Genomic DNA, 113871 nt, shown 5'->3' on the forward strand with positions numbered 1-113871 from the left:
ATGCGCGCAAGGCGGACCTGGCCGTGCGATTCCTGGCACGCAAGGACGGCATCCTGCTCGAATCCATGAGCCCGGCATTCGAACGCCACCTGTCCGCGTCATGAGCAGCGCCGCCTCACGCGTGTGGCTGGGTAACGGGCTGGTTCTGCTGGCGCTTACGGTCATCGTCGGCTGGCTGGCCGGCCTGCATGAGGGCGCATGGTGGAGCCCACCCACGCCGCATCGCTGGCAACTGGCAGCGCTCGGCCTGGCAATGTATCTGGGCCTGTGCGCGGTCGTGCTGCTGCGTGCCCGCAAGCGCGTCGGCGCACAACGCGCAGACGCTAGCGGCGTGTTGTTCGTCTGGGCAAGCCAGACCGGATTTGCGCGTGAGCTGGCGCAACGCAGCGTTGCCGCGCTGCAATCGGCCGGCGTCGGTGCGCATGCGCTGCCGATCGAAGCCGTCGATAGCGATCAACTCGCACGCGTGCCGCGGCTGCTGTGCATCGTCAGCACCACCGGTGAGGGCGATGCGCCCGACCATGCGCAGGCCGCCGAGCGCGCCTGGCTTGCCGACCACGCGCAGGATCTGACGGCGGTGCAGTACGCAGTGCTGGCGCTTGGCGACCGTGGTTACGCGCACTACTGCGCGTTCGGCCGACGCCTCGACGATCGCCTGCAGGCGCGCGGCGCCGCTCGCCTGTTCGAACGCATCGAGGTCGATAACGCTGACCCCAACGCCCTGCAGCGCTGGCAACGCCGTCTGGCGGAACTGGCACCCGCACTGGCGACGCAACCCGACTGGAGCCTGCCCACCTACACCACCTGGCAGCTACGCGAACGTGTCCACGTCAATCCCGGCAGTGCGGGTGCGCCAATTTACCGGCTGCGCCTGACGCCATGCGATGGCGCGTTGCCGCAGTGGAGCGCAGGCGACATCGCGGAGATCGCACCGCGTCACACCCCGGATGCGGTCGAGTCCTGGCTGCGGCGTAACCACTACGATGGCGCGCAGCAGATCGACGGCCGCCCCCTGCGCGACTGGCTCGGCGGCGCGCAACTTCCCATCGATACCGATGCCGCTCTCGGTATCGATGTGGATGCCGGTGCCAGCCTCAGAGCTAGTGCTAGTGCTGGCGCCGAAGCCGAAGCCGAAGCCAGAATCGACCCAACTACGGACACGGGTAAAGGCACTGATACAGCTACGGGAACAGCCACAGGCACAACTTCACCACTAGACGCAGATGCGTTGGTGCGCAGTTTGGCCACCCTGCCCCATCGCGACTATTCGCTTGCCTCCATCCCCGAGGAAGGCCATGCAGAACTGCTGGTACGCGAGCATCGGCACGCCGACGGCAGCCTGGGGCTGGGTAGCGGCTGGCTCTGCGTCCATGCACCGATCGGCGCAGCCATCGCGCTGCGCTTGCGCAGCAACCCCGGCTTCCACCCGCCCGCACCCGACCAGCCGATGCTGCTGATCGGCAACGGCACCGGCATCGCCGGTCTGCGCGCGCATCTACGTGCACGCATCGCAGCCGGCGCGCGGCGCAACTGGCTGCTGTTCGGCGAACGCAATGCCGCGCACGACGCGCTGTATGCCGACGAGTTGCAGCAGTGGCATCAGGACGGCTGGATCGAACGCCTGGAGCTTGTCTACTCGCGCGATCAACCACAGCCACCGCATTACGTCCAACACGCGCTGGCCGCAACCGCCGATCGCCTGCATCATTGGATCGACCAAGATGCCTGCATCTACGTCTGCGGCAGTCTGCGCGGCATGGCACCCGAACTCGACCGCACGCTGGATTGCATCCTCGGAGCCGATGTCAGACAGGAACTGCTGGGCAGCGGGCGCTATCGCCGCGACGTGTACTGAACCATCGCACGCGGCCCCGCCAAAAGCGCTCAACAAAGCGATTACGCAGATACCACAGCGCGTCTGCTGCTGAAATCCGCAACATCCCTGCTTGCGGTGGCTGCGCGCTAGACGCACCGGCTGATCCAGGACCGCGCTCCGGCTTCCCCATTCTCTCTATCACCGCATTACGCTGCCAGATCGACCAGATTGCTCGTTGTCGCGCTGCCGCCAATGCTGCGGTACTGCCCCACGGCCATCTGCATCAACGCTGCATAGGCCTGCTGTGTGCCGTCGCTGCTGGATGCATCGGCCGATGACGGCGGTCGCGGCGGCGGATCGCGTGGCTGCATCGCTTCCTGCAGTTCCTGCAGACTCAGCGCCCCGCTCTTGTCGCTGTCGAGCAGGTCCAGCAGCTGCGTGCTCGACGCACTGTCGCCATTGACCAGCGTGCTCAATTCACCGCTGCTGACACTGTCGTCGCCATCGCTGTCCAGGCCGGCAAACAAGGACTGCACATCCTGTCCTTGCTCACCCGGCGGTGGCGGAGGCGGCGGCAAGGCCTGCGCCAGTTCGCTCTCGCTGACGGTGCCGCCACCATCCTGATCGAGCATGCTCAGCAGCCCGTCGATGTCGATCTTGCTGTCGTCATCGCTATTGGACGACAGCGCGGTCGATAGCTCGGACGCGGTCAGGCTGCCATCGCTGTCGCTATCGATGGATTTGAACAACTGCGTCAGCGGATTGGTTTTTTCCGCCTGTGCGGCGGATGCGGCGTTGCCGCTGGTCGCACTGCGGCTTGCATAGGACGGGTAGGCGGCATAGCCGGCTCCGACCGAGCTGATGGTACTCATTGGTTTCCCCCTGGAATTGCCGGAACCACTCCCGGCGCCTGCACTGTTCCCTAGCCAGTTGGCACAGCGATGCCGTCGCTTGTCTGCGTTGACACGAATGCATCCGGGCGCGTGCCAGGAGGCGCGCCCTGCTCGCAGATACGTGAAAGGCCCTAGACCGGGCTCACCCGGATCGCCAGCAGCTCGCCGCCGCCGTCGAGCACATGGCGCGTGCGTGTGGAGGCGCTCAGCCACGCGGTATCGCCGGCAGCCAGCGGTGGCAGGCCACTCTCGCGCCCGAAGCTGGCCTGGCCTGCCAGCAGGTGGATCGCCCAGGCGCTGCCCGGGTCGGCGAAAAACAGCATGGTGCCGACCAGCGGCCGGTGCAGCAGTTCGGTCTGCAGCCGACCGCGCCGCCACATCAGGTTGAAATCCTGGGTCGGCCCGTCGAGCAGCGTGGCATGTACCGTTTCCTCGCCTGCAAATCGGACGCGCTGGTGCGGCGGCAGCAACTCGCAGCTGCGATGACTGCTGCCAGGAACGTCGGCAGCGGCGCCGGCGGCATGGTCGCCCTGGTCAGCGCCACTGGCCTTATTGCCATTGCCATTGCCACTGCCGCTATCGCTTTTGCTGACGCCGCCGCTAGTAGCCGTGCCGATGCCTGCATCGGTGCCTGTGCTGGTGTCGTTGCCTGTGCTTGTGTCGGTGTCGCTGACCCTACCGCTGGCAGCATCGCCAAACTGCAGCCGCATGCCATTGCCGTGCAACAGCACCAGCTCGCGATCGATGCCCGGGAACGCGGAAAACGCCGCATCCTGCTCGATCTCGGCAATCGACAGGCGTAGCGACCACGCATCGGCGTCGCCGAGGCGCAGGATCTCGCGCGTCCAGCCCAGTTGATTGCGCCACCGCTCACGGCGGTACTCGGTGGCCGGAATCACCCGGCTGCTCAGGTCTGTCAGCTGCATGGGCGCATTGTGCCGCAAGCGCGGCGCCCGGGCCGTCATGCTGTGACTTAAGCCTGCTGCCGACCCTCAGGCTTGCTACCTAGCCTCAAACTTGAGGATGGGGCCGACACCTACAAAACGATTGACGCCTCACGATGTAACCGGCGCTTCATGCTGTGACTGCCTCTTTCCTGCAGTCGCAGACGCTTGCGTGCGCTCGCAACCCACGCGGACCCAAAACGAAAAACGCCCGGCTGCACATCCAAGTGCAACACCGGGCGATTCCACGTCCTTGTCGGCTTCCAGCCATCCCCCAGACATCCTGTCCAGTTAGGTTGCGGCCACGCATCCTCGCGTCGAACCGTATCTCGGATCCTTTCCCGTTAACGCCGTCCCACCGGTTTCACCGCCGCCCCCTTGGCAGCCTTCTTGGCGGGAGCCATCGTGGCTCCCACTTCGATCAGGTCTCGATTCCGTTCGACCGTCTTGAGTCCGATGCCCTTGACCAGTGCCAGTTCCTCGGCACTCTTGAAGGGACCGTTTGCCTGTCGGTGCTCGACGATTGCCTCGGCTTTTGATCGCCCGACGTTCGTCAGCACCTTGTCCAATTCCTCAGCAGACGCGGTGTTGATATCGACCTTGTCGAGTGCATACGCATTCGAGGACAACAGCAACGCCAGTAGCAGGGACTTTAGGGCTACGGTAAATGACTTCATTGCAACGCTCCTTGTGGCTTGGGTGATGGTCCTAGCCAGCATTCCTGCCGGCCGAGCCAGTGTCCCGCGCCACATGCAGCAATCCTATCGCCAACGAACTTTTCACACAGCCGGTGAACTGCGCGCCGCCTTGTAGGGAAATACCTACCCCCAGGCACGGGCGTAGAATGTGCCATTACGTCACGTATTCGGAGCCTCCATGGACAGCGCCAAGATCGACCAATTCATCAGCGATACCTGGGACCGCGAGATCGTCCCGCAATTGGTCGATTACATTCGCATCCCCAATAAATCGCCGATGTTCGACGCCGATTGGGTCGCGCACGGCTATATGGAGCAAGCGGTCACCCTGATGGAAACCTGGGCGCGCGCGCAGGCCATCGAGGGCATGCAGGTCGAGGTGGTGCGCCTGGAAGGCCGCACGCCGTTGATCTTCATCGAGATTCCGGCAACCGGCGCCGATTCGGGCGACGACACCGTGCTGCTGTACGGCCACCTCGACAAGCAGCCGGAAATGACCGGCTGGGACGCCGACCTCGGCCCATGGGAGCCGGTGCTGCGCGACGACAAGCTGTACGGGCGCGGTGGCGCCGACGATGGTTACGCGATCTTCGGTTCGCTGGCGGCGGTACTGGCGCTGCGCACCCAGGGCCTGCCGCATGCGCGCTGCGTGGTACTGATCGAGGCCTGCGAGGAATCCGGCAGCTACGACCTGCCGGCCTACGTCGACCATCTGGCCGCACGCATCGGCAAGCCATCGCTGGTGGTGTGCCTGGATTCGGGCTGCGGCAACTATGAGCAGCTGTGGTGCACCACCTCGCTGCGCGGGCTGACCGGCGGCAACCTGAGCGTGAAGGTGCTGGAGGAAGGCGTGCATTCGGGCGATGCCTCCGGCGTGGTGCCGTCCAGCTTCCGCCTGCTGCGCCAGTTGCTGTCGCGGATCGAGGACGAAGCCAGCGGTCGCATCCTGCTGGACGGATTGCATGTGCAGGTGCCGGCCGAACGGCTGGCGCAGGCCAAGGCCGCGGCGGCGACGCTGGATACCGCCATCTTCGACAAGTTCCCGATGGTCGATGGCCTGGTGCCGATGCACGACGACCTCACCGAGCTGGTGTTGAACCGCACCTGGCGCCCGGCGCTGTCGATCACCGGTGTGGATGGCATGCCGCCGCTGGCGTCGGCCGGCAACGTGCTGCGTCCGCAGACCGCGGTGAAGCTGTCGCTGCGCCTGCCGCCGACTGCCGACGGCAAGGCCTGTGGTGAACTGCTGAAAGAGGCCTTGCTGCGCGACCCACCCAACGGCGCACAGGTGACCCTGGAACTGGAAAAGGCCTCATCGGGCTGGAATGCGCCCGAGATGGCGCCATGGCTGGCAAAAGCCATCGACGACGCCAGCCTGGCGTTCTTCGACAAGCCGGCGATGTACATGGGCGAAGGCGGCTCGATCCCGTTCATGGGCATGCTGGGCGAGAAGTTCCCCGGCGCGCAGTTCATGATCACCGGCGTGCTCGGCCCGCATTCCAATGCGCATGGCCCCAACGAGTTCCTGCATATCCCGATGGGCAAGCGGGTCACGGCCTGCGTGTCCAAGGTGCTCGCCGAGCACCACGCCGCCTGCCTGCGCGGCGAGACCAGCGGCTCGCCGGTGGCGGCCGACAGCGGCACCCGTCATGGTGGGCATGGCTGCTGCTGATTGACCCCTGGACCGCCCCGCGCATGCCGGGGCGGTCCAATGGCCTTGCCATGCGTTGCGGCGCACGCATGGACGCAGCCCCAACACCGTCGCGGCAATCGGCGCTGCACATGTGGTTGCCGTGGCGGCGAATGCTAGTCTGCCGCTCCCACTTCCCTCAGTGCCTGCGATGAACAATCTCTTCGGTAACGACAGCTGGCTTTACATCATTCTGGTCGGCTTCGTGGTCGGGCTGCTGGCACGTTTCATCACGCCCGGCACGCAGCGACTGGGTTGCCTGCTGACCATCGTGCTGGGCATCGCCGGTGCAGTGGTGGCCAGCTGGTTCGGCCGCTACATGGGCTGGTACCACGCTGGCGAACCGGCCGGTTTCCTCGGTGCGTTGCTGGGTGCGATCGCGATCCTGGCGCTGCTGCGGCTGTTCAGTGGCAGCAAGCGTTGATCGACCCGGCGTCGCTGCCGACCTGGCTGCGCTTCACTTCACGACACGGCATTTACCCATGACGTCATCGTTGACTCCCGATACCGCGCGCGCTGCGCTTCGTCTGCAATGGGCGCGGCAGGCGTTGAACGACCCTGAGGTCACGCTGCAGCGTGCCTCGGTCGATGCGGGATTCCGCAGTTACTGGCGTACCCAAGGACGCGGCGTGGACCGCATCCTGATGGATGCGCCACCTGCATTGGAAAACGTGGCGCCCTGGTTGCGCATGCACGCCCTGCTCGGCACCCACGGCGTGCGGGTGCCGCAGGTGCTTGCGCAGGATCTTGAAATCGGCTTCCTGCTGCTGGAAGACCTGGGTGTGCCGACCCTGGCGCAGGTGCTGACCGACGCCAATGCCGACGCGTTGCTGGATGCTGCGATCAGCCAGTTGCTGCTGCTGCAGCGGATTGCGCCGCCCGCCGACAGCGGCGTGTTTGGCGAGGCGCTGCTGCTACGCGATGCCGGATTGTTCGAAGAATGGTTTCTTGGTCGCCACCTGGGCCTGCAGCTGGATTGCGGCCAGGCCGAACAACTGCAGTTGGTGCAGCGCCGCTTGATGGACAACGCACTGGCGCAGCCGCGCGTCTTTACCCACCGCGATTTCATGCCGCGCAATCTAATGCCGGTCGGCGACGGGCCGGCGGTGCTGGACTTCCAGGATTGCGTGATCGGGCCGATCGCCTACGACCCGATCAGTCTGTTCAAGGACACCTCGGTGAGTTGGCCGCTGCCGCGCGTGGATGGCTGGCTGGAGCGTTACCACGCGCGTGCCGCAGCGGCTGGATTACCGGTGCCGCCGCTGGCGCAATTCCTGCGCGATGCGGACTGGATGGGCGTGCAGCGGCACTTGAAGAATCTCGGCATCTTCTCGCGCCTGAGCCATCGCGACGGCAAGCACTGGTATCTGGATAACGTGCCGCGTTTCATTGTGTATCTGGACGAGGTGTTGCCGCGTCATCCCGAGCTCGCGCCACTGATCGGCCTGCTGGAAGACCTGGTCAAACCTGCCCTGGCGGCACGCTCCGCGCAGACCGGCGCATGAAGGCACTGATCTTCGCCGCCGGTTTCGGCGAGCGCATGCGTCCGTTGACCGAGCGCACGCCCAAGCCCCTGCTGTCGGTCGGCGGCACACCGCTGATCGTCTGGCATCTGCGCAAGCTAGCCGCGCTGGGCGTGGACGAGGTGGTAATCAATACCTCGTGGCTGGCCGAGCAGTTTCCACAGGGACTGGGCGATGGCAGCGCGTTCGGGCTGCGGCTGACGTACTCCTTCGAGGGCGACACCCCGCTGGAAACCGGCGGCGGCATGCTGCACGCGTTGCCGTTGCTGGGCGATGCCCCGTTCCTGCTGGTCAACGGCGATATCTGGACCGATTTCGATTTCGCGCGGCTGTCGGTTGCGCCGGCGGGCCTGGCGCAGTTGGTGCTGGTCGATCAACCCGCCTATGCAGCGCGCGCAGACTTTGCGCTGGATGCCGATGGCAAGGTGCGCGCAGATCTACCCGCAACGCTGACCTACGCCGGCATCGGCATGTATCGACCGGCGTTGCTGCGCGATTGGCAATCGGTCATCGGCCAGCTCCCGGAGCACACCGGCACCGCGCCGCGCTTTGCGCTGGCGCCGATCCTGCGCGCGCAGATGGCGGCAGGTCTGATCGATGGCATCCACCATGCCGGGCGCTGGACCGATGTCGGCACGCCGCAGCGATTGGCGGAGCTGGATGCCCGGTTGCTGCACGACGGCGGCTGATCGCAGCCACGCCCCTGCAAATTCCGGGCCGCGCGTCGCGCATTGCTCGAACCCCAAACACCGACCATCTCGACGGACTTGCAGCCAAACTGCCGGCGCCGCTCCTGCTCTTGTCCATGCGCACCGCCCATCCCGACAGGTCCTTGCCCGCCTACCGTCGCGGGACCTTACGCGGCATGGATGCCGCGTAAGCGCCTACAAGGACGTACTTGCGGCGTGTCCCGCGACGGTGGGGCGGGCAAGGGCCCTGCAGCCAACCCGCAGATCAGCTGCTCTACAAGCTTCAGGCGATGTGCCTCGAATGCCCGGACACGGCGATAGATGTGCAGATGGCAAGCGCTAAGCAACCTGCGCCTACCTAGCGCTGAGCGCAGTAATTCCGTCAGCCGCTCGAAGAGCCGCGATCCTCCAGCACCCGCCGCAGGAACGGCACGGTGATGCGGCGCTTGGCAGCCAGCGATTCGCGATCCAGCCGGTCCAGCAATGCCACCAGTCCTGCCAGTTCGCGTTCGCTATGGGTCAGCAGCCAGTCGATTGCCGCCTCGTCCAACGCCAGTCCGCGCCGTTGCGCACGATCGCGCAACACCGCCGCGCGCCCTGCGTCGTCGAGCACCGGCAGGCTGATGCGGATGCATTGCGACAGCCGCGAGCGCAGATCCGGCAACACCAAGGCCAGGCCGTCGGGCATGTGCCGCGCGGTGTACAGCAAGGTGGTGCCAGCAGCGCGCGCGCGGTTGTGGAAATCGAACAGCGCCACTTCGTCGTCGCGCTGCCCGGCAATGCTTTCCACGCCGTCCAGTGCGACCAGGCTGCGCCCTTCCAGCGCTTCCAGCGCATCGCGCAAGCGGCCAGTGGCAGCATGCAGAGGCAGGTACGCCGGGGCGCGCCCGGCCTGCTCGGCGGCCGCGCACACCGACAACGCCAGATGCGTCTTGCCGGTGCCGGCGGGGCCGGCCAGATACAGCCAGTCGCTCACCTGCCCGACCGCCAACGCCTGCAGCTGCGACAGCAGGCCGTCGGGCGCGGCGATGTAACTATCGAATCGCTGATCGGGCGGCGCGCGTAGCGCCAGTGGCAACTGCGGAACGCTCACAGCCGATCGGTGTCCTTGCCTGGGTCGATGATCACGCTGCGCTCGTTGGTGGACTGCAACACGATGCCGGCACGTTCGCCCGCATACAGATCGCTGCGCGTGTACTGCTCATGCGCATAGCGCAGCAGCACATTGGCCACCGCCGCCACCGGCAGCGCCAGCAGCATGCCGAGGAAGCCGAACAACTGGCCGCCCGCCATCACCGCGAAGATCACCGCCACCGGATGCAGGCCGATCTTGTCGCCGACGATGCGCGGCGTCAGCACATAGCTTTCCAGCAGCTGGCCGACGGTGAACACCACCCCGACGCCGATCAGCAGCTTCAGGTCGAAGCCCTGCGCCTGCACCACCGCCGCCAGCAGGGCGAGCACGATGCCGGTGGTGGCGCCCAGATACGGAATGAAGCTGATCAGGCCGGCGATGATGCCGATCAACAGGCCCAGATTGAGCCCGATGATGGACAGGCCGGCGGCGTAGATCGCCCCCAGCGCCAGCATCACCAGGAACTGGCCGCGGATGAAGCCACCCAGCACGTCGTTGGATTCCTGCGCCAGCCGGCTCACGGTGCCGATGTAGGCGCGCGGAATGACCGCGGCCACACGCTCGACCAGGCGGTCCCAGTCGCGCAGGAAGTAGAACGCCAGGATCGGCAGCAACGCCAGGTTGATCACCCAGGTCACCATCGCAAAGCCCGACCGCTGCACGTAGCCGAAGAAGGTCTTGGCGGCGCCGCCGGCCTGCTCCCAGTGGCTGCGGATCCAGTCGATCAGGCGCTCCGGGTCCAGCCAGCCCATCAGCTCCACGCCGGTCTTGGCTTCCAGCCACGGGATCGCGGTACTGATGGCCCAGGCACGCATCTGCGGCAGCGCGTCGATCAGAGTCATGATCTGGCGCTCGATCATCGGCACCAGGATCATCAGTGCCAGCACGAAGAGTAGCAGCGCCAGCACGAATACCAGCACTACCGCGATGTTGCGGGAGCGGCCGGCGCGCTCGATACGGTCCACCAGCGGGTCGCCCAGCCAGGCCAGCAGCAGCGCCAGCACGAACGGCGTCAGGATCGGCGACAGCAGCGATACCACCCACAGCACGCCGACAGTCACCGCCACCCATTTCAGGCGACGCAGAAACAGGGCGATCTCGGCTTCGGGAGTCAAAGTCATTTCAGGCGGTACTCGGCGTGCTCGTTTTCGAGAATGATCGGGCCCTCGGTCGGCACCGACACGGGCACCAACGGGCTGTTGTCGCCGAGCATACGGTTGAGGCCGGAAATGCCCGTGAGCAATTCCAGGTCCACTTCCATGCGGTCGCCATTGGCGCTGACCGGGCGGATGCTGCGCACCACCGAAACGCCTTGCAATGCGGCAGAGACGCGCAGGTAATCGTCGGCGCTGCCGATCCCGGTGATCACCGCGCGGTAAACCCCGGGCACACCCGAATCCACCCGCTTGGCGTAGCGCTTGACCAGCGCATCGGCGGCGCCGTCGGCACCGGCAGCCATCGCGCGACGCGCGTCGGCGTCGCTGCTGGTCCAGCTGGACAGCACGTTGCCGTTGTCGACAAAGACCCAGTCGGCGGTCCAGCCGGCGTCATTGCGGTAGAGCTTGCCGATCAACTGCATCGGCGGGCTGTACTTGGCCGATGCGCGTGCCACCGTGGCGGTGTCCTTGCGCCAGATCGCGCCGGCCAGCACCTGCTCGGCGGCGGCACCGCCGGGCAGGCCGAGCCGGTAGCCGCGCTCGATCGCCCGGTCCAGCACGCTGCGCGCGGCATTGGCCTGGCCCACGCCGACCAGGCGCGGGCCGCTGCCGTCGTCGATGGCCAGCCACAGCACCGGCTTGGGCCGCGGCAGCGGCCACACCGGCAGGCCCAGTGCGGCGATCAGGCCATCCACGTCAGATTGCCGGAAGCGCGCCACCAGCACGGTGCGGAAGGTCGGCGCGCCGGTGCGCGAGGTGCCCTGGTCCTGACGGTAATCGTAGTTTTCGACATAGCCCGGCGCGCCGCGCAATGCCTGCGAGACGCCGGGGCGGCTCATCACGCCGCGGTCGCCGGAGACCTTGCCCAGCACCGCACCGAGCGCGCGCGCCAGCGCACCGGGGCGATCGGACTCGCTCTGGCTGTTGACCGGCACTTCGGCCTCGTAGGCACTTTGCGCCTTGGCGACGTCGCCTTCGGTGCGTAGATCGGCCTGCGCAAAGGCTGGCGCGAGGGGCATGGCGACCACGAGGGCGAGAAAGAAAGCGAGACTGCGGCGCATCGACGGTTCCATGACGTAAGCGTATCCGGGTGAATTGTTGCCCGAATGGGACGCCAGCGCCAACGTGGCTGCTAAAATCGCCGCCTTTACAGCCGAGCCCTCCCCGCCCGTGACCAGCCCAACGCCTTCCAATCCCTCGCCCATGACCTACCGTGAGGCAGGTGTCGACATCGATGCCGGCAATGCATTGGTCGAACGTATCAAGCCGCTGGTCAAGCGCAGCTTCCGGCCAGAGGTGATGGGCGGCCTGGGTGGTTTTGGCGCCTTGTTCGACCTGTCCGGCAAGTACCGGGAGCCGGTGCTGGTGTCCGGCACCGACGGCGTCGGCACCAAGCTCAAGCTGGCGCAGCAGCTGGGCCGGCACGACACCATCGGCATCGACCTGGTCGGCATGTGCGTCAACGACGTGCTGGTGCAGGGCGCTGAGCCATTGTTCTTCCTGGATTATTTCGCCACCGGCAAGCTGGACGTGGACACCGCCGCGGCGGTGGTCGGCGGCATCGCGCGCGGCTGCGAGCTGTCCGGCTGCGCCCTGATCGGCGGCGAAACCGCCGAGATGCCCGACATGTATCCGCCGGGCGAGTACGACCTGGCCGGCTTCACCGTCGGCGCGGTGGAAAAATCGCAGCTGCTGGACGGCGCGCAGGTGCGCGCGGGCGACGTGCTGATTGGCATCGCCTCGTCCGGCCCGCATTCCAATGGCTACTCGCTGATCCGCAAGATCTACGAACGTGCCGGCTCACCCGCCGAGCTGGTGCTGGACGACGGCGTCAAGCTGATCGATGCGCTGATGGCGCCCACCGCGCTGTACGTCAAGCCGATCCTGGCGCTGCTCAAGTCGCACGGCGAGACGATCCACGCCATGGCGCACATCACCGGCGGCGGGCTGACCGAAAACATCATCCGGGTGATCCCCGACGGCCTGGGCCTGGACATCGACGCCAAGGCCTGGACGCTGCCGCCGGTGTTCGCCTGGCTGCAGCGCGAAGGCGCGGTGGCCGATGCCGAAATGTGGCGCACCTTCAATTGCGGCATCGGCTTCGTGCTGATCGCCGCACCCGAGCAGGCTGCCGCGCTGGAACAGGCACTGGATGAGCAGTCGCTGGCGCATTGGCGCATCGGCCAGGTGGTCCCGGCGCAGGGCGACGAGCGCGTGCGGATCGGTTGATCGAGGAGAGCTGCATGGACGCTTCCCCACGCGCACTGCCGGCATCGGCCAGCGCTGACGATCTCCAGCACCTGAAACTGCTGTCGGTCTTTCACTATGTGCTGGCCGCGATCACTGCGCTGTTTTCGCTTTTCCCGTTGATCCATCTGTTCATGGGAATTGCAATCATCACCGGGCACCTGCCCATGACACATGCCAGTGCGGACGCACCATCGATGGATCCGCGATTGTTCGGCTGGTTCTTCGTGGTGTTCGCGGCTGTGTTCATTGGCTGCGGCCTGACGCTGGCGGCGTTCATGGCCTACGCTGGCCGCTGCATCGCCCAGCGCAGACGGCATCTGCTGTGCCTGATCGTGGCCGGCATTTCCTGCTCCTTCATGCCGTTCGGTACCGTCGTCGGCGTGTTTACGCTGGTGGTGCTGCTGCGCCCGCAGGTCAAGGCCTTGTTCGCGCCGACCGCCACCGCTGCGTGACGCGCCCTGCCCCATGACTTCAGCGAATCCAGCCCCGTGAGCCTGCGTCTGGCCGTCCTGGCCTCCGGCCGTGGCAGCAACCTGCAGGCCATCCTCGATGCCATCGGCAGCGGCCGGCTGCCGGCCGAGGTCGTCGGCGTGTTTTCCGACCGCCCGCAGGCGCCGGCACTGCACAAGGTCGATGAGGCATTGCGCTGGAGCGCCAGCCCGCGCGACTTTGCCGACCGTGCGGCCTTCGACGCTGCGCTGGGCGATTCAATCGCCGCCGCGCAGCCGGACTGGGTGATCTGCGCCGGCTACATGCGCATCCTCGGCGAGCCGCTGGTGCGCCGCTTTGCCGGGCGCATGCTCAACATCCACCCCTCGCTGCTACCCAAATACCGCGGCCTGCATACCCATGCCCGCGCACTGGAAGCAGGCGATACCGAACATGGCGCCAGCGTGCACCTGGTGGTGCCGGAGCTGGATGCCGGCACGGTGATCGCGCAGGCGCACGTGCCGGTGCTGCCCGACGACAGCGCCGAGCAGCTGGCCGCGCGCGTGCTGGCGCGCGAACACCCGCTGCTGCTGGCCACGCTGGACCTGCTCGCCAGTGGGCGCGTGGAGGTGCGTGGCGATGGCGTCCATATCGACGGTCAGTGCCTGTTTACGCCACTGCGACTAGAGTCCGCTGACACCGCCTTCGCCTGAATGCGGATACGCCCTCCTCATCCTGTCTCGGACATCCTGGCGGCCCCGTGCCTCCCTCCCAGCGCATGAAACTCCTCCCGATCGCGACCGCGCTGTTGACCACCGCCCTGCTCGCCCCGGCCGGTGCCGGCCGTGCGCAACAGGCGCCTGCCGTGCCTGCGCCAGCGGCTCCTGCTCCAGCTGCGGCGGCGCCAGCGGTACCGGCCTCTGCAGCGGCCCTGCCTGCCAGCACCTGGACGCCGCCGCCACTGCAACCCTTCGTGGCCACCTACCAGGCGTTCTACCGCGGCAAGGAAGCCGGCGATGCCACCATGCAGGTCAGCAACGGCGAAGGCAGCCAGTGGCGTATCGACATGTCGGTGCGCGGCCGCAAGGGCTTTGCCAGCATCCTGGGACTCAATCTGGAACAGAGCACGGTCTTCCGTGTCGATGGCGACACCTATGTACCGTTGAGCCAGAGCACGGTGCGCAAGGCAATGTTCTTCGGCAAGAAGGTCACCGGCGTCTACAACTGGCAAACCGCCAGCGCCCAGTGGGACGGCGATCTGAAGAAGGAGCGCCAGCAGGCGATTCCCCTGCAGCGCGGCGACCAGAGCGCGCTGTCGCTGAACCTGTCGCTGATGCGCGACGCGCAACCCGGACGCAGCCTGAGCTATCGCTACGTCGATGTCGGCCGGGTGCGCAAGTACGACTACAAGGTCGCCGATGCCACCGAAGTGGTACAGGTCGGCGACCTGAGCTACGACGCGTTGCGCGTGTACCGCGTCAACAGCGGCGACAACGAAACCATCCTCTGGATCGCCAACGGCGTTCCCACGCCGGTGCGCATCCTGCAACGTGACAAAGGTGAGGATCAGGTCGATCTACGCCTGGTCGAATACCAAGGAGCCTGACCCATGCACACTGTTTCCCGCACCTGTTCGCTGATCGCCGCTGCTGCACTGGCCGTGGCCAGCTTGCCCGCGTTCGCCATGCAGCCGTTCCAGGCCGATTATTCGGCCAACTACATGGGCATGCAGGCCAACGGCACCATGACCCTGGCCACCGCCGGCGCCAATCAGTGGCGCTATACGCTCACCATCCAGAACCAGCTGGCCAACCTGACCCAGAGCACGGTGTTCGAAGAGAGCAACGGCCAACTGCGTCCGGTCAGCAGCAACGACACCTCGTCGATGATGGTCAAGCGCCGCAACGTCACCGCCAACTACGACTGGAAAACCAGCCAGGCGACCTGGGGCGGCGACATCAAGCCGGACCGTCGTGGCCCGGTGAAGTTGCAGCCCGGCGACATGGATGCGCTGCTGATCAACCTGGCCATTACCCGCGACCTGGCCGCCGGCAAGCCGCTGAACTACCGCATGGTCGACGAAGGCCGCATCAAGCCGATGAGCTACAAGGTGGTCGGCAAGGAAACCATCACCGTCAACGGCAAGCAGGAACAGGCGACCAAGGTGTCGCGCGTGGACGGCGACAAGGAACTGATCGCCTGGGTGGTCAAGGACCTGCCGGTGCCGGCACGCCTGCTGCAGAAGGAAAAAGGCCAGGACGCGCTGGATCTGACCATCAAGGGCCTGCGCTAAGCGCCAGGCACGCCTGGTAGGAGCGTGCCTGCGCGCGACGGGGCTTTATCGGTAACGCCCCGTCGCGCGCGGGCACGCTCCTACCAGGGCATGGGACTTGCTCTCCCGGCATCCTGCCTCCCACAGCGATGAAGAGCCCGGCTGCGAGCCGGGCTTCTTCCTTCCGATCGGCGTGCGGCGGACGCTGCGCAGCACGCAGAAACGCTCGACTCAGGGCTTGGCCGCCGCCTTGTCGTCGCCGCTGGAGAACACCGTGCGGCAGTCCACGCGGATCTGCTCGCCGGTGCTGCGCCAGTAGAACAGGTCGCAATGGCGCTTGCCTTCGACGGTCTTCTTGACCGCCACTGCATAGAACGACTGCGCGATCTCGTCGCGGCTGGCGGTTCCGTCGTTGTTCCAGTCCATGTCCTTGAACTCGACGCCCTGGGTGATCGCCATGCCCACCGACCAGGCATAGGCCAGCCACGCCAGGATCAGCACGATCACGCCGAGCAGGATCTTGCGCCGGGTGGTGAAGCGCCCGCGCAGGATCATGCGATGCGCCGGATGGTCGCGCCCAGCGCCCCCAGCTTCTCCTCGATGTTTTCGTAGCCACGGTCCAGGTGGTAGATGCGATCGATGGTGGTGTCGCCGTCGGCGACCAGGCCGGCCAGGATCAACGATGCCGACGCGCGCAGATCGGTCGCCATCACCGGCGCGCCGCTGAGGCGCTCGGCGCCGCGCACGATCGCGGTATGGCCTTCGACCTGGATGTCCGCACCCAGGCGCAGCAGTTCGTTGACGTGCATGAAGCGGTTTTCGAAGATGGTTTCGTTGATCACGCCCACTCCGTCGGCCACGCAGTTGAGCGCCATGAATTGCGCCTGCATGTCGGTGGGGAACGCCGGGTACGGCGCGGTGGTCAGGTTGACCGCACGCGGGCGCTTGCCGTGCATGTCCAGCGTGATGCTGTCGGCAGTGGTGGTGATGCTGGCACCGGCTTCGGTGAGCTTGTCCAGCACCGCGTCCAGGGTGTCCGGACGGGCGCGGCGCACGCTGACGCTGCCGCCGGTCATCGCCGCGGCGACCAGGAAGGTGCCGGTCTCGATGCGATCCGGCAGCACCGCATGGTGTCCGCCGCCCAGGCGCTCCACGCCCTGCACCACGATGCGCGGCGTACCGGCGCCTTCGATCTGCGCACCGAGTGCGATCAGGCAGTCGGCCAGGTCGGTGACTTCCGGCTCCATCGCCGCGTTTTCCAGCACGGTGGTGCCTTCGGCCAGCACGGCGGCCATCAGCACGTTCTCGGTGCCGGTGACGCTGACCATATCGAACACGTAGCGGCCGCCCTTCAGGCGCCCATTGCTGGTGGCCTTGATGTAGCCGTTCTCCACGCTGATCTCCGCACCCAGCGCCTGCAGGCCCTTGATGTGTTGATCGACCGGGCGCGAGCCGATCGCGCAGCCGCCGGGCAGCGACACCTCGGCGGTGCCGTAGCGCGCCAGCAGCGGGCCGAGCACCAGGATCGAGGCGCGCATGGTCTTGACCAGTTCATAGGGCGCGACCTGGTGGGTGACCGAGCGCGGGTCGACCAGGATCGAGCGACCCTTGGCCAGCGTGCCTTCGTCGATGGTGACCTCGGCGCCCAGTTCGCTGAGCAGTTTCACCGTGGTGATCACATCGTGCAGATGCGGCACGTTGCTGATCTCCACCGGCGCATCGGCCAGCAGGGTCGCGCACAGGATCGGCAGCACCGCGTTCTTGGCGCCGGAAATATTGACCTCACCGTGCAGCGCTTGGCCGCCGGTCACTACGATTTTTGCCATGGGAGCTTGGGGAATCCGAAAAGGGATGTCGGGGGAATGGGAAGCGTCGCCAGGAGCCGGCCGGGCCGCTGGCAGTCGGGGCGCAGGCGCAGCCCGACCAGCCAGGACCCGACTGACGCTCAGCCTTCGTCGGGCGTCAGCGTCTTGAGCTGCAGCGCGTGGATCGCGCCGCCCATCAGCTCGCCCAGGGTCGCGTAGACCATGCGATGGCGCGCCAACGGGGCCTTGCCGGCGAATGCGGGGCTGATCACGGTCGCCTCGAAGTGCACGCCGTCGTCGCCGTGCACGTCGACGCGGGCTTCGGGCAAGCCGGATTCGATGAGTTTACGGATGGTTTCGGCGTCCAAAGGGCGTTTCCTCATAAAATGAGCGCACATTCTACTCTTCACCCGAGTCCCGCATGGCCGTCTCGCACCTGCCCTCCGCCACCGTCAGCGACGCCAGCCTGGTCGCCAGCGGCCAGCGCGTGCTGGAGATCGAGCGCGAGGCGCTGGCCAGCGTGGGCGCGCGGATCGGCAGCGACTTCGCCGCGGCCTGCCGGCTGGTACTGGCCTCGCGCGGGCGCGTGGTGGCCACCGGCATGGGCAAGTCCGGGCATATCGCGCGCAAGATCGCCGCCACCCTGGCCTCCACCGGCACGCCGGCGTTCTTCGTGCATCCGGGCGAGGCCGGGCACGGCGACCTGGGCATGATCACCGAGGCCGACATCGTGCTGGCGCTGTCCTACTCCGGCGAATCGGACGAGGTGCGCATGCTGCTGCCGGTGCTCAAGCGCCAGGGCAACCCGATCATCGCCATGACCGGGCGCCCGAACTCCTCGCTGGCGCAGGCCGCCGACGTGCACCTGGACGTGAGCGTGTCGGCCGAAGCCTGCCCGCTGCATCTGGCACCCACCTCCAGCACCACCGCCTCGCTGGCGATGGGCGACGCGCTGGCCGTGGCGCTGCTGGACGCGCGCGGTTTCACCGCCGACGATTTTGCGCGCTCGCACCCGGCCGGCAGCCTGGGCCGGCGCCTGCTGCTGCACATCACCGACGTGATGCACAGCGGCGATGACCTGCCGCGCGTGCGCGAGGACGCCAGCCTGAGCGAGGCGCTGATGGAAATGAGCCGCAAGCGGCTGGGCATGACTGCCGTGGTGGACGCGGACGGGCGCCTGATCGGCCTGTTCACCGACGGCGACCTGCGCCGTGCGCTGGACAGCGACATCGACGTGCGCAGCGCCGGCATTGCCCAGGTGATGACGCGCAACCCGCGCACCATCGGCGCAGACCAGCTGGCCGCCGAAGCCGCACGGCTGATGGAGGATTACAAGATCAACGGTTTGATCGTGGTTGACGCGCAGCAGCGCGCGGTGGGCGCATTGAACATTCACGACCTGTTGCGCGCCAAAGTGGTTTAACAGGTTCAGTTTTCTACCGTTGGAACCCCGTTCTCACCGATTCGTGCCGATGCCCTATTCCCCTCTGCAACACCTGCCCGCCGACATCACCGACCGCGCCGCGCGTATCCGCCTGGCCTGTTTCGACGTCGACGGCACCCTGACCGACGGCCGTCTTTATTACGACCATGCCGGCAATGAGAGCAAGTCGTTCAATGTGCTCGACGGCCAGGGGCTCAAGCAGCTCGACCATGCCGGCATCCATGTCGCGCTGATCACCGCGCGCGCCAGCCTGTCGGCGGAAAAGCGCGGCCAGGATCTGGGCCTGCACGTGCAGATCGGGGTCAAGAACAAGCGCCTGGCAGTGCTGGCTCTTTGCCAGGAGCATGGCCTGTCGCTGGACCAGGTGTTGTTCATGGGCGACGACCTGCCGGACCTGCCGGCCCTGCTGGCGGTCGGCCTGCCGGTGGCACCGGCCAACGCGCATCCGTGGATCGCCGAGCGCGTGCAGTGGCATACCCGGGCACGTGGCGGCGAAGGCGCCGCGCGCGAGGTCTGCGATGTGGTGCTGGCCGCGCAGGGTCAGGTCGAGGGCATCATCGAAAGGTTCTCCGCATGAGCTGGAACTGGCGCACCACCCTGGGCGTGGCGCTGTTCGCCGCCGCGGTGATTTCCGGCTGGTCGGCGTGGCAGCAGCGCGCGCGGCCGGTCGCCGCGGCGACAGACGATGCGCGCGCCGACTACGTGCTGCGCGACTTCGAACTGATTGCGCTGGACAAGGAAACCGGCAAGGAATCGATGACGCTGCGCGCGCCGGAGATGCATCGCAACCGCGCCGATCGCACTTCCGAGGTCACCACCCCGGTGTTCCTGCTGCCTGACAACACCAATCAACCGTGGACGCTGCGCTCCAAGACCGGCTGGATCAGCCCCACGGGCGACGAGCTGCGCCTGCGCGGCGACGTCGAGGGCGACAGCCCCACCGGCGGCGCGACCCCGCCGACCACGTTCCGCACCCAGAGCCTGGACGTGTTCCCGAAGCAGAACCTCGCCAAGACCGCGGCCCCGGTGAGCATGAGCCGGCCGGGTATCATGCAGAGCGGGGTCGGCTTCGAGGCCGATCTCAAATCACGCCAGTACAAGCTCCTTTCCCAGGTCAAGACCCGCTATGAACCGAATGCTGCCCGCTAAACTGGCGTTTGCCGCGCTGCTGCTGCCCGCCCTTGCGATGGCCAAGACCAGCGACCGCAATCAGCCGATGGCGATCGACTCCAATGCCAACGATTGCAACATGCTCGACGACAGCGGCAAGTGCCGCTTCAGCGGCAATGTGGTGATCACCCAGGGCACACTGGAAATCCACGCCGACACAGCCGACATCTTCCAGAAGAACGGCCAGACCGACCGCGTCGTGCTGACCGGCAAGCAGGCCACGCTGAAGCAGCAGATGGACGATGGCGCGATGATGAACGGCCAGGCCGACAACATCGAGTACCAGGTCGCCAACGAAGTCATCGTGCTGACCGGCAATTACAAGGTCGACTCGCCCAAGGGCACCAACGCCGGCCAGCGCATGGTCTACAACACCAAGACCGGCAATATGCAGAGCGGCGGCGACGGCAGCCGCGTGCGTACGATCATCCAGCCCAAGACCGCAGCGCCGGCGGCAGCAGCGCCTGCGGCGACGCCGGCCGCCAAGCCCGCGGCCAAGCCGCAGGGGAAGAAGTAATGCTGGTCGCCACCGGTCTGCGCAAGAAGTACAAGCAACGCGAAGTGGTCAAGGAATTCGGTCTCACGCTCGAGGCCGGTGAGGTGGTCGGCCTGCTCGGCCCCAACGGTGCCGGCAAGACCACCTGCTTCTACATGATCGTCGGCCTGGTCGAGGCCGATGCCGGGCGTATCGAGCTGGACGGCCGCGACCTCACCGCCGAGCCGATGTACGCCCGCGCCAAGCTCGGTGTCGGCTATCTGCCGCAGGAGCCGTCGATCTTCCGCAAGCTCACCGTGGCCGACAACATCCGCCTGGTGCTGGAGCTGCGCGAAGAGCTGGATGGCGCCGGCCGCGAGAAGGAGCTGGTCTCGCTGCTGGAAGAGCTGCAGATCACCCATGTGGCCGACCAGCTCGGCGCCAGCCTGTCCGGCGGCGAGCGGCGGCGCTGCGAGATTGCGCGGGCGCTGGCGGCCAAGCCGCGCATGATGCTGCTCGACGAACCCTTTGCCGGTGTCGATCCGATTTCGGTCGGCGAGATCCAGCGCATCATCATCCACCTCAAGGAACGCGGCATCGGCGTGCTGATCACCGATCACAACGTGCGCGAAACCTTGGGAATCTGCGACCGCGCGTATATTCTCGCCGAGGGGGGCGTGCTGGCGCAGGGGGCACCAGATGCGCTGCTAGCCAATCCCGACGTCCGTCGCGTGTATCTGGGGGAAACTTTCCGCCTTTGAGCGCGTCGCCGCGCCATCGATTCTTCCAGTCAGTGCCCGCATGAAAGCCCGGCTCCAGACATCGCTAGGACAGCAGTTGGTCATGACGCCGCAGTTGCGTCAGGCGATCAAGCTATTGCAGATGTCCACCACCGAGCTGGAACTGGAAATCGCCGAAGCGGTGGAGACCAATCCGCTGCTGGAATGGGCCGACGAGGCCGCGCATGCGGCCAACGAGCTGCCGGTGGACGCGTCGTCGGCCGCCTCCACCGACGACACCCCGCGTGAGGAACCGGCACCGGCCGAGCGCGATGACGACTGGTCACAGGACGAACTGCAGTGGACCGGCTCGGGCAGCGGCGGCAGCTTCGACGACGACGAATCCGGCGATGCCGCCGAGCGCGTGGCCGAATCCGAAACCCTGGCCGACCACCTGCTGTGGCAGCTGCACCTGTCCCCGCTGTCGCCGCGCGACCGCCAGATCGGCGCGCTGCTGATCGATGCGCTGGATGAGGACGGCTACCTGCGCGAGCCGCTGTCGGCGATTCTGGAAACGCTGGCGCTCGGTGCGACGGTGGACGAGGCCGAAGTCCTGACCGTGCTGCACCAGATCCAGCGCTTCGACCCGGTCGGCGTGGGTGCGCGCACTCTGGGCGAATGCCTGGCACTGCAGCTGGCGGTGCTCGACCCGGCCACTCCGGGGCGCGAGCTGGCGCTGCAGATCGTCGCCGGCCCGCTGGAGCGCCTGCCGCGCAGCGGCGTGGCCGGCCTGGCGCACGAACTCAAGCGCTCCACCGCCGATGTCGAGCAGGCGGTCCAGCTGGTGCGCTCGCTGGACCCGCGCCCGGGCAAGCAGATCGGCGACCTGTCGCAGGACACCTACGTGGTACCGGACTGCGTGATCTGGCGCCAGCGTGGCGTTTGGCGGGCCTCGCTGGCCGGCCGCGCGCAGCCCAAGGTCACCATCCACCGCGGCTACGAGAACCTGATCCGCAGTTGCGGCGAGTCCGACGCCGGCTACCTGCGCGGCCAGCTGCAGGAGGCGCGCTGGCTGCTCAAGAGCCTGGAGGCGCGCGGCGAGACCCTGCTGCGGGTGGTGCGCTGCCTGCTGCAGCACCAGGCCGGGTTCCTGGAATTCGGCGCGCAGGCATTGCGGCCGCTGACCCTGCGCGAGATCGCCGGCGAGCTCGGCCTGCACGAATCCACCATTTCCCGCGCGATCGCGCGCAAATACGTGCGCACCCCGCGCGGCACCATCGCGCTGCGCTCGTTCTTCGCCTCCGGCATCGACACCGACAGCGGCGGCGAGGCTTCCAGCACCGCCATCCAGGCCATGATCCGGCGCCTGATCGAGGCGGAAAACCCGCGCAAACCGCTGTCCGACGCCAAGTTGGCCGATCTGCTGAAAACTTCCGGCGTACCAGTGGCGCGGCGCACCGTTGCGAAGTATCGTGAGGCCATGAACATTTCCGCCTCCCACGAACGCGTCCGTATCGCCTGACGTTGCACCCACCGCAACGCCGGCCTGCGCCGGGTAAGTCGGAGCACCGGAAAGGTTCATTGGCCCACCGACCAATGGAGGTATCCGATGCGTATCGAGACGTATGGCCACCAGCTTGAAGTGACCCCCGCGCTGCGGGAGTACGTGGCAAGCAAGCTGCAGCGATTGCAGCGCCATTTCGACCAGCACTGTGAAGTCCGAACCCAGCTGGCCGTTCGCAAGCCAGACCATCACGTGGTCGCCACCGTCAACCTCCCCGGTCGCACCCTGCATGCAGATGCCAGCGGCTCCAGCATGTATGCGGCCATTGACCTGCTGGTCGACAAGCTCGACCGCCTGGTGCTCAAGCACAAGGAAAAGAAATGTAACCACCATGCACGCGAGGTGCGCGACAATCCCGCATGACGCTTCCCGCTTGATGCCCTCATGCCTTTAACCGATCTGATGGCGGCCGTGCGCACCGTGGTGTCGCCGGCCGCCGATCGCGACACCGTCCTGCATGCCGCCGCCGACCTGCTGTCCTGCCGCCAGGCCGGTGCCGACGAGCTCTACGCCAACCTGTGCGAACGCGAGGCCCTGGGCAGCACCGCCATCGGCCACGGCATCGCCATCCCGCACGGGCGCTGCCCCAACCTCACCGAGCCGCGTGGCGCATTGCTGCGCTTGGACACCCCGGTGGCCTTCGGTGGTGACGAGCCGGTGGACCTGATCTTTGCAATGGCGGTGCCTGCGCACTACACCCACCAGCATCTGATGCTGCTGTCGGAACTGGCCGAGCGGTTTTCCGACGCGGACTTCCGTCAGCAGTTGCGCGCCGCCCCCAATGCCGACGCCTTGATGGCGCTGCTCACCGACGCACCGCCAGCACAGGCCAGCGCCGCATGAATACCAGCATCACCGCACGCGAACTGTTCGACCAGCAACGCGACAAGCTGGCGCTGCGCTGGGTGGCGGGCCAGAAAGGCGAGCACCGCGAGATCGAGGCCGGCAGCAACAACGCACGCCGCCCCTCGCTGGCCGGCTATCTCAACGTGATCTATCCCAACAAGGTGCAGATCCTGGGCACCGAAGAGCTGGCCTGGCTGGACTCGCTGGATGCGCGGCAACGCTGGGAAACCATCGAGAAGATCATCCAGGTGCAGCCGCTGGCGCTGGCGATCAGCAAGAACCAGTCCTGCCCGGAAGACCTGCGCGCGGCCGCCGACGAATCCAACACGCCGCTGTGGATCTCGCCCAAGCGCGGCCACGAGTTGCTCAATCACCTCTCCTACCACCTGGCGCGCACGCTGGCACCGCGGGTCACGCTGCATGGCGTGTTCATGGAGATCTATTCGATCGGCGTGCTGATCACCGGCGAGGCCGGCTCGGGCAAGAGCGAGCTGGCGCTGGAGCTGCTCAGCCGCGGTCACCGGCTGGTGGCCGACGACGCGCCCGAGTTCACCCAGATCGCCCCCGACGTACTCGACGGCACCTGCCCGGAACTGCTGCAGGACCTGCTGGAAGTGCGCGGCCTGGGCGTATTGAACGTGCGCGACATGTTCGGCGACACCGCGGTGAAGAAGAACAAGTACCTGCGCCTGATCGTGCACCTGACCCGCCCGATGACCGAGCCCACCCCGTCCGGCTACGAACGCCTGACCGGCGATTCCGGCAGCCGGCACGTGCTGGATCTGGACGTGCCGCTGATCACCCTGCCGGTGATGCCCGGGCGCAATCTGGCGGTGCTGACCGAAGCGGCCACGCGCCTGCATATCCTGCGCACCAAGGGCATCGACCCGGCGGCGATGTTCATCGCCCGCCACAGCAACCTGCTGGAGCGACGCACGCCATGAGTATTGCGCCCTCCACGTTGATGATCGTGAGCGGGCTGTCCGGCTCGGGCAAATCGGTTGCGTTGAAGACCTTCGAGGATCTGGACTACTACTGTTCGGACAACCTGCCGGTGGAACTGCTGCCGGATTTCGTGCGCAGCCGCCTGCGCGGCAACCCGCTCGGCGACCAGCGCCTGGCGGTGGGCATCGATGTACGCAGCCGCAGCGACCTGACCCAGCTGGCGCAATGGCGCCAGGCCGCGCAGGAATACGGCATCGAGGCGCGGCTGCTGTTTTTCGAGGCCAGCGACGAGGCGCTGATCAAGCGCTACGCCGATACCCGCCGCCGCCACCCGCTCAGCCATCTCGGCCTGGCCTTGCCGGAAGCGATCACCCGCGAGCGGCAGTTGACCGAACCGCTGCGCACGCAGGCCGATGCCATCATCGACACCAGCGCGCTCAATGTGCACCAGCTGCGTCGCCGCGTGGTCACCGAGTTCGCGCTCGGCAGCAGCGACCGGCTGTCGCTGCTGTTCGAATCGTTCGCCTACAAACGCGGCGTGCCGGCCGAGGCCGACTTCGTGTTCGATGCGCGCGTCCTGCCCAATCCGCACTGGGACCCGGAACTGCGCCCGCTGACCGGCCGCGATGCCGGCGTACGCGAGTATCTGGACAAGGAACCGGACGTGGTGCGCTACAGCGCGCAGATCGTGGACCTGCTCGACACCTGGCTGCCACGACTGCGCAACGACACCCGCAGCTACGTGACCATCGCCTTCGGCTGCACCGGCGGCAAGCACCGCTCGGTGTATCTGGCCGAACGCATGGCGCGGCATGCGCGCGAGCAGGGCTGGCCGGAGGTGGCGACGTTTCATCGTGAGCAGGATTGAAGGGCTGGGATTGGGGAATCGGGATTGGGGAATCGTCAAAGCGGTGTCATGCGGCTTGGAATGTGCGAACGGTCGATGACAGCTGTGCTTTGAAGCTTGGCCTTGCTGGTTGGCCTCGGCATCGGGTCCCTGCCCCGCGCTTGCTGTCGAGGGTTTGATCTTGGTGGCTCATTTGGAGCTGCAGGCCGTCCTTGTCACTGCTGCTTCCCTGTCTTGCTGCGGGCGCAGATTGTTCGGACTGGCGCAGGCAGTGGGTCTGCGGGAAAAACTTTTGATCGGTGCATTCGTCTGCGCGTTCTGATCGGGGACTGCCTGGCAAGTGCGCGCTGCAGCGTTCGCTTGTGATGCGGTTCGCATCGGCAGACTGCGGGCGTCGCGATCATTGCCATGTGGTCAGCGGCGCGCTTGCTGCATGCGCTGCATGCGACACGCTGCAGCGGTCCTAAACGGCTATTCATTTCGCAACACATCGGTGTCGGCAAACGCTATCGCGCGGTCATGCCGACCTGTTAACGTTTCGGCATGGCCTGTGGCATTCTCCTCATTACTCATCCCGGCATCGGCGCGGCGTTGTTGAACGTGGCGACGGGGCTGTTGCGGCAGTTGCCGCTGAAGACCGAAGCGTTCGATGTGCCGCTCGATGCAGACCTGGACGCCTTGTTGCCCCAGGCCTCGTCGGCGATGCGACGGGTCGACAGCGGCGACGGCGTGCTGGTCATGACCGACCTGTACGGCGCCAGCCCCAGCAATCTCGCCAGCCGGTTGGCAAAGCTCGGCACGCCGGTTCGCCGGGTGTCCGCGCTCAGCCTGCCGATGCTGCTGCGGGTGATGAACTACCCCGAACAAGGATTGCAGGAGCTGCCCGCCACCGCGGCGGCAGGCACCCGCAACGGAGCGATCATCGACGATGCTTGAACGCGAACTCATAGTTTCCAACCGACTCGGACTGCATGCGCGGGCAACCGCCAAGCTGGTGCAGACGCTATCGTCCTATCGCAGCAACGCCACCCTGGCGGCCAAGGGCCGCGAGGTGAATGCCAAGAGCATCATGGGCGTGATGCTGCTGGCCGCCGGCCAGGGCACCAGCGTGGTGGTGCGGCTGGATGGCGAGGACGAAGCGCAAGCGCTGCAGGCGCTGGTGGACCTGTTCGAGCGTCGTTTCGACGAGGACAGCTGAGCATGCGCCGCGTCGGTGCGGGGCTGACCGACAGGGCGCGTCCGCGCCAGGGCCGCATATGAGCCTGCGTTTGCGTGGACATGCCGCCTCGCGCGGCAACGCACTCGGACGCGCGCGCGTGCGCCAGAGCCACACGCTGGAAGTGGCCGAGCAACGCGTGCCCGCCAGCCAGGTGGAAACCCAGCTGCAGCGTCTGCACGTGGCGATCGAGGCAGCACGCACCGAGATGCAGCAGCTGCGCGACCGCCTGCATGGCGCGCTTGCGCGCGAGGTCGGCGAGTTCCTCGAACTGCATGCGCTGCTGCTCGACGACCCGGAGCTGTTGCAAGGCCTGGACGAGTTGATCCGCACCCACCGCTACAGCGCCGACTACGCCTTGCGCGTGCAGCGCGACCGGTTGGCGGCGGTGTTCGACGGCATGGAGGACGCCTACCTCAAGAGCCGCATGGACGACCTGGATCACGTCATCGGCCGCATCCATGCGTTCTTGCACAAGCGCGCGCCCGACCTCAAGGGCGTGGCCGGCGAGATCCTGGTCTGCGACAACGTGGCGCCGTCGGAGCTGGCGCAGCTGCAGGCGCAAGGGGTGGTCGGCATCGTCACCACCGCCGGCAGCGCGCTGTCGCACAGCGCGATCCTGGCGCGCAGCCTGCACCTGCCGCTGGTGGTGGGGGTGAGCGATGCGGTCCAGCGAATCGACGATGGCGACGTGTTGATCGTCGATGCCGGCTCGGGCCAGGTGATCGTCGACCCCAAGCCCGAGCATCTGCGCGACTACCGCGAGCGCCTGCGCGCGCTGGCCAAGGAACAGCGCGAACTCGGACGGCTGCGCTCCAAACCCACGCGCACGCGCGACAACGTCGATATCACGCTGCTGGCCAATGCCGAATCGCTGGAGGACGTGGCCAGGGCGCACGCGCTCGGCGCCAGCGGCCTTGGCCTGTATCGCACCGAATTCCTGTTCCTGCAGCGCAGCGAGTTGCCGGACGAAGAAGAACAGTTCCACACCTATCGCGACACCGTGCTGGGCATGAGCGGGCGACCGGTCACCATCCGCACCCTGGATCTGGGCGCCGACAAGGCCGACCGCACCGGCCTGACCTTGAGCGATGAGGACAACCCGGCGCTGGGCTTGCGCGGGGTGCGGTTGTCGCTGGCCCGCCCTGCGGTGGCGCAGGCGCAGTTGCGCGCGATCCTGCGCGCCTCCGGCTACGGACCGGTGCGCATCCTGGTGCCGATGGTCAGCGGCCGCGAGGAGGTCCAGTTGCTGCGCCGGCAGATCAAGAAGCTGGCCGCGCAATTGCGCGAGCAAGGCCACGAGATCGCCGAGCACATCCCGCTGGGCGCGATGATCGAAGTGCCGGCTGCGGCCCTGGCGCTGGACTGCTTTATCGACGACATCGATTTCCTGTCGATCGGTACCAACGATCTGGTGCAGTACCTGCTGGCGGTGGATCGCAACAACGAGGCATTGGGCGAGCTGTATTCGCCGTTGCATCCGGCGGTGCTGCGCCTGATCGCGCAGGTGATCGCCACCGGGCGCGCCTACGCCAAGCCGGTGGCGGTGTGCGGCGAGATCGCGGGCGACCCGCGCTTCGTGCCGATGTTGCTGGCGCTGGGGCTCACCGAGTTCAGCCTGCATCCGGCCACGCTGCTGGAAGTGCGCCGTGCGGTGCGCGACATCCACCTGGGCGAGTTGCGCGTGCAGGGTGACAAGCTGCTGCGCGCGCGCGACCGCAAAGGCATCGAGAAGTGGCTGACTACCGTCGCGCAGGGCCTGGCGCGCTGAGCGATCGCGTCATCGCGCAGGCGATGTTCTAACGCGTTGCGAGCGGCACTGTATGTTTCGTCACCGTGCGCAAGCGATAATGCCGTGCTGACTCAGCAGCGCGTCTTCCATCGGGACGTGTCCACTCTTCCAGGGAGCCGCGCATGGCCGAAGCCGTCCGCCACGACAAGACCGCGCGCCAGCTGCGACTGCTGTCCGATGCGCTCGATAGCGGACGCCTGGGCCCGGTACGCCGGCTGGTCAATACGCTGGCGCCGGCGGAGATCGGCAACCTGCTGGAGTCGCTGCCGCCCGGCAAGCGCGAAGTGGTGTGGGGGCTGGTCGACCCGGAAGACGACGGCGAGGTGCTGCTGCATGTCGGCGATGAAGTGCGCGAAAGCCTGCTGGCCGACATGGACACCGACGAGATCGTCGCCGCGGTCGAAGACCTCGACATCGACGATCTGGCCAATCTGGTCGAAGACCTGCCCGACACCGTCATCGACGAAGTGCTCAAGTCGATGGACCGCGAGAACCGCGAGCGGCTCGAACAGGTGCTGTCGTACCCGGAGGACACTGCCGGCCGCCTGATGAATCCGGACGTGGTGACGGTGCGTGCCGACGTCAATGTCGATGTGGTGCTGCGCTATCTGCGCCTGCGCGGCGAGCTGCCCGACCACACAGATCACCTGTATGTGGTGAGCCGGCGCCATCAGTACCTGGGCCGCGTGTCACTGGCCGCGCTGGTCACTCATGAGGACAGCACGCCGGTCAATCGCCTGATCGACGACGAACAACCGGCGATCGATGTCGGCGATGGCTCCGACGAGGTCGCACGGCGCTTCTCGGACCACGACTGGATCTCCGCGCCGGTGGTGGACGACAACAACATCCTGCTCGGCCGCATCACCATCGACGACGTGGTCGACATCATCCGCGAACAGGCCGAACACCAGGCCATGAGCGCGGCCGGTCTGGACGAGGACGAGGACATGTTCAGCCCGGCGCGGCGCGCCTTCCGCCGCCGCCTGATCTGGCTGGGCATCAACCTGTGTACCGCGTTCATTGCATCCAGTGTGGTCAGCCGCTTCGAAGGCACGATCGAGAAGCTGGTGGCGCTGGCGGCGTTGATGCCGATCGTCGCCGGCATGGGCGGCAACGCCGGCACCCAGGTGCTGGCCCTGATGGTGCGCGGCCTGGCGCTGGGCCAGATCGGCTCTTCCAACGTGATGACCCTGCTCAAGAAGGAGCTCACCGTCGCGCTGATCAACGGCCTGGTACTGGGCGTGGGCCTGGGCCTGATCGTGCTGGCCTGGTTCCAGCAGCCGATGCTGTCGCTGGTGATCGGCACCGCGCTGACCTTGAATATGCTCACCGCCGCATTCGGCGGGGTGCTGGTCCCGGTGACGCTGAAACGCCTTGGCTTCGATCCGGCATTGGCCGGCGGGGTGATCCTGACCACGCTGACCGACGTGATGGGGTTCCTGAGCTTCCTCGGCCTGGCGACGCTGATCCTGCTGCCGTAGTCGCCGTGTCGGGCCATGACGATCAACGTTGCACCGAGCACACCGCAGCGACAATCAGATGAATATTCGACAGAAATCGCCGCAATGCGACATGCCAGCACAGCTGCATGCGGCGATACTGCGGGTATGTCATCGGTCAGGGGGTGTGCGTGATCCGTCGTTGTCTTGTTCTTGCGATTCTTGCGCTGCTGCTGGCCGGCTGTTCCAGCATGGCTGAGCGCCACCACGACGGGCGCCGCGGCCATTTCGTCACCCGCACGCTGCAGCTGGAAGGACGGCTCTACCGCTATCAGGTGTTCGTGCCGACCTCCAAAGCGCCGCAACCACGCCCCATCGTGCTGTTCCTGCATGGCTCGGGCGAACGCGGCGACAACGGGCGCGATCAGGCCGAAGTGGGCGTCGGGCCTTACCTGAGCGAACACACCGCCGAGTTCCCGGCGCTGGTGGTGCTGCCGCAGGTGCCCGACGACGAGGAGTGGCTGGGCATCAATGCACGCATGGCGATCGCCGCGCTGGATGCGGCCAGCGCCGAATTCGGTGCCGACCCGCAGCGCACCTATCTCACCGGCATCTCGATGGGCGGCTATGGCGCCTGGGAAATCGGCCTGATGCAGCCGCAGCGCTTTGCCGCGATCGTGCCGATCTGCGGTGCGCTCAAGGCGCCACGCGATGAGCGTCGCACGCTCTACGTCAGCCTGGTGGCCAAGGAAGCCGACCCGTACACCGCTGCGGTCACCCAGCTCAAACACGTGCCGATCTGGATGTTCCATGGCGCCAAGGACGACTCGGTGCCACCGCATGACGACCGTGCGCTGTACCGCGCCGCCAAGGGCATCGGCGCCAACGTGCGCTACAGCGAATATCCGGACGGCAACCACAACGCCTGGGATGCGACCTACGCAGACCCGGCGATGTGGGAGTGGATGTTCAGGCAACGCCTGCGCTGAGCAGGCGGCGCACCGCGCCGATGCGGTCTGCGACCGCTCAGTGGTGATAGCCGGTATCGGCGGTGATCTTGCCGCGGAACACGCGGTACGACCACACCGTGTAGCCCAGGATCAGCGGCAGCAGCACCACCAGGCCGATCAGTGCGAACAGCTGCGACGACGGCGGCGCGGCGGCCTGCCAGATCGTGTAGACCGGCGGCACCAGATACGGCCACATGCCCAGCACCAAGCCGAGGAAGCCGAGCACGAACAGGCCCATCGCCAGCAGGAACGGCGGCGTATCCGGCCGCCCCGCTTCGGTGCAGCGCCAGAGCGCGAAGCCGACGATGGCGACCAGCACCGGCACCGGCATCAGCCACAGGTAATGCGCGCCGCTGAACCAGCGGTCCATCACATGCGATTGCAGCGACGGCAACCACGCGCTGACCAGGCCGATGAAGATCAGCACGCTGATGGTCAGCGGCCGGCTCAACTGCCGCGCGAGCTGTTGCACATGACCTTCGGTCTTGAGGATCAGCCAGGTGCTGCCGAGCAGCGCGTAGCCGAACACCAGCGCCGCGCCGGTCAGCATCGCGAACGGACTGAACCAGCCCCAGATGCCGCCGACATAGCGATCGTTTTCGATCGGCAGGCCCTGCACCAGCGCGCCCAGGATCACGCCCTGCGCAAACGTGGCCAGGATCGAGCCGGCAGCGAAGGCATTGCTCCACAGCCGCCGCGAGCGGTGCGCCTTGAAGCGGAACTCGAACGCCACCCCGCGGAACACCAGCGCCATCACCATCAACAGCACCGGCAGATACAGCGCCGATAGAATCACCGCATACGCCTTGGGAAACGCCGCCAGCAGCCCTGCCCCGCCCAACACAAGCCAGGTCTCGTTGCCGTCCCAGATCGGCGCAGCGGTATTCATCATCAGATCCAGCTGCGCTTCGTCCTTGCGGAACGGCGCCAGGATGCCGATGCCGAGCACGAAGCCATCCAGCACCACGTACATCAGCACCCCGAAGCCGATCACCGCGAACCACGCCACCGGCAATACGCTGCTCATGTCCATCATGCGGCTCCGTCGATCGGTTCGTCGGCCGCCGACAGCGGCCGTGCCGGGGTGTGTTCGCCGTGGTCCAGCTGCGGCGCGTCATGCGGGGTCGGGCCGATCTTGCCGATCTTGACCAGGTACCAGATGCCCCAGCCGAACACGAACGCATAGCCGACCACGTACACCGCCAGCGAGATTGCGGTCATCAACGTCGATTGCGGGCCCACGGCATCGGCAGTACGCAATAGGCCATAGACCACATACGGCTGCCGCCCCATCTCGGTGACGAACCAGCCCGACACCAGCGCGATGAAGCCGCTCGGCAACATCCAGCGCCAGGTCGCCAGCAACCAGCGCCACTGCAGCAACTTGCCGCGCCACCAGGCGAACGCCGAGACCCAGGCCACCAGCAGCATCAACGAGCCCAGCCCGACCATGATGCGGAAGGCGAAGAACACCGGCAGCACCGGCGGGCGATCGGCCGCCGGCACCGAGGTCAGCGGCGCAATGCTGCCTTCCGCACTGTGGGTCAGGATCAGGCTGCCCAGGCGCGGAATCGCCACCTCGTAATCGTTGCGCTCGGCCTGCGCATTGGGCAGGGCGAACAGCACCAGCGGAAACCCCTTGCCCTGGCCTTCGTCATGCCAGTGCGCTTCCATCGCCGCGATCTTCATCGGCTGGTGCTTGAGCGTGTTCAAGCCATGCATGTCGCCGACGAAGATCTGCAACGGCACGGTGATCGCCGCGAAGGCCACCGCCAGCTTGAGCATGCGCAGCCCGGCCTCGCGGTGCACGCCGCGATGCAGATACCACGCCCCCACCGCACCGACCACGAAGCAGGTGGTGATGAACGAGCCCAGCGCCATATGCGCAAGCCGGTACGGGAACGAGGGGTTGAAGATGATCTTCAGCCACGCCACCGGATGCACGATGCCGTTGACCACCTCATAGCCGGCCGGGGTCTGCAGCCAGCTGTTGGACGACAGGATCCAGAACGTGGAAAACAGCGTGCCCAGCGCAACCATGCAGGTCGCCAAAAAATGCAGGCGCTCGGAAATACGCCCCCAGCCGAACATCATCACGCCCAGGAAACTGGCTTCGAGGAAGAACGCGGTCAGCACTTCGTAGCTCAGCAACGGGCCGATCACGCTGCCGGCGATCCGGCTCAGCTCCGGCCAGTTGGCCCCGAACTGGAAGGCCATCACGATGCCGCTGACCACGCCCATGCCGAACGACACCGCGAAGATCTTCTGCCAGAAGAAATACAGCTCGCGCCACACCGGCAGCCGGGTGCGCAGCCAGCGCCACTCGAGAAATGCCAGCAGGCTGGACAGCCCGATGGTGAACGCGGGAAACAGCACGTGGAATGCGATGACGAATCCGAACTGGATCCGCGATAACAGCAAGGCATCCATGGAGAATCCTCCAGGAAAAAAATGGGGCAGCATCAGCGCACAGGTTGCAGGTCGATTGCCGAACACCAGTGCCGGTCGATCGCGACCTCTGCGCTACGGGATCATGATAAGGACGGTCGTGCTCGTTCCCGATGCGACACGGCGTCGCATCTGCGGCAAATTGCCGCGCTTGTGCAGCCAGCAGCGACCCACAACACGCCGCGAGTGGTCGTCAGCTGGGTGCGGACGGCGCGCCCGGAACCGCAGCGCAGGCGTGGCTCATGCCGACTCGTAGCACCGGCCGCGCCTGCCTGACGTTGTAGCCTTGTTGGCCCTCTCGGCGATGCTACACCCGGTGTGCACTGCAGCGCGCATTTCTCGCACGCAGACGCATTGCGCACAGGCCGGTCACCGCGATGCACCCGGCTCTCGCAGATGCACACCGGCACGTGATGGAAGGTCACCGCGCTGCCCCACCCCATCCGCACGCAGGGCACCGGGAAACGCTACGGCCGCACCCGCTCCCAGACCCGCAAGAAATTGCCGCTATACACATCGACGATGCGTTGCGTGGGCCAGCCGGCATCCATCATCGCCTGCGTGAGCCTGGGCAGATCCGCGCCGCTGCGCAGACCGGTCGGCAGGCTGGAAATGCCGCCATCGAAATCGCTGCCGAAACTCAGGTGTTTCCACGGATCCTCGACAATCCCCATGGCAGCGATCTGTCGGGCGAAGGCTTCGTAGTAGCCGACGACAAAGGCGAGATCGGCATCCATGTTCGGCTTGCCGTCGGCCAGATAGGCATGTTGCAGAAAGTACGGCGCCAGGATGACGCTGATGCAGCCACCGGTCTGGACGATGGCGCGGATCGCCGCGTCGTCGAGCCCGCGGTCGAGATGACGCGACGGCCGCGTTTCGGCGCCACGGGTGACACTGCGCGAGGCGGCATGCGAGGCGAAGGCCGGCACGTTGCGACGGACGCAGATGGCGCAGGCATCGAGGACGCCCTGGCTGGAGGTGTGCGAAAGATCCACCAGCAGTCCGGCATCGATGCAGCGCTCCACGACCTTGCGGCCGAATTCCGACAGCCCCGCCCCTTCGATCCCGCGCCACGGATTGAGCGGCGCATAGCCGGCCTGGGAGATGTCGGTATGGCTGAAATGGTTGAGCGTCACATAGGCGGCGCCGGCCCTGGCAGCGATGTCCAGGCGCTCCAGCCGCAGCGCCTGGCTGCGGACCCCGCGTGGGCCGAGCATATGCGCGCCCTCCAGCGACAGGATGGCGCAGCAAAGACCTTCGGCCCGAACCGCGCGCAGCTCGGCGGCGCTGCGTGTCAGCCGCATCCGACCCTTGCTCGCGGCCACCATCTCCTCGACATAGCGCTGATGCTCCACCCAGTTGTTCCAGGGGTCGAGAAACGGCGCGCCGAAGAGGTTCTCCCACAACGCGTGGGCGCTGAAGCAGGCAGCGCCGTAGCCGCCGGCCAGAAAGTCCGGGCCGCTGACGTGGTACATCAGCGGTTGGTTGCGACCTCTTGGCGAGGTCTTGGACATCAGCCAGAGGATCAGCGAGCGCCGCTGCGCTTTCCAGTCGCCCTTCCAGTAATCGAAGCCACCCAGGCGCGACAGATACAGCGAGTCCAGATGCGTGTCGACCGGATAGGCCAGCGCATGCACCGCCTCCAGGGTGCGGGCGGCAGGCAAGGCAGCAGAATTCTCGGACGAAACGGCATGCATGCACGAACCCCGGCGATGATTGCTGAAACAATCAAGGAATGAAGCGATGCATTTTCATCGTCGCGCGCTGGCGCGCCGATGTTTTCCAGCCAACCGATGCAACGAACGGAATCGGCCAAATGACAGTAGCCGAGCTGGATCGGCAGATCCAGCCACTCGCCTGTCTAATGGAGAAGGAAACCGCAAGACTGCTTGCGTGTTCTCGCTTCGACGGTGTGCAACAGCGCACTGCCGCCGTGGTTGCGTTGCTGGACGATCACGCACTCAGCCGCGTTAACCTACACGTTCATGTCCGCGCACGCACGCGTCGCGCCACTTCGCTGACCACGGCGATGAAGACAGTCAGACCGACCATCGACAGGAACTGCGCGCGGGTGTCCGCCGAAGACGCCAGCAGCACGAAGATCACCGCCAGGATCGCCAGGGCCAGCAGGGTCAGAAACGGATAACCCCGCATGCGGAACGGCAACGCGATGCCGGCGCGGTCGGCGCGTGCGCGCAGGATCAGCTGCGACAGCAGCGAGATCGTCCACACCAGCAGGCAGGTGGCGCCGACGATGTTGAGCAGCATCGGCAACACCTTGTTGGGGTACAGCAGTTCCAGCGCGGCTGCGGCAAATCCGAACAGCACGCTGGCGATCACCGCCACCAGCGGCACCTGCTCGCCGCTGGTCCTGCCAAGCAGCCGCGGCGCTTCGCCGCGCTGGGCCAGCGAAAAGATCATCCGCGAGGCGCCGTACAGATTGGCATTGAGCGCCGACAGCAAGGCCACCACGGCGACCAGGGTGATGGCGGTGGCCGCGCCGGGAATGCGCGCCACCTCCAGCACGGCGGCAAACGGCGAGCTGAGCGCCGCGCTGGTCCACGGCACCACCGCCACGATCACGCTGATCGAGCCGATGTAGAACACCAGGATGCGCCAGGCCACGGTGCGAATCGTGCGTGCCAGGCTGCGGCCCGGGTCGGCGGTTTCCGCCGCGGCCACTGCGACGATTTCCGTGCCGCCGAAGGCGAACACCACCACCAACAACGCCGAGCCGATGCCGGCCAGCCCCTTGGGTGCGAATCCGCCGTTCTGGGTAAAGTTGGACAGCCCCGGCGACACCACGCCGGGCAACCAGCCGGCCAGCAAGGCCACACCGATCAGCAGGAACACCACGATCGCAACAACCTTGAGGATGGCGAACCAGAATTCGAACTCGCCGAAATTGCGCACGCCGAGCAGATTGATCGCCGTAAAGGTGGCCATGAACACCACCGCCAGCAACGGCACCGACAATGCCGGCCATACCGAGGCGAGCAGGCCCGCTGCGCCGACCGCTTCGGCGGCGATCACCACCACGATCTGCAGCCACCACAACCAGCCCACCGTCGCACCAGCGGTCGGCCCCATCGCGTCGGCTGCGTATACCGAAAACGCACCGCTGGCCGGCTTGGACGCGGCCATTTCGCCCAGCGCGTTCATCACGATGATCACCAGCGCTCCGGCGATCAGGTACGACACCAGCACTGCCGGCCCCGCCGCGTGGATCCCCACGCCCGAGCCCAGAAACAGCCCGGCGCCGATCGCCGTGCCCAGGCCCATCATCATCAATTGCCGCGGTTTCAGCGCGTGGCGCAAGGTAGGCGCGGCGGACGGAGCGTGCTCAGCAACGGGATCGGTTGGAAGCGGCATGGACAGGCTTGCATGGATGGGATCGCGACACGATACCGCGTCGCGGCGCCTGCCGCGCCTCTTGACGCCAGCGCCGGAGCGAGGTCGATCAACCTTGGGGGGCGCTTGCCTGCATCCACCGCCAGGGATTCACCGCCACGTGCAACCACCGGTGGCCGCCGTGCCTTGCCGCGAACCGGCCAGGCGCGAACCAGCTGCATCCCACAGACAAGAATCCCCGGCCAGGCCGGGGATCCATGTGACCGCACCCTGTTGCCGCTTACTCGGCCAGGTTGGTGCCCGCACCGGCGGTGGCGATCACCTTGGCCTTGACCTGTGCGGCCGGGGTGATGCTATAGGTGTAGCCCAGCGGTTCCGGGAACACCTTGGTGGTGATCCAGTTGGTGGCGTTGGCGTACGGCTTGCTGCCATCCGGGGTGCCCCAGGTGATGCCGCTGCCGACGTAGTTGTTGATCAGGTCCCAGTAGCCGATCTCGCTGCTGTCGCGCGAGGTCACCGGGTTCTTGATGTTCTCGAAGTAGTTGGACTCGATCTTGGCCACCCCGCCCATGCGCACGTTGATGCCCGAGGTGGTGACGCTGTTGAAGTAGTTGTTGTAGATGTGGCTCAGCCCACGCCGTTGCAACGGCACACGCGATTCGACGTTCTCGAAGCGGTTGTGGTGATAGGTGGTACGCGCGGCCGAATTCTTGGTGTCGCTGTCGCTGTATCCGTTGAGCGCGACCTTCTGGTAGTTGTAGACGTGGTTGTAGGACACGGTGACGTGATGGGTGCCCTTCTTCATGTCGATGCCGCCATCGAAAGACGCATCGCCGGCGCCCGAGCACTTGGTCAAGGAGGCGAACACGGTGTTGTGGTCGACCCATATCTTGGACGGCGAGCCGCTGGAATTGCCCTCCAGCGAAATCGAGTCGGCATCTTCACCGCCCTGCAGCAGGCCGATAGTCATGTTCTGGATGATGACGTTGCTGGAGTTGCCCACCACCCAAAGCCCGAAGTTGGCCGAGGAGCCGTTCGCCCCCTTGATGGTGATGTTGCTCTTGTTCTTGATCTGCACGGTCTTGGCCGGCAACTTCCACTGCGCGCAGACGTCCTTGATGCTGCTGAAGTCGAACTTGCCGGTGTAGTTGAGCACCAACCCGCCGCTGCCGGAATAACTGTCGATCGCAGCCTGCATCGCCTCGAAGGTGGTCACGGTGACCGGTGTCTTGTTGCCGCCGCCGGTGGTGCCGGCACCGTACCCGACCGGGCCGGCGATGGCGCCCGCAGCGCAGGCGGACAGGGCAAGCGCAACTGCGCCCTGAAATGTCTTGATGATCATGCAGCCTCTCCCAAAGTGTGGAAAAGCGATGCGTGCTGCCTGCGCCGGAGCGACGACAACAGCAAAGCGGTGCGTGGGGGCCGCATTCTTCGCGCGATTTAAAACATAAAACAATTATCCATCACTGAAACTTTGACGCACCACGGTGTTCTCCGTGCAGGACATGCAAAAGAGACAGCACGAGACACCCGGGACAGGACACCGTTATGGCGTGCGCAGTGTTTTTGTGCTTATGCAGATGTGTTTTTCATGCATGCAAACGCAGGCCGATGCCGGTTCGCTCACGCGCGCTTTCGACCGCAGTTGCTGGTGGCAAATGCGTTTTCTAGGCATCGAAGTGCGACACGCAATGCTGCGCGGCGGTCACTGCACACGAACGTGTGTTGTGAGCATCATTGGTGCGTAGCAGCAGCGCCATCGCAGACACATGCGGTTTGCGAGGTTTGTGTGTTTTGTGTGGTTTACGCCACGTCAGATGGCGCTTTGCAGAAGACGATGCGTGCTTGCGCTTTTGGCGCAATCGCGACAGTGGGCGAGCACTGGCGCGACGACCAGCCTCTCTCGACATGGTCAGGCCGCGTAGGTCCGACCACGTGGTGCGTCAGGTGGTGTTCGACCGTAGCTGGCAATCCGCATTGGATGTGTCGGCTCAACGACACGCGGTTGAGGCACAGCTGCGTGTATCGACAGGGAGACTCTTCAATCATTGCTCGCGCTGACGCATGTAATGCGCAAGCAAGGCAGCTCAATCGCGACGCGTCGCAGCTGCGCACCGCAGCCGGGCACGCTCAGCTTCACGTGCACTCCTATCCCCCTATTCACTCAAACAGCGCGGCTGGCCTGCAGGGAGGCATGCACCAACTGCTCGCCGGGCCACGGCGTCTGGTCGTCGAGGAAGTTGCCGACCAGGCGCATGCACGCCGGGCGTTCTTCCACATGCGGCATATGGCTGGAATTGGCGAACACATGCCACCGCGCGTCCGGGATCAGGCGTGCGTACGGCTCCACCGTTTCCGGTGTGGCCTCGTCGTACTTGCCCGACAGCACCAGCGTGGGCGCGTTGATGCGGTGCAGGCGCTCGATGATGCTCCAGTTGCGCAGGCTGCCGACCACGTGGAATTCGGTCGGGCCGTTCATGGCGTGATACACGGTCGGGTCGGCATCGATGGCGGCGAAGGTGCGCGCCACTTCGGCAGGCCAGGGCAGCACGCGGCAGACGTGCTGGGCGTAGAACACCTGGCTTGCGGCGCGATAGGCCGGGTCGTCCAGGGTGCCGGCCGCTTCGTGCGCGTCCAGCGCCGCCTGGATGTCCTCGGGCAGGCGCGCACGCAGCCGCAGCGCCGCAGCGCGCCACAAGCCCATCGATGCCGGGGAGTTGGCGATCACCAGCGCACGCAGGCCGGCCGGCCGCCGCACCGCATGCTCGGCCGCCAGCATCCCGCCCCAGGACTGCCCGAGCAGCGCGTACTGCGACAGCCCCAACTGCGTGATCAAGGCCTGCAACTCGTCCAGAAACAGCCCCACCGTCCAGAAACCGGGGTCTGCATCGGGAAGATGGGTGGACTTGCCGTTGCCGAGCTGGTCGTAATGGATCACCGCGCGGCCATTGGCCGCCAGGTCCTTGAAGCTGTCCACATAGTCATGGGTGCAGCCGGGGCCGCCGTGCAGCACGATCAGCGGGCAGGCGTCGCTGCGCAGGTCGCCGGTGATGCGGTACCAGGTCCGGTACCCACGGAATTCGACGTAACCCTCGGTGGACTGCATGACCTGCGCCTGCTAACGGCAAGAATGAGCGCCGAGCCTAGCGAGGCAACCGCCGCGCGTTAACTGGCAAAACTCCCAGGTTCGTTGCGCTTTCGAAGCTTGGGGCCGGATGCGCGCGCGGTCGGGCGCATCATTGGTCGCCAGGACGGGCACCAACCCGTGCAGCGATTGCACCTGCCGATCGCAAACTTCCACCACAGGGAAATCGCCTATCGCGGCTTGCCGTCGCAGTCGCTGAACACGCCGCGCTTACGGCTCCAGCAATCGATAGTGCATGCCGCGCACGACGGCCTCGACGCGATTGCGCGCGCCCAGCTTGCGCGCTGCCGAGTTCAGATGCAGGTTCACCGTGGCGGTGGAACGGTTGAGCGCAGCGGCGATGCTCTTGGCTGTCAGCCCCTTGGCCGAATACTGCAGGCATTCGCGCTCGCGGCGGGTCAGCGCGATGTGGTGGCAGCGGCGTTCCTGCGGATCGAGCAGTTCCTGCGCGCGTGCCTGGAAGGTATGCGCCAGCAGCAGGAATGGCGACAGCTGCGCTTCGGCCAGCCGTGGCGCCTCGGCCGCGACCGCATCGACCGCAGCGCTGAATGTCGCGAACGCGCCACCCGGCAGGTGCAAGGGCACGGTGACACCGGTTCCCATACCGCTATCGCACAGATAACGCGTGACCTGCCGATGCTGGCTCCCGACGTATTCCACGCCCTCCATCTCGCCGTCGCTGCGGTAGGACCACACGAATGGCGTGGTGCGGCGCGTCGCACGCTGCTGCACCGGGTCGTGCTGGTAATAGCCGTGCTCGCACCAGATGTGCTGCATGTCGCCCGGCGCATTGCGCTGCATGAACACCGACGGGGTGATCAATGCCCCTTCCAGACTCAGCGGGACCGGCGCGTAGTCGTAGACCAGGGACTGGAAGCCCAGCCCGCAGACGTCGGAAAACACCCGGTCCAGGCAGGCATTGAGCGTGTGCAGCGCCTGCAGGTCGCGGCCCAGGCTGGCCAGAGTGTCGAACATGTGGGGTCCTTCGGTGTCGACGTACGCCGCTGGATGACATCCGGCATGGAAAACCTAGCATTTTTACCAATGGATGGGCTTGGCGGCCACATTATCGTCACAATGCCAGTCAGCTGGCTGCACTGCAGCATCGACCTGCAGACGCTCCCACGGCGCCTGCGTCGCGACTCGGCATCCCTTTCAGCGGACACCTGCATGACCGACACCCCCCGCCGCAACGATGCGGCCGCGCTGGAACGCTTTGGCTACACCCAGGAGCTCAAGCGGCAGCTGACGCTCAAGGACCTGCTGATCTACGGGCTGGTATTCATGGTGCCGACCGCGCCGTTCTCCATTTTCGGCGGCGTGTTCGACATCAGCGCCGGGATGGTGCCGCTGACCTATCTGCTCGGCTTCGTGGCGATGCTGTTCACCGCGTTGAGCTACCAGCAGATGTCGCAGGCGTTTCCGGTCGCCGGCTCGGTGTACGCGTATGTGGGACGCGGCCTGAGCAGCGGCATGGGCTTTCTGGCCGGCTGGGCGATCCTGCTGGATTATCTGCTGGTGCCCACCCTGCTCTACGTGGTCGGCGCCAACGCCATGCACAACGTGTTGCCGGCACTGCCGCAGCCGGGGTGGATCGCCTTCTTCGTGGTGCTCAACACGCTGGTCAACCTGCGCGGCATTGAAACCACCGCGCGTGCCAATCGCTTCTTCCTCTACGCGCAGCTGGTGGTGCTGGCGGTGTTCGTGGTGCTGGCAAGCCTGGCGATCCAGCGTGGCGTCAATGGTGCGCACTGGAACCTGCGTCCGTTCTACAACCCGCAGGCCTTTTCGCCGCAGCTGATCTTCAGCGCCTTGTCGGTGGCGGTGGTGTCGTTCCTGGGCTTCGACGCGATCTCCACGCTGTCCGAAGAAGCCCGTGGCGGCAATCGCGTGGTCGGGCGCGCGACCCTGCTGGCGCTGTTGCTGGTGGCCGGCTTGTTCGTGCTGCAGACCTGGCTGGCCGCGCTGCTGCAGCCCACCCTGCAACGCTATCCCGACGCGCAGGCCTCCAACGATGCGTTCTTCGAGATCGGGCGCCTGATCGCCGGGCCGTGGTTGCAGATCGTCATTGCGCTCACGGTCGCGATCAGTGCGGCGATCGCCAACGCGTTGGTGGCGCAGGCCGCCACCTCGCGCCTGTTGTTCGCCATGGCGCGCGACCGCCAGCTGCCGGCCTTTCTGCGCTACATCCATCCACGCACCGGCGTGCCGCAGCGCGCCATCCTGCTGGTGGCAGGCCTGAGCATGGTGCTGGGCGAAGTCTTCGTCGGACAGATCGCGCTGCTGTCCTCGTTGTGCAATGTCGGCGCACTGACCGCCTTCATCCTGTTGCACGTGGCGGTGCTGTGGCATTTCCGCGGGCAGGGCCGCCGCGTGCTGTTGCATGTCGCCACGCCGTTGATCGGCATCGTGATCCTGGCCTATGTGCTGATCAATGCCGACCAGCATGCGCAACTCGGCGGCACGGCCTGGATGGTGGTCGGGCTTGCAGTGTTGGCGTTTTTGAAAGCCAACGGTCGCTCGACCGACTTCCGCGCCAGCGACGCGTTGGAATAATTCGTCGCGAGCCAATGTGCAGACCTTGCTGCTGGCTGCCGGCGTGCCTGCTTGCAGGGACGTAGCGCGCGCCTTGTCAAAGCCCGCCAAGGTTATGCGCGTTCGCCATCCCGCATGCAGCGTAGCTACCTGCATCGCCTGACAGCTTGATCAAGGCAGCGCTGCCGGTGCGCTGCGCGATCGCAGTTGCCGCAGGTAGAGCGGCGTACGTGTTGCAGACGATTCCTGGGGTGCGGCGCCATGCGCATGCGCCAGGTCACTGGCAGCGCGTGTACACGTCGACTCTGTGTGCAAAACACGATTATCTTTTTATCGACCGCCAATCTCTGAACGAGATTTTCAGCACATATTCAGCTTTAAACATTCGCTAGTCTCGTTCGGCGCCAACGATGGCGCCCGCACGCTGTGGCCCCCGCCGCAGCCTGTCGTTCCCTGATGAGAAGGACTACCCATGAATCGCAAGAATGCCTTGTACCTGGCGCTGTTTTCCGCCGTTTCCGGCGCTGCACTGGCAACGCCGCCGACCGAAATGGATGCGGCACCGGTGAGTACCGCGCCGCAGGCGGCCAAGCTCGGCGCAGCGACGTTGCAGTCGGCAAGTCTGCGTGGCGGCATCCTGCCCACGCGTGTGGTGCAACTCACTGCGCCCACCAGCACCGAGATCGGTCGCGTGCGTGAGCGTCGCATCGCACAGGTCAAACATGGGCAGCCCTTGCAGATCGGGTTTTCGCGCGCGGTTGCCAAGCCTTTGGTGAATCTGGCCACGCTTGATTGGCAGATGGCCAAAGACGGCTCACGCGTGGCGACCCTGAAGGTCGGCTCCGCGCAGGCGGCCTCGCTGCGTGCATCGCTGATCCTGCGTGGTGCCGGCGCCACGCCGGGCGATCCGTCCAAGGTGACGCTGCGCTTTGCCGGCGACGATGGCCGGGTGTTCGAGCAATCCGGTGCCAGCTTCGCCGCCAGCGGCGACGCCATCGGCTGGTCGCCCACCGTCAGCGGCGAGAATCTGTTGGTGGAGCTGTCGCTGCCGGCCGGCCAGTATCCGGAGAACTTCAGCCTGAGCATCCCGCAGCTGTCGCACCTGGATATCAGCCCCACCGCCAGCGCGCGCGACATGATGACCATCGCCATAGGCGAGAGCGATTCCTGCCAGAACGATATCGTCTGCCGCGCCAATCCCACCGCCGGCTTCACCAATGCCGCAAAGGCGGTGGCGCGCATGGTGTTCACCACCAGCCAGGGCTCGTTCCTGTGCACCGGCACGCTGCTCAACAACACCAACTCGCCCAAGCGCAACCTGTTCTGGACTGCAGCGCATTGCATCAGTACGCAGACGGTCGCCAACACACTGCAGACCTACTGGTTCTACGACGCGGCCAGCTGCAACGGCAATACCGCCAGCTCGCAGGCCACCACTTTGACCGGCGGTGCATTCCTGCGCCACGCCAATACCACGCGCGACACCGCATTGCTGGAGCTGAAGACGGCACCGCCAAGCGGCGCATTCTATGCGGCATGGAACAGCGCGGCGATCGGCGCGACCGGCACCTCGATCGTCGGCATCCACCACCCGTCCGGTGACGTCAAGAAGTATTCGCTGGGCACCGTCAATGGGCTGAGCACCAGCATCGACGGCAAGAGCCCGCTGTACCGTGTGGTCTGGAACGATGGCGTCACCGAGGGCGGCTCGTCCGGCTCGGGCCTGTTCACCGTCGCCAGCGGTGGCGCCTACCAGCTGCGCGGCGGCCTGTACGGCGGCTACTCGTTCTGCACCGCGCAGACCGATCCGGATTACTACTCGCGCTTCTCGGACGTGTATTCCAGCATTTCCACCTACTTCGGCCCGTAAGCGGGTGCTGCGCGTGGCAGGCGGGTAGCGCCTGCCACGTGCGACTGCGCCTGGCCTGTGCAGAGTGTGGTCGATTGTTTGATGTGCTGTGTGGATCGATCTGTGCGGGTTGATGTTTTGTGCGCTGACCTTTGGACCCCATCGGTCACGCGCGTCTTTCGTCATGCACTTCATCTGCAGTGCCCGGATGATGCAGACTTGGTAGCTCGTCCTTCACCTGGATCGGCATGCCCGTTCAACGCACTCCTTGTGTCATCGCCGCAGCTGCCCTCCTGGCCTTGTCGCTACAGGTCACCGCCCATGCCGCCGGCAAGCCCGCCAATCGCGACGACGTCAAGGCCTACGCGCTGCAGCTGTGCCTGGACAACAACTATGAGCGTAGCGGCAAATACACCGCCGACCAGCTGCGCGATCGCTCGTATCTGCTGACGACCTACGCGCTCGACAATGCCAAGACCGGTGCCACCGACCGCCTGCATCGCTTCGTGGCCGAGCAGACGGCGGACTTCCATCGCGCCGAAGTGCCGATGAAGGACGAAGCCCGCCGCGGTCCGTTCAACAGGATCTTCGCGCAATGCATGGCGTTTTATCGTTCGCCTGCGTTGAACGCGTTCATTGCACAGGAACTCTGAAGGCAATCGATGCAAATCCACCGTTGGAAGGCAACGGATGGATCGGTGTGGCGGATTCGGTGCGGGTCATCGGATCGAGCAGTACACGCACCGCGTGCGTCGCAGTTGCTGCTCTCCTGCATCGGGCGCGGGCATGCCAGTGCCGAGGTTTGCGTGAGCCATTCGCAAACCCGGCAGCCCCACGCTAGTCTGAGGCACTTCCACGCCCCGCCTGGCACATCCTCTTCCCCGCTTCGACAGGAGCCGTCATGTCCGCCGCTTCGCCACGCCCTTCCCGTCGCCAGGTGCTGCGCATCGCGCTGGCAGCGGCCACGCTGAGCGTGACGAGCCAGCTCGGTGCCGCACTACGGCGCGCACCGAAGGAAGACCCTGCGCCGTCGGACCCGGCGTCACCGGCGCCCTTCCCGGCCAAGGGCAGCGTGCTGGTGCTGCTCGGCACCAAGGGCGGCCCCACGCCATCACCACTGCGCGCCGCGGCCGCCAATGCGCTGGTCATCGACGGGCAGCCCTACCTGATCGACTGCGGCAATGGCGTTGCACAGCAACTGGCCAAGGCCGGCGTCCGCCTGCCTGCGCTGCGCGACATCTTCCTGACCCATCACCACTCCGACCACAACGCCGACCTGCTCAACGTGGTCTGGCTGGCGTGGGCCAGCGGACTGCAGACGCCGGTGCATTTGTACGGCCCGCCCGGTATCGCCAGGATGGTGGATGCCTTTGTCGAGATGAATGCCATCGACATCGATGCGCGCATCCGCGAAGAAGGCCGCCCGCCGTTCAAGCAGCTGATCCATGTGCACGAGTTCGACCAGCCCGGCACGGTGCTGCAGAACGACCAGGTCACCGTCACCGCGACGCTGGTGGATCACTACACGCTCAAGCCGGCGTTCGCCTATCGTTTTGCCGCGCGCGATCGCACGGTGGTGTTCTCCGGCGATACGCGTTACCTGCCTGCACTGGCCGAATTTGCGAGGGACACCGACATCCTGGTGCACGAGGTGATGTATCTGCCCGCGCTGGAAAAGATGCTCAAGACCAACGACAACGCACCGACCTTGCTCGACCATCTGCTCAAGAGCCATTCCACCAGCGAGGAAGTCGGCAGGATCGCTTCAGCGGCCAACGCAAGGATGCTGGTGCTCAATCACTTTGTGCCTGGCGGCGACCCGACGATCACCGATGCGATGTGGAGCGAGGGCGCGCGCAAGCACTACGCCGGGCCGATTGTGGTCGGCAAGGACTTGATGCGGTTGTAGTGGAGCAGCCGGGCACTGCAGCGATGGATCCGGCTGCGCACTGTCGTCAGCGCACTCGACCTGTATCCGGCGGTGATGTCGCCAACCGCTATCAAAGCGACACGCAATCTCCAAACACCGCGTAGAGCGGGCATGGCACAGCACGCGACACTGCATCTGTGGTCTCGTGTGTCCAAGAGCGGCTAACACGTAGCAAGCAGTCGCCAGGTGGACGTGGACGGCGCGCTCGGAACCGGGGTGGAAAGGCGCGACGAGCGTTTCCGGTGACGCTCAATCGCGCGCGAGCGCGCTCCTACATTGGTCTGGCCCGCGCCGACGGCCCGTGCCGGCCGTCCTTGCCGACTGCGCGGAGCATGCCGCCCGTGCCGTGTCGCGTTGCCGAGCCGGGCCAGGACCTGCTGGCGCCGTGCCGGTTGTAGGCAGCGGCTGCGTCTGCCTGCCGGCGGTGCCCCATCGTTGCCAGCCGCTCTATGTCAGCACCGGACTGCCCAGGCCCCACACGCCTGCACCTGCCTTGCAATACGCGTCGATAAACGCCTGCTGCGACGGCATCTGCTCCACCGCGTGCCGGATCGGCTGGGCGATGCCGTCGAGCAGGCGACGCAGGTCGCGATCGGACAGCGCGCGCGCCAGCGGATGATGCTGCTCGGGCACGATGCCCTGCCCCATCAGCACATGGGTCCAGGAGTCGACGCGGAACAGTTCATCGGCCGCTTGCCAGGCGTGTGCGCGTTCGCGCCAGGCGCTCAGGCGCAGCGCCAGCGATTCGGGCAACTCCATCGCGCGGCATTGCCGCCATAGCGGTTCCTCGCGCTGGGTGGCGTGGTAATGCAGGATGATGAAGTCGCGCACATGTTCCATTTCGGCGCGGCTGATGTCGTTGAACAGCTCCACCTGCGAGGGCGCAATGCCATCGGCCGGGAACAAGCTGATCAGGCGCACCACGGCGGCGATGGTGAGATGGATGCTGGTGGATTCCAGCGGCTCGATAAAGCCGCTGGCCAGGCCCAGCGACACCACGTTTTTGTTCCAGGCCTTGAGGCGGCGGCCGGTGCGGAACGGCACCAGCCAGGGGTCCTTCAGCGCAGGCGCGGCCACATCGCGCAGCAACTTGGCATGCGCCTCGTCGTCGGACAGGTGCTTGCTGGAAAACACCAGGCCATTCCCAACGCGATGCTGCAGCGGGATATGCCAGCGCCACCCGGCCTCGTGCGCGATGGCGCGGGTGTACGGCACCGGCGGGCCAAGCGCTTCGGTCTGCACCGCAACGGCGCGATCGCACGGCAACCAATGGCTCCAGTCTTCGTAACCGGTGTGCAACGCCTGCTCGATCAGCAGGCCACGAAAACCGCTGCAATCGATGAACAGGTCGCCCTCGAGCACCTGCCCGTCTTCCAGCAGCAGGCTGGCGACATCGCCACTGTCCGGCTGCAATGTCACCTGCTGGATCCTGCCCTCGATACGCCTGACGCCACAGGCTTCGCTGCGCGTGCGCAGGAACCTGGCATACAGTGCGGCATCCAGGTGATAGGCGTAGTTGACCGCAGGCTCACGCAGCAAGGCGAAACGGTCGACGCGCGAAGCAACGGTTTCCAGGCAGTAATCGCCAAAGCTGCCCGGCATGCCGCGGCGCTGGCTCTCCAGCCACAGATGGTGGAAGGCGCACACCAGCGTGCTTTGCCCGGTGATGCCGAACGGATGAATATAGCGCTCGCCCTGGTGGCGCCAATGCTCAAAGGAGATCGACAACTTGAAGGTGCCGGCCACCGCGCGCAGGAACTCCTGCTCGTCGATCTGCAGGAAGCGATGGAAGCTGCGGATCGGCGGCACCGTGGATTCGCCCACCCCCACGGTACCGATCTGCTCGGACTCGACCAGCGTGATCTCCAGCAGCTCGCGGAATTGATGCGACAGTGCGCAGGCGGCGATCCAGCCAGCGGTGCCACCGCCGGCGATGACAACCTTGCGAATCGGGGCCTGGCTCACTGTGCGCTCCTGGGTGATGGATCCGGGGTGAGGTCTTGATCGATCGTCTGGACAACGCGGGTGGCCCGCCGGGAGCGGAACGCGTGAGTGGCACCTGCCAATGCCGCACATCGGCCCTGCCCGCCCGGCAGCTGCGCAGTTGTCCCGCCCGTGGCCTTGGAGCCGATCGCGCGCATCAGCGGTTGAGCCTGCCGAGCAACAGCGCGCGCAGCTGTCGCGCCAGGGTGGGGTCGATCGGGCCCAGCGCATGCCGTGCCTGCTCGGGCAGGTGCTCGCCCGCGCGCTCGGCAGGGCCGAACACGTAGTAGTCGAACAGGGCGCGCCAGGCCTCCTTCTCCGCTGCCGGGCGGTCGCGGATGGCCCATAGCGCGTGATACAGCGCGGGCATCGGCGCCGGCAGATGCGCGGGCACGCTGCTCCACCAGTAGTTGACCAGCACGTTGAAGGGCTGCAGCGATTGCACGTGATGCCACCACATGCCGGGAATGAACACTGCATCGCCCGGCTCCAGCACGGCGGTGCGTGCCTGCGCCAACGCTTCAGCGAAGCGTGGATACCGCAGCAGATCCGGATTGGCGATATCCACCATGCTCACGACCTGCCCACCCGGCGTGGGATCCAGCGGGCCGGGATACAGGTTGGCCACCTGCTCGGGCGGAAACAGCGTGAAGCGACGTTGCCCCACCGTGCAGCAGGCCAGGTTGTTGGGCGCATCGTAGTGGCAGGAAGCAGTGACGCGATTGCCGATCCAGATACTCGGCTGCACCGCGATGCCGCTGGCGGCGAAATCCAGATCATTGCCTGCGCGCAAGCCCGGGAGATTGTCGTCAATAGGCAACGACGCCAGATAATACGTGGGCGGCTGCGGGTCGTCGCGATGCGTCACGATCGCTTCCAGCAAGCTGCTCAAGCTACCGCGCTGCACCTCGAAATTCAGCGCACTGCAATCGTCGGTATAGAACGGCCGGCCGGCGATCTCCGGGCCGCCGCGGGAATACTGCAGGGGGCGTCCACTATCGTGCGCGCGCAGCAGCGCCATCGCCTCCTCGGGGCTGCGCAACCCGGCCTGCACCAGCGACCAGTCGCGTGCGACGCCACGCAGCACCACCGGCTCGGCGGCATCGCACAGCGCGGCAAGCGGCAGCGCGTCGGGGTGGCAATCGCTGCGCTCGGCGACGGCCGCGAGGGAGGAGAAGGCTGCGCCGGTCGTCATGCGCTCAGGCGAACGCAGCAGTCGCAGACGCAGTGTGCGCCTGCTGCAGGCGGCGCTGCTTCTCGGCCATCAGCCGACGCACGTTGTGCAGCGAGGCCAGCATCAGGAACGCAGCCTCCAGATAGCCGGCCCGATGCAGTTGCTGCAACGAGGACGCATCGAGTGCGGCAAGCCGCTCGCGGTCGATGGCGAACAGGCCTTCCAGCTTGGTGGCGTGGGTGGCATCCAGCGTGACATCCAGCTGCACCGGCTGGATCAGCCCCAACGCATCCAGCGCGGCCGCCATCGCCTGGCCGGCATCCACACCGTCGCGGATGCCGCGCAATACACCGATGATGTGCTCCAGGTACGGGCTATGGCCGCCCTGCGGAAGAAATACCGCCTCGCCTTCGTGACGGCTGATGCGCGGGTGCTCCAGATCGACGTGGATCACCGGCTCCTGCACCAAGGCGCCCTCGATGCGCTGCTCCTGGAAGCCGATCAGAAACGGTCCCTTGGCGACGATGCCGGGCAGATAGCTGGCAGTCCAACGGCCGTCCTGCAGAAACAGATTCTCGTCCTGTGCAAAGCCCAGCAGCGCCACCGACTGGTAGCCGCCGGTGGCTGGATCCTTGCGAAAGAACAGCGGGTACTCGCGCTGCAGCTCGGCGTATTCGGTGACGAATGCCGGCACTAGGCCGAGCGCATCGCCGAACTCGGCACCGAAGCGCAGCACGACGCGTAGATCGTGATGCGCCACATTGTTGAGCACTGCGTATCGCGTCATCTGAAACTCCAACGGTGCTCCGCCACGGAGTACCGCATTGCGTGGAATGCGTCGATCGCGCGGCCAGGTACCGCACTTGCTGGTGGCGAGCATTGCCAAAAAGCGGCAGACCGGCAAGCGGCACAGCAGCATCGGGACCAGGCCTGCAGCAACCTATATCGCCGGTGTGACCCGGCGGCGGCCGTGTGTGGGTGCAAGCAAGCGCCGCGTGTGCCGGCGACACCAAGGGATGCGCGGCGGCATCCAGCTCGCGCCTGCGGTTGCGGCCGCCGGACCGGTGCCACGCAGGCTGACGACTCGATGCGGCCACGTGGCGCAGTCAGCGAACGCTCGCCGGCCGCCTTCGAAAAAGGGCGCGACTGGCCCGCACCAGCCCGCACGTCGGCATCTGCCCCACCAGGCACCGGCTGCGCTCACCGGGAGGGAAGTGAGCGCAGCCGGTGGGTCAGAACGCGTAACGCACACCCAGCGTGTAGCGCGGCTGCTGGTCGATCAGGCGGATGATCTGCTTGTCCGAGCGCCCATGCCAACGCACGTCTTCGCCGGTGAGGTTGATCGCCTCAAAGCCCACGGAAAGTTGCTTGCTGAAGCTGTAGCTGACGCTGAGGTCCCACTGCTGATACGCCTCGACGTAGTACGGATTGCGGTTGGCATTGTCCTGGTTGGCGGCGATCAGATACTCGTCGCGCCAGTTCCAGGCCAGGCGCGCGCTCCAGCCGTATTTTTCGTACATCAGCATCACGTTGGCGGTGTCGCTGAGGCCAAGCAGCGCGAACTGGTCGCGATCGATCACCGTGTTGTCGAAGCCCACATCGCCTTCGACGATGGTGTAGTTGGCGTAGATGCCGAAGCCGGTGCTGTCGAAGAAGTACTGCCCGCCCAATTCCCAGCCGTGGATGTTGGCCTTGTTCTGGTTGACCGGGCGCGACACGTCGAACTGATACAGCGGATCGGAGGCATTGCCCACGATATCGTAGGCATTCTCCAGTGCCAGGCTCTGCGCGGAGCTGCCGTTGTAGGCGGCCAGCCCGCCGGTGGCAGCGGCATTGCGCAGCAGCGCCATCGCCGCAAACAGTGAGGTGTCGTTGGCCGAGCACGCCGCCGCGACGTCGTTGCCGGAGGCGCCCACCTGCGCCGCACAGGCGCCGCTCTGCAGGAACGCCAGCGCGGCCTGCGCGTCAGGACCGGAGGTGGGATCGCTCAGCCCGTACAGGGATTCGCGCGAGACCGTGTTGCCGATGAAGTTGCTGACGCGCTTGTTCCAGAACGTGGCCGACACGTAGCTGGCATCGGCGAAGTACCACTCCAGCGCCAGATCGAGGTTGTCCGATTCCAGCGGGTCCAGTTGCGGGTTCTGCGAGCTGCCGCCGGCACGGTTGGACGGATTGATCAGGATCGAGCCATTGGGCGTATTCGGCGTCGGGCCGGCGATCAGGTTGTTGTAGGGCGCGCGTGCGATGGTCTGGCCGAACGAAGCGCGCCCCTTCAGCTGATCGGAGATGTCGATGCTGAAGTCCAGATTGGGCAGGATGTAGTTGTAGCTGGTCTTCTCGCTGAAGGGCTGCTGCTCGGTGGAGCGCAACAGCTGGAAGTCGTTGTTGGCCTGCCACAACAACGCTGTGGGCGTGGCCACCTGCGAGGTGGATTCCACATCGGTGCGCTCGTAGCGCAAGCCCAGCCGCGTATTGGTGGTCATGCCGGAGATGTCACCCTTCAGTTCCAGCTGCACGTAGGCAGCGCGGGTCTTCTCTTCCACCTGGTTGTCGGCGCTGTATTGCGGGTTGTAGCGGGTAGTGGCGCCGTACTGGCTGCCACCCCACAGCGCCAGCTGATCGGCATCGCCGCGCCATGCATTGGGCGCGGCGCCATTGGCGTTGAAGTCCTTGAACATGCCGGTGATGCTCACCGGCCGCAGCAGCGCCTGCATGCCGGGCTCGTTGCCGGCGTTGGCCACGCCCCAGTCACCCAGCGTGGAATTGGTGTCGCTGGTGAGCCGGTTCATGGTGGTATTGGCGGTACTCACGCCGAACTGGAAGCGCCCGTCCTCGAAATCGAAGGTGCCGTCCATGCGGCCTTCCTTGATCTCGGTGACCTGCGATTGATAGAAGATGCGCAGGACCTGCGAGCCAAGCTCGGCGGGGGTGAAGTCCGGGTTGAGCACGCCGTTGGTGCCGGCCAGGGAATCGGCCGCGGTGGGATACCAGGTGCGTGCGCCGATCGGCAGGCCATTGTTGAAGCGCAGCTCCTGCCCCCATTGACCGCCGCAGGACGGGCCGTTGCTGCAGTTGTTGGTGCCGGCGAAGCTGAAGTACGTGGCGCTGCCGCCGGTGACCGGGTCGTTGGGCAGGCTCTTGGTCTTGGAGTTGTGCGCATCGAAGGACAGCTGGAAGCGGTCGCTCACCTGCCAGTCGGCATTGAAGCCGAGCGAGCCGAGCGTGTACTTCTGCTCGTTGCGCTGCTGCTCCATGCCGAAGTCCTTGGCGCCGTTGGGCACATCGCGCAGATACACCGGGGTGGCCACCGCCTGGCCGGTGTCGAAGGTCAGATCGGTGAAGCTGTTGGCGCGCTGCAGCCAGATGCCCTGCTCGCCGCGCTCTTCGCGGATTTCGTTGGACGAATAGGTGTAGTCCAGGGTCAGGGTCAGGCTGTCGCTGGGCGCGAACTGCATCACCGCCTGGCCATTGGTGCGCTCGCGCTGGAAATCGGCAAAGGCATAGCGCAGATCGTTGGGCATGCCGTAGAGCTGGCCGATCGCCGGTGCGTTGGTCACCACCGCATCCGGGCGCAGGGCCGGGTCGGTGCCGGTCCAGCGCTGGATGTTCCAGGTGTTTTCGGTGGCCTGCACCGAGCCGCCATGGCGCTTCTGGTAACTGCCGCTCAGGCCGATGCCGAAGGTCTTGTCGGGATTGGTATAGCTGAAGATGCCGGAGACTTCAGGAGTGAGCGAATCGCCGAACGGCTGCGAACGATCCGACACCATCTTGGCGCCGGCATTGGCCACCACGCCTTCGTGATTGAACGGCTTGTCGGTCTGGATGTTGATGGTGGCGCCGATACCGCCGCTGGGCGCGGTGGCACGGCTGGTCTTGAACACCTCGATGCCGGTGATGGCTTCGGAGGCGAGCTGGGCGAAGTTGAACGCGCGCGTGCCCACATCCACACCACCGATCGGAGTCTGGCCCGGCGCGCCGAACGCATCGGCACCGGGAATCAGGCGGCCGTTGAGGGTGACGGTATTGAACTGCGGGCCGAAGCCGCGCGCGGTGACCTGCGCGCCTTCGCCATCGCGGCGCTCGATCGAGATACCGGTGATGCGTTGCAGCGACTCGGCCAGATTGGTATCGGGAAATTTGCCGATGTCTTCGGCGCTGATCGCATCCACCACGCCGGCAGCATCGCGCTTGATGCCCATCGACTGATCCAGGCTGCTGCGGATGCCGGTGACATTGACCGCATCCAGGGTGGTGGCGGTTTGGGCGCCGGACTGCGGTGGCGGCACCTGCTGCGCGGTAACGTCCTGCGCAAAGGCGGGGTTGATCACCAGGATGCCACCGACGAAGGTAAACATGGCCTTCGACTTGAACTTGCTCAACGTACGACGCATCGATCTATCCTCGGGTCTGGAATCCAACACCCACGGCCGTGGTCGCGGAATGCGACGCGGCGCTTGCCTGGCCACGCGCCTGGACGGCACGCGACATACATCCCTGCACAGCACTTGCTCTGATCCGCCGCCTCGACTGCCGGCGCATCCCCCCTGATGCAAGCCATGTGCGTGCCACGTCCTCACGGACGCGCCGTGCACCTGGCGCTCTACCGCACCTGCGACTGCCTTCCCAACCAGTACGCCCTGCACCACGTGTCTCGCCCTGCGCCTCTGCATGCAACCGCGTAACAGCGGGCAATGCAGGACTGATAGCGCTAACACTGGGCGCAGCCTAGTCACGCGTGGCGGGGCTTGTCACCGTGCGTTGCAGCAAACACACCAAGCCACATGCAGACACAAAACACCGCGTGCGCTTGAGTCCGCAGTGCGAGAGCAGGCGCAGCGTGGCTGTAAGCGTTACCAGCCAGTGGTGGCGACAACTACGCCGCAACGGCGCAGTTGCATGTCGTCGCCTGGCCGCAGCAACACCATACGAAGCAGTTGCGCAAAGCAGCGCGAGAATCGCAGCGCGGCCGCCTTCAACGGCGATGTGCTGAGGCGCACACGCGTGGCAGTGGACGCCGATGCGAGCACGTCATTGCGCGCTTGCGCGCGACATCGGACTGCAGGGCGCAACGAAAAAACGGCGCAATCGCTGCAATCGATTGCGCCGCTGGTGACGGTGAACCGCGTGGGCGGAGCGCCCGCAGCATCTGCGCCATTGCAGCGCAGATGCCAGCGATCGGCACCCGCTAGCCGATCGTATTGACCTGGTTGTCGCCACGCTGGGCATCGGGCAACACATGGTCCGGGTCCAGCGTCACGTGCAGCACTTTCTGCGTGGTCGGCAGCGTCAGCGTGGGCGCGGTGTTCTGCAGCCAGGTTTCCACCGGCACGCGGCGGTCCAGATGGCTGCCGTCGGCCAGGTCCACCCGCACGGTGACCGGCATCACCAGTTTCTGGCGGCTGCGCAGCGTGAGTTGCAGGCCCTTGGCAGGATCGTGATCGACGTAATGGGCCTCGCTGATGCCCATGTCCAGCTGCCAGTTGTTGAGATACCAGCCGCGCCACCACCAGGCCAGATTCTCGCCACTCTCGCTTTCCATCAGCCGGAAGAAATCCGACGGCGTCGGGTGCTTGTAGGCCCAGGTCGCGATGTACTTGCGAAAGGCCGGGTCGAAGCGCTCCGGCCCCAGGATCTGCTCGCGCAACAACACCAGTCCCAACGCGCCCTTGAAATAGGTCAGCGAATGCCGATAGGTCTCGCTGGTGGAATCGGCGTTGTCCATCAATGTCGGCGCACCGGCATCGGCCAGCAGCGGCAGGATTTCGTCGACCGGGTTGCCGCCCTTGGGCGCATATTCCGAATCGCGCTTGGGCGCGTACTCGCCCTTGTTGAAGGCATCGGATGCATAGACGTCGATGAAGGTGTTGAAGCCTTCGTCCATGAACGCGTGGCGGCGCTCGTTGGAGCCGACAATCATCGGGAACCAGGTGTGTCCGATCTCGTGCGCGGTGATCCAGAACAACTCCTTGCCGCTGTCTTCGAAACCGTCGAAGACGATGCCCGGATACTCCATGCCCGCACCGTACCCGCCCAGGTTAATCGCGGCCGGCCATGGATACGGGTACCACTGCGAGAAATGTTCGATCGCGCCCTTGACGTATTCGGTGGAGCGGTTCCACTTGTCCGCGCCCACGCCCTCCAGCGGATACACCGACATCGCCAGCGACTGCTTGCCGCCCGGCAGCTTGATGCGCGCGGCATCCCACACGAACGCAGGCGAGGCGGCAAACGCGACATCGCGGGTGTTGTCCATATGGAAGCGCCAGGTGCGCGTGGCGTTTCCCGCAGGTTTGGCAGCGCGCGCGCTCACTTCCTCGGGCGTGCGGATCAGCACCGTACGATCGCTGCTGCGTGCCTGCTGCAGGCGTTGCTGCTCGCTGCGGCTGAGCACCTCGGCCGGATTGGTCAGCGCGCCGGAACCGGCGACCAGGAAGCCCTCCGGCACGGTCACCGCGTAGTCGAAGTCGCCGTACTCCAGATAGAACTCCGAGCCCAGATACGGCTGCGTGTCCCAGCCGCGCAGATCGTCGTAGACGGCCATGCGCGGATACCACTGTGCAATCTCGTAGATCTCGCCCTGCTTGCTGGCACTGACCGCAGTGCGCCCGCCCCAGGTGCCCGGAATCGTGTAGCGGTAGCGGACATGCACGGTCAGCGCCTTGCCCTGCCCGGCCAACGGCTGCGGCAGGTCCACCCGCATGCGGGTGTCGTCGACGACGAAATGCGCAGGCTGGCGACGCCCTCCATCGTCGATCTCGACACTGGCGATCTGCATGCCGTCGGTGAACTGGGTGCGGCGCGACGGCCGGCTGGCGGCAGCGCGCGCATCGGCGCGGTAGATGTTCTGGTCCAGCTGCAGCCACAGCACGTCCAGCGTGTCCGGGCTGCGGTTGGTGTAGTGGATCGCCGCCTCGCCCGTGAGCGTGTGGGTCGCCGGGTCGATGCTGGCGTTGAGGCTGTAGTCGGCACGGTTCTGCCAGAACAGCGGGCCGGGGACGCCGCTGCCGCTGCGGTAGGCGTTGGGTGCATCGGGCAGTTGCAGCGGTGCGAACAAGGCCAGCGGATCGAAGACGCTTGCCGGCGCGGCGGCACTGGCGGCGGGCGCGGCGGGCGCGGACGAGGTGATGCATGCCAGCGACAGCGCAACGGCGAGCGATCGGCGCAAGGTGGGGAACATGCGTGAAATCCTGCGGCGGAGGGGATCCCCATCCTACGGTCGCCTTCGCCAGGCACGGCACTGCCATTGGTCCCGGTTACGGCATCTAACTTCTCGACGGTGACAGGCTGTCCGGGGCGCAGCAGCCGCGGCCCGCGCGCGATCCGCAGATGCCGATCGCACCAGCCCTGCCCTGGCGGCGGCTAGCCCGCGCTTGCCACCTCAATCGGCAGCAAGCCGCGACAAGCGCAACGCGCCATCCCCACCCTCGGCCAGCGCATCGCCCGGGTTGCTCAACCGGCAGCGGCGCAGCGACAGACAGCCGCAACCGATGCAGTCGGTGAGCTGGTCGCGCAGGGCCTGCAGCTCGGCGATGCGCGCATCCAGTTGCGCGCGCCAACGTGCCGACATGCGTGCCCATTCCGCACGCGTGGGCGTGCGCTGGTCCGGCAGCACCGAGAACGCATCCAGCACCTGCTGCAACGGCACGCCGAGCCGTTGCGCCACGCGAATCACGGCGATGCGCCGCAGCACGTCGCGCGCATAGCGGCGTTGATTTCCGGCAGTGCGCAGGCTGCGGATCAGCCCCTTGCGCTCGTAGAAATGCAAAGCCGACACCGCCACGCCACTGCGCTTGGCCACCTCGCCCACGGACAACTCACGCTGCATTGCCTTGACCTCAACCTTGGTTGAGGCAGGATGCTGCGCGGCCATGACCGGTGCAAGCCCCGTGGTCATGGCTCTACACACTTCAGTTTCTGGATGCTCGATGCCCGCCGATACCGCCCTGCCCGCCACGCCACTCAATGCGGCCCAACCCACTTCCATCCTGGCCGCGCCGTATCGCGCCGCAACGCTGGGCATGGTGGCACTGGTATCGCTCAATGCCTTCGAATCGCTGGCGGTGGCCGCCGCCATGCCGACCGTCGCGCGCGAATTGAATGGCTTGCCGCTGTATGCGCTGGCGTTCGGCGGCACCCTGGCGACCAGCGTGGTCGGCATGACCGCCGCCGGGCGCTGGAGCGACCGGCGTGGCCCCGGCGGGGCGCTGGCCTACGGCCTGCTGTGCTTCGTGATCGGCCTGCTGGTGGCAGGGCTGGCGCCGAGCATGCCGGTGCTGATTGCCGGCCGCCTGCTGCAAGGCCTGGGGGCCGGCGCGTATTCGGTGGCGCTGTATGTGATCGTCGGGCGCCTGTATCCGGAAGCCTTGCGGCCCCGCGTGTTTGCCGCGTTCTCGGCCGGCTGGGTGGTGCCTTCGTTGATCGGGCCAGGCATCAGCGGATTGATCGTGCAGCACGTCGGCTGGCGCTGGGTGTTCCTGTCGGTGCCGCTGCTGGCGATACCGGCCGGGCTGATGCTGTGGCCGGCGATCCGCGGGCGCACCTGGTCCAGCGACACAGCCGGCGCGTCGCGTTCCGCGTTGCGCTGGGCGGTGGGTGCGGCCTTGGGCGTGCTCGGCGTGTATCTGGGCGGGCAGCTGCACGGCACGAGCGCGTTGCTGGCGATGCTGCCGGCACTGGCGCTCACCGTGTGCTGCGCCTGGCAGCTGTTGCCTGCCGGTACGCTGCGGCTTGCGCGCGGGCTGCCCAGCGTGATCGCGCTGCGCGGCATCGCGGCGGCGGCCTTCTTCGGCTTCGAGGCGTTCCTGCCGTTGCTGCTGTCGCGCGAACGCGGCCTGTCGCCGCTGCTGGCCGGCGTGGCGCTGAGCGTCGGCGCGCTGGGCTGGTTCAGTGGCTCCTGGTACCAGGGCCATAGCCGCGCCGGCTGGTCGCGCCCACGCCTGCTCAAGACCGGTGCGTGCTTCATGTCGCTGGGCATCGTGATCAGCGCGGGGGCGGTGTGGCCGGTCATCCCGGTGCCGGTGGCGATTGCCGGCTGGGCGCTGACCGGCCTGGGCATGGGCCTGCTGTATCCGAGCCTGTCGGTGTTGACGTTGTCGCTGTCGCCGCCGGCGCAGCAAGGCGCCAACAGTTCGGCGCTGCAGTTGAGCGAGGCGATTGCGGTGGCCGGCATGCTGGCGCTGGCCGGCGCCTTGTTCGCCGCGCTGCTGGCCTCGGCGACTGCGGCCGCCTACCTGAGCGTGTTCGCCCTGGCATGGCTGCTGGCGGTGGCGGGCCTGTTGGTGGCGCGGCGGGTGTAATGGGTGAGCGGTGTGCGCGGTGTATCGAAGCAAGAGAACACTGATCGCGAGGCTGACGTGTCGCGCTCAGTCGATGTGTATCGCCCGCATCGCATGCAGCGCGCGTACGGTCTGCACGACTTGCTGGATCCGCCTGCTCGGCACGTCGCGTCGGCATGACGCAAACCCGGCACATCTCATCGCCGATAGCGCAACCGACTTTGCCGATCCTGTCGAGATCGCTGCGATCGGGACCGGAAAAACGTATCCGCGAGCGGCTGGTCATTTTTTCGCCACCCATCTTGACAGCGTTGCAGGCCGGGGCCTGCACCCACTTGTCCACAGCCTTGTGCAAGTTCCATCCACAGGGGGTGTGGAAAACCTGCGCTGCGCGGCAGGCAGCGCAGGGCTTGCGCGTCACTGCAGCATGTGTCACGCGATACGGGGCGACAGCTGTCTCATGCAGCGCGGGCCGTTACTTACAACCCGGCCATGCGGAAGCAGCGCTTTACTCACAACCACATGCAAGGGCGATCGCGCCACACGGCAGCGCCGCGTCGCAGCGGCGCTGCCTCACCCACTGCTGCCTCAGTTCACGATCACGTGCGGCACGAAGCGCGAGGTGTCGCGGGTGATCGGACCGTCGTCGTCGCGCATGCCCAGCCCGGCCGGACGATCGGCCACCACCCAGCTGCCGACCAGCGCATGCCGGCCATCGAACACCGGCAATGGATGATGCGCCTGCAGGATCGCCGGCCCGTCCACATACGGGCCATCGGTCTGCGCAGCGTCGCCCTGTGCGCTGACCAGGGAAATATTGGCACCCTCGCGCGACAGCAGCGGCTTGCGTACCCAGCCTGCCGTGGGCGCTTCGCCGGTTTGCGCAAAGCGCGCCGGCAGCAGGTTGGGATGGCCCTGATGCCGCTCCCACAACAGCGGCAGGATGCCCTTGTTGCTCAACACCGATTTCCACGCCGGCTCGATCAGGCGCACGCGGTTGGCGCACAACGCCGGGCCGAAGCGCTCTTCCATCATGAATTCCAGCGGATACAGCTTGAACAGCGTGTGGATCACCCGGTCCTGCTCATCGGTGAACCAGCCATCGGCGCTGAGGCCGATGTCTTCGATGGCCACTTCCTCGGTGCTGATGCCCACCTGATGCGCGCAGTCGCGCAGGTAGCGCACCGTGGCGCGGTCTTCCAGCGAATCGCGCACCGCGGAGAAATGCATCTGCGCACCGATCGCGCCATCCACCGCCAGCGCGCCCAGGGTTTCGCACAGCAGGTCCTGGATCAGGTTGTACTGATCGGTGCCCTTGGGCAGCGCACCGGCGGCGATCTGCTGTTCCAGCCACAGCCACTGGAAATATGCCGATTCGTACAGCGAGGTCGGCGTGTCGTAGTTGAGCTCATACAGCTTGGCCGGGCCGTTGCCGGCATAGGCCAGGTCCATGCGGCCGTACAGATGCGGGTCGCGGTTCTTCCACGAGTTGGCGATCCAGTCCCAGTAGAACGGCGGGATCGCCAGCTGCGTCATCAGCTGCTCCGAGCCCACCACCTCGTCCACCAACTGCATCGCCATGTCGTGCAGTTCCTGCGTGGGCGCCTCGATGTCGTCTTCGATCTGCTGCAGCGTAAACGCGTAGTACGCGCTTTCGTCCCAGTACCGCTCGCCGTCGATGGTGTGGAAATGGAAGCCGAGCGACTCGGCCTGCTCGCGCCAGTCCGGGCGCTCGGCAATTGCGATCCGTTGCATGTCAGCCGCCGTATCCGGAGCTGCGCCCGCCGCTGCCGAACGAACTGCGCGCCGCCGCACTGGAGCCGAAACCCGAGCGCGACACGGTGATCGCCCGCGACGGCATGTCGATGGCGCCGCTGCGCCCGCGGACGGTGCCGACGCGGTTGCTGGCCAGATCACCGTTGGGCTTGTAATACCCACCGCTGCGGTAATCGCGGTACAGCGGAATCGAGCCGCCATAGCGGTAGCCGCCGCCACCGGTCATGTTGCCCAACGCGTAGCCCAGCAGGAACCCGCCCATCGGCGGGATCCAGCTCTGCTGGCCCTGCGCCGTCTGCACCGCCGTGCAACTGCCGAACTGCTCGTCGCACTCGTAGCGCGTACTGAAGCGCGGCGCGGCCTGTTGGTGCTTGGTCACCGCCTCGTCATAGGCCTTGAGGCATTGCTGGATGTCGGTCTGTTCCTGCTTGATCTGGTAGCAGTCGGCGGCCGACTGCAGTACCACGCCGGTTTCCGGTTCGGAGCCGCAGCCGGTGACGAGGGCGGCCGGCAATGCGGCCATCAGGGTGAGCTTGAGATTGCGTGATCGCTTCATGCCTGCGCTCCGTTACGGCGTGATCGCCGCGGCATTGATCAGCCCGACCGCGATCGACACGCCGGCCGAAAAGATGCCGGCGGCGGTGACGTTATCGGTGATCTGCCGCGAGATGCGCCCGGCCACCAGGTTGGCCAGCAGATACGCCACGACCTGGATGCCGCAGGCGACCGCGCCCCAGATCAGCGCATCGACCAGGCTCACCGAATGGGTGATGGCCGAATGCAGCGGCAAGGCCACACCGATCAGGTTGCCGGCCAAGGCGGTGGCCGCAGCCACGTTGCCCTGCCGCAGCAGGGTGAAATCCTTGTGCGGGGTGACCAGGGTCACCAGCACCACCGCCACGATCAACACGCCCAGGCCGGTGCCGAAGTAGGAAAGAAACGCGAGAAAACTCTGCAGGTTGATCGGGTTCATGACAGGACCAGGGTAAGTGGAAGACGAGCGCGCACGCTCAGGTGATATCCAGATCGGCGACGGTGACATCGATGCCGACCGCATAGGTGACGCAGAACTCGTTGGGGCCGGAATCTTCGCCGGTGACCAGCAGGAATTCCTCGCGCTGCAGCTCCGGTACATCGCGGCTGTAGAGCATGGCGTAGTGGGTCAGATCGCCATCGCGGCGCGGCGGCTGATAGCGGTACAGCACCTCGTCGTAGGCGATCGGCGGGATGCGCGCGGCATCGTCGGTGGACTGCGTGGCGCGTTGCCAGCGCTTGCCGGCGTACTCGATCTGCGCCGCACCCAGATGCGGATGCTGCATCACGAACTCCTGAAACGCCTGCTTGCTGGGCGGATTGACCGTCTCGCAATACACGAAGGCCTTCATCGCCTCCAGATCGCCGCCAACCGTGGTGACCTGCAGGAACGCGTCGTCGTCCAGATAGAAACGATGCAGGGCATAACCATCGCCCAGATTGACGTGGCCGTAGCACGGAATGCCCTGATGCCCGCCCGGCAACTCGGCGGTCATGGCCTCCGGTGCCATGCGATACAACGTGGTATCGATCTCCAGCTGCCCACCCACGCGCAAGCCCAGCGGCAGCGCGTGACCGATGGCGCCAGTGCCGGAGCTGGGCAACGGCGGTGGTTGTGGTTGACCGAACAACTTGCTGAAAAAACTCATCGTCATGCACCTTGTGGCGATGGGGAACGGGACACCGGCTCGGCGCGCAGGGCCTGCCAGGCGATGGCAGGCACGGGAACGCGCTGTTGGGCCAGGTAATACAGCATGGCACCGGCCGGCACCGCGGTGTGTGCGGGCGGGTTCAAGCGCAGCGCGCCATCGGGCGCACGCAGGCCCAGCAACAGGGCGCCGCGCTGGCCGAAATCGGCGGCCAGCAGGCGGTAATCCAGCGGGTCGACATCGGCAGGAACCGCCAGGCTGAACTGGGTCGGGCCATCGTCCACCGACAGCAGTTCGGCCGTGATCGCCGCGCTGCCCGGATCCTGCGCCGCGCGGGCCAGGATCTCGGCGGTCATCGGCCGCGTGCATTCGATCGCCGGATAGTGGCAATTGACCAGCCGCGCGGCGCTGCCCGAATCGAAGTGCGCCACGACGTGCGCACGCGGCGCATGCGCCATCAGCGCGAACACCGCCGCCAGGGTCTGGTCGTCCGACGGCGGGTTGACGATCACCCGCGCCGCACCGGCGATGCCGGCACGCAGGTAGACCTCGGTATGCGTGTAGGACTCGGCGGCGATGAAGCGCATATGGTCGGGCATCGGGTTCTCGGCCACGCCCTCGGCGATCAGCACCACGCCTTCGTCGTCGGTGGCGGTATCGGACAGCAACAGTTCCAGCAAGCGTGTGGACGCGGCGCCCTGCCAGCCGATCAGGATGGTGTGCCCGCGCAGATCGGCGTAAGCCATCTTGCCCATGTGGTGGCGCCTCCAGAAGGTGATGAGCACGCCGCTGGTCTTGGCCAGCACCGTGGCGAACAGCGCCACCGCGCCCGGCATCAGCACGAACGCGGCGATATAGCGCCCGGCCACCGAACCCGGCGACAGGTCGCCGTAGCCGATGGTGGTGGCGGTGGTCATGTAGTAGTACGGAAACGCGTCCAGGCCAACGAGCTTTTGCTCGCCGGCCAGCAGCAGCAACACCCAGCTCAGCCCCATGTGCGCCAGCAATGCCAGCGCCACCATGCCCCAGCTGACGCGGCGCACGTGGCGCCGCACTATCCGCAACAGCTTTCCGACGATGATCATGGCGCGTCCTGTGCCGTGCGGCGGATCAGCTGTCGCTACGCGGAACCTGCTGCACGTCGCGCACCTGGCCGATCAGCGGCGCGCTGCCGCCGGCGGTGTCGTGGCCGAGCTGGGCCGGCTTCTTGAAGCGTGCCAGCACTGCGGCGGCGTTGGACTCGCCTTCCATCAAGCCGGCCGCAGCCAGACGCCGATTCAGATCGCCGTCGCCACTGGCTGCCTCCAGCTCTTCGGCCGATTCGATGCGTGCGGAGGTCTCGGCCTGACGCGCCTTGATTCGCTCCAGCGATTCCAGTGCCGAGCCCATCTTGCTGCTGGCACCGGAATGGCGCGCGGCAATCGCCGCCTGTGCCTTCTGCACCGCATCGGTGGCCTTGACGGTGTCGATCTGCTGGCGCATGCCGCGCAGCTGGTTCTCGGTCTTCTGGATGGTGGCCTTGAGCGTCACCACCGACTGGTCCAGCGAGCTCTTGGAGGCTTTGTCGCCGGCGTCCTCGCTTTCCAGCGCAGCCAGCTTGACCGCCACGTCGTGCGCCAGTGCCTCGTCGTTCTTGGCCAGCGCACCTTCGATATAACGCGTGTATTCGGCCATCTTGCCGGCGCGCGCGTCGATCTTCTGCTGGGCGAGCTTGCTCTGCGCCATCAGCTTGGTCAGCTCCTCGCGCGAGCGCGTGAGCTGGGCGCCGGCATCGCGCATTTCCTGGTCCAGGATGCGCAGCGCGTTGGCGTCGACCGCCTTCTGGCCGGTTTCGTGTGCAGTGCCACGCAGCAGCGTGATCAGCTTTGAAAAGATACTCATGACAACACGCCTTTAGGAAAAGAACGGCTTGAGAGATTCGGCGGCATCCAGCGTATTGGCCGCCAGGGTCTGGATTTCCTCGTCGATCTGGTCGAGCGTGGACGACGCCGACAGTTCGCCGAAGACCACATAGCTATCCTTGCCGTCGACCTGCACCAGGCCCAGGTTGGACAGAGGATTGAGCGGGTTGAGCCGCAGGCAGGCGTCGTTGAACGCCGCGCGGTCGCTGACCTGGTCGGCATTGGCCAGCAGGGTGGAAACGAACACCTGCGAGCCGGAGGCGGCGACCTGGATCTGCATGTCGCCGTGGTCGGCCAGGGTGAGGTTGATGGCCGGCTCCAGCCCGTCGATCAGCTCGACCTCGATCGGCTGGTCGCGGTAGCGCTCGGCCAGCAGGCCGTGCAATTCGACAGTGGTGTACTGCGTCATACGATGTCCTGTCCTTTGGTCATGCAGCGGTGGTGATGCAGTTGCCGCTGCGGTGATGCAGCAGCGGCTGTGCAATGGGCGGACATACTACAGACTGTCCGCGACCGGCAGAAAGGGCCAGAAGTCAGCCGGTCAGGCCAGCTGCAGGCGGTAGTAGACCACCCGTTCAGTTGGCTCGAAGCCGCATGCCGCATGCGCCGCCTGGGCGCCGCTGTCGTCCAGCCGCGCATCGGAGGCCAGCTCCGCGCAGCCCTGCTCCCGCGTCCACTCCACTGCCGCGACCACCAGCGCGCGACCGAGCCCGCGGCCGCGCCAGGCCGGACTCACATACCAGCCTTCCAGAAAGCCCACCGGCGTGCTTTCAGTGCCATTGACGTAGTCGTGGCGCACCGACACCTCGGCAAACCCCAGCGCCGCGTCCGCGTCGTCCACCACCAGCAGGTGGCTGGCGTCTGCCTGCGCCAGCGCGGCCTGCAGCTCGGCGACGCCATCGCCGGCATCGGGCCACAAGGCCAGGCGCAGGGCCAGCAAGGCCTGCGCATCGGCGCCCACCGCCGCGCGCACCCGCCAGCCGGCCTGTGTGCTCACGGATACAGCATCCGCTTGCTCCAGTGGCTGGCCGCATCGGCCTCGTAACGCCAGCGCTCGTGCAGGCGGAACTTGGCGCCGTACCAGAACTCGAATGCCTGCGGCACCACCCGGAACCCGCCCCAGCCCTCCGGGCGCGGCACCGCGCGGCCTTCGAAGGTGGCTTCGACCTTGGCGATGGCCGCGTCGAACTCCTCACGCGAGCCCAGCGTCTGCGACTGCAGCGAGGCCCAGGCGCCGATCTGGCTCATGCGCGGGCGCGAGGCGAAGTAGGCATCCGATTCCTCCGCGCCGACCAGTTGCACGCCGCCCTCGATGCGCACCTGGATGCCGGCCTCGCGCAGGCTGCGCCACAGAAACAGCAGGGCGGCCTGCGGATGGGTCTGCAGGTCGCGGCCCTTCGCGCTGTCCAGATGGGTGTAGAACACGAACCCGCGCGCATCGAAGGCCTTGAGCAGCACGGTGCGCGCGCTCGGCCGGCCGTCCACGTTGGCGGTGGCCACGGTCATTGCGCTGGCTTCGAGTTCGGCGCCGGCCTGCGCCTCGGCGTACAGCGCGGTAAAGGTGGCAAGGGCTTCTGCGTACAGATCGGTCATGACGGTGCGAGGGCAGCAAGATTGACGCCTATTGTGGGCGCATCGGGCCTGCTTCGCCTATGCGCAGCGGTCGACAGACCTGCGCCCGCTGTAAGAACCTGCCGCTGATGCCTGAAAGCAGGTCGTGCGCATTGGGGCGTCTTCGCGCCACTGACGCTGGCTGCCAAGCATTCGCCACGGGTTGCGTGCGGACGCTCCATCTTCAGCGGTCGTCCCAGCCGTTGTCCGCGCAGCGTGGGTGTCGATGCTGCTGCGCGCAGCCGGCGGTCGCCGCGCCGGAATGGTTTCAGTCCATGCCGATCGGCCCGATGCGCGGGCCCGAATGCTACGATCCCTGCGCATGAACCCCGCTTCCAATCTCGTGATGGTCGGCCCGATGGGCGCCGGAAAAAGCTGCATCGGCCGCCGTCTGGCCGAGCGCTTCGGGCTGGAGTTCGTCGACGTGGACCAGGCCATCGTCGAGCAGGTCGGCAGCAGCATCCCGGCCATTTTCGAACAGCACGGCGAAGCGCGGTTCCGGCAGCACGAGGTCCAGACCCTGCAGACGCTGCTGGAGCAGGACAACAAGCTGATTTCCACCGGCGGTGGCGCGGTGCTGGATCCGCTCAACCGCCAGCGCATCCGCGCGCGCGGCTTCGTGGTGTACCTGCACGTCAGCGTGCCGGCCCAGCTCACCCGGCTGGCGCGCGACCGCAACCGGCCGCTGTTGCAACGCGCCGACCGCGAGCAGGTGCTGCATGCGATGGCCGCGCAACGCACGCCGCTGTACCAGGAGGTCGCCGACCTCAGCCTGGAAACCGATCACTTCTCCCCCGCCGAGGCCACCGCGCAGCTGGTGCTGCGCCTGGCCGCGCAATGGCGCATGTCGAGTCCCCCCGCATGACACTTCCCCGTTCCTCGCGCAGCGTCGATGTCGACGGTGCGCAGCCGTACACCATCACCATTGCGCCCGGCCTGCTGGCCGATGGCGCGCGCCTGGCCAGCCATGTGCGCGGCCGCCACGTATTGCTGCTCAGCGACTCGCAGGTGGCCCCGCAGTACGCCGCCGGCGTGCGCAAGGCGCTGCTGCAGGCGCGCCCGGACCTGCAACTGGGCGAGCTGGTGATTGCCGCCGGCGAAGCCTCCAAGACGCTGGACAATTTCGGCGCCGCGATCGCGGCATTGGCCGAACTGGGCGCCACCCGCGACGCCTGCGTGTTCGCACTCGGCGGCGGCGTGGTCGGCGACCTGGCCGGATTCGCGGCGGCGTGCTGGATGCGCGGGGTGGACTGCGTGCAACTGCCCACCAGCCTGCTGGCGATGGTGGATTCCTCGGTCGGCGGCAAGACCGCGGTGGACATCCCGCAGGGCAAGAACCTGGTCGGCGCGTTCCATCCGCCACGCGCAGTGATCGCCGATACCGACACCTTGCATACCCTGCCCGCGCGCGAGCTGCGCGCAGGGCTGGCCGAGGTGATCAAGTACGGCGCCATCCGCGACCCGCTGTTCTTCCAGTGGCTGCATGCCGAACGCCGCGCGTTGCTGGAGGGCGATGCCGACGCCCTGGCGCAGGCGATCGCGCGCAGCTGCGAGCACAAGGCCGACATCGTGGCGCGCGACCCGCTGGAAAAGGGCGAGCGTGCCCTGCTCAACCTGGGCCACACCTTCGGCCATGCGATCGAGACCGAACAGGGCTATGGCGCGCCCGGCAACGACAACCTCAACCATGGCGAAGCAGTGGCCGTCGGCATGGTGCTGGCCGCGCGGCTGTCGGCCGCGCTGGGCATGAGCGATGCGCAGGACACCGAGGCGCTGCGCGCGCTGCTGCATGACTTCGACCTGCCCACCGACATTCCGCCCGGCCTGTCCCCGCAGGCCCTGCTGGGGCGCATGCGACTGGACAAGAAGAACATCGCCGGCCGCCTGCGGCTGGTGTTGTGGCGCGGCATCGGCAAGGCCGAGGTGATACCCGATGTCGACGAGGCGGCAGTGCTGGAGATCCTGGCGGGCTGAGCAACGCCACTTATCTCCGGCACATTCGTAGAAGCGCCCCCGGGCGCGACAGGGCTTGCCGGTAAATCCCGTCGCGCCCAGGTGCGCTCCTACGCCATCCCTGCTTGCCAACCTCCCTTCGCAAGCGGAGCAACCCGGCGCGCCCATTGCCCCCAGCCTTCAGCACCGCCCGGCTACAATCGGCGCCATGCGCATCCACTTGCAACACGATCCTGGCGGCAACGCGCCGCTCCGCTACGTCCAGCTGACCCTGCAACCGGATCTGTTCGGCGGCTGGGAGCTGCTGCGCGAAAGCGGCGAGATCGGTGGACGCTCGCAGTTGCGACGCGACCAATACCTGCTGCAGGACGAAGCGGACCGGGCCTTCGACAAGGCGCGCGACACCCACCTCAAACGCGGCTTCCAACTCATCACCGGCGGCGCCGACGCGCCGCGCTGAGGACACACCTCCCATGCTCAAGAACGATCGCCTGCTGCGCGCCCTGAACCGTCAGCCCGTGGACCGCACCCCCGTGTGGCTGATGCGCCAGGCCGGCCGCTACCTGCCGGAATACCGCGCCACCCGCGCGCGCGCCGGCAGCTTCCTCGGCATGGCCAAGAATCCCGAAATCGCCTGCGAAGTGACGCTGCAGCCGCTGCAACGCTTTCCGCTGGACGCGGCGATTCTGTTCTCCGACATCCTGACCATTCCCGATGCGATGGGCCTGGAGCTGTATTTCGTCGAAGGCGAAGGCCCCAAGTTCCGCCACCCGGTGCGCGATGCCGCCGCGATCCATCGGCTGGGCGTGCCGGACATGGAAACCGAGCTGCGTTACGTGATGGATGCGGTGCGCCTGATCCGCCGTGAGCTGGATGGCGCGGTGCCGTTGATCGGCTTCTCCGGCAGCCCGTGGACACTGGCCTGCTACATGATCGAAGGCGGCGGCAGCAAGGAATACGCGCGCATCAAGGCCATGGCCTTCAACGCGCCGGAGGTGCTGCATCACCTGCTCGGCACCGTCACCGATGCGGTGATCGCCTACCTGTCCGCGCAACGCGCAGCCGGTGCACAGGCGTTGCAGGTGTTCGACACCTGGGGCGGCGTGTTGTCGCCGGCGATGTACCGCGAATTCTCGCTGCCCTACCTCACCCGTATCGCGCGCGAGCTGGAACGCGGCGACGGTGCCGAGCGCACCCCGCTGGTGTTGTTCGGCAAGGGCAATGGGGCCTACGTCAGCGAGCTGGCGGCCAGCGGTGCCGAAGCGGTAGGCGTGGACTGGACCATCGCGTTGGCCGACGCCGCCCAGCGCGCCGGCGGCCGCGTCGCGCTGCAAGGCAACCTGGACCCGGCCACCCTGTACGGCTCGCCCGAAGCGATCCGCGCCGAGGTCGGCAAGACCCTGGACAGCTACGCCCAGGGCAATGGCGGCTCGCGCGAAGGCCATGTCTTCAACCTCGGCCACGGCATGTCGCCCGACATGAATCCCGACCATGTGGGCGTGCTGGTGGAAGCGGTGCAGACGCTGAGCAAGCGGTAATCCAAGGCACGGGTCGACAGCGCACCGGTGTGCTGTCGACCGCCGCTCAGCGCGCGCGCCCGGGGAGTGCACGCTGAGCGTGATGACGGGCGGTGGCTGCATCAGCAATAGATCGGCAGCACCGCCGATACGTATGGGATGCTGCCAGGCCGCGCCAGGCACGCGGCACAGTGACGAAGGCAGTCTTCAGCGATAGCAAGACCAGCCTCCATGCCGTCACCCGGATCACGTCTGCATCCGCTCCAAACACGGCCCTCCCGCCTCGTTCCGTTGAACGTGATCTCGCCACTCCAGTGATGTGCGCAGTGAGCGCCCTGCCGACGTCACTGCGACGTGATGCGCGCCGAGCTCAGCCGCAACGCGGTCAATCATCGATGCGCGTGGGCTCCGGTTTCGCAGGGCACCGACAGCGTACCGGCCGGCCATTGACTTGCCGCAGAGAGTCGCCAAGCGGACGCGAGCTTTGCTGCCTTGCGTCAGCAGCAGCCTGTGCTCGCCTGTTCTGCATGGTCTTTCCGTTACTCCCTTTGCGATTCACCACGACATTCCCCGCACGCCGTTCCAAAACGCGTCATTGCATCGCATGCCGCCCTAAAGCGGATCGGCTTCACGTCGATAAGCCCGGCATTGCCGTCGTTTAAACCAATTTTCCCGGAGCAAGGAGATTTACTGTTTCTCCACGGTGATGCGGTGCCACTGCAACACATCTCCGGACAGGCAGGCCGCCTGCCGAACCTCGACATCGTCACGTTTGTTCAAACGCTCCACTCATTCGAGAACAGGGAGAAACGCATGGCATTTCCAACCGCCGTCAACGACCAGATCACCGACTCCGTCACACAAGCCAATACCAAGGTGCTGGGCGATGCCCCCGCCATCGCCATGGGCAATCTGTACCAGGCCACCGCGCAGGCACTGGCCAATGCCGCCCATAACGCGACCAATGCGCAGCAGCAGAGTTATGTCACTGCGCAGTCGGCCACCACCATGGGCGTGGCCACCCTCTATTCCATCGACACCGCCACCACCGGGGTTGCGACCAAGCAGGTTCTGAGCACCGGCATAAAGGGCCTGGGCTAAGCCGACCGTGATTTCTGGCACATAAGGAGCAAGCAATGGCATTTCCGACCGCAGTCAATAATCAGATCACCGATTCCGTCACCCAGGTAAATACCAAGGTCCTGGGTGACGCACCGGCGATCGCGATGGGCAATCTGTATCAGGCAACCGCGCAAGCGCTGGCCAATGCCGCCCACAACGCCACCAACGCGCAGCAGCAGAGCTACGTCACTGCGCAGTCGGCTACCACGATGGGCGTGGCGACGCTGTACTCCATCGACACCGCCACCACCGGCGTCGTCAGCAAGCAGATCCTGGGCGTCTGACGGCCCGGCTAACGCCAAGGACATTCGCCAATGGCATTTCCCACCGCCGTCAACGACCAGATCACCGACTCGGTTACCCAGGCCAATCTGCAGGTATTGGGAAGCGCTCCAGCCGCAGCCATGGGCAATCTGTACCAGGCCACCGCGCAGGCGCTGGCCAACGCGGCCCACAACGCAACCCTCGCGCAACAGCAGATGTATGTCACCGCACAGGCAGCAACCACGATGGGCGTTTCGCTGCTGTATTCGCTCGATACCGGCACCACGGGTGCCGCCACCAGGAAGATCCTCGGCTAACCGCTAACGCCGCAGCGTCTTCGTTGTTTCCCTACCTCAAGGAGCTATCACCATGGCCTTTCCGACCGCCGTCAACAGCCAGATCACCGATTCCGTTTCCCAGGTCAACACCAAGGTCCTCGGCGATGCGCCGGCGATTGCAATGGGCAACCTGTTTGTTGCCACCAGCCAGGCGCTGTCCAATGCCGCCCACAACGCCACCAACAACCAGCAGCAGTCCTACGTGACGATGCAGGCGTCGACGACCCAGGGCGTGTCCACGCTGTATTCGATCGATACCGCGTCCGATGGCGTCGCCACCCGGGAAATCCTGAGCGCCGGTCTCCGGTAATCGGCAGCCAGGCGCCGCTGTCACAGCGAGAGCGGCGCCTGGTTCGATACGCGAAGCCTTTGCAACCACCACGCAGTTCGCTGGCCGAATCGAGAAAGGACGCCTCATGCTGCAACTACGTCATATCCCTACGTCCAACACCCTGGATGTCGTCGTCAGACTGATCCGGGGCCGCACCATCGTGGCGACATTCGCGCCGCATCAAAAGGCAGTGATCAACGTCGAGTTCGACGGCATCCTGCCTGTGATTCCCGGAGCGCAGCCGTTGGTCTATCGCCGGAAGCTGGACAACATGATCGACGTGCCGCAGGGCAATTTTGCATTCCTGGAACGCGTGCCCGATGGCGTGGCCTTGCAGTACGCGTGCAGACACGAACCACAGAACACCGTGCTGTTCTCGGCGTCGGCTGGCATTGAACAGCGCAGGCCGTCGTTGGCCTAGGACACTGATGCCAGTGCCCCGTCATGGAGCCAAGCGCGCAGGCTGCAAGCGTCGCCAACCTGATCGGTACCGCCGCTACAGGTGCGGCGATGGCGATCGGCCAGGCGCCGGCCTTCGCGATGGGGGCGACCTATCTGGCGCTGTCGGATTCCATCGCCCTCGCAATGGAAAACGCAGTCGCCAACCAGCAGCGCGGACAGGTGCTTGCCGATGCAGCCCTTACTCAAATCCTTGCCTTAATCATCCAGAAGGGAGCGACTTCGTCATGATCGACGACAATAGCGTGAACAGCCAGGTCGTCGATGCGGTGAGCAGCATCGTGACGCTGACCACCGGTCAGGCGCCCGCACAGGCGCTCGGCATGCTCGATGCCGTGATGCTGGAGACGCTGGGCATGGCGATGCACAACGCCGTCAACCGGCAGCAAGGCGCCGGCATGATCAATGCAGCAGCGATCACCGCCGCCTGCGCCAAGATGATCTCGGCACCGTTCCCGGTGGCGCCGCCACCACCGCCTGCACCACCCGGACCACCACCGACGGTCGCGCCGTTGCCCGGCCCGCCCCCCGTACCGCCCCCGCCTGCAGCGCTCATCGCCGCCGCAGCGGCGGAGGCCAAGGTGGCCGTCGACGTGCTGAAAACGCAAGCGCAAGGCGCCTCGGCAGATGCCGCGACCGCAACCGCCGACCTCTTGGAAGTGCATGCGCTGAGCGTACCGCCGCCCCTGCCCGCTACTCCCCCCGCCTCCGGTGCCGGCCCCGATGATGCTGCCACTTCTGATGCTCCTGCTGCTGCAGCCGCAACTTCACCCGCAGCTGCAGCTACAGGCACACCCCCTGTCGTTGCTGCATCTGCATCTGCTGCTCCTGTTGCACCTGCATCTGCATCTATCCCTGCACCTGCACCTGCGCCGCCTGCTCAGTCATAGGGCGTCCGCAGAGATGAGGTCAGCCCCCCCTACCACCAGGCCTCATTGAAAGGCGGCCGATCATTCCATGGGAATCAAGATGGAACCGACAAAGGTCAATGCGCAGGTCATCGATGTCATCAACCAGGTGCAGCTGGCGACCATGAGCCCGCAGGTCGTGCTGACCAGCGGAGCCGGCAAAGCCTACCAATCGGTGGCGCAGTCCACTGCCATTGCGGTGCAGGACGCCACCGACGCGTTGCGCAATGTCTCCACGATCGCCACCACCGCCGTCGGTGTGGCGATGGCGCAGTACCTGGCCACCGGCGATGACAAGTACGTCACTGCACTTACCCAGGCGCAGGCACTGATGCAGGGCGCCACCGACGACTTCGCCAGGATCGGTTCGGCGGCCGGGCTGGTGCTGAAGAATTTCCCCGCTGGTTGAACTCACAAGGAGTCACGCAATGTCCGTTTCAATCGCAGGCCGCCTGATCTCGATGCCGACGATGCTCTCGACGCTGGGCAGGCAGTGCCTGGCCTTCATCGATGGAGGCACGCAGTGGCTGGCCTGGGCGATCCAGTCGCCCGGTGTGCGCTACGACTTTCCCGACGAGAGCAGCCTGCTCGACGAAGTGCAGCAAGGCCTGCATGGCTCGCGCCTGGCCTTGTTGCCACAGCTGGAGCTGAAGGTCAGCCCGGTCAAGCTGATGACCTTGAGTCCGACCGACCTGGGCACGCTGGCGCAGGCCGAAGCAGGCGACACCGGCTCGGTGGTCAAGGCGCAGCTGCAGCGCATCTTTCGCGACAACGCCCTGTACACCGCAAGTGACCTGGCCGCAGGCCGCAGCCTGCTGACCCAGTTGAAGGTCGATGGCGCCGGCGTGTTCCAGTCGCTGGACCTTGAAGAAAGCCTGGCGCTACGCCAGCTGGCCGCCGAAGCGCCGCCAGCCGACGTCACGCCAGCACTGCAGCAGGAGGCAGCAGCATTCGCTGTCGAGCAGGCGCGCACGCCGCTGGAATTCTGCGATTACTACCGCTTCTATCTGGCCTGCACTTCCACGATCACAGCTGTGGACGAACGTGCGCATGCGGCGGCCTCGGCGCTGCAGACGCTGCTGCCGCAGCTGTTCACCACCCTGGATTGCCCACAGGTGCAGGGGCTGCCTTCGCCCAACGAGGTCGAGCGCAGCGTTGCCGAATGGCTGGCACGCGGTCGCCAGATCGGCTTCGCGCGGCTATCGCTGGCGGCCCAGCAGATCGTCCAGCACACCCGCTACCGAGGCGACGGCGACGACCAGGCGGCGAGCGATGCGATCCGCCTCTACCTGCAGTCGGCGCAGGCCTTCCTGGCGGCCAACCGGCCCAGCCGTGGGGTGCTGGGCCAGGATGGCAGCAGCTGCATGTTCTCCATGCACAACGACACCCTGGCCGCGCTGCTGCAGGTCAACAACGGCGTCATCTCGCTCCGCGACTTCGGTGCCGCAGCTGCATCACCCACCACCTCGCAAGACACGGATGCGGAGGCCACGCAGTGAGCGCACCGCCCCCGCCTGCTGCGGCCGGCGACCAGGCCCCGCTTGCGACCAGCGCCGCCGACGCGGCGCGCGAAGCGGTGCATGCAGGTCGCGCCGCTGCCCTAGCGGCCGCACGCCAGGGGATGGCGCAGGCCGAAAACGCACTCGGTGAGAGGCTGCGCGCGCTTGCAGCGCAGCACCCAACCGAAACCGCACCACTCGCCGCGCCGATGCGACCATCGCGTGCCGATGCCGTCACCCCGCTCCATTCCGCGTCCACTTCAGGAGATACCAGCATGTCCGACGATACTCAGCCCACGCCCCCGTACCAGACACCAGCCTCCATTGCGCAATCGTCAGGATCCTCGCAGATCGAAGCGGCGCTGAAAGCGGCGCAAGCCCAGATCGATCAGGCGATGGCGGCCAGCGATAGGGCAGTACGGGCGGCCATGCAGGCCGCAACCGCCGCAACCGCCGCAGCTGGCAATGACCAGGCGATCGATAGCGCCAACCAGGCACTGCAGCAGGCCGAACAAGCCGCCGCTGCGGCGGTGACCGCCGCGCAGCAGCAGACCGAGCAGGCAATGGCGGCGACGTCGCCGGCCACTCCGAACGCCGACGACGGAACAGCCAGCTGACGGAGCGATGCGTTTCGGCGTTGCGATGAAGCCGGTCTCGCGATGAACCCGTCCGGCCTCATTGGCGCCGGTCTGCCGGCTCCCCGCCGCCACGTTGATCCAGCAGCGCAGCCCCACTTGCCGCGGCCATCTAGCCCCGGCCCAGCCAACGCCCGATCCGAAGGAATTCCGACATGACCTTCTATACAGGCTTCGACACCGATCAATTCCCCGGATTGCCCGCCCTTGACTGGCTCAAGACCCAGGCCGAGCTGGCGTGGTGCGGCTACTACCTCGCACCGGCGCCAAGCCATGCCGACACCGGCTGGATGGGCCAACGCGCTGCGTTGATCGCACAAGGCTGGGGCCTGGCGCCCGTCTACCTTGGTCAGCAGACGATCGGCCCCGGTTCGCACGACGTCACCGCCCGGCAGGGCAGCCTCGATGGTGCACAGGCCGCAGCGCTGGCACGCGCCGAAGGCTTTCCCGATGGCGCGGTGGTCTATCTCGACTGGGAAGATGGCGGCAGCCCGCCACAGGCAGCCATCGACTACATCCGTATGTGGATCGCCGCGCTGTTGGGCAATGGTTTTTCGCCCGGCCTGTACTGCTCGCACGCGCGCGCAGTGGAACTGCTGTCGCGGATAGGCCCCTGCCCCTCCCCGCGCGTCTGGGCCTGGCGGGTCTCCACGGCAGGGCGTCACCTCTACGCCGGCGACATCCGGCACGTCCAGCCCTCCGATCCGGCCGGCTGCGGCTATTCCCAGGCCATGCTCTGGCAATACGAACAGGATGCGGTGCTGTCGCTTCCTGGTACGCCGTGCGATGGGCTGGAAGTTGACCTCAGTTATTCGAGTTTAGCCGATCCGAGCTCGGCGTGATTGCGCGTATTTCCTGCATCGGGAAAAAGCAGAAACCCATAAACTCCAGCAATGCATGAAGATCCCTTGCAACCAACCCGACACTCCCTGCATCGATAGACGACACCACGCGTCACCCCACTTTCCCCCGCACTGATTCAATGCATTAAACGACCGGATAAGCGCATCACCTGCGTCAATCAATCCGCCAACGCACTCGTCGAAACCAAGCCAAAGCCGAATCCGGATCAACGCCTGGTACGGACCTACCTCCATGGAATCACATCAATATTCCGTAGCAACCCTCGCCCAAAGGGCCCTGCAACGATTGGCTAGCGCCCTCGGAAAGAATAATAACTGTGACTTTCCCCAATAAAGTATAGAGAAATCGGCGGTATTACCAAACGCTCCGACACCCCTGCCCAAGAGCCCACGTCTGTATCGAGCGTGCATGCGCGTATCCCCGCAGACCGGGATCATGCCGATCTCACCGCATAAAACCTAGCGCCTGCAGCAGCCAGCCCACGAGTACGCATTACCGCAGCGGCAAGAGAACTCCGCCATCAGGTCGCTCCATCTCGGTACGGCATATGCCGGCCTGCACCTTCCGCCTCGAAAGGAGATGTGAAATGACAGTAATAGTTGATTTGATGTCAGAACAAACCAATTCCGTCGGCATCGCAGGCATCTCACGACACCAAGGACGTTGGAGGCACCGGCCAGACATGCGCTATGAAGTCGACCCCGACCCGACCTTGATCGCTTGGACCGAGCAAAACATGGGAATCGGATCCTCAAGATTATCGCGCTCTCCCCTGTTACAGCAATTTACAGGTCATACGGCCGTTCTGTCTCGTCTTCGCGGGCGAGTCCAGTTCGTCAGGGGATTGGTACCGAATGTGTCGGGTTATCCATGGGCGTTCTTTGGCCAAGGCGGTGGAGGCCACTGGCAAGATGATAGCGCCATGCTTGACGACCCGACCTGCGTCAGTTTCGAGATACCTGTAACAGAGGAGGATGCCAGAAATTTCCCGCGATGGTTCCGTGCTGTGGCTCCGGAAATCAATGTCTTCGCACTGAAGAATGGTGACGGATTCAATAGCTTCAATTGCGTCCTAGCTTCTCTCACGCTGCTCATCAACTACCTTCTCGAGTCGGAGAACGACTATTCCTCCTATGTTATCCAACTGACAAAAGTACGCGACTCGCTTCAAGGCCATTTGATGCAAAACATCATGGGTGGATTTATATAAATCCACCCATGACACGCCCACCGCAATCACAACCCCGGTCAACAGCAGTGCATTGAATAATCACGCAACTCGACTACAGCGAAAGTTTAGCAGAAAAAGCCACATTTCACTCCGCGAATGCATCAAGAGTTCACCCTCATACCACCGTAGTGCACGAGCCTCGTAATCCACACATAGATTAATACAACGACCCAGCCACCCGAGATTCTGGAGACATCAAGAATGTCAACATTCACAGTATTTTTTTGCGGGACAGGATCGAACAGCCTGGATTACGACAGTGCAAACTACAGCGAAGGACAGCTTATCTCCACATTGGCACGCAACCATCTCGGGGTGGAGTTCGATGATTGGCTCATAGCGGATGGACCGGGCAGCGGGAATCAACAAGAAAACGATAAATGGACACTCCCGGGGAACTACACTGATGCTCGGGGCACTACTTTTGGTTCGGGCTGGGAGGAGAACGTCAAGCACGCGATTGCGGTGATCAAGAAGGACCCCAGCCATATGAGGACCTTAATGACAGATGCGGAAATACGCATCCTACAAAGGGAAAAGGCAGCTGCCGAAGCAGCTGGACTTGAGCCGCAGAACACTTTTGGTGGCTGGACCCCTGCCAATAAGCACCGAAAAATCGTTCCCCAAGCTTTACAAAAGGCGCGAGCAAAAGTCCTGCGAACACCACTGCCTGACCGCGTCAACCTCATTGGCTGGAGCCGTGGCGCAGTTACCTGCCACATGATGGCCAATGCAATGTATGCCGACCCGCAGCTCCGCCACATCTGCGTCAACATTTTCGCGATAGACCCGGTACCCGGTCCTTTGAATTTCCAGTTAAACAGGACAACACTGAATACCAACGTGCTGGAATACCGCGCTGTATACGCACGCGATGAGAGGGCGCGCGGCTTTACTCCGATCATCCCGGACGTAAAAGTAAAGAAGGAACTAATCCTCATGCCTGGTGCCCATGCGACCCTTGTCGGAAACGCATCCAAGAATGGCAAGGGCGGCGGCAACCAGATCTTTCCGGAACCAGGACAAATGGTGCGGCATCTTGCGGAGACATTCCTGCGGGATAATGGGACGCAGCTCGGCTCATGCCTGAATCTGAAGGATACCGGCTTATTGGAACTCTACGAACAAATTCTCAAGGACGATAGAAGCTACATCGCAATGCGGCAACTGGGCTACGGCATGGGATGTGTGGAAACGGAAAGCGGAGACCGATGGGCAGCCGTGGGTTCCGGTGCGGTTGTTGCGGGCCTGACATCGCTACCGATGCTGCACCCCGATCCGATCTTTGTAAATTGGCACCATCGCAGTGTTTACATCAAGCACTATGCCGATCTGACAGGAAGGCCGGAGGCCATTGAAAGGGACTTGCTGGCTCAGTGGTTCCCGGTAACCACAGGGCGGTTCATTAGTCGTCCCTGAAAGACCTCACTCGCCCGACCGCCCCAATGCGTTACAGGCAGCCCAACCGTGCCACAACTGCGCTTTTTCGCTACGCTGGACCTGATCGCTAGCAATCCGGGACCATCCTTGCACTGCCGTACCCGTGGCCGAATGATGCCAGCTCGTTGTCGGCAGCGCAGGAGTGAAGCGGGATTGGATGGATTGCTGACGCACGCGATCGATGCCGCGCATGTAGTAGAGGTAGAGACAGCCGATGGGCACGACCCGGCGCGGGCGATCTTTTCGGGCGCCGCAAGTCGGCCACCCCAACCAATCGGTGCTTGAATAGAATTTTTTCTGAGAGGCGGCGCATTTGTAAGCAACCGCATGCTGGGCCCAGCCGATGAACCCAGCACGAAGTTGGGGCCTCATATCTGACGGTCAATCCTGGCCATAGACCCTACGGAACTCACGCGGGCTTACCCCAACCAGCCGTCGGAAGCTCTTTTCGAAATGGCTCAGGTCGCCGAAACCGACCTTTAGCGCCACTTCGGTAATGCGCAGCTTGCGCTGCTGATGCAAAAGCTCCTTGGCCTTTTCGATCCGTAGCTGCTGCAGCATCGGTTTGAACGGGGTGCCGAGTTCGTCGCGGAACAGAAAGCCCAGATGCGACTGGCTAACGTGCGCCTGCCGGGCCAGATCGCCCAGGGTCAGCGGCTCGGCATAGTGCTCGCCCAGATGCACCAATGCGCGCCGCAGTGCGTCGTGCAGGGTGGCGAGACGTTGCCCGGGGCGATGCGGAAGGCCGTCGATCCAGTCGACAGGCGTTCCCGGCGGCGTGGGCTCAGTCGGAAGATCGGCCGGTTGCGACATCGTCGCGCATGCATCGTGCTGCGCTCCCTGCACCCGGCCTTCCAACAGACGCTGTGCGTGGCGCTGGATGTCGGCGCTGCCGATCGGCCTGCCGGCTGTCATGACCGCCAGGCGCAGCACCACCCGCTCCAGCTCCTGGAGGTTTTCCGGCCATGGGTAGTGGGTCAGGGCGTCCATCAACACCTCGGTGACCACCTGACCGTGATCCAGGCCATGCCGATCCAGCACATGCTCGACGTGAAAGCCGATATCTGTCCGTCGCTTGCGCAACGGGGTAAGTTCGATCGACAGGACATCCAGTTGCGACAGCAGCGCCCGCGAGAAGCGTCCGGCACGTACGCGGCGCGACAGATCAGCGGTCGTGGAGGCGACCACGCGTGGCGAGTCCTCGACGTCCACGGCGGACCATGGCCCGCCGAGGCCACAAAGCTGCCCGGCCAACTGGCGCTGTAGCGCGTCGTCGAGCTCGTCCACGCTCTGCAGGAACAGCGTTCCCCCGGCCCCGCGCTTGAACCATGCCGCCGGTGCGTCGTCGGGAGCGGCGCAGTCGATCGCAACGAACGGCCCCTCCCGCCAGGGTGCAGCTGCATGCAGCAAAACGGCCACCGTTTCCTTCTCGGTTCCGAACTCGCCGCGCACGATGACCGGCAAGCGACTGTATGCGCCGTGCTCGCCAAATTCGTCGATCGTCAAGACCTCTTCGCTCACGCCCACGATCGACAGCGCGCGACCAAACCGGTCTTGCGCGAACGCCCGCGCGGCATCGCGCTTGATCAGGTACGCACAATACTTTGCGATCTGCTGGCACAGCGTCATCACCTCCGGGGTCATTCGTTCTTGAGCCGGCGTGACATTCAGTGTGCCGAGCACTTGCCGGCCGTGCTGGACGGGAAAACACTGCGTGGGCGGGGGCTGGGTTTCTGCCAGAACCGGACCCGGTGGACCGTGATGCTCCACCGCGACAAACTTACATACTGCGCCGTTCGTGATCGCGCTCTGCGACAGTTGTGCAGCGATCTTTCCCAGCATTTTCTCCAAGGGATCGCCTGGGAAATAGGCGCGCTGCACTACATCAAAGACTTGCTTTTCCATGGATGCTTTCGACCTGATCTACTGGCGCGCTCGGAAGGCGGCCAGACCCAAGTCGCGCCATCCCTGACCAGACCGTCGGCAAAGCTCCAAGCGTGCATTCCGCTTTTTCTACGAACGCTCCCCTCGCCCGCCCTCGGTCGATCCACCCTGATGTGAGACAACGCTCGCTTGCGGTGACTGGACGGTGGCAGGCGCAAAACGATTCGCCAGCAAAGCAACCGCTTGGTGCAAGCCAGATCTGGCATTAGCACGCCGCCACAGCCCGTTCCCGACGATTCGTAGCATCGGGCTTGTCCGCAATTGGATTGGGTGCGGCGCGTCTCACTCGTTGCCGCTGCGGCGATGCGACGCTGCGACGGGCTCAAGCAATGGCGTCGTATATAGTGTTGCGACGTTCTGCACGCGCGCGCAGGGATAATGCGCTGTCTTCCCGATGGCGATGCTCATGTCCCAACCCGTGCCCACCTTGCGCGCCTACGACACCATCAAGCCGCTGCTGTGGCTGGTGTCGCTGGCGATCTTCATGCAGATGCTGGATGCGACCATCGTCAATACGGCGCTGCCGTCGATGGCGCGCAGCCTGCACGAAAGCCCGCTGCAGATGCAGTCGGTGGTCTTCAGTTATGCATTGGCGGTGGCGATGTTCATCCCTGCATCGGGCTGGATTGCGGACCGCTTCGGCACCCGGCGCACCTTCCTGGCGGCGATCATCGTGTTCACGCTGGGCTCGCTGCTGTGCGCCGCCGCGCAGCAGCTGCCGCAGCTGGTGGCGGCGCGCGTGGTGCAAGGCATTGGCGGGGCGATGCTGCTGCCGGTGGGCCGGCTGGCAGTGCTCAAGACCGTGGCGCGCGCCGACTTCCTGCGCGCGATGAGTTTCATCGCGATTCCTGCATTGATCGGCCCACTCGTCGGCCCCACGCTGGGTGGCTGGCTGGTGGAAGTCGCCTCGTGGCACTGGGTGTTCCTGATCAACCTGCCGATCGGCGTGATCGGGTTCATCGCTGCGCTGAAGATCATGCCCGACCACTACGGCGATGCACGCCAGCGCTTCGATTTGATCGGCTATCTGATGCTGGCGTTCGGCATGGTGGCACTGTCGCTGGCGCTGGACGGCATCTCCGAGCTCGGCCTGCGCCATGCCTTTGTCATGCTGCTGGCCATCGGCGGGCTGGCCGCGTTGGCCGGTTACTGGCTGCATGCGGCCAGCACGCCGGCGGCGTTGTTTCCACTGGCCTTGTTCAAGGTGGCCAGTTATCGCATCGGCATCCTGGGCAACCTGTTTGCGCGGGTGGGCAGCGGCTCGATGCCGTTCCTGATTCCACTGTTGTTGCAGGTTGGCCTGGGCATGAGCCCGATGAATGCCGGGCTGATGATGGTGCCGGTGGCGTTGGCCGGCATGGCGGCCAAACGTGCAGCGGTGAAGCTGGTCGGTCGCTTCGGCTATCGCCGCGTATTGATGCTCAATACCGTGCTGGTGGGCCTGGCGATGGCGAGCTTCGCGCTCGTCGATGTCGGCCAGCCGCTATGGCTGCGGCTGGTGCAGCTGGCCTGCTTCGGCGCGGTGAACTCGCTGCAGTTCACCGTCATGAACACCGTGACCTTGCGCGACCTGGATCGTGAGCAGGCCAGCCCCGGCAACAGCCTGCTATCGATGGTGATGATGTTGGCCACCGGGTTCGGCGCGGCGGCAGCGGGCAGTCTGCTGGCCGCCTTCAACACACATCTGGGCGACAGCCACGGCGCCACTGCCGCATTGCATGCGACCTTCCTGTGCGTCGGTGGCATCACCTTGTCGTCGACGCTGATCTTCTGGCAGTTGGCCGAGACGCGGCCACATCCCAAGCAGGTGGAAGAAGTCGCCGAATGACGCGGCCGCTGCGCCATCGACCAGCGCCGCGCGCCAGCGCAGCGCCGTGTGCGATTTCAACTGCGGTGCACGGCTCTAGATCTGCTCGCGCGGGCGTTCGCGCCGCAATGCCTCGGCGATGGTGTCGGCCAGCATGTCGCCGGTGAGCGGCTTGCGCAGGAAACTGTCGAACCCGGCTTCCTGCGCGGTGGGCTCGGCCTCCTCGTCCGAGCGTGCGGTCACCGCCACCAGCGGCATGTCGTAACCGAACACGCGCAGCTGCCGCGCCAGGGCGAAGCCGTCCAGCCCGGGTAGGTCCAGATCCAGCAAGGCCAGGTCGAAAGGGTTGTCGGCCGCTTCGGTCAGCGCGGCCAGCCCGTGCGGCGCATGCACCACCGAGTGCCCTTGCGAACGCAGCAGGCCAACGATGACCTCGGCGATGGTGGGGTCGTCTTCCACCAGCAGGATGCGCTGCGGGGCGACCGCGCCTCCGGTGCGCGCCACCTCGCCACCGAGCGTGGCGTTGGAAGCGACCCAGCGCAGCGGCAGATCCACCACGAAGCGCGTGCCCGCGCCGAGCCGGCTGATCACTTCGATATGCCCGCCCATCGCCATCGCCAGTTCCTGGCAGATGGCCAGGCCCAGGCCGCTGCCGCCATAGCGCGAAGTGGTCTTGGCGCCGTCACCCTGTTCAAAGCGCTGGAACAGGCGCGCTTTCTGGTCGGCGTTGATGCCCGGGCCGGTATCGGCCACTTCGAAACGCAGCCCCTGATACGAGCCCAGCGTGGTCAGCTTGAGCCCGACCACGCCGCGCTCGGTGAACTTGATCGCATTGCTGAGCAGGTTGAGCAGAATCTGGCGAATGCGGGTGACATCGCCACTGGCGGTGATGTCGCCAAGCAGCCCTACTTCCAGGCTGAAACGCAGGCCGCGCTCCTGCGCCAGGGGCGCCATCAGGCCTTCCACCTCGGCCACCAGCTGGCGTACCGAGAACGGCTCCAGATCCAGTTCCAGACGGCCGGATTCGATCCGCGCCAGGTCCAGCGCATCGTTGACCAGGCGCAGCAGATGCGCGCCGGCACGACGGATCGATTCGGTATAGCTGCGCTGCTTGTTGTCCAGCGAGGTCTTGAGCAGCAGCTCGCTCATGCCCAGCACACCGGTCATCGGGGTACGCACCTCGTGGCCGAGCGTGGCCAGAAAGCGCGTCTTGGCCAGCGACGCCTGCTCGGCCAGCTCCTGCTTGTGCACGGCCAGCTGCCAGGCGTTCAAACGCCGCAGGCGGCGGCGATACAACAACACCGCCGCGGCGATGGCGCAGAGCGCGAGCACGCCCAGAAACACCAATCCCCATGGCGACAACCACCAGGGCGGCAGCACCTGAAAACGTAGCGTCTGGCTGGCCGACCAGATGCCGTCGGCGGTGCGCCCCTGCACTTCCAGCGTGTAATGCCCGGCGGGCAGCCGCGAGAACTGCCGCTCGCCGCTGGGACCGACATCGATCCAGTCCGGATCGTAGCCACTCAACCGAAATCGGTAGCTGTTGGATTCGGAATCGGCCAGGCTGAGCAGGCGCGCGACGATATGCAGATCGCGGTCGCCATCCTGCATCGTCAGCGGCTCTTGCCCGGTGATATCCAGACCACGCTCCCCGCGCCGCAGGCCCACGCGTTCGATGATCAACGGCGGCCTGCGGGTGCTGGGGCGCATCGTGGCCGGGTCGAACACCACCACGCCGTCGGGCGATGCAGCGACGATGCGCCCGCTGCCGGCCTGCACCAGCGTGTTGATCTGCAACTGCTGGTTGGGGAGCCCATCGTGCACGCCGTACACCCGCACCAACCTGCTGCCGGGATCGATCCGGATCAGCCCGCGTTGACTGGACACCCACGCCACGCCCCTGGCGTCGACCACCAGGCCGTTGGGTGCCACCAACGGAAACTCCTGCTCCTTTCCGACCGTGTCCAGGTGCTTGAGCCGCTTTCCGTCCCAGAGATACCGCCGGATCTCGCCGGCCAACCCGGTCCAGACCACGCCCCCCTCTCCCAGCCGGAACAGATAGGTCGGCAGGGACGGTGTACCGTCGACGGGGACAAATCGGTCGGCGGCGGGGTCCCAGCGCCGCAGGCCGGCGTTATTGCTCAGCCATATCTGACCATCCGGGCCGAGGCGTAGGTCCAGGATGGTCAACACCTCCAGTCCATGACTGCCATTGACGATGGTCCGCAGCAGTTGCCCGTCCTGGTTGCGGATTTGCAGGCCATATTCCAGCACTGTCACCCACAGGCGGCCCTGCGCGTCCTCAGCCATCCAGCCCGGACGGTCCGCCGCACCGTCCGGATCAGGCTCGACGTCCTCACGTAGCTGCAAGCGTTTGACCTGCCCGCTCTGCGGGTCATACCGGACCAGTTTTCCTTCGACGCCGATCCAGACCAACCCGCGCCGGCTTTCGAGCATGGAGTCGGGCGGACGGGCATCGATTTGCGTCAGATGCGTCTGCAATTGGCCGGTCGCCGCATCGAGATACTCCAGCGCATGCCGCGAGCCAGCCAGCCAGACACCGCCCGCAGCCGAAGATGCCGTCGCCAGCACCGACGGATTGGTCAGCGACTGTGGATCAGCACCGTGGTGGGCCAGTACCGCAAAGGTGTCCCAATGCGGAGGCAGGTGCCACAGGCCACCTTCAAGTGCCGCAAACCACAGCCCGCCCTCCCGATCCTCGTAAGCGGTAATCCAGTTGCGCCTGACCAGGCCATGCGCCGACAGGCTGTAGACCGGCACGCTGCTGATGTCGGTTCCTGCGGTGGACAGGCCCAGGCCGCTCTCGGTGTCCAGCCAATAGCGCCCGCTGCGGTCGTGCAGCAACACTCCCATCACCCGCCGCTTGCTCACGGCCTTCTGCCACGGCTGGGGCCGCGCCTGGCCGTCGGCGTCCACGCGAAACGCATCGCCGACCACATCCGAGACCCATAAGGTGTTGCCGCTGCGCTCCATGTGCAGCCGGTTGACCGCCTGCGTGGTTCCGGGCAACGACACCCGCTGAAAATGCGCGCCGTCCCAGCGTGCGAGCCCGCCATGGGTCCCGATCCACAATGTTCCGTCGGGCGCGACCTCGAACCCGATCACGCTGTCGGACGGCAGGCTGGTCGGGTCGCTGGGCACGTTGGAAAAGCGCTGCATGCTGCCGTCGGGACGTCGCCGATACAGCCCGTGGGCCGCAGTACCAAGCCAGATATCGCCGTTCGGGGTGTAGGCCAGCGCCCACACCGTGATTTCGCGCAGCTCCGGAAACTGCGGGTTCTCCAGCCGCCTGAACGCGCGCGTCTTGGACTCCAGAAAACCGGCTCCGCCGTTCTCGAATCCCATCCACACGCGATTGTCGCGATCGACGCAGATGGTCCAGATCGCGTTGCTGGTCAAGCCGTCTTCCATCCGCCAGATGCGGTAGTTGCGCCCGTCGAATCTGGCCAGGCCGTCATCGCTGGCGATCCAGAGATAGCCCTGCTGATCTTCGGCCAGCTCACTGACGGTGTCCGAGGGCAGCCCGTCGGCGACCGTGACCTGGCTGGGCACCGGCGTGAGCAGCGCGCCCGTGGCCGCCCGTGCAGGTGGCACCGTGACGTACACACACAGCGACACCGCTGCGATCAACCAGTAGGAAAAACACGAAAAAAGGCGCACGGGACAGGTTTCACGACAAGTCGCCGCATAGTGCGGGCCGCACGCGGTGCGAGCAAGCCCGAGCGGGCTTGTCGCGTCGCTCGTCCGTTTTTTTTCCCCGGCCCGAACCAGCGCATGCAGGGGGCCTCGATCCGGCTCAACGCTGTTGCAGCGGCGCCAGGCGGCAACCGTAGGACCGGGCAAGCGATGACAGCTCAGCCGACGGCCGGGACGTCATGCGCAGCGGCGGCATCGGCCAGCACGCGTGCCAACGCCTGTGCAAGGAGCTCGCCGGTGACCGGCTTGCGCAGGAAGCCATTGCAGCCGGCGGCCATCGCCTGCGGTTCTGCGTCGGCATCGGCACGTGCGGTGACCGCGACGATCGGAAAGCGCACGCCGCGCGCGCGCAACTGCGCCACCAGCGCCGCACCGTCGATGCCCGGAAGGTCCAGATCGCACAGCCCCGCGTCGAAGCGGCGCGTACTCACCTCGGCCAACGCCGCCAGACCATGCAGGACATGGGTGACCTGATGGCCACGCGTCTGCAACAGGCCAACGATCACCTGCGCCACGGTCGGGTCGTCTTCGACCAGCAGCAACTGCAATGGCGCCTGTGCCTGCGGCGAGCTTGCCCGTGCAGGCGCAGGCACTGCGGGGAGCGCACTCACCCAGCGCAGCGGCAGCTCCACCACAAAACACGCCCCTTGCCCCAGTTCGCTGCTGACCGTCACCGCACCGCCCATCGCCGCTGCCAGTTCGCGGCAGATCGCCAGGCCCAGGCCGCTGCCGCCATGCCGGGCCAGCGTCACGGCGCCTTCGGCCTGCTCGAAGCGCTGGAACAGGCGCCCGCGCTGTTCTGCACTCATGCCCGGGCCGGTGTCGCACACTTCGATCCGGATGCCTTGCCCGTGGCTTTGCGGCACCACCCCCACACGCAGGCTGACGCTGCCACGCTCGGTGAACTTGACCGCGTTGAACAACAGGTTGAGCAGGATCTGTTGCACCCGGCTGGCATCGCCATGCAATGCAGGCGGCAGCGCGTCATCCAGCTCGCAGGCGAAGGCCAGCCGCTTCTGCTCGGCGCTCGGGCGCACCAGCTCGGCCACCTGCCCGATCAGCTGACGCAGATCGAAGTCGCGGTAATCCAGCGGCAGCTTGCCGGCCTCGATCCGCGCCAGGTCCAATGCATCGTTGACCAGCCGCAGCAGATGCTTGCCGGCCAGCTGGATCGCGCTGGCATAACCCTGCTGGCGTCCATCCAATGGCGTCTGCAGCAGCAACTCGCTCATGCCCAGCACACCGGTCATCGGCGTTCGCACTTCGTGCCCCAGGGTCGCAAGAAAGCGTGTCTTGGCCAACGATGCCTGCTCGGCCAGCTCGCGTTTGTGCTGGGCCAGCTGCCACTGCGCGCGCATGCGCACACGGCGGCGGTAGGCTGCCGCAAGCAATGCGCCCAGCAGCAGCACAAGCAGGCAAATGAGCGCGATGCCTGCGTCACTGCGCCACCACGGTGGATTGACAGAGAACCGCAGCGAGCGCATCTGTGAGCGATTGCCCAGCGGATCCACCCCCTGCAGCGTGAGTTCGTAGCTACCGGCAGGCAAGCTGGCGAATTCCCGGATTCCCGCGTTGCCCGAGGTCTGCCATTCGGTGTCGAAGCCTTTCAAGAAACTGCGATAACGATTGGACAGCGGGTCGCTGTACGACAGCAGACGGCTGACGATCTGCAGCTGCCGATCTCCAGGGCCAAGCTGAAACGGGCGATCCATTGGCAGCGCGACGCGTGCACCATTGCGTAGCACACTGACATGTTCCAGCTGCAGTGCCGGAACAAACGGTGCGATATCGGGCATTGCGGTATCCAGCAGCACGGTGGAGCCATCGCTGGTCGCCCCGATCAGGCTATCGCCCGCCATCAGCAGACAATGCTGAATGAACTCCTGGCTGGTCAATCCATCGCGTGTACCGATATTGCGTAGGCGTGCCGGCGTCACCGAAGGGTCGATCCGCCATAGCCCGCGCAAGCTGGAAATCCAGACCCTGCCACGCGGGTCGATCCGCATTGCGGACGCATCGAACCCGGTCAGGCCATCCACCTGGCCCACCTGCCGCACGCGCACCCAACGTGTTGCGGTTTTTTTCCATTGTTCTGCACCGACGGCCCGATACACCCACACCATCTCCGGCGATTGGCTGGCAAACGCCTGGATCTGCGTCCCTTCCAACCCTGGGACCGGCACGAACTGATGTGACGCTTCGTCCCAGGCAAACATGCCGCCTTCGCCTGCAACCCAGACGCGCCCGTCCGGGCCCTGTTCCAGCTGCTGTACGGCGATATCGCGCAAACCGTGCAAGTCCTGCTGCGTGATGCGCTGCAAGACACGACCGCTACGCAGATCGCGCTGCTGCAGCATGTCAATGAAGGCCATCCACACCGTATCACTATGCTCGATGATCCAGTCAGGCGCCGATAGCGCCGACGCCGGTTCGGGGCCATCGGACGGCCAGTGGATGAATTCACCGGTCCGCAGGTCCATGCGGGAAAGGCCAAAGCTCAAATTGCCTAGCCAGACACGTTGCAGGCGATCCTCCAGCGCCGACACCAACTCCATGTCCTTGAGTTGCGACGACTGCAGCCCTGTCTGAAACGTGTCGCCAGTGCTTGGATCGACGCGCAACAAGCGACCTTCCGCATCGACTTGCCACAGACCACCGGAACGTGTGGCAGGGGCCAGGTTGCAATAGATGGCATCACCCGTCGGCACCGCGGGTTTGAGCACGGCAGTGCGCTTCCAGTCTGCCGGCAAGTACCCAAGGCCGGTGCCATGCATCGGAACCCATAGCCCGCCATCAGCGGCTCCAAGCAGGCCAATGACATTCCGGCGTGACAAAGCCCCCTCTCCGCTGAAGGCAGGGACCGGTGGACGCTCGCCGCGGGTCCGCCACAGACCGCGTCCGCTTCCCAACCAGAATTCGCCGTCCGGGGCAGCCACTGCACCCCAGAATTCGTTGCCGGTGCCGAACATCGTCCCCCAGGGAAGCGGCTGCCATCGATCGTCGGATCCCATGACGTGCAACCCCGACTCGCTGCCCAGCCACAGACGGTCGCCCGCCCATTGCAGACCGAAGATGGCAGACTGCCGGTTAGGCTCGTCCGGGACATAGACGCGATGCAGACGTTTTCCGTCGTAATACGCCAGGCCACTGGTGGTTCCGATCCACAGCCGCTGCCGGTTGTCCGCCGCAAGATTCATGACCATGGCCTGGTCAAGGTCGCCATCGAGCGTACCCAGATCCACCGACGACATCACGCCGGAAGTATCGATGCGAATCAGCGCGCCGGTCGTGGTTCCGGCCCAGATATCGCCGTCGAACGTAGTGATGCTGTAGATCTCGCCGTCCTTCATCGACGGATAGTCAACCGCGCGGTAGTGCCGAAAATGGCCTCGTCCGGCATCCATGACGCTCAGCGTCTTGCCGCAGCCGATCCATATCCTGTCAAGCGCGTCGATGTGCAGCGCCTGGATCGCGTTGCAGGGCAACGATGTCGGGTCGGAAGGATCATGTCGCCAGGTCCTGAATCCTGCGCCGTCGTACCGCACCAAACCATCCAGGGTGCCAAGCCACAGATAGCCGGCGCGGTCCTGGTGGATCGCAACCACCATGGTCGATGGGAGTCCGTCGCTGGGACCCACGATCCGGAAACGCGGAATCTCCGGAATCTTCGCCACACAGGGCATTGCGCCCAGCAGCAAGACCAACAAAACAGCAAGCGCACGCATGTGGGCATCCTTTCCACGTCCAGCCCGCATGCTCGCAACGGATCGTTGCGAGCGCAAGCCAAGCGCGGTGCAGCGGGATATGTCTAGAATCCGCCCATGACAACCCTCGCCCGCCTGTTGCTGCTTCCCGCCCTGGTCGTGACCAGCCTTGCCGCGACCGCCGCGCCGGTGCGTTACGCGCTGGATCCAGTGCACACGCGGGTGCTGTTCGCGGTCGAACATGCCGGCTTTTCCAAGGCGTTGGGCACCGTTTCCGGAACCAGCGGCACGCTGGTGTTCGACCCGGACGACTGGGCCTCGGCACGGCTGGACGTGACCGTGCCGCTGCACCGCACCGACCTGGGCGATGCCAAGTGGAACGAGGCCACCCTGGCACGCAACCTACTCGACGCCGAGCACTTTCCCGACGCGCATTTCGTCTCCACGCAGGTGGAAGCCAGCGGCGAGAACCACGCCAAGGTCACCGGCAACCTGACCCTGCACGGGGTCACCCGCCCGGTCACCCTGGACGTCACCCTCAATGCGCTCAAACGCCATCCATTGCCGCCGTTCCGCCGCACCGCCGGGTTTTCCGCCACTGCCACGCTGAGCCGTGCCGAGTTCGGCATCGACGCGTGGAAATCGATGATCGGCGATACGGTGGAACTGCGCATCGAAGCCGAAGCCGTGCGCGAAGGCCGCGCCGACGACGACACGCCGCAACCCCAAAACGCACCCGCCGCCCCTGACGCTGCGCCCAGCCCGGAATCCTGAGCATGACCCTGAAGAACATCGAACGCTGGGGCGGTGTCAGCCAGACCCTGCACTGGCTGATCGCACTACTGATCCTGGTGCTGGGCATCGTCGGCCTGACCATGGGCGAATTGCCCAAGACGCCGAAATACTTCTGGGTCTACACCGCGCACAAGTCGGTGGGCCTGACCGTGTTGGCACTGGTGATCGTCCGGCTGGGCTGGCGCCTCTATGCGGGCGCGCCGCCGCCGGTGGCCGGCACCCCACGCTGGCAGGAACGCATCGCCGGGCTGACCCACTGGCTGCTGTACGCGATGATCTTTGCGATGCCGCTGTCGGGCTGGTTGTACGACTCCACCAGCGGCCTGCGCCCGTTCCGCTGGTTTGGCCTGTTCGCCGTGCCCAAGCTCAGCCCGCCGGACGAACAATTGCGTGCGGTTGCGCACTTCATCCACGAGTGGGGCTTCTGGCTGTTGATTGCCGTGGTGCTGGCGCATGCCGGCGCTGCGCTCTACCACCACCTGTTCCAGCGTGACGCCACCTTGGTGCGGATGTTGCCGCGCGGCTGGCTCTCTTCCAAACCCTAAAGGATTCCCCATGTCGTCCAGGTTGTTCGCCTCTCCCCTGCTGGTCGCCGCCTCGCTGGTGGCCACGTTTGCTGCCGCCCCGGTCCTCGCTGCCGACTACGTGCAGGCGCCCGGCTCGTCGCTGGTGTTTGCCAGCAAGTACGACGGCGAAGTGTTTACCGGCAAGTTCCCCGGTTTCGACACCACGCTGAGTTTCGACCCGGCCAATCTTGCCGGCGCCAAGCTCGATGTGCGCATCCCGCTGGCCAGTGCCATCAGCGGCAACAACGACCGTGACTCGACCCTGCAGGGGCCGGACTTCTTCAACGTCGCCAAGTTCGCCACCGCGCGCTACCGCGCCGACAAGTTCCGCGCACTCGGCGGCAACCAGTACGCGGCCGACGGCACGCTGGAACTGCGCGGCGTCAGCAAGCCGGTCACGCTGACCTTCACCTGGACACCCGGCGCGCAGCCGGTGCTGGCCGGCAAGGCGCTGGTCAAGCGCCTGGACTTCGGCGTCGGCGGCGGCGACTGGGCCGATACCAAGACCATTCCCAACGAAACCGCGATCAGCACCAAGGTCGTGTTCAAGGCGAAGTAACGCCGCCGGCCGCAACCGGACGCGGCCATTGAACGGCGGACTACCTCGTCGGGTCCGCCGTTTTTTTGTGCCTGGCGGCCGGATGACACCGCGCGACAGCTAGACTCGGCATCCATCCCAGGGACGCCGCCGATGCGCACACATGGAACCTTGACCCGCTGGAATACCGATCGCGGCTTCGGCTTCATCACGCCGGCGCAGCCGGGTGATGATTTGTTCGTGCACATTTCAGCGTTTCCCCGCGGCTTCGAAACGCCACGTATCGGCGAGCTGATTTCCTTCGAGATCGAACCGGGCAAGGATGGGCGACGGCAGGCAGTGCGCGTGATGCGCGCTGGCCAGCATGCAGCCGGACGTGGTGCGCGCCGGCAGCATGCGGCAGCGCGATCACCATCGCCCCATCGCTCGCTCGGGCTGGGCAAGGTCATGTTGCTGCTGCTTGTGGCAGGTGCTGGCGGCTATGCGTACCTCAGTCGGGACGCGCTGATGCCAGCCCCCGCCCCCACTGAAACTGCGTCAGCAGCACCGGTACCGGCACCGGCAACCAGGACGCAGCCAGGCCGCGCAACGCTCCAGAGCTCACCCGCACGAACGGCAGCTGCAGCAGCAGGCACAACGTCGGCCACACCCGCACCCACGCCGCACTATAGCTGCGGCGGCCGCAAACACTGCTCGCAGATGACCTCCTGCGACGATGCCACCTGGGTGTTGCGCAACTGCCCCGACACAACGATGGACGGCGACCACGATGGCGTGCCCTGCGAGCAGCAGTGGTGCCATTGAATCAACACGGCTGACACCTTGAACGGGCGGCCGACACGATTCGTTTGTTAGCCCCATCGTGTTGGATGCAGTCAAAAGCCGAGGTCAAACGCTGAGTCGGTCGAAGGCGCGGTGCCCTCACCAGACAGATGCCGGTTGTGTTGTTGAAAACCATACACACCGACCAGCTCGACGGGTCCTTGTCCGCCCACCGTCACGGCAACTTACGCGGCATGGATGCCGCGTAAGCGCCTACACGGACGTACTCGCGGCGTGTCCCGCGAGGGTGAGCGGGCAAGCGCCTTGCAGCCAAGCAGCAGATCGGCCGCGTTGCAGCGAAGGCCCAGATCATCTGCACCAGACCGGCACGAAGCCGTTTTCAGCCAGTCCAGATCCAAAATCTGGCGCGCACCGGAGGCGAACACGCCGCTTCATCGCGTGCCGGCATTCAACCACTCCCGCAACCGCCGGCTGTCGAATGGCCAATCCAGCTCGCGCCCGTGCGTATCGCCCACCACCGGCACGCGCTCCCCGTAAGCGGCCTCAAGCGCCGCATCGCCGTCGATGAAGACACTGCCGAACTCGCCTGCGCGTGCCTGCGCCAGCACTTCCACGGCCTGGTCGCACAGGTGGCAGTCGTCGCGCTGGTACAGGATCAAGGCCATCGGGAGCTCCCATGCTGCGCTGCAGCCGTGCCGCAAGCGCCGAGCGACTAGAATAGCCGCCTTTACGCTCACCTCTCCGGCAAGCATGGCTGTCAGCACGTTCGACCTGTTCAAGATCGGCATCGGTCCGAGTTCCTCCCACACCGTGGGGCCGATGCGCGCGGCCGAGCGCTTCGTGCATCGTTGGCTGCTGGATGCCGGCCGCCTGCAGGATGTGGTGCGCATCCGCGCCGAAGTCTTCGGCTCGCTGGCCCTGACCGGCCGCGGCCACGGCACCGACAAGGCCGTGCTGCTCGGCCTGGAAGGCCACCGCCCCAACCTGATCGACCCGGACATCATCCCGGCCACGCTGGAGCGCATCCGCACCAGCAAGCGCATCAGCCTGATGGGCCAGCACGTCATCGCCTTCGACGAAAAACGCGACCTGCCGATGAACAAGCGGCAGAAGCTGCCCTACCACACCAACGGCATGCGCTTCACCGCCTACGATGCCGATGAAGCAGTGATCGCCACGCGCGACTACTACTCGGTCGGCGGCGGCTTCGTGGTCAACCAGGACGATGCCGCCGACGACCGCATCGTGGCCGACGAAACGCCGCTGCCCTACCCCTTCCTCAGCGGTGACGAACTGCTCGCGCAATGTGCACGCAGCGGCCTGAGCATCGCCGCGCTGATGTTCGAAAACGAAAAGAGCTGGCGCAGCGAGGACGAGATTCGCGCTGGTCTGCGCGAGCTGTGGGCGGCAATGCAGTCCTGCGTGGAGCGCGGCATCCGCCAGGAAGGCACGCTACCGGGCGGCCTGAACGTCTCGCGGCGCGCACCGGCGTTGTATCGCGAACTGTCGTCCAAACCGGAAGCGGCGATGCGCGATCCGCTGACCACACTGGACTGGGTCAATCTCTACGCACTGGCCGTCAACGAGGAAAACGCGGCCGGTGGCCGCGTGGTCACCGCGCCCACCAACGGCGCGGCCGGCATCATTCCGGCGGTGCTGCATTACTTCGACCGCTTCTGCCCCGGCGCATCCGAGCAGCGCATCTTCGACTTCCTGCTCACCGCTGCGGCCATCGGCATCCTCTACAAGGAAAATGCCTCCATTTCCGGCGCCGAGGTCGGCTGCCAGGGCGAAGTGGGCGTAGCCTGTTCGATGGCCGCCGGCGGCCTGGTCGCCGCGCTGGGCGGCAATCCGGGGCAGATCGAAAACGCCGCCGAAATCGGCATGGAGCACAACCTGGGCCTGACCTGCGACCCGATCGGCGGCCTGGTGCAGATCCCCTGCATCGAACGCAATGCAATGGGCGCGGTCAAGGCGATCAACGCCAGCCGCATGGCCATGCGCGGCGACGGCAAGCACAAGGTGTCGCTGGACAAGGTCATCAAGACCATGCGCGACACCGGCCGCGACATGCAGGACAAGTACAAGGAAACCAGCCGCGGCGGCCTGGCGGTCAACGTTATCGAATGCTGAGCCGGGCGCGGCCCCGGGCCGCGCCCTGTATTGCAGTCACTCTCCAGGCATCGCGAAACTGGGCAATGCGTCCAACGGCAGCGGCCGCCGATGCAGTCGCATGCCAGTGCTGTACGTCCCCACCACATGCCGCCATGTACCGTCTGACGCTGGATTCCGACGGAGATCGCGATGCGACAGCTTGCCTGCACTCTCGCCCTGGCCCTGGCCTGCGGCCCTCTGATGGCACAGGAAGCCAGCTACGGCCCGCGCCTGGAAGGCTTCGACTACCCCTATCCGGTCAAGACCTTTGCGTTTACCTCGCAACGGCAGCCGCTGGAAATGGCGTACCTGGATGTCGCGCCCACCGGCAAACCCAACGGGCACACCGCCGTGCTGCTGCATGGCAAGAACTTCTGCGCCGCCACCTGGGAACAGACCATTGCCGCGTTGAGCACCGCCGGCTACCGCGTCATTGCGCCTGACCAGGTGGGCTTCTGCAAATCCAGCAAGCCGGCCGCCTATCAGTTTTCCTTCGCGCAACTGGCCGACAACACCCAGGCGCTGCTGAAGAAGCTGGGTATCGAACGTGCGGTGGTGGTCGGCCATTCGATGGGCGGCATGCTCGCCATCCGTTACGCGTTGATGTATCCGCAGGCCACCGAGCACCTGGCCTTGGTCGACCCGATCGGCCTGGAAGACTGGAAGGCCGAAGGCATTCCGTGGCGCAGCGTCGACGCCTGGTACGACAACGAACTGAAGATCAGCTTCGAGCGCATCAAGAAGTATCAGATGGAGGTCTACTACGCCGGCCAGTGGAAGCCCGAGTTCGAGCGCTGGGCGCGCATGCAGGCCGGCATGTCGCTGGGCAACGGCCGGCAGGCAGTTGCCTGGAACCAGGCGCTGACCTACGACATGGTGTTCAACCAACCGGTGGTCTACGAACTACCCAAACTCAGCGTGCCGACCACGCTGTTCATTGGTCTCAAGGACCGCACCGCGATCGGCAAGGACACCGCACCGCCCGAGGTCAAGGCACGTGTCGGCGATTACACCAAGCTGGGCAAGCGTGCGGCCGAGGCGATTCCGAACGCGAAGCTCGTCGAGTTCGCCGATCTCGGACATTCGCCGCAGGTGCAGGACCCGACACGGTTCAATGCCGCATTACTGAAGGCGATTGCGCCGTAAGCAATGCCAGCGGCGGTGCGATTGGCATGACCAACGCATCCTCGGAAGCTGCAGCTTGCGCAAGGGCGAGCTGCAGCTGAGCCGTTTGCAAGGTGCAGAGCAGTCGGCAGGCCATCAACACGCGTGGCGATCCAATCGACAGCGCGCGCCCCACAGCCGCGCTCAAAGAGCGCCGGCGCCTCTCCATGTCCTTAACCGGCTACCCAGCCACAATCCGCAATACATCATCCAGCAACGCCGCCGCCGTGACCTCGGCACCCGCGCCCGGCCCCTGGATCAGCAATGGCTGCTGGCGATAGCGATCGCTGCTGATGGCGACACGGTTATCGGTGCCGGCGCCGCCGGCCAGCGGGTGATCCAGCGCCAACTCGCGCAAGCCGACGCTGGCACCATGTGCGTCCACACGGCCGACGAAGCGCAGGCAACGCCCCGCGGCACGTGCCTGCTGCCAGCGCGCGCCGACCACCGCATCCAGCGCGCCCAGTTGTGCATCCAAGGCATCGAGCGGCAACCGCGCAATGCTTGCGGGCACCAGCGATTCCACATGCACCTGTTCGGCTTCCAGCTGCCAGCCCGCCGCGCGCGCCAGGATCAGCAACTTGCGCCGCACGTCCTCGCCCGACAGATCGATGCGCGGATCCGGCTCGGTATAGCCGGCCGCCATCGCCTCACGCACGCAATCGGAAAATGCGCCGGTACCGTCGTAGCGATGAAACAGCCATGCCAGCGATCCGGACAACACCCCTTCGATCGAGTGGATATGGTCGCCACCCGCCACCAGTGCGCGCACGCTGCTCAGCACCGGCAGCCCCGCCCCCACGGTGGCGCTATCGCCGTAGTGCGCACCGCTGGCGTGACGCGCCGCGTGCAAGGCCTGTGCGCGCGACAACGCAGTGCCCTGGCCCAATTTGTTGGCAGTGACCACGTGTACGCCACGCAGCAGCCATTCCGCATGCCAGTCGGCAACGACCTCGCTGGCGGTCGCATCCACCAGCACATCGCCGGCACGCAAGGCGGTGGTTTCCGCCCAGGGTTGCAGCACGGCCTGCCCACGCGGCGCGGCATTGGCCTGTTGCAAGGCCTGTGCGGCGCTGGTGCCGCAATCGTGGGCAATACGCGAGTTGGCCAACCAGTCAAAGCGCGGCAACTGCAGCTGGCGCTCCTGCAGCGCAGTGTAGCGCGCCACGAACGCGCGCCCCACCGTCCCGGTTCCCAGCAAGGCCAGCCGTGGTGTCGGCGTCACCGCTGCCGCCGAAGCGCGGCGCGAAACAGGCAGCACAGTGCTCACGCGTCGACCTGTTTGCGGCTTGCGCTGGTCAGCGTCGCTTCGGCACGCGCCAGGCCGGCGCGCAGGTCGATCAACAGGTCTTCTGCAGACTCGATGCCGATCGACAGCCGCAGCAGGCCATCGGAAATCCCGGCGGCAGCGCGGGCTTCGGCGGTCATCGCCGCATGCGTCATCGAGGCCGGATGCGCGATCAGGCTTTCCACACCGCCCAGCGACTCGGCCAGGGTGAAATAACGCAGACCATCGACAAACGCGCGCACCGCAGCCTCGCCACCGTCGAGCTCGAAACTCATCATCGCGCCAAAGCCCTTCTGCTGGCGCGCAGCCAGTGCATGACCCGGGTGCGACGCCAGGCCGGGAAAATACACCTGGTTGACCACCGCATGCCCGTCCAGCAGCTCGGCGATGGCGTCTGCGTTTTCCTGATGCACGCGCAGGCGCGCATCCAGCGTGCGCAGACCGCGCAAGGTGAGGAAGGCATCGAACGGCGAACCGGTCAGCCCCAGCGCATTGGCCCACCACACCAGCTGCTGGTGCAGTTCGGCATCGCGCGCGACCACCGCACCGCCCACCACATCGCTGTGGCCGTTGATGTACTTGGTGGTGGAGTGCAGCACCAGGTCCGCCCCGAACTCCAGCGGCTTCTGCAGCGCCGGCGACAGGAAGGTGTTGTCCACCACGGTCAACGCGCCAGCCTTCTTCGCCGCCTCGATGACGAAGCGCAGATCGGTGATGCGCAACAGCGGGTTGGACGGGGTTTCGATCAGCACCAGCTTGGGCGACTGCGCCAAAGCATCGGCCAGCGAACGCGGGTCGGTGAGGTCGGCGGTGATCAACGCGAAGTGGCCCTTCTTGGCCAGCGCGTTAAACAGGCGCCAGCTGCCGCCGTAGGCATCGTGCGGCACCACCAGGGTATCGCCCGGCTGCAGCAACGCATTGAGCACCAGATTGATCGCGCCCATGCCGGTGGAGGTGATCACCCCGCCCGCACCGCCTTCCAGCTCGGCCAGTGCTTCGCCGAGCAGATCGCGGGTCGGGTTGCCGCTGCGGGTGTAGTCGTACTGGCGCTTGTTGCCGAAACCATCGAAGGAGAAGTTCGACGACAGCACGATCGGCGGCGTCACCGCACCATAGGCAGTGTCGCGATCGATACCGGCGCGGACGGCGGCGGTGGCGGCGGTACAGGGGGCGTCGGCGGGGTCACGAAAGCTCATGCGGTTTCTCCGGTGATGCGAAGGGCAGTGGCGAGGATCGCGTCGATGCGATCGATTTCTTTCAGGAAGGCGTCGTGGCCATACGGCGAGCGCAGCACGCGCAGACTGCCGCGCGGCCCCAACCCTTCGACCAGGCTGACCAGGTCGGCCAGCGGCACCAGGCGGTCGCCCTCCACCGCAACGACGACGGTGGGCACGCGTACCTGCGCCGGGTCGATGCGGTGCAGGTCGATGGATTCGGACAGCCGCAAGTAGGCGGTCACCGGCGTGCGCGCGACGTACTGCGCGCCGGCGGCATCCAGATAGTCTTCGGCGGCCACGCGCACGCGGCCATTGATCACTTCCGGCGGCGCGTCGAAGCGCTCGCTGAATTCTTCCGGGGTGCGGTAGCTGAGCATGGCGAACTGCCGTGCCAGCGCCAGCCCATGGTTTTCGGCACATTGCAGCTGGCCCAGCGCCACCGCGCGGCGCTGCAATGCACGCCAGGCGGCGGCGTAGGGATGGGCGCGATGCGCGCCACTGACCGCAACCAAGGTACCGACACGAGCGGCATGGCGGGTCGCGAACTGCAAGCCGACCAGCGCACCGTACGAATAGCCGACAAAGCCGTGCAAACGCGCGATACCCAGCGCATCCAGCAGGGCGGCGATCGCATCGGCCTGGTCGGCGGTATCGATCGGCGCATCCAGCGTGCCGTCGGCACCGAGAAAGTCGAACGCCAGCAGGCGGCGCGATGCCGGATCCAGCGCGCGGCCGGCACCCACCAGGCCATCCACCCAACCCTTCTCGGGGAACAGGTCGCTGGCGGCCAGATGACGATGCGCGGAAATCCCGCCGGCCACGAACACCACCGGCGCATTGGCGGCGCCGATCAGTTCATAGCGCAGCCGCAGCTCGCGCATGCCGGCATGGCGCATCGGCAGGGCAATGACACGCTCGCCGCGTACGGCAATCAAGCCGTCATCGGTGGTGGCGGGTGTCTCGGCGTAATCGGTCGGTGATGGCGATGCTGTATTCACGAGGCTCATGGCGATATCCGGGGTGGATCGGCCATCGAGCTTCGCGGGAGCTCGCGTTCGACGTGCGCAAGGCACGATTCGAACCATCTTTCGGCGGACGCGGAGGTCCCCGCAGGATTTGGCACCAAACGCGGGCGCTTGCGCGCTCCGCTGGCTGCCCCGGCATCAAAGGGCCTGTCCCTCCGCCGGTCTCGATGGTGAAGCCAAGATGCCATCACTTTTTTGTGGTGTCAATCTCTTCATGCGGATGGAAAGATATATTTTCATCCGATACCACTGCGGCCTGTGATGGACCGCATACTTGAGGCTCCTTCGTTCGAGCCGATCGCGTGCCCGACCACGTGTCTCGCAGCGCCCTGCCCGCCCTCGCCCGGCAGTGCTTCATCGCGTTTCTGGCGTATGCCGCACCCGCCGACGCGCAGCAACGCTGGCATTGGCCCGGTGCCGCAAACACGGCTGCGAGCTCGCCATCAGTCGCAGCGGCACGGACGGCGCCCGCATCGCCCGGCACCGGCCCCTCATTGCAACTGGAATGGCAGGCGCCGGCCTACCTGGCCTGGGTCAGCAACCCGCTGGCCGGGCCCGCACAGGTGCAGCTGAGCGCACCGCCCAGCGAGGATTACCGCGCCGTGCCGCAGTTGCCGTTGACGGTGCAACTGGCTGCGCACGAGCGACGCCTGCTCGCCCGGCTGTATCCGGTCAGTAACCAGCGCAGCCTGGGTGGGCTTGGACTCAAGCTCGACCTGGTGCCCGGCGATCCGCAGGCCCGCCCGCAGCAGCAAGTGCGCTACCAGCTCCCGTTCCGCGATGCGCCGGTCCAAGTGGACCAGGGCTTTGGCGGGGCCTTCAGCCATACCGATGCGCCCAACTGGTACGCGGTGGACTTCGCGCTGCCGCAGGGCACGCCGGTGCTGACGGCGCGCGCGGGCACGGTCATGGAGGTGCGGCGCGATGTGAGCGAAGGCGGTCCGCATGACCAGGCCGCCGGCGCCGGCAACCTGGTGCGGGTGCTGCACGCCGACGGCAGCATGGCCATCTATGCCCACCTGGCGCCCGATGGCGTGGCGGTACGCCCAGGCCAGGTGGTGCGCACCGGCGAGCGCCTGGGCACCTCGGGCAGTACCGGCTTCAGCACGGCCCCGCACCTGCATTTTTCGCTCCAGCGCAACGCGGGCATGCGCCTGATCTCGTTGCCATTCCGGATGCTGGGCCCGCAGGGCGAGTTGCAGTTCCCCTCGCCGGCACCGTGAGTGGCGGCGCCCGGGAGCGCCAACCTGCGGCCCGGAGAGCCCCTGACCGGCGCTACAGAGGCCGGCTGCGGCGAAGCCGCTATAATCTCCGGCTTCCTCAGTTTCCGCAGGCGTCCGACCGGGCGCGCTCAGCCCATGTCCGACGTCTCCAACGAAGCCGCGCGCCGCCGCACCTTCGCCATCATTTCCCACCCCGATGCGGGCAAGACCACGCTGACCGAAAAGCTGCTGCTGTTCGGCGGTGCGATCCAGATGGCAGGCTCGGTGAAGGGCCGCAAGGCCGCCCGTCACGCCACCTCGGACTGGATGGCGCTGGAAAAGGAACGCGGCATCTCGGTCACCTCCTCGGTGATGCAGTTCCCGTACGAGGGCAAGATCGTCAACCTGCTCGACACCCCCGGCCACGCTGACTTCGGCGAGGACACCTATCGGGTGCTGACCGCGGTGGACTCGGCGCTGATGGTCATCGACGTCGCCAAGGGCGTGGAAGAACGCACCATCAAGCTGATGGAGGTCTGCCGCCTGCGCGACACCCCCATCATGACCTTCATCAACAAGCTCGATCGCGAGGGCAAGAACCCGATCGATCTGCTGGATGAAGTCGAGACCGTGCTCGGCATCCAGTGCGCGCCGGTGACTTGGCCGATCGGCATGGGCCAGCGCCTGAAGGGCGTGGTGCACCTGATCACCGGCGAGGTGCACCTGTACGAACAGGGCCGCAACTTCACCCGCCAGGATTCGACCATCTTCCCGTCGCTGGATGCGCCCGGCCTTGCCGAAAAGATCGGCGCGCAGATGCTGGCCGAGCTGCGCGACGAGCTGGAACTGGTGCAGGGTGCCAGCAATCCATTCGATCTGGACGCCTATCGCGCCGGCCAGCAGACCCCGGTGTTCTTCGGCTCGGGCGTCAACAACTTCGGCGTGCAACCGCTGCTGGATTTCTTCGTCGAACACGCACCGCCGCCGCAGGCGCGCGACACCACCGGCCGCCGGGTCGAGGCGACCGAAGCCAAGCTCAGCGGCTTCGTCTTCAAGATCCAGGCCAACATGGACCCGCAGCATCGCGACCGCGTGGCCTTCATGCGCGTGTGCTCGGGCAAGTTCACCGCCGGCATGAAGGCCCTGCATGTGCGCAGCGGCAAGGACGTCAAGCTGGCCAACGCGCTGACCTTCATGGCCTCCGACCGCGAAATCGCCGCCGAAGCCTGGCCGGGCGACGTGATCGGTATCCACAACCACGGCACCATCTCCATCGGCGACACCTTCACCGAAGGCGAATCGCTGTCGTTCACCGGCATTCCCAACTTCGCACCTGAGCTTTTCCGGCGTGCACGCCTGCGCGACCCGCTCAAGCTCAAGCAACTGCAAAAGGGCCTGGCGCAGCTGTCCGAGGAAGGCGCCACGCAGTTCTTCCGGCCGTTGATGAGCAACGATCTGATCCTCGGCGCGGTAGGCGTGCTGCAGTTCGACGTGGTGGCCTACCGGCTCAAGGACGAATACGGCGTGGATGCGATCTTCGAGCCGGTCAGCGTCACCACCGCACGCTGGGTACATTGCGACAACGCCAGGAAGCTGGAGGAGTTCCGCGAGAAAAACGCTGGCAACCTGGGCATCGACGCGGCCGGCCAGCTGGTGTATCTCGCACCGACGCGTGTGAATCTGCAGCTGGCGCAGGAACGTGCGCCGGACGTGCGCTTCTCTGCCACGCGCGAACACGCGCATGCCAAGGCGATCGATTGACCGCGGCTTGAAACGGCACCTGCGACCGCACTTGCCGGCGATGCGAATTGCTCGCAATTGCGGTACCTTTTTGGCATGAACGCAGACGCCTCCCCCTCGACCGACCTGCGCGACGAGATAGCCAGCGCCGTGACCCACGGCCTGGGTGCCATTGCCGCACTGGCCGGTGGCTCGGTGCTGATCACGCTGGCCGCCGTCTATGGCGACGGCTGGCAACTGGCCACCTCGATCGTGTTCAGCGCCACCCTGGTGTTGCTATACGTCGCCTCCACGCTGTTTCATGCCATCCCGCACCCGGGCGCCAAGGCGCGCCTGCAGGTGCTAGATCACTGCGCGATCTATCTGTTGATCGCCGGTACCTACACCCCGTTTACGCTGATCAATCTGCGCGACTCCTGGGGCTGGGGATTGTTCGCCGCGATCTGGACGATCGCCGCCGCCGGAGTGGTCTTCAAGCTGTTCTTCACCGGTCGTTTCCGCCTGCTGTCGACGGTGCTGTATCTGGCGATGGGCTGGCTGATCGTGGTGGCGATCCAGCCCTTGCTGCGCTCGGTCGATACCTGGTCTCTGTGCTGGCTGCTGGCCGGCGGACTCTTCTATACCCTTGGCACGTATTTCTACCAACGCGACACCCAGCGCTATTTCCACGCGATCTGGCACCTGTTCGTACTGGCCGGCAGTGCCTGTCACTTCGTTGCGGTGATTGCGCAGGTGATGTGAGACGCGATCTGCGGTGCGTTCGCGCGCCGTGCACGAGGCATCGCCAACCATGGCCCGCGTGAACAACGTGACCGACACCTCAGCTACACCATCGCCCCCCACCCCACGTCGTCGACGCTGGCTGGTCGGGCTTGCCATCGTCGCTGCCGCCGTGGCGATCTTCGTGCTGCTGTTCCAGTGGAACTGGCTGCGCGGTCCGGTCGAGCGCGTGGTCAGCGCCAAGACCGGTCGCCAGTTCCATCTCGGCTATCTTGACGTGAAGCTGGGCCGCACGACCACCGTGCGCGGCAATCGGCTGAGCCTGGCCAACGCAGCATGGTCCAAGCGCGGGCCGATGGCCGAGCTCAACTCGGCCGAGATCGATGTCGAGTTGTGGCCACTGCTGCGCGGCAAGGTGCGTCTACCGGAAATCCGCCTGGATCACCCAACCCTCTTGCTGGAAGCCGGCGACGACACCCATCCCGGCAACTGGGTATTCGATCAGGACAGTGGCGATGGCACCATGCCGCGCCTTGGCCGCCTGCTGGTGAACAACGGGCGCCTGCAGTACATCGATGCAGCCAATCGCTCGAACGTGGATGTAGCGATCAACAGCCTCGCACCACCGAGCAGCGACCAACGTGCAGCGCCGATCGGCATCGACGGCAAGGGCCGCTGGAAGGGCTATCCCTTTACGCTCAAGGGCAATACTGCCTCGCCGCTGGAACTGAGCCAGAGCGAGCACCCATTCCGCATCGATCTGCGCGGCAGCGCCGGCGCCACCCGCACCCACGTGCGCGGCACCTTGACCAACCCGTTCCAGTTCCAGGTCTTCGATCTGCAAATGGCGCTCAGCGGCCAGGACATGCAGGACCTGTATCCGCTGACCGGCGTGGCCATGCCGTCGACGCCGCCATACAAGCTAGACGGTCATTTGCGCCGCAACGGCCAGCTCTGGCGCTACGAAAAGTTCACCGGTACCGCCGGCGACAGCGATCTGTCGGGCACTGCAGAAGTGGACCTGCGCAACAAGCGTCCGTTCCTGCGTGCCGATCTGGCGTCCAAACGCCTGGACTTCGACGACCTGGCGGGCTTCGTCGGCGCACCACCGAAGACCGGCGCGGACGAGTCGGCAAATGCCGAACAGAAAAAACAGGCGGCACAGCTCGCGGCCAGTGCACGCGTGCTCCCCAGCACCCCGTACGACTTGTCGAAGCTACGCGCGATGGATGCGCAGGTACGCTGGCGCGCGCAGCGCATCAATGCGCCATCGTGGCCGCTGGACGACATGGATGCCTCGCTGACATTGAAGGACGGCTTGCTGCAGCTGGACCCGCTGAACTTCGGCGTTGCCGGTGGCGATATCCGCTCCATCATCCGCATGGATGCGCGCAACGAGGTGATCACCACGCACCTCAAGGCAGGTCTTCGCGGCATCCGGCTGGATCAACTCTTCCCCGATACCGCCCTCGCCAAGCAGGCCTCGGGTGCCATCGGTGGCGAATTCGATTTGCGTGGACGCGGCAACTCGATCGGCGCGATGCTCGGTACCGCCGACGGCACGATCGGCGTGGGCATGGGCCGCGGCCATGTCGGCAATCTGATCATGGAGCTGGCCGGGCTGGATATCGCCGAGTCGCTCAAGTATCTGGTCACCAAGGACCGCCAGATTCCGGTGCGCTGCATCTTCGGCGACTTCGGCGTACAGGACGGCCTGATGCAATCGCGTGCGCTGGCCTTCGACAGCACCGACACCATCATCATTGGCGAAGGCAGCATCAGCTTGAAGGACGAAACGCTGGACCTGCTGCTGCGCCCACGCCCGAAAGACCGCAGCATCCTGAGCCTGCGCTCGCCATTGCGGATTGGCGGCAGCTTCAAGGACCCGACCTTCCGTCCGGACTTCAAGGCATTGGGTCTGCGCGGCGCGCTTGCGGTCGGCCTGGGCATGATCGCTCCACCCGCCGCCTTGCTCGCAACCTTCGAACCGGGCCCCGGCAAGGACAGCGACTGCGGCGGCAAGTTTGCAAAGTAAGTGCACTACAGCACTTTGGGCCGCCAGCAGACCTGTCCAGCGCTGTAGCGATGTTGGCAAGGTGTCGATCACACGCAAGTGCATTGACGGATGCAGTGACCCCAAAACTGCAGTAATGGCCAGGATCGAAAGGAACTGATCAAACCACAGTCCTCGAACGACTGCGCGGCCTGCACTGCTTGCACCATGCAGACCGACCTTCTCGACGGGTCCTTGCCCGCCCACCGTCGCGGGACCTTACGCGGCATGGATGCCGCGTAAGAGCCTACAAGGACGTACTTGCGGCGTGTCCTGCGATGGTGGGCGGGCAAGGGCCTTGCAGCAAACTCACAGCGTCGAGGACACCGCACCAGAGAGTTTGCTGACTGTTTTATCGAGAGCGATGCACCCCGACCATCTCAACTGACCCTTGCGACCAGGCCGCAGATCGAACGCTCCAAAGCTGATCTATCTGCTCGCCACACTTCTCGAGCTATGTCGATCAACAGCGTTCAGGACAAGACGCAGGGAACGTCGCCGGGACGGCCCTAGCTGGCGATGTAACGCTGCAACTGATCGATATCGCGCTGCTGGTTTTCGATCACCGCCTTGACCAGATCGCCGATGGAAATCACGCCCTGCACGCGGCCGTTGTCGACCACCGGCAGATGCCGGAAGCGTCCATCGGTCATCAACTGCATGCAGCGCTCCACCGTGTCCGACGGCGACACTGTCACCACCTGAGTACTCATGATGTCGGCAACGCTGGTGGTCGATGAGGCGCGATCGCGCAGCACCACCTTGCGCGCGTAATCGCGCTCGGACACGATGCCGACCAGGCGTGGCCCGTCCATCACCAACACCGCGCCGATGCCTTTGTCGGCCATCAGGCGGATCGCCTCGATCACTGCAGCGTCTGCCGCTACCGCGAATACCTCAACCTGTTTGGTCCCCAATAGCTGTCGTACGGTCTGCATGGCCCGCTCCGCGCTTGATCTGGTGGTCGCAGCCTACTCCCACCGCGCCGCGGTGGGTATCGACCAGATACAGCGGACGCTGCTTGGCCTCGTCGTACAAGCGGCCCAGGTATTCACCGATCAGGCCCAGGGCGATCAGCTGGATGCCGCCCAGGAACAGGATCACCGACATCATGGTCGGCCAGCCGGCCACCGGGTCGCCCATCAGCGCCGCCTTGATCACCACCCAGCCACCGAACAGGAATGCCACCAGCGCGGTGAGCAAGCCCAGATAGGTCGCCACGCGCAGCGGCACGGTGGAAAAGCTGGTGATGCCATCCAGCGCGAAGTTCCACAGCCGCCACACGGTGAATTTGCTGCGTCCCGACAGCCGTGGCGCACGCCGGTACGGCAATGCCACCTGGCGAAACCCGACCCAACCGAACAGCCCCTTCATGAAACGGTGGCGCTCGCGCAGCTGCTGCAAGGCTTCTACCACCCGCGGCGACAACAGCCTGAAATCCCCCGTGTCGGCCGGAATCGGCGTGCGCGACAACTGCCGGATCACCCGGTAGAACGCATGCGCCGCACTGCGCTTCAGCCAGCTCTCGCCCTCGCGAAAAATCCGCGTGCCGAAGATGTTGTCGTAACCGGCGCGCCACAGCGCAACGAACTCGGGGATCAACTCCGGCGGGTCCTGTCCATCGGCATCGAGCAGCACCACCGCACCGGGCAGCACATGGTCCAGGCCTGCAGAAATCGCGACCTCCTTGCCGAAGTTACGCGACAGCCGCACCGCACTCACCTGCGCATCGGCATCGGCAAGTGCCTGCAACACGCTCCAGGTGCCATCGCTGCTACCATCGTCGACATACAGCACATGCGTCTGCACCCCACTCAGGCCCGCCAGCACTGCGCACAGGCGCGGGTGCAGCTGTGGAATGCTGGTCTCCTCGTTATAGGCTGCAATCACCACCGTCAGGCGGTCTCCTGCCACCGGCAGCTGCACGGGTCCGGACGTGCGCATGCTCACGGCGCCTGCAGATACGCAGGGCCACCCAGCTGGCGCGCCTGCCGCTGGATCCATGCCGTCCGCCGTTGCACATAGGCGCCGGGCCGACGCGCGTCATAACGGCGTGGCGAGGGCAGCACCGCCGCCAGGCGCGCCGACTCGGTCGGTGACAACCCGGCCGCATCCTTCCCCCAGAACTGCCGGGCAGCGGCCTGCGCGCCATACACCCCGTCACCGAACTCGGCCACGTTGAGATACATCTCCAGAATGCGCTGCTTCGGCCACAGCAACTCGATCAGCACCGTGTACCAGGCCTCCAAGCCCTTGCGTACCCAACTGCGGCCCTGCCACAGGAACACGTTCTTGGCGACCTGCTGACTGATCGTGCTGGCCCCGCGCACGCGCCCACCGCGCGCATTGTGATCGCGCGCCTTTTCGATCGCCTGCAGGTCGAAGCCGTGATGCACCGGAAACTGCTGATCCTCCGCAGCCACCACCGAAATCGGCAGGCTGGCGGCGATCCCATCGTAGTCGCGCCATTGCTGGTGCAGCGAAAAATCCCAATCGCCCTCGCCCCAGGCTTCCAGATAGCGCCCGACCATCATGCTGCTGATCGGCGGATCGACCACCCGCAGCACCAGCACCTGCAGCACGCTCGCGGCGGCAAACAGCAGCGGCGCTGCCAACAGCCAACGCAGCCAGCGACCCGCGCGCCGCGGTGGCGCCACCTGCTTGCCATCCAATGCATCCGTCCCCATTGTTCGCTACGACCTTTCATCCCGATGCTCGTTGCATTATCCGGCAACCGGCGTCCCTTACGTCCGATGTTCCCATGACCGATCACGATCAGCTTTCCCGTTTCCTGCTGCCTGCTGCCGGCGTGCGCGGCGTCCATGTCCGCCTGACCCAGGCCTGGCACGACATCCAGGGGGCCGCCGACTACCCGCCCGCCGCACGCCAGTTGCTCGGCGAGGCGGCGGTGGCCGCCGCCCTGTTCACCGGCCACACCAAGGTCGACGGGCGTCTGTCGGTGCAGCTGCGCGGCAACCAGACGCTGCGCACCCTGTTCGCCGAATGCACCGCGGCCGGCACCTTGCGCGGCATCGTGCAGCTGGCCGACGGCGCCGATGCGCCCGCCGACCTGCGCGAACTGGGCGAGGCCGCGCTGCTGGCCATCACCATCGAGAATCCCGGCCTGGACCCGCGCGAACCGCAGCGCTACCAGAGCTTGGTCGGCATGCAGGCGCCGGATCTGGCCGAAGCGTTCGAAACTTATTTCCAGCAGTCCGAGCAACTGCCGACCCGCCTGCTGCTGGCCGCCGGCCCGGATCAGGCCGCTGGCTTGTTGCTGCAAAAGCTGCCCGGCGACGAGGGCGACACCGATGGCTGGACCCGCATCGGCGCGCTGTTCGACACTCTCGGCGCACCGGAATTGCTCTCGGTCGCCAGCGAGGACCTGCTGCACCGGTTGTTCCACGAGGAAGACACCCAATTGCTGGGCAGCAAGCCGCTCAGCTTCGGCTGCTCCTGCTCGCGCGAGCGGGTCGCCTCGATGCTGCAGTCTCTGGGCGAAGACGAGGCCCGCGCCGCTGCCGAGGCAACCGGCGAGGTCGAGGTCCGCTGCGAGTTCTGTGGGCGTGAGTATCACTTTCCGTTGACCGCACTGGACGTACTTTTCAGCGAGGCGCGCCCCCTGCAGGAGGCGCCGGAACGGTTGCAGTAGAAAGGTTTGACAGGTGCGATCCGGGGATCGTGAGTACTTGTTAAATAATCATAAACACCCTAGCATTCCGACTGCCCGCTTCCGGGAACTTAACAACTGCCGCTGGGTCTGAACTCTGGTATGCGACACCTACTGCGCCTTCCGCTTGCTCTGATGGTTGCCCTTGCGGCGGCTACGGGTGTGCATGCGCAGTCGACCCAGCAGGTGCGTGAAAGCACCATCCTGCCGGTGTGGAACAAGGGCAGCGGCAAGGTCGAAGCCTTTCTGTACCTGGAGCCCACCGGCGAGCAGAGGGCCGGTGCACGCTGGCACTTCGGCCGCAACTCGCTGGACGCGGCGTTCGGCCTGACCTCCGGCGATTCGCTGGGCTTGATCTGCAACAGCAGCCGCGGCACCAACATCAACGGACTCGCCAGCCACTGCCTGCTCGCAGGCATCGGCGATGACGAAGAAGACAGCGCCGCCGCATCGCGCCGCGTGTCGGCAACCCTGGGCTTCAACCGTGGCGGCGCACGCGCCGGCGTCACTGCCGGTACCGGCCGCGATACCCTGCCGGCCTGGTTGATCGGCGCCGGCAAGGCACCGCTGACCCGCGTCGAACAGAACGACCTGACCGTGTTCGGGCAGAAGAACATCGGCCGCGAAGGCTTCGTTTCGATCGGCGGCACCTATGCGCGCGCGCGCCTGGTACCGCTGGCCGACGTTTCGCCGGCGATCGCCGACCAGTGGGACAGCAAGACCCTGAGCGTCGGAGGCGGCTACGGTGCCTTCAGCGCCAACGTCATCGGCCGCGTCGTCGACGTCCCCGGCCAGCCGGAAAAGTGGGAAGGTCTGGGCCTGGGTCTGACCTGGCGCACCCCCTGGAGCGGCCAGCTGACCGTCGGCGCAGAGAACGTCATCTCCCGCGGCAAGAACCCGTTTGCGCCGAGCAACGAGAGCAACAGCGACGGCACGATCCCGTACGTTCGGTATGAGCAAGACCTCTAAGTAATTGATTTTAAATTATTTTACCTGGCGCCACCGGCTTGCAGCCGGTGGCGTTTTGCGTTCCAGCACCCGGCCTGCGGCAGCCTTTCACGTCTTTCTTCTTTTTCGTTAACGGGACTTTAATTTCTCGCATAACGCATATACCATCGGTTCACCCTGACGTTTTGGATCCGCTTCTTTCGGACCCCCGACAGGCAAACAACCCTTGGCAGTACCCAAGATCACTTGGAGAGAGAGCTAATGAATTGCAAGTCCAACAAGCTGCGCGATGCAGTCGTCCTCGCGCTTGTCGTGGGCGTCGGCGGTACCGGTACCGCCATCGCTCAGGAAGCCGGCACCACCAACCTCGACAAGATCGAAGTGACCGGTTCGCGCATCAAGAGCGCAGACGTTGAAACGTCGCAGCCCGTTCTGACGCTGACCCGTCAGGACATCGACAAGCAGGGCGTCACCTCTGTTGCCGATGTGTTGCAGCGCGTGGCAGCCAACGGCGCGGCGCTGAACCGCACCTTCAATAACGGCGGCGACGGCAGCTCAGGCATCGCGCTGCGCAACCTCGGCAGCGCACGTACCCTGGTGCTGGTCAACGGCCGCCGCTGGACCACGGGTCTGGACGGCAGCGTCGACCTCAACACCATTCCGACTGCGATGGTTGAGCGCATCGACATCCTGAAGGATGGCGCGTCGACGATTTACGGCTCCGATGCCATTGCCGGCGTGGTGAATATCATCACCCGCAAGAACTTCGACGGTGCCGAGGCAGGCGTCAACGTTGGCCAGTACAGCGATGGCGATGGCCAGCGCCAGGCCTACGACTTCACGATCGGCACCACCACCGATCGCGCAAGCCTGCTGCTGGGCGCTTCGTACGTGCAGGAAGAGTCCGTCATGGCGGGCGATCGGCAGATCTCCGCTGGCGGTCCTCCGTTCTTCAGCGGCCAGAGCGGCACCGGATTTCCGGGTTCGTATGTGCGCAACGGTGCACGCCGCATCCTGATCAATGGCGTCGAAACGCCTTACGTGGCCAATGTCCACGGTTACAACACCGCGCCGGACAACTACCTGCTGACCCCGCAGGAACGCACCTCGCTGTTCGCTCAAGGTACTTTCAACTTCACCGACAACGTGACGTTCCGCACCGAGGCGATGTACAACGAGCGCAAGTCGGAGCAGTTGCTGGCGGCAATGCCGGTCACCGGCCTGACCTTGAGCGCCGACAGCCTCTACAACCCCTTCGACCAGAACCTGACCAGCGTCAACCGCCGCTTTATCGAAACCGGTGGCCGCTCGTTCAATCAGAACGTCAAGAACTGGCACTTCTACGGTGGCCTGGAAGGTTTCTTCGAATTTGCCGACCACAGCTTCGACTGGGATGTGGGCTATCGCTACGACAAGTCCGATCAGAACGATCTGACCTACGGCCTGTTCAACCTTGCCAACCTCAACAACGCCTACGGCCCCTCCGAGCTGCGTGGCGGCGTGCCGGTCTGCGTCACCGCACCCGGTGGCGATGTGATTCCCGGATGCGTCCCGGTCAATCCGCTGGGCCCGCGCGGCTCGATCAGCCAGGCGGCGCTGGATTACACCGGTTTCACCGCGCACGACTCGTCCTCGGTTGAATCCAAGGGCTACACCGCAAATCTCAGCGGCGACATCGTCGACCTGCCGGCTGGCCCGCTGGCCTTCGCGGCCGGCTACGAATACCGCAAGGAAAGCGGCCAGTTCGATCCGGACGCCTTCATTGCGGCGGGCCTCAGCACCGGCAACGGCGCACGCCCGACTGCAGGCTCCTACAGCCTGGACGAGTTCTATCTGGAACTGTCGGTCCCGGTGCTGGCCGATCTGCCGGGCGCCCAGCTGCTGGACTTCAGCCTCGCGACGCGTTACTCGGACTACAGCAACTTCGGCGACACCGTGAACAACAAGTTCGGCTTCCGCTGGAAGCCCATTCAGGACTTGATGATCCGCGGCAACTACAGCGAAGGCTTCCGCGCGCCCAGCATCAACAACCTGTTTGCCGGTAACGCCGACTCGTTCGAAACCTACGCCGATCCCTGCTCGATCCAGGCTGGTCAGCTCAGCAACCCGGTCGTGGCACAGAACTGCACCGCAGCCGGCGTGCCTGCCAATTTTGTGCAGCCCGGTGCAGGCACCGGCGCCAAGCAGACGCTGGAGCCGTTCACCTACACCTCCAACGAGCAGTTGCAGCCGGAAACCTCGACCAGCCGCACCCTGGGCCTGGTGTTCAGCCCCAGCTTCGCGCAGGGCTTGAATGTCACCTTGGACTGGTGGCAGATCGAGATCGAAAACGCGATCACGCGTCCGGCAGCACAGTTCATCCTCGACAAGTGCTACGGCGGCAGTGCCGGCGAACAGGCTCAGTACTGCGCGCTTGTCACGCGTGATCCGACCTACGCCGATGGCGCCTACACCATCACCAACATCAACATGCCGCTGTTGAATCTGGCGTCGTACAAGGTGGAAGGCTGGGATCTGGGTATCAACTACCGCTTGCCGGAGACGGCGTTCGGCCAGTTCACCATCAGCTGGGATTCGACCTACCTGTCGAGCTGGGAAACCAAGGCGACTGCCGATTCCGAACTGGAGCAGTTCCAGGGCCGTTACCTGAATCAGGATCCGTACTGGCGCATTCGTTCCAATCTTTATGTCGATTGGTCCCTCGGCGATTTCGGCATCAACTGGGGCATTCGCTACAAGTCCGGCATGGAAGAAGTCTGCCCGCTGTCTGCAGCGCTGGCCCAGGCGTATTGCTCGGAGCCTGATCGCGTCACCGCCGACGGCGCATCGCCGCGTAACCACATCGGCGCGACGACGTATCACGACATCCAGGTGCGTTACAACACGCCTTGGAATGCAACCGTGTCGGTCGGCCTGAACAACGCGTTCGACAAGGATCCGCCGGTCGCGTACAGCACGTCCTACAACATGTTCGATCCGCAATACGATCTGCCGGGCCGCTACATGTACATGCAGTACCGCCAGCGCTTCTGATAGAGCCTGCGGCGTAAAACAACTACGGCCCCGAATGGGGCCGTAGTTGCGTCTGGAGTTTAAAAACCGGGAACCGGACGCGGCATCCAACGCGTGCCGGTCACCCCGGAATCAAGGTCTGGATCACATGCTCGACATAGGCCTCGAAGTCTTCGCGGGCCTGCTTGGGTTGCTGCAGTTGCAGCGAGAGCTGCAGGAAACCGACGTAGGCAGCGTAGGCCAGCCGGGCGCGGTGCTGGGCATCGGTGCGGCTCAGGCCGGCCTGGCGGAACGAGGCGATCAGGTAGTCGAGACGGCGCTGCGAGACGCGGTCGATGACCGGGCGCACGGCCGGGTGATCGAGTGCCTTGAGCAGTTCGCTGTAGATGACGTGCGGCTTGACTTCGTGCGCGACCAGTTGAAACAGCGCGCGCAGGCGTGCGCTGGGGTCGGGCACGTCCTCCAGGCTGCCGAATACTTCCTTCTGTTCGAAGATTTCCCAGCGTTCCAGGGCTGCCTGCAGCAAGGCATCGCGCGAGGGAAAATGCCAGTAGAAGCTGCCCTTGGTCACCCCGAGACGGCGTGCCAGTGGCTCCACCGCGACGGCACCCACCCCTTGTTCGGCGATCAGGTCCAGTGCGGCCTGCGCCCAATCGTCCGCGCTGAGGCGGTTGCCGCGACCGGACGTGGCGCGGGGCGTGGTGAGGCTTGGGTCGGTGATGTCATTCATTGCCGCGATTTAACCATACGCTTGAGTCAGTTGCAGTATGCATCACAAAAAGGACACACAACTGCCACGATTCAATGGCTTAACCGTCCATACCAAGGAGTATTGACAGCGACCCAGACAGATCCATACCATGAGGTATGGTCACCTCTTCTCCTAGCCTCGCCCACCGTGTGTCCACCATGCGCATTGACGCTGGCGAGACATCGCTTGCGGTGTCGGTGCGGGGCGCGGACCACACGCCGACGGTGTTGCTGGCACATGGCTTTGGACAAACCCGGCACGCGTGGGAAAGCACTGCGGTCCAACTGGCCGAAGCTGGCTACCGGGCGCTGGCCTACGATGCGCGCGGCCATGGCGATTCCGGTTTCAACGACGCAGACCTGCCCTACTCGGCCACGCAGTTCACCGATGACCTGATCGTGCTGGCAGGCGAGCAGGCCGAGCCACCGGTGCTGGTTGCCGCATCGATGGGCGGCTTGTTCGGCCTGCTTGCCGAGGCGCGCTGGCCAGGTCTGTTTCGCGCGATCGTGCTGGTCGACATCACGCCGCGCTGGGATACCGCGGGCGTGGAGCGCATCCTGCGTTTCATGACCGCACATCCGGATGGCTTCGCATCGCTGGATGCCGCCGCCGATGCGATTGCCGCCTATTTGCCACAGCGCCCACGCAAGACGGCCGAGCAGTTGCAGGCCTTGCTGAGGCAGCGCGCAGACGGGCGCTGGCACTGGCACTGGGATCCGCGGCTGGTCGATGAACTGGCGGGACAGGATCCGCACGCACAACAACAGACCTTGCTGGACGCCGCCGCGCGGACGCGTTGCCCGATGTTGCTGATCAGCGGTGGTCGCAGCGACCTGGTCACTCCGGACACCATCAAGGAATTCCTGTCGATCGCGCCGCATGCGCAGCACGTGCATCTGCCCGATGCCACGCACATGCTGGCCGGCGACGACAACACCACGTTTACCGCAACCGTGTTGCATTATCTGGACGCACTGCCCCCGGTTGGCACCATCGCAGCGTCCAACATTACCGAGCATGTCACTGGAGCAAGACCATGAGCATCGTTGCACCGTTCCTCCTCGTCATCCTGGCGGCGGGC

The 113871-nt window shown here is 65.6% G+C and carries 106 protein-coding genes, 1 other RNA gene, 1 pseudogene and 1 riboswitch (2 of these 109 cut by a window edge); of the genes and pseudogenes, 64 read left to right on the plus strand and 44 right to left on the minus strand.

What is annotated here, in order from left to right; genetic code table 11:
* Both ACCQ04_RS14205 and ACCQ04_RS14210 read left to right on the plus strand, forming a co-directional pair.
* Positions 1 to 104, plus strand: the 3' portion of a protein-coding gene (locus ACCQ04_RS14205; protein ID WP_226427240.1) for an FAD:protein FMN transferase. The gene continues 871 nt to the left of window position 1, outside the view; only the last 104 of its 975 coding nucleotides appear in the window; its start codon lies off the left edge, out of view; the stop codon is at positions 102 to 104.
* A complete protein-coding gene (locus tag ACCQ04_RS14210) occupies positions 101 to 1855 on the plus strand; it encodes a flavodoxin domain-containing protein (RefSeq protein ID WP_226427241.1) in 1755 nt (584 codons plus the stop codon). Before ACCQ04_RS14205 ends, ACCQ04_RS14210 begins: the two co-directional genes overlap by 4 nt.
* Before the next feature lie 167 nt (positions 1856 to 2022).
* Here the strand turns inward: ACCQ04_RS14210 and xopAW are convergent, their stop codons facing one another.
* The 3 genes from xopAW to ACCQ04_RS14225 form a co-directional block, all read right to left on the minus strand.
* The gene (gene xopAW / locus ACCQ04_RS14215) at positions 2023 to 2688 is read right to left on the minus strand and encodes an EF-hand domain-containing protein (RefSeq protein ID WP_046343643.1); all 666 of its coding nucleotides are present in this window, start codon (positions 2686 to 2688) and stop codon (positions 2023 to 2025) included.
* Between the two features lie 152 nt (positions 2689 to 2840).
* Positions 2841 to 3635 (minus strand): HutD/Ves family protein, encoded by a 795-nt coding sequence (locus ACCQ04_RS14220; protein ID WP_226427242.1) that lies wholly within the window; start codon positions 3633 to 3635, stop codon positions 2841 to 2843.
* A 362-nt stretch (positions 3636 to 3997) separates the two neighbouring features.
* Entirely contained in the window at positions 3998 to 4372 is a 375-nt protein-coding gene (locus ACCQ04_RS14225) for a ComEA family DNA-binding protein (RefSeq protein ID WP_016904771.1), read from the minus strand.
* 157 nt (positions 4373 to 4529) lie between these two features.
* On the opposite strand from ACCQ04_RS14225, the gene ACCQ04_RS14230 reads away from it, so the two are divergent.
* The 4 genes from ACCQ04_RS14230 (at position 4530) to murU (ending at position 8253) form a co-directional block, all read left to right on the plus strand.
* Positions 4530 to 6023 carry a M20 family metallopeptidase gene (locus ACCQ04_RS14230; protein ID WP_226427243.1) on the plus strand — a complete coding sequence of 498 codons (1494 nt, stop codon included), beginning with the start codon at positions 4530 to 4532 and terminating at the stop codon, positions 6021 to 6023.
* 169 nt (positions 6024 to 6192) lie between these two features.
* Positions 6193 to 6465, plus strand: coding sequence for a GlsB/YeaQ/YmgE family stress response membrane protein (locus ACCQ04_RS14235; RefSeq protein WP_226427244.1), 273 nt, complete (start codon positions 6193 to 6195; stop codon positions 6463 to 6465).
* Positions 6466 to 6523: 58 nt separating this feature from the next.
* The gene (locus tag ACCQ04_RS14240; protein ID WP_226427245.1) at positions 6524 to 7546 is read left to right on the plus strand and encodes an aminoglycoside phosphotransferase family protein; all 1023 of its coding nucleotides are present in this window, start codon (positions 6524 to 6526) and stop codon (positions 7544 to 7546) included.
* On the plus strand, positions 7543 to 8253 hold the full coding sequence (murU, locus tag ACCQ04_RS14245; RefSeq protein WP_226427246.1) for an N-acetylmuramate alpha-1-phosphate uridylyltransferase MurU: 711 nt from the start codon (positions 7543 to 7545) through the stop codon (positions 8251 to 8253). The genes ACCQ04_RS14240 and murU overlap by 4 nt, the downstream gene beginning before the upstream one ends.
* A 382-nt stretch (positions 8254 to 8635) precedes the next feature.
* Here the strand turns inward: murU and hda are convergent, their stop codons facing one another.
* Genes hda through ACCQ04_RS14260 form a run of 3 tightly spaced genes read right to left on the minus strand, consistent with a single transcriptional unit; the run spans position 8636 to position 11618 of the window.
* Positions 8636 to 9346 (minus strand): DnaA regulatory inactivator Hda, encoded by a 711-nt coding sequence (gene hda / locus ACCQ04_RS14250; RefSeq protein WP_102581288.1) that lies wholly within the window; start codon positions 9344 to 9346, stop codon positions 8636 to 8638.
* Entirely contained in the window at positions 9343 to 10509 is a 1167-nt protein-coding gene (locus ACCQ04_RS14255) for an AI-2E family transporter (RefSeq protein ID WP_016904627.1), read from the minus strand. Before ACCQ04_RS14255 ends, hda begins: the two co-directional genes overlap by 4 nt.
* Complete coding sequence (locus tag ACCQ04_RS14260; RefSeq protein WP_046343651.1) at positions 10506 to 11618, minus strand: DUF2066 domain-containing protein; 1113 nt, start codon at positions 11616 to 11618, stop codon at positions 10506 to 10508. Before ACCQ04_RS14260 ends, ACCQ04_RS14255 begins: the two co-directional genes overlap by 4 nt.
* Positions 11619 to 11640: 22 nt before the next feature.
* Here ACCQ04_RS14260 and purM point away from each other — a divergent pair, with 22 nt between their 5' ends.
* The 5 genes from purM to ACCQ04_RS14285 all read left to right on the plus strand — a co-directional run bounded on the left by purM (position 11641) and on the right by ACCQ04_RS14285 (position 15517).
* A complete protein-coding gene (gene purM / locus ACCQ04_RS14265) occupies positions 11641 to 12774 on the plus strand; it encodes a phosphoribosylformylglycinamidine cyclo-ligase (RefSeq protein WP_226427247.1) in 1134 nt (377 codons plus the stop codon).
* A 14-nt stretch (positions 12775 to 12788) separates the two neighbouring features.
* On the plus strand, positions 12789 to 13247 hold the full coding sequence (locus ACCQ04_RS14270; RefSeq protein WP_024938747.1) for a hypothetical protein: 459 nt from the start codon (positions 12789 to 12791) through the stop codon (positions 13245 to 13247).
* Between the two features lie 36 nt (positions 13248 to 13283).
* Positions 13284 to 13937: a phosphoribosylglycinamide formyltransferase gene (gene purN, locus ACCQ04_RS14275; RefSeq protein WP_226427248.1), complete on the plus strand. Its 654-nt coding sequence runs from the start codon at positions 13284 to 13286 to the stop codon at positions 13935 to 13937.
* A 65-nt stretch (positions 13938 to 14002) separates the two neighbouring features.
* The gene (locus tag ACCQ04_RS14280; protein WP_226427249.1) at positions 14003 to 14830 is read left to right on the plus strand and encodes a DUF3108 domain-containing protein; all 828 of its coding nucleotides are present in this window, start codon (positions 14003 to 14005) and stop codon (positions 14828 to 14830) included.
* A gap of 3 nt (positions 14831 to 14833) precedes the next feature.
* A complete protein-coding gene (locus ACCQ04_RS14285) occupies positions 14834 to 15517 on the plus strand; it encodes a DUF3108 domain-containing protein (RefSeq protein ID WP_226427250.1) in 684 nt (227 codons plus the stop codon).
* Positions 15518 to 15727: 210 nt separating this feature from the next.
* On the opposite strand, the gene ACCQ04_RS14290 is transcribed toward ACCQ04_RS14285, so the two are convergent.
* From ACCQ04_RS14290 to ACCQ04_RS14300, 3 genes are all read right to left on the minus strand, one after another.
* A complete protein-coding gene (locus ACCQ04_RS14290; protein WP_046343664.1) occupies positions 15728 to 16051 on the minus strand; it encodes a hypothetical protein in 324 nt (107 codons plus the stop codon).
* Complete coding sequence (gene murA, locus ACCQ04_RS14295) at positions 16048 to 17322, minus strand: UDP-N-acetylglucosamine 1-carboxyvinyltransferase (RefSeq protein ID WP_102251577.1); 1275 nt, start codon at positions 17320 to 17322, stop codon at positions 16048 to 16050. Before murA ends, ACCQ04_RS14290 begins: the two co-directional genes overlap by 4 nt.
* Positions 17323 to 17441: 119 nt before the next feature.
* Positions 17442 to 17669, minus strand: coding sequence for a BolA family protein (locus ACCQ04_RS14300; protein WP_016905061.1), 228 nt, complete (start codon positions 17667 to 17669; stop codon positions 17442 to 17444).
* Positions 17670 to 17722: 53 nt separating this feature from the next.
* Between ACCQ04_RS14300 and ACCQ04_RS14305 the strand changes: the two genes are divergently transcribed.
* The 10 genes from ACCQ04_RS14305 (at position 17723) to rapZ (ending at position 25332) form a co-directional block, all read left to right on the plus strand.
* Complete coding sequence (locus ACCQ04_RS14305) at positions 17723 to 18724, plus strand: KpsF/GutQ family sugar-phosphate isomerase (protein WP_024938742.1); 1002 nt, start codon at positions 17723 to 17725, stop codon at positions 18722 to 18724.
* 49 nt (positions 18725 to 18773) lie between these two features.
* Positions 18774 to 19322 carry a KdsC family phosphatase gene (locus tag ACCQ04_RS14310; RefSeq protein WP_024938741.1) on the plus strand — a complete coding sequence of 183 codons (549 nt, stop codon included), beginning with the start codon at positions 18774 to 18776 and terminating at the stop codon, positions 19320 to 19322.
* Positions 19319 to 19894, plus strand: a complete 576-nt coding sequence (gene lptC, locus ACCQ04_RS14315; RefSeq protein ID WP_039526175.1) for an LPS export ABC transporter periplasmic protein LptC — start codon at positions 19319 to 19321, stop codon at positions 19892 to 19894. Before ACCQ04_RS14310 ends, lptC begins: the two co-directional genes overlap by 4 nt.
* Positions 19872 to 20432, plus strand: a complete 561-nt coding sequence (gene lptA, locus ACCQ04_RS14320) for a lipopolysaccharide transport periplasmic protein LptA (protein ID WP_102251576.1) — start codon at positions 19872 to 19874, stop codon at positions 20430 to 20432. The genes lptC and lptA overlap by 23 nt, the downstream gene beginning before the upstream one ends.
* Complete coding sequence (lptB, locus tag ACCQ04_RS14325) at positions 20432 to 21151, plus strand: LPS export ABC transporter ATP-binding protein (protein ID WP_016904606.1); 720 nt, start codon at positions 20432 to 20434, stop codon at positions 21149 to 21151. Before lptA ends, lptB begins: the two co-directional genes overlap by 1 nt.
* Before the next feature lie 40 nt (positions 21152 to 21191).
* Positions 21192 to 22631: an RNA polymerase factor sigma-54 gene (locus ACCQ04_RS14330; protein WP_166770658.1), complete on the plus strand. Its 1440-nt coding sequence runs from the start codon at positions 21192 to 21194 to the stop codon at positions 22629 to 22631.
* An 87-nt stretch (positions 22632 to 22718) separates the two neighbouring features.
* Positions 22719 to 23036, plus strand: a complete 318-nt coding sequence (hpf, locus tag ACCQ04_RS14335; RefSeq protein WP_016904608.1) for a ribosome hibernation-promoting factor, HPF/YfiA family — start codon at positions 22719 to 22721, stop codon at positions 23034 to 23036.
* A 21-nt stretch (positions 23037 to 23057) separates the two neighbouring features.
* Positions 23058 to 23516: a PTS sugar transporter subunit IIA gene (locus ACCQ04_RS14340; RefSeq protein WP_026064839.1), complete on the plus strand. Its 459-nt coding sequence runs from the start codon at positions 23058 to 23060 to the stop codon at positions 23514 to 23516.
* Positions 23513 to 24463, plus strand: coding sequence for an HPr(Ser) kinase/phosphatase (gene hprK, locus ACCQ04_RS14345; protein ID WP_016904610.1), 951 nt, complete (start codon positions 23513 to 23515; stop codon positions 24461 to 24463). Before ACCQ04_RS14340 ends, hprK begins: the two co-directional genes overlap by 4 nt.
* Positions 24460 to 25332 carry an RNase adapter RapZ gene (gene rapZ / locus ACCQ04_RS14350; protein ID WP_039526172.1) on the plus strand — a complete coding sequence of 291 codons (873 nt, stop codon included), beginning with the start codon at positions 24460 to 24462 and terminating at the stop codon, positions 25330 to 25332. Before hprK ends, rapZ begins: the two co-directional genes overlap by 4 nt.
* A 450-nt stretch (positions 25333 to 25782) precedes the next feature.
* On the opposite strand, the pseudogene ACCQ04_RS14355 reads toward rapZ, so the two are convergent.
* A pseudogene (locus ACCQ04_RS14355) lies at positions 25783 to 26034 on the minus strand (GNAT family N-acetyltransferase); the annotation flags it as partial.
* Between ACCQ04_RS14355 and ACCQ04_RS14360 the strand changes: the two are divergent.
* The 5 genes from ACCQ04_RS14360 to ACCQ04_RS14380 all read left to right on the plus strand — a co-directional run bounded on the left by ACCQ04_RS14360 (position 25924) and on the right by ACCQ04_RS14380 (position 30750).
* Positions 25924 to 26247: a PTS sugar transporter subunit IIA gene (locus ACCQ04_RS14360; protein WP_369920304.1), complete on the plus strand. Its 324-nt coding sequence runs from the start codon at positions 25924 to 25926 to the stop codon at positions 26245 to 26247. The pseudogene ACCQ04_RS14355 and the gene ACCQ04_RS14360 overlap by 111 nt on opposite strands.
* Positions 26240 to 26509 carry an HPr family phosphocarrier protein gene (locus ACCQ04_RS14365; RefSeq protein WP_016904613.1) on the plus strand — a complete coding sequence of 90 codons (270 nt, stop codon included), beginning with the start codon at positions 26240 to 26242 and terminating at the stop codon, positions 26507 to 26509. The genes ACCQ04_RS14360 and ACCQ04_RS14365 overlap by 8 nt, the downstream gene beginning before the upstream one ends.
* Before the next feature lie 58 nt (positions 26510 to 26567).
* Complete coding sequence (gene ptsP, locus ACCQ04_RS14370; protein WP_024938735.1) at positions 26568 to 28298, plus strand: phosphoenolpyruvate--protein phosphotransferase; 1731 nt, start codon at positions 26568 to 26570, stop codon at positions 28296 to 28298.
* Positions 28299 to 28441: 143 nt separating this feature from the next.
* Positions 28442 to 29803, plus strand: coding sequence for a magnesium transporter (gene mgtE, locus ACCQ04_RS14375; RefSeq protein WP_024938734.1), 1362 nt, complete (start codon positions 28442 to 28444; stop codon positions 29801 to 29803).
* A 107-nt stretch (positions 29804 to 29910) separates the two neighbouring features.
* Positions 29911 to 30750, plus strand: coding sequence for a carboxylesterase family protein (locus tag ACCQ04_RS14380; protein WP_065032588.1), 840 nt, complete (start codon positions 29911 to 29913; stop codon positions 30748 to 30750).
* Between the two features lie 37 nt (positions 30751 to 30787).
* Here ACCQ04_RS14380 and cydB read toward each other — a convergent pair whose 3' ends face one another.
* The 8 genes from cydB to ACCQ04_RS14420 all read right to left on the minus strand — a co-directional run bounded on the left by cydB (position 30788) and on the right by ACCQ04_RS14420 (position 40690).
* Positions 30788 to 31804, minus strand: coding sequence for a cytochrome d ubiquinol oxidase subunit II (gene cydB / locus ACCQ04_RS14385; RefSeq protein ID WP_039515200.1), 1017 nt, complete (start codon positions 31802 to 31804; stop codon positions 30788 to 30790).
* A complete protein-coding gene (locus ACCQ04_RS14390; RefSeq protein ID WP_024938732.1) occupies positions 31804 to 33201 on the minus strand; it encodes a cytochrome ubiquinol oxidase subunit I in 1398 nt (465 codons plus the stop codon). The genes cydB and ACCQ04_RS14390 overlap by 1 nt, the downstream gene beginning before the upstream one ends.
* A 185-nt stretch (positions 33202 to 33386) precedes the next feature.
* Positions 33387 to 33463: non-coding RNA, sX9 sRNA (locus ACCQ04_RS14395), on the minus strand.
* Between the two features lie 223 nt (positions 33464 to 33686).
* On the minus strand, positions 33687 to 34916 hold the full coding sequence (locus ACCQ04_RS14400; RefSeq protein ID WP_184433963.1) for a dipeptidase: 1230 nt from the start codon (positions 34914 to 34916) through the stop codon (positions 33687 to 33689).
* 286 nt (positions 34917 to 35202) lie between these two features.
* Positions 35203 to 36591, minus strand: coding sequence for an amino acid permease (locus ACCQ04_RS14405; protein WP_026064748.1), 1389 nt, complete (start codon positions 36589 to 36591; stop codon positions 35203 to 35205).
* A 259-nt stretch (positions 36592 to 36850) separates the two neighbouring features.
* Entirely contained in the window at positions 36851 to 37912 is a 1062-nt protein-coding gene (locus ACCQ04_RS14410) for a pectate lyase family protein (protein WP_226427251.1), read from the minus strand.
* Positions 37913 to 38734: 822 nt separating this feature from the next.
* Entirely contained in the window at positions 38735 to 39676 is a 942-nt protein-coding gene (locus ACCQ04_RS14415; protein WP_039813374.1) for a proline iminopeptidase-family hydrolase, read from the minus strand.
* Between the two features lie 249 nt (positions 39677 to 39925).
* Positions 39926 to 40690 (minus strand): LuxR family transcriptional regulator, encoded by a 765-nt coding sequence (locus ACCQ04_RS14420; RefSeq protein WP_016904441.1) that lies wholly within the window; start codon positions 40688 to 40690, stop codon positions 39926 to 39928.
* 195 nt (positions 40691 to 40885) lie between these two features.
* Between ACCQ04_RS14420 and ACCQ04_RS14425 the strand changes: the two genes are divergently transcribed.
* The 4 genes from ACCQ04_RS14425 (at position 40886) to ACCQ04_RS14440 (ending at position 46008) form a co-directional block, all read left to right on the plus strand.
* The gene (locus tag ACCQ04_RS14425; RefSeq protein WP_184378876.1) at positions 40886 to 42271 is read left to right on the plus strand and encodes an APC family permease; all 1386 of its coding nucleotides are present in this window, start codon (positions 40886 to 40888) and stop codon (positions 42269 to 42271) included.
* A gap of 451 nt (positions 42272 to 42722) precedes the next feature.
* A complete protein-coding gene (locus ACCQ04_RS14430) occupies positions 42723 to 44120 on the plus strand; it encodes a trypsin-like serine peptidase (protein ID WP_024938725.1) in 1398 nt (465 codons plus the stop codon).
* Positions 44121 to 44347: 227 nt separating this feature from the next.
* On the plus strand, positions 44348 to 44752 hold the full coding sequence (locus ACCQ04_RS14435; protein WP_024938724.1) for a hypothetical protein: 405 nt from the start codon (positions 44348 to 44350) through the stop codon (positions 44750 to 44752).
* A gap of 248 nt (positions 44753 to 45000) precedes the next feature.
* Positions 45001 to 46008: an MBL fold metallo-hydrolase gene (locus ACCQ04_RS14440; protein WP_372358547.1), complete on the plus strand. Its 1008-nt coding sequence runs from the start codon at positions 45001 to 45003 to the stop codon at positions 46006 to 46008.
* 468 nt (positions 46009 to 46476) lie between these two features.
* Here the strand turns inward: ACCQ04_RS14440 and ACCQ04_RS14445 are convergent, their stop codons facing one another.
* The 6 genes from ACCQ04_RS14445 to soxR form a co-directional block, all read right to left on the minus strand.
* Positions 46477 to 47994, minus strand: coding sequence for a tryptophan halogenase family protein (locus ACCQ04_RS14445; RefSeq protein WP_226427253.1), 1518 nt, complete (start codon positions 47992 to 47994; stop codon positions 46477 to 46479).
* A gap of 175 nt (positions 47995 to 48169) precedes the next feature.
* The gene (locus ACCQ04_RS14450) at positions 48170 to 49207 is read right to left on the minus strand and encodes a cupin-like domain-containing protein (protein WP_226427254.1); all 1038 of its coding nucleotides are present in this window, start codon (positions 49205 to 49207) and stop codon (positions 48170 to 48172) included.
* Between the two features lie 4 nt (positions 49208 to 49211).
* The gene (locus tag ACCQ04_RS14455) at positions 49212 to 49973 is read right to left on the minus strand and encodes a SapC family protein (RefSeq protein ID WP_046346016.1); all 762 of its coding nucleotides are present in this window, start codon (positions 49971 to 49973) and stop codon (positions 49212 to 49214) included.
* A 445-nt stretch (positions 49974 to 50418) separates the two neighbouring features.
* On the minus strand, positions 50419 to 53577 hold the full coding sequence (locus ACCQ04_RS14460) for a TonB-dependent receptor (RefSeq protein ID WP_054591471.1): 3159 nt from the start codon (positions 53575 to 53577) through the stop codon (positions 50419 to 50421).
* A 794-nt stretch (positions 53578 to 54371) separates the two neighbouring features.
* Positions 54372 to 56363, minus strand: a complete 1992-nt coding sequence (locus tag ACCQ04_RS14465; RefSeq protein WP_226427255.1) for a M1 family metallopeptidase — start codon at positions 56361 to 56363, stop codon at positions 54372 to 54374.
* Positions 56364 to 56564: 201 nt separating this feature from the next.
* A complete protein-coding gene (gene soxR, locus ACCQ04_RS14470; protein WP_065032607.1) occupies positions 56565 to 57011 on the minus strand; it encodes a redox-sensitive transcriptional activator SoxR in 447 nt (148 codons plus the stop codon).
* Positions 57012 to 57111: 100 nt separating this feature from the next.
* Between soxR and ACCQ04_RS14475 the strand changes: the two genes are divergently transcribed.
* Entirely contained in the window at positions 57112 to 58482 is a 1371-nt protein-coding gene (locus ACCQ04_RS14475) for an MFS transporter (protein ID WP_102256388.1), read from the plus strand.
* Between the two features lie 567 nt (positions 58483 to 59049).
* On the opposite strand, the gene ACCQ04_RS14480 is transcribed toward ACCQ04_RS14475, so the two are convergent.
* The 9 genes from ACCQ04_RS14480 to pdxH all read right to left on the minus strand — a co-directional run bounded on the left by ACCQ04_RS14480 (position 59050) and on the right by pdxH (position 65413).
* A complete protein-coding gene (locus ACCQ04_RS14480) occupies positions 59050 to 60216 on the minus strand; it encodes a glutathionylspermidine synthase family protein (protein ID WP_054591474.1) in 1167 nt (388 codons plus the stop codon).
* 1 nt (position 60217) lies between these two features.
* A complete protein-coding gene (locus tag ACCQ04_RS14485) occupies positions 60218 to 60793 on the minus strand; it encodes a DUF1190 domain-containing protein (RefSeq protein WP_226427256.1) in 576 nt (191 codons plus the stop codon).
* Between the two features lie 12 nt (positions 60794 to 60805).
* The gene (locus ACCQ04_RS14490; protein WP_005995053.1) at positions 60806 to 61210 is read right to left on the minus strand and encodes a DUF350 domain-containing protein; all 405 of its coding nucleotides are present in this window, start codon (positions 61208 to 61210) and stop codon (positions 60806 to 60808) included.
* Positions 61211 to 61247: 37 nt separating this feature from the next.
* Entirely contained in the window at positions 61248 to 61925 is a 678-nt protein-coding gene (locus ACCQ04_RS14495; RefSeq protein WP_024938713.1) for a YjfK family protein, read from the minus strand.
* Entirely contained in the window at positions 61922 to 63004 is a 1083-nt protein-coding gene (locus ACCQ04_RS14500; RefSeq protein ID WP_065032600.1) for a potassium channel family protein, read from the minus strand. Before ACCQ04_RS14500 ends, ACCQ04_RS14495 begins: the two co-directional genes overlap by 4 nt.
* A gap of 25 nt (positions 63005 to 63029) precedes the next feature.
* Positions 63030 to 63800, minus strand: a complete 771-nt coding sequence (locus ACCQ04_RS14505) for a PspA/IM30 family protein (RefSeq protein WP_024938711.1) — start codon at positions 63798 to 63800, stop codon at positions 63030 to 63032.
* 12 nt (positions 63801 to 63812) lie between these two features.
* Positions 63813 to 64229 carry a YjfI family protein gene (locus ACCQ04_RS14510; protein WP_005995044.1) on the minus strand — a complete coding sequence of 139 codons (417 nt, stop codon included), beginning with the start codon at positions 64227 to 64229 and terminating at the stop codon, positions 63813 to 63815.
* A gap of 132 nt (positions 64230 to 64361) precedes the next feature.
* Positions 64362 to 64817, minus strand: coding sequence for an aminoglycoside 6'-N-acetyltransferase (gene aac(6'), locus ACCQ04_RS14515; protein WP_226427257.1), 456 nt, complete (start codon positions 64815 to 64817; stop codon positions 64362 to 64364).
* Entirely contained in the window at positions 64814 to 65413 is a 600-nt protein-coding gene (gene pdxH / locus ACCQ04_RS14520; RefSeq protein WP_005995039.1) for a pyridoxamine 5'-phosphate oxidase, read from the minus strand. Before pdxH ends, aac(6') begins: the two co-directional genes overlap by 4 nt.
* A 340-nt stretch (positions 65414 to 65753) precedes the next feature.
* Here pdxH and ACCQ04_RS14525 point away from each other — a divergent pair, with 340 nt between their 5' ends.
* From ACCQ04_RS14525 to ACCQ04_RS14605, 17 genes are all read left to right on the plus strand, one after another.
* A complete protein-coding gene (locus ACCQ04_RS14525) occupies positions 65754 to 66296 on the plus strand; it encodes a shikimate kinase (protein WP_005995037.1) in 543 nt (180 codons plus the stop codon).
* A complete protein-coding gene (gene aroB, locus ACCQ04_RS14530) occupies positions 66293 to 67405 on the plus strand; it encodes a 3-dehydroquinate synthase (protein ID WP_226427258.1) in 1113 nt (370 codons plus the stop codon). Before ACCQ04_RS14525 ends, aroB begins: the two co-directional genes overlap by 4 nt.
* Before the next feature lie 187 nt (positions 67406 to 67592).
* Positions 67593 to 67844 carry a WGR domain-containing protein gene (locus tag ACCQ04_RS14535; protein ID WP_006449079.1) on the plus strand — a complete coding sequence of 84 codons (252 nt, stop codon included), beginning with the start codon at positions 67593 to 67595 and terminating at the stop codon, positions 67842 to 67844.
* 13 nt (positions 67845 to 67857) lie between these two features.
* Positions 67858 to 68922, plus strand: coding sequence for a uroporphyrinogen decarboxylase (hemE, locus tag ACCQ04_RS14540; protein WP_024938707.1), 1065 nt, complete (start codon positions 67858 to 67860; stop codon positions 68920 to 68922).
* A gap of 792 nt (positions 68923 to 69714) precedes the next feature.
* Entirely contained in the window at positions 69715 to 70002 is a 288-nt protein-coding gene (locus tag ACCQ04_RS14545; RefSeq protein WP_024938706.1) for a RebB family R body protein, read from the plus strand.
* Between the two features lie 35 nt (positions 70003 to 70037).
* Positions 70038 to 70307, plus strand: a complete 270-nt coding sequence (locus ACCQ04_RS14550; RefSeq protein ID WP_024938705.1) for a RebB family R body protein — start codon at positions 70038 to 70040, stop codon at positions 70305 to 70307.
* Between the two features lie 30 nt (positions 70308 to 70337).
* Complete coding sequence (locus ACCQ04_RS14555) at positions 70338 to 70604, plus strand: RebB family R body protein (RefSeq protein WP_054591479.1); 267 nt, start codon at positions 70338 to 70340, stop codon at positions 70602 to 70604.
* A gap of 52 nt (positions 70605 to 70656) precedes the next feature.
* Positions 70657 to 70935 carry a RebB family R body protein gene (locus ACCQ04_RS14560; protein ID WP_022973268.1) on the plus strand — a complete coding sequence of 93 codons (279 nt, stop codon included), beginning with the start codon at positions 70657 to 70659 and terminating at the stop codon, positions 70933 to 70935.
* 106 nt (positions 70936 to 71041) lie between these two features.
* Entirely contained in the window at positions 71042 to 71377 is a 336-nt protein-coding gene (locus tag ACCQ04_RS14565) for a hypothetical protein (RefSeq protein ID WP_102256381.1), read from the plus strand.
* A 23-nt stretch (positions 71378 to 71400) separates the two neighbouring features.
* On the plus strand, positions 71401 to 71646 hold the full coding sequence (locus tag ACCQ04_RS14570) for a RebB family R body protein (protein ID WP_024939223.1): 246 nt from the start codon (positions 71401 to 71403) through the stop codon (positions 71644 to 71646).
* On the plus strand, positions 71643 to 72305 hold the full coding sequence (locus tag ACCQ04_RS14575) for a RebB family R body protein (RefSeq protein ID WP_226427259.1): 663 nt from the start codon (positions 71643 to 71645) through the stop codon (positions 72303 to 72305). Before ACCQ04_RS14570 ends, ACCQ04_RS14575 begins: the two co-directional genes overlap by 4 nt.
* 79 nt (positions 72306 to 72384) lie before the next feature.
* Entirely contained in the window at positions 72385 to 72732 is a 348-nt protein-coding gene (locus tag ACCQ04_RS14580; RefSeq protein WP_024939226.1) for a hypothetical protein, read from the plus strand.
* Positions 72733 to 72751: 19 nt separating this feature from the next.
* A complete protein-coding gene (locus ACCQ04_RS14585; RefSeq protein WP_226427261.1) occupies positions 72752 to 73822 on the plus strand; it encodes a hypothetical protein in 1071 nt (356 codons plus the stop codon).
* A gap of 275 nt (positions 73823 to 74097) precedes the next feature.
* On the plus strand, positions 74098 to 74439 hold the full coding sequence (locus ACCQ04_RS14590; RefSeq protein ID WP_226427262.1) for a hypothetical protein: 342 nt from the start codon (positions 74098 to 74100) through the stop codon (positions 74437 to 74439).
* Positions 74440 to 74612: 173 nt separating this feature from the next.
* A complete protein-coding gene (locus ACCQ04_RS14595) occupies positions 74613 to 75299 on the plus strand; it encodes a glycoside hydrolase domain-containing protein (protein ID WP_054591483.1) in 687 nt (228 codons plus the stop codon).
* Positions 75300 to 75907: 608 nt separating this feature from the next.
* The gene (locus tag ACCQ04_RS14600) at positions 75908 to 76531 is read left to right on the plus strand and encodes a hypothetical protein (protein ID WP_226427263.1); all 624 of its coding nucleotides are present in this window, start codon (positions 75908 to 75910) and stop codon (positions 76529 to 76531) included.
* A 222-nt stretch (positions 76532 to 76753) separates the two neighbouring features.
* Positions 76754 to 77971, plus strand: a complete 1218-nt coding sequence (locus tag ACCQ04_RS14605) for a hypothetical protein (protein WP_065032612.1) — start codon at positions 76754 to 76756, stop codon at positions 77969 to 77971.
* 402 nt (positions 77972 to 78373) lie between these two features.
* On the opposite strand, the gene ACCQ04_RS14610 is transcribed toward ACCQ04_RS14605, so the two are convergent.
* Positions 78374 to 79897, minus strand: a complete 1524-nt coding sequence (locus tag ACCQ04_RS14610; RefSeq protein WP_372358548.1) for a helix-turn-helix domain-containing protein — start codon at positions 79895 to 79897, stop codon at positions 78374 to 78376.
* A gap of 445 nt (positions 79898 to 80342) precedes the next feature.
* Here ACCQ04_RS14610 and mdtD point away from each other — a divergent pair, with 445 nt between their 5' ends.
* Positions 80343 to 81764, plus strand: a complete 1422-nt coding sequence (mdtD, locus tag ACCQ04_RS14615; RefSeq protein WP_102580883.1) for a multidrug transporter subunit MdtD — start codon at positions 80343 to 80345, stop codon at positions 81762 to 81764.
* A gap of 75 nt (positions 81765 to 81839) precedes the next feature.
* Here the strand turns inward: mdtD and ACCQ04_RS14620 are convergent, their stop codons facing one another.
* Both ACCQ04_RS14620 and ACCQ04_RS14625 read right to left on the minus strand, forming a co-directional pair.
* Positions 81840 to 85382, minus strand: coding sequence for a hybrid sensor histidine kinase/response regulator (locus tag ACCQ04_RS14620; protein WP_372358785.1), 3543 nt, complete (start codon positions 85380 to 85382; stop codon positions 81840 to 81842).
* 236 nt (positions 85383 to 85618) lie between these two features.
* Positions 85619 to 89185, minus strand: coding sequence for a hybrid sensor histidine kinase/response regulator (locus tag ACCQ04_RS14625; RefSeq protein ID WP_226427266.1), 3567 nt, complete (start codon positions 89183 to 89185; stop codon positions 85619 to 85621).
* A gap of 96 nt (positions 89186 to 89281) precedes the next feature.
* Here ACCQ04_RS14625 and ACCQ04_RS14630 point away from each other — a divergent pair, with 96 nt between their 5' ends.
* From ACCQ04_RS14630 to ACCQ04_RS14645, 4 genes are all read left to right on the plus strand, one after another.
* A complete protein-coding gene (locus tag ACCQ04_RS14630) occupies positions 89282 to 89938 on the plus strand; it encodes a YceI family protein (protein WP_065032616.1) in 657 nt (218 codons plus the stop codon).
* 2 nt (positions 89939 to 89940) lie between these two features.
* Positions 89941 to 90504 carry a cytochrome b gene (locus ACCQ04_RS14635; protein WP_054591487.1) on the plus strand — a complete coding sequence of 188 codons (564 nt, stop codon included), beginning with the start codon at positions 89941 to 89943 and terminating at the stop codon, positions 90502 to 90504.
* 10 nt (positions 90505 to 90514) lie between these two features.
* The gene (locus ACCQ04_RS14640; protein WP_016904748.1) at positions 90515 to 91084 is read left to right on the plus strand and encodes a YceI family protein; all 570 of its coding nucleotides are present in this window, start codon (positions 90515 to 90517) and stop codon (positions 91082 to 91084) included.
* 150 nt (positions 91085 to 91234) lie between these two features.
* Entirely contained in the window at positions 91235 to 91867 is a 633-nt protein-coding gene (locus ACCQ04_RS14645) for a cold shock domain-containing protein (RefSeq protein ID WP_345778025.1), read from the plus strand.
* Positions 91868 to 92277: 410 nt separating this feature from the next.
* Here the strand turns inward: ACCQ04_RS14645 and ACCQ04_RS14650 are convergent, their stop codons facing one another.
* Positions 92278 to 92511: a glutaredoxin family protein gene (locus ACCQ04_RS14650; RefSeq protein WP_102256090.1), complete on the minus strand. Its 234-nt coding sequence runs from the start codon at positions 92509 to 92511 to the stop codon at positions 92278 to 92280.
* A gap of 85 nt (positions 92512 to 92596) precedes the next feature.
* On the opposite strand from ACCQ04_RS14650, the gene ACCQ04_RS14655 reads away from it, so the two are divergent.
* Together ACCQ04_RS14655 and ACCQ04_RS14660 are read left to right on the plus strand one after the other, a co-directional pair.
* The gene (locus tag ACCQ04_RS14655) at positions 92597 to 93979 is read left to right on the plus strand and encodes an L-serine ammonia-lyase (RefSeq protein ID WP_024939240.1); all 1383 of its coding nucleotides are present in this window, start codon (positions 92597 to 92599) and stop codon (positions 93977 to 93979) included.
* Between the two features lie 171 nt (positions 93980 to 94150).
* The gene (locus ACCQ04_RS14660) at positions 94151 to 95146 is read left to right on the plus strand and encodes an alpha/beta fold hydrolase (protein WP_046343724.1); all 996 of its coding nucleotides are present in this window, start codon (positions 94151 to 94153) and stop codon (positions 95144 to 95146) included.
* 199 nt (positions 95147 to 95345) lie between these two features.
* On the opposite strand, the gene ACCQ04_RS14665 is transcribed toward ACCQ04_RS14660, so the two are convergent.
* Genes ACCQ04_RS14665 through metX form a run of 3 tightly spaced genes read right to left on the minus strand, consistent with a single transcriptional unit; the run spans position 95346 to position 98676 of the window.
* Entirely contained in the window at positions 95346 to 96434 is a 1089-nt protein-coding gene (locus tag ACCQ04_RS14665) for a homoserine dehydrogenase family protein (RefSeq protein ID WP_164741773.1), read from the minus strand.
* Positions 96431 to 97648 carry an O-succinylhomoserine (thiol)-lyase gene (locus ACCQ04_RS14670; protein ID WP_039519681.1) on the minus strand — a complete coding sequence of 406 codons (1218 nt, stop codon included), beginning with the start codon at positions 97646 to 97648 and terminating at the stop codon, positions 96431 to 96433. The genes ACCQ04_RS14665 and ACCQ04_RS14670 overlap by 4 nt, the downstream gene beginning before the upstream one ends.
* Complete coding sequence (metX, locus tag ACCQ04_RS14675; protein WP_046343729.1) at positions 97645 to 98676, minus strand: homoserine O-succinyltransferase MetX; 1032 nt, start codon at positions 98674 to 98676, stop codon at positions 97645 to 97647. Before metX ends, ACCQ04_RS14670 begins: the two co-directional genes overlap by 4 nt.
* Positions 98677 to 98747: 71 nt before the next feature.
* Positions 98748 to 98868: riboswitch (SAM riboswitch) on the minus strand.
* 128 nt (positions 98869 to 98996) lie between these two features.
* On the opposite strand from metX, the gene ACCQ04_RS14680 reads away from it, so the two are divergent.
* From ACCQ04_RS14680 to ACCQ04_RS14695, 4 genes are all read left to right on the plus strand, one after another.
* A complete protein-coding gene (locus ACCQ04_RS14680; RefSeq protein WP_226427269.1) occupies positions 98997 to 99917 on the plus strand; it encodes a M23 family metallopeptidase in 921 nt (306 codons plus the stop codon).
* A 135-nt stretch (positions 99918 to 100052) separates the two neighbouring features.
* On the plus strand, positions 100053 to 101657 hold the full coding sequence (locus ACCQ04_RS14685) for a peptide chain release factor 3 (protein ID WP_046343732.1): 1605 nt from the start codon (positions 100053 to 100055) through the stop codon (positions 101655 to 101657).
* A 75-nt stretch (positions 101658 to 101732) separates the two neighbouring features.
* Positions 101733 to 102377 carry a PAQR family membrane homeostasis protein TrhA gene (gene trhA, locus ACCQ04_RS14690; protein WP_024939244.1) on the plus strand — a complete coding sequence of 215 codons (645 nt, stop codon included), beginning with the start codon at positions 101733 to 101735 and terminating at the stop codon, positions 102375 to 102377.
* A gap of 49 nt (positions 102378 to 102426) precedes the next feature.
* Positions 102427 to 104391 carry an AsmA family protein gene (locus tag ACCQ04_RS14695; RefSeq protein WP_226427270.1) on the plus strand — a complete coding sequence of 655 codons (1965 nt, stop codon included), beginning with the start codon at positions 102427 to 102429 and terminating at the stop codon, positions 104389 to 104391.
* A 527-nt stretch (positions 104392 to 104918) separates the two neighbouring features.
* Here ACCQ04_RS14695 and ACCQ04_RS14700 read toward each other — a convergent pair.
* Genes ACCQ04_RS14700 through mtgA form a run of 3 tightly spaced genes read right to left on the minus strand, consistent with a single transcriptional unit; the run spans position 104919 to position 107096 of the window.
* On the minus strand, positions 104919 to 105347 hold the full coding sequence (locus ACCQ04_RS14700; RefSeq protein ID WP_065032624.1) for a CBS domain-containing protein: 429 nt from the start codon (positions 105345 to 105347) through the stop codon (positions 104919 to 104921).
* Positions 105307 to 106353, minus strand: coding sequence for a glycosyltransferase family 2 protein (locus tag ACCQ04_RS14705; RefSeq protein ID WP_226427271.1), 1047 nt, complete (start codon positions 106351 to 106353; stop codon positions 105307 to 105309). Before ACCQ04_RS14705 ends, ACCQ04_RS14700 begins: the two co-directional genes overlap by 41 nt.
* A 2-nt stretch (positions 106354 to 106355) precedes the next feature.
* The gene (mtgA, locus tag ACCQ04_RS14710; RefSeq protein WP_167709324.1) at positions 106356 to 107096 is read right to left on the minus strand and encodes a monofunctional biosynthetic peptidoglycan transglycosylase; all 741 of its coding nucleotides are present in this window, start codon (positions 107094 to 107096) and stop codon (positions 106356 to 106358) included.
* Between the two features lie 74 nt (positions 107097 to 107170).
* Between mtgA and hslO the strand changes: the two genes are divergently transcribed.
* From hslO to ACCQ04_RS14725, 3 genes are all read left to right on the plus strand, one after another.
* On the plus strand, positions 107171 to 108061 hold the full coding sequence (gene hslO / locus ACCQ04_RS14715) for an Hsp33 family molecular chaperone HslO (protein WP_024939249.1): 891 nt from the start codon (positions 107171 to 107173) through the stop codon (positions 108059 to 108061).
* A gap of 153 nt (positions 108062 to 108214) precedes the next feature.
* Positions 108215 to 109048 carry an XOO1806 family protein gene (locus ACCQ04_RS14720; protein WP_024939250.1) on the plus strand — a complete coding sequence of 278 codons (834 nt, stop codon included), beginning with the start codon at positions 108215 to 108217 and terminating at the stop codon, positions 109046 to 109048.
* 240 nt (positions 109049 to 109288) lie between these two features.
* A complete protein-coding gene (locus tag ACCQ04_RS14725; RefSeq protein WP_166770612.1) occupies positions 109289 to 112060 on the plus strand; it encodes a TonB-dependent receptor in 2772 nt (923 codons plus the stop codon).
* A 100-nt stretch (positions 112061 to 112160) separates the two neighbouring features.
* Here ACCQ04_RS14725 and ACCQ04_RS14730 read toward each other — a convergent pair whose 3' ends face one another.
* Positions 112161 to 112769, minus strand: a complete 609-nt coding sequence (locus tag ACCQ04_RS14730) for a TetR/AcrR family transcriptional regulator (protein WP_016902764.1) — start codon at positions 112767 to 112769, stop codon at positions 112161 to 112163.
* A gap of 137 nt (positions 112770 to 112906) precedes the next feature.
* Between ACCQ04_RS14730 and ACCQ04_RS14735 the strand changes: the two genes are divergently transcribed.
* Both ACCQ04_RS14735 and ACCQ04_RS14740 read left to right on the plus strand, forming a co-directional pair.
* The gene (locus ACCQ04_RS14735) at positions 112907 to 113830 is read left to right on the plus strand and encodes an alpha/beta fold hydrolase (protein WP_226427272.1); all 924 of its coding nucleotides are present in this window, start codon (positions 112907 to 112909) and stop codon (positions 113828 to 113830) included.
* On the plus strand, positions 113827 to 113871 hold the beginning of the coding sequence (locus ACCQ04_RS14740) for an acyl-CoA dehydrogenase (RefSeq protein ID WP_024939254.1). 2430 nt of this gene lie beyond the right edge of the window; 45 of the gene's 2475 nt are visible here — the first part of the coding sequence; it begins with the start codon at positions 113827 to 113829; its stop codon lies off the right edge, out of view. Before ACCQ04_RS14735 ends, ACCQ04_RS14740 begins: the two co-directional genes overlap by 4 nt.

Origin of the sequence: Xanthomonas sp. NCPPB 2866 (genome assembly GCF_041475745.2) — a bacterium.
Lineage (GTDB): Bacteria > Pseudomonadota > Gammaproteobacteria > Xanthomonadales > Xanthomonadaceae > Xanthomonas > Xanthomonas arboricola.

Excerpts from the sequence above, each read along its gene's own strand:
- ACCQ04_RS14255 (WP_016904627.1), bottom strand. The coding sequence starts at position 10,509 with ATGACTTTGACTCCCGAAGCCGAGATCGCCCTGTTTCTGCGTCGCCTG.
- ACCQ04_RS14600 (WP_226427263.1), top strand. The coding sequence starts at position 75,908 with ATGACAGTAATAGTTGATTTGATGTCAGAACAAACCAATTCCGTCGGC.
- ACCQ04_RS14495 (WP_024938713.1), bottom strand. The coding sequence starts at position 61,925 with ATGACGATGAGTTTTTTCAGCAAGTTGTTCGGTCAACCACAACCACCG.
- ACCQ04_RS14590 (WP_226427262.1), top strand. The coding sequence starts at position 74,098 with ATGTCCGACGATACTCAGCCCACGCCCCCGTACCAGACACCAGCCTCC.
- ACCQ04_RS14545 (WP_024938706.1), top strand. The coding sequence starts at position 69,715 with ATGGCATTTCCAACCGCCGTCAACGACCAGATCACCGACTCCGTCACA.
- ptsP (WP_024938735.1), top strand. The coding sequence starts at position 26,568 with ATGAGCCTGCGTTTGCGTGGACATGCCGCCTCGCGCGGCAACGCACTC.
- mtgA (WP_167709324.1), bottom strand. The coding sequence starts at position 107,096 with ATGGGGACGGATGCATTGGATGGCAAGCAGGTGGCGCCACCGCGGCGC.
- ACCQ04_RS14720 (WP_024939250.1), top strand. The coding sequence starts at position 108,215 with ATGGTTGCCCTTGCGGCGGCTACGGGTGTGCATGCGCAGTCGACCCAG.
- murA (WP_102251577.1), bottom strand. The coding sequence starts at position 17,322 with ATGGCAAAAATCGTAGTGACCGGCGGCCAAGCGCTGCACGGTGAGGTC.
- lptC (WP_039526175.1), top strand. The coding sequence starts at position 19,319 with ATGAGCTGGAACTGGCGCACCACCCTGGGCGTGGCGCTGTTCGCCGCC.
- ACCQ04_RS14650 (WP_102256090.1), bottom strand. The coding sequence starts at position 92,511 with ATGGCCTTGATCCTGTACCAGCGCGACGACTGCCACCTGTGCGACCAG.
- hemE (WP_024938707.1), top strand. The coding sequence starts at position 67,858 with ATGCTCAAGAACGATCGCCTGCTGCGCGCCCTGAACCGTCAGCCCGTG.
- ACCQ04_RS14280 (WP_226427249.1), top strand. The coding sequence starts at position 14,003 with ATGAAACTCCTCCCGATCGCGACCGCGCTGTTGACCACCGCCCTGCTC.
- ACCQ04_RS14365 (WP_016904613.1), top strand. The coding sequence starts at position 26,240 with ATGCTTGAACGCGAACTCATAGTTTCCAACCGACTCGGACTGCATGCG.
- ACCQ04_RS14550 (WP_024938705.1), top strand. The coding sequence starts at position 70,038 with ATGGCATTTCCGACCGCAGTCAATAATCAGATCACCGATTCCGTCACC.
- ACCQ04_RS14565 (WP_102256381.1), top strand. The coding sequence starts at position 71,042 with ATGCTGCAACTACGTCATATCCCTACGTCCAACACCCTGGATGTCGTC.
- ACCQ04_RS14535 (WP_006449079.1), top strand. The coding sequence starts at position 67,593 with ATGCGCATCCACTTGCAACACGATCCTGGCGGCAACGCGCCGCTCCGC.
- ACCQ04_RS14560 (WP_022973268.1), top strand. The coding sequence starts at position 70,657 with ATGGCCTTTCCGACCGCCGTCAACAGCCAGATCACCGATTCCGTTTCC.
- ACCQ04_RS14700 (WP_065032624.1), bottom strand. The coding sequence starts at position 105,347 with ATGCAGACCGTACGACAGCTATTGGGGACCAAACAGGTTGAGGTATTC.
- ACCQ04_RS14450 (WP_226427254.1), bottom strand. The coding sequence starts at position 49,207 with ATGACGACCGGCGCAGCCTTCTCCTCCCTCGCGGCCGTCGCCGAGCGC.
- ACCQ04_RS14725 (WP_166770612.1), top strand. The coding sequence starts at position 109,289 with ATGAATTGCAAGTCCAACAAGCTGCGCGATGCAGTCGTCCTCGCGCTT.
- ACCQ04_RS14405 (WP_026064748.1), bottom strand. The coding sequence starts at position 36,591 with ATGCCGCTTCCAACCGATCCCGTTGCTGAGCACGCTCCGTCCGCCGCG.
- ACCQ04_RS14460 (WP_054591471.1), bottom strand. The coding sequence starts at position 53,577 with ATGCGTCGTACGTTGAGCAAGTTCAAGTCGAAGGCCATGTTTACCTTC.
- ACCQ04_RS14270 (WP_024938747.1), top strand. The coding sequence starts at position 12,789 with ATGGACGCTTCCCCACGCGCACTGCCGGCATCGGCCAGCGCTGACGAT.
- rapZ (WP_039526172.1), top strand. The coding sequence starts at position 24,460 with ATGAGTATTGCGCCCTCCACGTTGATGATCGTGAGCGGGCTGTCCGGC.
- ACCQ04_RS14485 (WP_226427256.1), bottom strand. The coding sequence starts at position 60,793 with ATGAAGCGATCACGCAATCTCAAGCTCACCCTGATGGCCGCATTGCCG.
- metX (WP_046343729.1), bottom strand. The coding sequence starts at position 98,676 with ATGAGCCTCGTGAATACAGCATCGCCATCACCGACCGATTACGCCGAG.
- ACCQ04_RS14285 (WP_226427250.1), top strand. The coding sequence starts at position 14,834 with ATGCACACTGTTTCCCGCACCTGTTCGCTGATCGCCGCTGCTGCACTG.
- ACCQ04_RS14415 (WP_039813374.1), bottom strand. The coding sequence starts at position 39,676 with ATGCAGTCCACCGAGGGTTACGTCGAATTCCGTGGGTACCGGACCTGG.
- ACCQ04_RS14430 (WP_024938725.1), top strand. The coding sequence starts at position 42,723 with ATGAATCGCAAGAATGCCTTGTACCTGGCGCTGTTTTCCGCCGTTTCC.
- ACCQ04_RS14220 (WP_226427242.1), bottom strand. The coding sequence starts at position 3,635 with ATGCAGCTGACAGACCTGAGCAGCCGGGTGATTCCGGCCACCGAGTAC.
- ACCQ04_RS14640 (WP_016904748.1), top strand. The coding sequence starts at position 90,515 with ATGTCGTCCAGGTTGTTCGCCTCTCCCCTGCTGGTCGCCGCCTCGCTG.
- cydB (WP_039515200.1), bottom strand. The coding sequence starts at position 31,804 with ATGGACATGAGCAGCGTATTGCCGGTGGCGTGGTTCGCGGTGATCGGC.
- murU (WP_226427246.1), top strand. The coding sequence starts at position 7,543 with ATGAAGGCACTGATCTTCGCCGCCGGTTTCGGCGAGCGCATGCGTCCG.
- ACCQ04_RS14580 (WP_024939226.1), top strand. The coding sequence starts at position 72,385 with ATGGAACCGACAAAGGTCAATGCGCAGGTCATCGATGTCATCAACCAG.
- ACCQ04_RS14635 (WP_054591487.1), top strand. The coding sequence starts at position 89,941 with ATGACCCTGAAGAACATCGAACGCTGGGGCGGTGTCAGCCAGACCCTG.
- xopAW (WP_046343643.1), bottom strand. The coding sequence starts at position 2,688 with ATGAGTACCATCAGCTCGGTCGGAGCCGGCTATGCCGCCTACCCGTCC.
- hslO (WP_024939249.1), top strand. The coding sequence starts at position 107,171 with ATGACCGATCACGATCAGCTTTCCCGTTTCCTGCTGCCTGCTGCCGGC.
- ACCQ04_RS14230 (WP_226427243.1), top strand. The coding sequence starts at position 4,530 with ATGGACAGCGCCAAGATCGACCAATTCATCAGCGATACCTGGGACCGC.
- ACCQ04_RS14340 (WP_026064839.1), top strand. The coding sequence starts at position 23,058 with ATGCCTTTAACCGATCTGATGGCGGCCGTGCGCACCGTGGTGTCGCCG.
- pdxH (WP_005995039.1), bottom strand. The coding sequence starts at position 65,413 with ATGACCGATCTGTACGCAGAAGCCCTTGCCACCTTTACCGCGCTGTAC.
- ACCQ04_RS14570 (WP_024939223.1), top strand. The coding sequence starts at position 71,401 with ATGGAGCCAAGCGCGCAGGCTGCAAGCGTCGCCAACCTGATCGGTACC.
- soxR (WP_065032607.1), bottom strand. The coding sequence starts at position 57,011 with ATGCAGCGTGAGTTGTCCGTGGGCGAGGTGGCCAAGCGCAGTGGCGTG.
- ACCQ04_RS14490 (WP_005995053.1), bottom strand. The coding sequence starts at position 61,210 with ATGAACCCGATCAACCTGCAGAGTTTTCTCGCGTTTCTTTCCTACTTC.
- ACCQ04_RS14400 (WP_184433963.1), bottom strand. The coding sequence starts at position 34,916 with ATGCATGCCGTTTCGTCCGAGAATTCTGCTGCCTTGCCTGCCGCCCGC.
- ACCQ04_RS14420 (WP_016904441.1), bottom strand. The coding sequence starts at position 40,690 with ATGTTCGACACTCTGGCCAGCCTGGGCCGCGACCTGCAGGCGCTGCAC.
- ACCQ04_RS14595 (WP_054591483.1), top strand. The coding sequence starts at position 74,613 with ATGACCTTCTATACAGGCTTCGACACCGATCAATTCCCCGGATTGCCC.
- ACCQ04_RS14235 (WP_226427244.1), top strand. The coding sequence starts at position 6,193 with ATGAACAATCTCTTCGGTAACGACAGCTGGCTTTACATCATTCTGGTC.
- aroB (WP_226427258.1), top strand. The coding sequence starts at position 66,293 with ATGACACTTCCCCGTTCCTCGCGCAGCGTCGATGTCGACGGTGCGCAG.
- mdtD (WP_102580883.1), top strand. The coding sequence starts at position 80,343 with ATGTCCCAACCCGTGCCCACCTTGCGCGCCTACGACACCATCAAGCCG.
- hprK (WP_016904610.1), top strand. The coding sequence starts at position 23,513 with ATGAATACCAGCATCACCGCACGCGAACTGTTCGACCAGCAACGCGAC.
- ACCQ04_RS14630 (WP_065032616.1), top strand. The coding sequence starts at position 89,282 with ATGACAACCCTCGCCCGCCTGTTGCTGCTTCCCGCCCTGGTCGTGACC.
- ACCQ04_RS14605 (WP_065032612.1), top strand. The coding sequence starts at position 76,754 with ATGTCAACATTCACAGTATTTTTTTGCGGGACAGGATCGAACAGCCTG.
- hpf (WP_016904608.1), top strand. The coding sequence starts at position 22,719 with ATGCGTATCGAGACGTATGGCCACCAGCTTGAAGTGACCCCCGCGCTG.
- ACCQ04_RS14225 (WP_016904771.1), bottom strand. The coding sequence starts at position 4,372 with ATGCTGGCTAGGACCATCACCCAAGCCACAAGGAGCGTTGCAATGAAG.
- mgtE (WP_024938734.1), top strand. The coding sequence starts at position 28,442 with ATGGCCGAAGCCGTCCGCCACGACAAGACCGCGCGCCAGCTGCGACTG.
- ACCQ04_RS14240 (WP_226427245.1), top strand. The coding sequence starts at position 6,524 with ATGACGTCATCGTTGACTCCCGATACCGCGCGCGCTGCGCTTCGTCTG.
- ACCQ04_RS14310 (WP_024938741.1), top strand. The coding sequence starts at position 18,774 with ATGCCCTATTCCCCTCTGCAACACCTGCCCGCCGACATCACCGACCGC.
- lptA (WP_102251576.1), top strand. The coding sequence starts at position 19,872 with ATGAACCGAATGCTGCCCGCTAAACTGGCGTTTGCCGCGCTGCTGCTG.
- ACCQ04_RS14390 (WP_024938732.1), bottom strand. The coding sequence starts at position 33,201 with ATGGATGCCTTGCTGTTATCGCGGATCCAGTTCGGATTCGTCATCGCA.
- ACCQ04_RS14210 (WP_226427241.1), top strand. The coding sequence starts at position 101 with ATGAGCAGCGCCGCCTCACGCGTGTGGCTGGGTAACGGGCTGGTTCTG.
- ACCQ04_RS14480 (WP_054591474.1), bottom strand. The coding sequence starts at position 60,216 with ATGCAACGGATCGCAATTGCCGAGCGCCCGGACTGGCGCGAGCAGGCC.
- ACCQ04_RS14435 (WP_024938724.1), top strand. The coding sequence starts at position 44,348 with ATGCCCGTTCAACGCACTCCTTGTGTCATCGCCGCAGCTGCCCTCCTG.
- ACCQ04_RS14410 (WP_226427251.1), bottom strand. The coding sequence starts at position 37,912 with ATGATCATCAAGACATTTCAGGGCGCAGTTGCGCTTGCCCTGTCCGCC.
- ACCQ04_RS14555 (WP_054591479.1), top strand. The coding sequence starts at position 70,338 with ATGGCATTTCCCACCGCCGTCAACGACCAGATCACCGACTCGGTTACC.
- ACCQ04_RS14625 (WP_226427266.1), bottom strand. The coding sequence starts at position 89,185 with ATGCGTGCGCTTGCTGTTTTGTTGGTCTTGCTGCTGGGCGCAATGCCC.
- ACCQ04_RS14500 (WP_065032600.1), bottom strand. The coding sequence starts at position 63,004 with ATGATCATCGTCGGAAAGCTGTTGCGGATAGTGCGGCGCCACGTGCGC.
- ACCQ04_RS14260 (WP_046343651.1), bottom strand. The coding sequence starts at position 11,618 with ATGGAACCGTCGATGCGCCGCAGTCTCGCTTTCTTTCTCGCCCTCGTG.
- ACCQ04_RS14585 (WP_226427261.1), top strand. The coding sequence starts at position 72,752 with ATGTCCGTTTCAATCGCAGGCCGCCTGATCTCGATGCCGACGATGCTC.
- ACCQ04_RS14575 (WP_226427259.1), top strand. The coding sequence starts at position 71,643 with ATGATCGACGACAATAGCGTGAACAGCCAGGTCGTCGATGCGGTGAGC.
- ACCQ04_RS14455 (WP_046346016.1), bottom strand. The coding sequence starts at position 49,973 with ATGACGCGATACGCAGTGCTCAACAATGTGGCGCATCACGATCTACGC.
- ACCQ04_RS14655 (WP_024939240.1), top strand. The coding sequence starts at position 92,597 with ATGGCTGTCAGCACGTTCGACCTGTTCAAGATCGGCATCGGTCCGAGT.
- ACCQ04_RS14475 (WP_102256388.1), top strand. The coding sequence starts at position 57,112 with ATGCCCGCCGATACCGCCCTGCCCGCCACGCCACTCAATGCGGCCCAA.
- ACCQ04_RS14695 (WP_226427270.1), top strand. The coding sequence starts at position 102,427 with ATGGCCCGCGTGAACAACGTGACCGACACCTCAGCTACACCATCGCCC.
- ACCQ04_RS14465 (WP_226427255.1), bottom strand. The coding sequence starts at position 56,363 with ATGTTCCCCACCTTGCGCCGATCGCTCGCCGTTGCGCTGTCGCTGGCA.
- ACCQ04_RS14505 (WP_024938711.1), bottom strand. The coding sequence starts at position 63,800 with ATGAGTATCTTTTCAAAGCTGATCACGCTGCTGCGTGGCACTGCACAC.
- ACCQ04_RS14705 (WP_226427271.1), bottom strand. The coding sequence starts at position 106,353 with ATGCGCACGTCCGGACCCGTGCAGCTGCCGGTGGCAGGAGACCGCCTG.
- ACCQ04_RS14440 (WP_372358547.1), top strand. The coding sequence starts at position 45,001 with ATGTCCGCCGCTTCGCCACGCCCTTCCCGTCGCCAGGTGCTGCGCATC.
- lptB (WP_016904606.1), top strand. The coding sequence starts at position 20,432 with ATGCTGGTCGCCACCGGTCTGCGCAAGAAGTACAAGCAACGCGAAGTG.
- ACCQ04_RS14735 (WP_226427272.1), top strand. The coding sequence starts at position 112,907 with ATGGTCACCTCTTCTCCTAGCCTCGCCCACCGTGTGTCCACCATGCGC.
- ACCQ04_RS14425 (WP_184378876.1), top strand. The coding sequence starts at position 40,886 with ATGACCGACACCCCCCGCCGCAACGATGCGGCCGCGCTGGAACGCTTT.
- ACCQ04_RS14670 (WP_039519681.1), bottom strand. The coding sequence starts at position 97,648 with ATGAGCTTTCGTGACCCCGCCGACGCCCCCTGTACCGCCGCCACCGCC.
- ACCQ04_RS14330 (WP_166770658.1), top strand. The coding sequence starts at position 21,192 with ATGAAAGCCCGGCTCCAGACATCGCTAGGACAGCAGTTGGTCATGACG.
- ACCQ04_RS14610 (WP_372358548.1), bottom strand. The coding sequence starts at position 79,897 with ATGGAAAAGCAAGTCTTTGATGTAGTGCAGCGCGCCTATTTCCCAGGC.
- ACCQ04_RS14290 (WP_046343664.1), bottom strand. The coding sequence starts at position 16,051 with ATGATCCTGCGCGGGCGCTTCACCACCCGGCGCAAGATCCTGCTCGGC.
- ACCQ04_RS14305 (WP_024938742.1), top strand. The coding sequence starts at position 17,723 with ATGGCCGTCTCGCACCTGCCCTCCGCCACCGTCAGCGACGCCAGCCTG.
- ACCQ04_RS14660 (WP_046343724.1), top strand. The coding sequence starts at position 94,151 with ATGCGACAGCTTGCCTGCACTCTCGCCCTGGCCCTGGCCTGCGGCCCT.
- ACCQ04_RS14380 (WP_065032588.1), top strand. The coding sequence starts at position 29,911 with ATGCGGCGATACTGCGGGTATGTCATCGGTCAGGGGGTGTGCGTGATC.
- ACCQ04_RS14525 (WP_005995037.1), top strand. The coding sequence starts at position 65,754 with ATGAACCCCGCTTCCAATCTCGTGATGGTCGGCCCGATGGGCGCCGGA.
- ACCQ04_RS14685 (WP_046343732.1), top strand. The coding sequence starts at position 100,053 with ATGTCCGACGTCTCCAACGAAGCCGCGCGCCGCCGCACCTTCGCCATC.
- trhA (WP_024939244.1), top strand. The coding sequence starts at position 101,733 with ATGAACGCAGACGCCTCCCCCTCGACCGACCTGCGCGACGAGATAGCC.
- ACCQ04_RS14730 (WP_016902764.1), bottom strand. The coding sequence starts at position 112,769 with ATGAATGACATCACCGACCCAAGCCTCACCACGCCCCGCGCCACGTCC.
- ACCQ04_RS14510 (WP_005995044.1), bottom strand. The coding sequence starts at position 64,229 with ATGACGCAGTACACCACTGTCGAATTGCACGGCCTGCTGGCCGAGCGC.